Origin of the sequence: Caballeronia sp. GAWG2-1 (assembly GCF_023631405.1) — a bacterium.
Classification (GTDB): Bacteria; Pseudomonadota; Gammaproteobacteria; order Burkholderiales; family Burkholderiaceae; genus Caballeronia.
Genome location: NZ_JALQDD010000027.1, coordinates 225,258 through 340,600, shown reverse-complemented (window position 1 = coordinate 340,600; position 115,343 = coordinate 225,258). Strand labels below are relative to the sequence as shown.

Sequence of the window (115,343 nt, the reverse complement as noted above, 5' to 3'; positions counted from 1 at the left end):
GATTCAGCCCGTGCTCGCGACGAGCTACGAAGCGAGTCCGGACGCGAAGGTCTACACGGTCAAGCTGCGGCAGGGCGTGAAGTTTCAGGACGGCACCGACTTCAACGCCGAAGCCGTGAAGACAACCTTCGACTGGGTCACGGACCCGAACAACAAGCTCAAGCGCTACGGTCTTTTCAACAAGATAGAGAAGACCGAAGTGATCGATCCGTACACGGTGAAGATCACGCTCAAGATGCCGTTTTCCGCGTTCATCAACGTGCTCGCGCATCCGGCGGGCGTGATGATTTCGCCCACCGCGTTGAAGCAATACGGCAAGGACATCGCGTTTCATCCGGTCGGCACGGGACCGTTCGAGTTCGTCGAATGGAAGCAGACCGACGACCTGAAGGTGAAGAAGTTCGCGGGCTATTGGAAGAAGGGCTATCCGAAGATCGACATGATCGACTGGAAGCCGGTGGTCGATAACAACACGCGCGCCGCGCTCATGCAAACGGGCGAAGCGGACTTCGCTTTTTCGATTCCGTTCGAGCAGGCCGCGACGCTCAAGGCGAGCCCGAAGGTTGATCTGATCGCGGCGCCTTCCATCATTCAGCGCTACGTGAGCATGAACACGTCGCAGAAGCCTTTCGATAATCCGAAGGTGCGTCAAGCGCTCAACTATGCGATCAACAAGGACGCGCTCGTGAAGGTTGCATTTGCCGGTTACGCGGTGCCGTCCGAAGGCGTGGCGCCGCCGGGCGTGGACTTCTCCACCAAGCTCGGGCCGTGGAAATACGATCCGGCCAAGGCGCGCGAGCTGCTGAAGGAAGCGGGTTATCCGAACGGTTTCGAAACCGTGTTGTGGTCGGGCTATAACCACACGACGGCGCAGAAGATCATCCAGTTCGTGCAGCAGCAGCTGGCGCAAGTGGGCGTGAAGACCACGATCGAAGCGCTCGAAGCCGGCCAGCGCGTGCAGCGCGTGGAAAGCGCACCGGAGCCGGCCACCGCGCCGGTGCGCATGTACTACGTCGGCTGGTCGTCGTCGACGGGCGAAGCGGACTGGGCCATCTCGCCCTTGCTCGCGAGTTCGTCGTTTCCGCCGAAGCTCTTCAACACGGCCTATTACAAGAACGATACCGTCGATTCCGATCTGCAAAAGGCGCTCACCACGACCGACCGAAAGGAGAAGACGCAGCTTTACGCCGACGCGCAAAAGCGCATCTGGGACGACGCCCCGTGGATCTTCCTCGTCACGGAGAAAGTGGTGTATGCGCGCAGCAAGCGTCTGACGGGCGCTTACGTCATGCCCGACGGCTCGTTCAATTTCGACGACATCGCGATCAAGTAAAGCGCCTCGACGATGCTTACCTTCCTCGCCAAACGCCTCTTCGGGCTCTTGCCGACGCTCTTCATCGTCGCGGTGCTGGTGTTTCTGTTCGTGCACATGTTGCCGGGCGATCCCGCGCGTTTGGCCGCCGGACCCGAAGCGGATCAGGCGACGGTTGCGCTCGTGCGGGCCGATCTCGGTCTCGACAAGCCCTTGCCGCAGCAATTCGCGAGCTTCTTCGGCAAGATCATGCACTTCGACTTCGGCATGTCCACGCGCAGCAAGCGGCCGGTGAGTACGGAGATCGGCGAGCGCTTCATGCCGACGCTCTGGCTCACGCTCGCGAGCATGGCGTGGGCCGTGGCGTTCGGCATGGCGATAGGCATCGTCTCGGCGGTCTGGCGCAACCAGTGGCCGGACCGGCTCGGCATGACCATCGCGGTATCGGGCATCTCGTTTCCCGCCTTCGCGCTCGGCATGTTGCTGATGGAAATCTTCTCGGTGAAGCTCGGCTGGCTGCCTATCGTCGGCGATGGTTCGTGGCAGAGCTACGTGCTGCCGTCGCTCACGCTCGGCGCGGCCGTGGCCGCCGTGATGGCGCGCTTCACGCGCGCGTCGTTCGTCGAAGTGCTCGGCGAGGACTTCGTGCGCACCGCGCGCGCGAAGGGCGTGCACGAGCCGATGGTCATCGTCAAACACTGCCTGCGTAACGCGATGATCCCCGTCGTCACCATGATGGGCCTGCAGTTCGGCTTCCTGCTGGGCGGCTCGATCGTGGTCGAGAAAGTGTTCAACTGGCCGGGGCTCGGGCGCCTGCTCGTCGATGCCGTCGAGATGCGCGACTATCCCGTGATCCAGGCCGAAGTGCTGCTGTTTTCGCTGGAATTCATCGTCATCAATCTGGTGGTCGATGTCCTCTACGCGGTCATCAACCCGACCATTCGTTTCAAGTGAGGACCGCATGAGTGTGACAGCCACAGAGGCGAAGGTCGCGGTCGCGCCGCAACAGGAGATCCGCACGCCGTGGACGGAGTTCTGGCGCAAGCTCAAGCGTCAGCCCGTGGCGCTCGCGGCGGCCGTGTTCGTCGTGCTTCTGATCCTGATCGCGGTGATCGCGCCGTATATCGCGCCTTACGACGCGGAAAATTATTTCGATTACGACGCGCTCAACGCGGGGCCTTCGGCAGCGCACTGGTTCGGTGTCGACTCGCTCGGCCGCGACATTTTGAGCCGCATTCTCGTCGGCAGCCGCATTTCGCTCTCGGCGGGCTTGCTGTCGGTCGTGATCGGCGCGGTGATCGGCACGTTCTTCGGGCTGCTCGCGGGCTACTACGAAGGCTGGTGGGACCGCATCGTCATGCGTATTTCAGACGTGCTGTTCGCGTTCCCCGGCATTCTGCTCGCCATCGGCGTGGTGGCCATTCTCGGTAACGGCATGATCAACGTGATCTGCGCGGTGGCTATCTTCAGCATTCCCGCGTTCGCGCGGCTCGTGCGCGGCAACACGCTCGCGCTCAAGCATCTGACGTATATCGAGGCGGCGCGCAGCATAGGCGCGTCGGACTGGACCATCATCATGCGGCACATTCTGCCGGGGACCATTTCCTCGGTCGTCGTGTATTTCACCATGCGTATCGGCACGTCGATCATCACGGCGGCGAGTCTCTCGTTTCTCGGCCTTGGCGCGCAGCCGCCGACGCCCGAGTGGGGTGCGATGCTCAACGAAGCCCGCGCCGACATGGCGATGGCACCGCATGTCGCCATCTTCCCGAGCCTCGCCATCTTTCTGACGGTGCTTGCGTTCAATTTGCTCGGCGACGGTCTGCGCGACGCGCTCGATCCCAAGCTCGACCGGCCGTGAAGCCGCCGCATATCGGCGTGCTCGACGCGGGCGCGCGCAACAGTATCGCGGACGTGACGGGCGTGAGCGTTGGCCATTACACCCTCGCCGATGGCGCGATTCAAACCGGCGTGACGGTGGTGCGCGCGCATGACGGCGATGCGTATCGCAACAAGACGCCAGCAGCGGCATGCGTCATCAACGGCTTCGGCAAGAGCGTCGGGCTCGTGCAGATCGATGAACTCGGCGTGATCGAAACGCCTGTCGCGCTCACCAACACCTTCGCGGCCGGCACGGTGGCGAACGCGCAGATCCGCGCGGCGCTCGAAGGCAATCCGCGCATTGGCCGCGACTGGCCGAGCGTCAATCCGCTAGTGCTCGAATGCAACGACGGCTTTCTGAACGACATGCAGGCGTTCGCCGTCGAAGAAGCGCATTACCGGCATGCGCTCGCTTCGTGTTCGCCGGACTTCGCGCGCGGCGCCGTGGGCGCGGGACGCGGCATGTCGTGCTTCGACTTGAAGGGCGGGATTGGCACGGCCTCGCGTGTCGTCGATATCGGCGATGAACGCTACACCACGGGCGCGCTCGTGCTCGCCAACTTCGGACGCTTGCCGCAACTCACGATTGCCGGCGATGCCATTGGACACACGCTGCAAGCGCAGGCGCCACAACGCGAGCAAGGTTCGATCATCATGCTGATCGCCACCGACGCACCGCTCGATGCGCGGCAGCTTCGCCGTCTCGCCATGCGCGCCGCAGCCGGGCTCGCGCGCACCGGTTCGGTCTTCGGTCATGGTAGCGGCGACATTGCGCTGGCGTTTTCGACGGCGTACACCGTGCCTCACGACGCCGAGTTCATCGACTTGCCGCGCTTGCTGCCGGACGCGCGTCTCGATCCGCTCTTTCAATGCGTGGCGGACGCCACCGAACAGGCCATTCTCGACGCGCTCTTCAGCGCCGAAAGCGTCACGGGCCGCGACGGGCATCGTCGCGCGTCGCTCAACGAAGTGTGGAAAAGCCAATGAAAGTGTTGATTTCGGTGGATATCGAAGGCGTCGCGGGCGTGTTCCATCCGGAGCAAACGCGCGCGGGCAACGGCGAATACGAGCAGGCGCGCCGCTTCATGACGAACGAAGCGAACGCCGCCGTGCTCGGTGCATTCGATGGCGGCGCGACCGAAGTCTGGGTCAACGATTCTCACGGCGGCTTTCGTAATCTATTGCCGAACGCGTTCGATCCGCGCGCGCGTCTCGTGCTCGGCAAGCCGCGCACGCTCGGCATGATGGCGGGACTGGAGGCATCGCCGGAACTGGTGTTCATGGTCGGCTATCACGCGCGGGCGCAGAGTCGCGGAATTCTCGCGCATACCATCAACAGCGCTGCATTTGCGCGCGTGATGCTCGACGGAGAAGAGGTTGGCGAGGCCCCGCTCTATGGGCAGCTTGCCGAGGCGCGCGGCGCACGCGTCGCGCTCATCACGGGCGACGACGTGTTCGGCGCGGAGACCTTGCCCGTGTTCCCGGAAGCGAACTTCGTTTGCGTGAAGACGGCGCACGGCTATTCGAGCGGCGTTACGGATACGCCTGAAGCCGCGTGCGCATCGATCAGGCGCGCGGCGAAGGAGACTGTCGAGGCCTCGCGTCATTCAAGTTCACGCGCACACCATGCACCGGACTCACGCCGTTGCGAACTGCGCACGCAAAGCTCCGCTTATGCCGATCTCTTCTGTCAGTGGCCGACGCTCGAACGGCTCGATGCCGTCACGCTCGCCTTCGATGCGCCCGGCATCGAACAGGTCGTACGCACACTCAATTGCCTTTCGGCAATGTCCTTCATGTTACGGTGAACGGAGGAACTATCGTTAGAATGGAGGTCTTGGCTGATCGGTCATCGGCACGGTACTTTCTTCAACGATTTTTTGCAGGCGCTTTCATGCACGACGTGAAGCTCGAACACAACGACGATGTGACGCTCGATCCCGCCGCTCCGCAACTCGTCATGCGCGGCTCGCTTTTCATCGACGGCCACGAAGCCGGTTGCTGGGAAGAGCGGCGCAATGGCACATGGGCGGCGCGGCTGCCGCGCGCCGAGCAGTGGATCGTCGAGACGAGCCGCGCGGCGCTGATCGAGCGGCTTGCCACTGACGCCTGAGCGCATCCCGAGTGCGGACAACCTTTCATTCATATCGATTTTATTTATGTATTTGTCGATCATCGCGGTGGGAATTGGCGGCGGGCTGGGATCGCTGCTTCGTTGGGCGCTCGGTTTGCGCCTCAATGGAATCTTTCCAAACCTGCCGCTCGGCACCTTTGCATCGAATGTGATTGCCGGATACATCATCGGCGTGGCGGTCGCGACCTTTGCGCGCTTGCCGGACATCTCCGTCGAATGGCGTCTCTTCGTCACGACCGGTCTAATGGGCGGCTTGTCCACCTTCTCCACGTTCTCGGCCGAAGTGGTCGCGCATCTTCAGCAAGGGCGGCCCGGCTGGGCGCTCGCGGAGATCGCGCTGCACGTCGGCGCGTCGCTCGCAATGACCGCGCTCGGTATTGCGACGGTGGCCTGGGTCAGCTGATCCACGCACGTTGCCGCAGCGCCGCGTTCCGCATGAACTCCTACTTTTTTCCCGCGTGTCTTCACGCTCTTTCGCCGCTGCTTTGCGCACGCGGCTTGTTTCTTTTGACTGCAATACGAAGGTGATGAGATGGTCGAGTTCGAGTCCCAGTTCCCGAGAGTTGACATCAGACCGTACCAGGCGAGTGACCTCGACGGCGTGATCGATCTGTTCGTGCGCGCCGTTCGTGAAAGCGCGTCCGAGTACTACAGCCCGGCACAAATCGATGCCTGGGCGCAAACCGACCGCGAGGAGTGGCATGCCGCCCGTCTCAGCCGGCCAACCTGGGTGGCATTCACGGACGACGAGCTTGCCGGTTTCGCCGATGTCCACGAAAACGGGCTCATCGACATGATGTTCGTCGAGCCAAGGCATCAGCGCAAAGGCGTGGCCACCGCGCTGCTCGCGTCCATCGAGGAGCATGCCGAGAAAAACGGCATGCGCGTGCTGCACACGTATGCGAGCTTGGGCTCGCAGCCGTTCTTCGAGTATTGCGGCTTCACCATGCTGCTTGCGCGGGCTGTCGAGGTGCGGGGGCAGCGCTTCGCGCAACTCGTGATGGAGAAAGTGCTGTAGCTGTATAGACAAGTCAAGCGCTATGTTCGGGATTGCCTCGGTGTAATCCCGGATAGCCCCTTGTTTCGTCCTTTCTGCCCGTTTAGACTTGTGCCTAACTTGTATAGACAGGAAGAAACATGATTACGCTCACGCCTGGCAAGCTCACGCTGCCGCAATTGCGCCGCATCGCGCGCGGATCGGATTCGCTGAGTCTCGATCCCGCGAGCTTCGCCGCCATCGACGCGAGCGCGCGCGCCGTTGCCGCGATCGCCGCCAAGGGTGATCCGGCCTACGGCATCAATACGGGCTTTGGGCGGCTCGCCAACACTCACATTCCCGCAGACCAGCTAGAACTTCTACAACGCAACCTGGTGCTGTCGCACGCGGTCGGCGTCGGCGAACCGATGTCGCGACCGGTCGTGCGTCTTTTGATGGCCCTCAAGCTGTCGAGTCTCGGGCGCGGCCATTCGGGCATTCGCCGCGAAGTGATCGACGCCCTCGTCACGCTCTTCAATGCCGATGTATTGCCCGTCATCCCCGTGAAAGGCTCGGTCGGCGCGTCGGGCGATCTCGCGCCGCTCGCGCATATGTCGACGGTGCTGCTCGGTATAGGCGAAGTCATGGTGCGCGGCGAACGCGCAAGCGCGCTAGATGGCCTCAAGCTGGCCGGGCTCGAACCGCTCACGTTGCAGGCGAAGGAAGGGCTCGCGCTGTTGAACGGCACGCAGGCATCGGCGGCGCTCGCGCTTTACAACCTCTTTGCCATCGAGGACCTGTTCCGCACCGGCCTCGTTGCGGGCGCGCTGTCCGTCGACGCGGCCGCGGGCTCCGTCGTGCCGTTCGATGCACGTATCCATGAGTTGCGCGGACATCGCGGGCAGATCGATTCGGCGGCGGCGTATCGCACGTTGCTGGCGGGCTCGGGCATCAACCTGTCGCACGCCGATTGCGAGAAGGTTCAGGACCCATACAGCCTGCGCTGTCAGCCGCAAGTGATGGGCGCGTGTCTGGATCAGATGCGTCATGCGGCCGACGTGCTCTTGATCGAATCGAATGCGGTTTCCGACAATCCGCTGATTTTCCCGGACACGGGCGAAGTGCTCTCAGGCGGCAACTTTCACGCGGAACCCGTTGCCTTCGCCGCCGATAACCTCGCACTCGCCGCCGCCGAAATCGGCGCGCTGGCCGAGCGCCGCATCGCGCTTCTGATCGACTCGACGCTTTCCGGCTTGCCGCCGTTTCTCGTACGCGATGGCGGCGTGAACTCCGGCTTCATGATCGCGCATGTGACGGCGGCGGCGCTCGCGTCCGAGAACAAGACGCTCGCGCATCCTGCTTCCGTGGATTCCTTGCCGACCTCGGCGAATCAGGAAGATCACGTTTCCATGGCGACCTTTGCCGCGCGCAAGCTCGGCGATATCGCGAGCAACACGGCCAATATTCTCGCCATCGAACTGCTTGCGGCAGCGCAAGGCGTCGATCTGCGCGCGCCGCATCGCACGAGCGCGCCGCTTATCGACGTGATGCAGACCATCCGCGCGCAAGTCGCGCATTACGACCTCGATCATTACTTCGCGCCCGATATCGCCGCCATTGCGACGCTCGTGCAGGCGGGCGAGATTGCAAAGCACAGTCCGTTTTCCTTTGCCTCGGAACAGAGCGCGGATCGAAGCGCATGAGCACGCCCGCGTATCAGGAGATCAAGGACTACATCCTCGAGCGCATTCACGGCGGCGAATGGAAGGAGGGCGATCAGGTGCCCTCCGAGAACGAGCTCGCGCGCGAGTTCAAAGTGGCGCGCATGACGGTGAATCGCGCGGTGCGTGAACTGACGGCCGAACAGGTGCTCACGCGTGTGCAGGGCGCGGGCACGTTCGTGGCGCAGCCGAAATACGCTTCGACACTGGTCGAGATTCGCAGTATCTCCGATGAAATCGTCGCGCGCGGGCATGCGTATCGCGCGGCGGTGCTGCATCTGGGTGCCTCTATCGTCGATGAAGCGCTAGCCGCCGAAATGCAGCTTGCGCTCGGCAGTCCCGTGTTTCATTCGCGCGTGCTGCACTTCGAGAACGACGAGCCCGTGCAACTCGAAGAGCGCTACGTGAACCCGGCCATTGCGCCGGAGTACGCGCGTCAGGACTTCACGAAGATCACGCCGAATCAATATCTGATGGTGGCCGCGCCCTTGCAGCGGGTCGAATATCGGATCGAGGCGTCGTTGCCATCGCCGGAGATTCGCCATGCGCTCGCGATGAAAGATCACGAACCGTGTCTGCTGCTGCATCGGCGAACATGGTCGCGCGACACGGTGGCGTCGGTCGCGAATCTGTGGCATCCCGGCGACCGCTATCAGTTCACCGGCCACTTTTGATCATGGCAACCGTCCTGCGCGCATCATCGCTCGCGGCCGTGCCGTGGAAGAACGGCGGCGGCATTACGCGCGAACTCGCGGCGGAACCGGAAGGCGCGTCGATGGATACGTTCGCGTGGCGGCTTTCCATCGCGGATGTGTCGGCGGATGGCGCGTTTTCGAGCTTCGCGGGCGTGGATCGCGTGCTGATCCTGCTCGATGGCGCGGGCATGATGCTCGCCGAACCCGACTATGTACATACGTTGAACGAGCCGCTCGCGATGGCGCGCTTTGCCGGCGAAACGCCCATCCACGCGGCGCTCGTGCAAGGTCCGACGCGCGACTTCAACGTGATGACGCGTCGCGGTCGCGCGCATGCTTCGGTGACGAGCCGCTTCGAGTCGCATGAATGGACGCCGGACCACGACGTCACGTTTCTGCATTGCGTGCGCGGCATGTTGAACGTCATGCTGGCCCATGGAGAACGCATCGCGCTCGCAGCGGGCGACAGCTTGCGTATCGAAAGCGCGGACGGACGCGTCGCGTGCGAAGCATCGCAAGATGCGTCGTGGTTGCAGATAGGCATCCATACGCCGTGAACGCGTGGATCGCGCCAGATGCCCGATGGCTGGCAACGCAACATAATGCTCGAATGGATGGAAGACGGCCAACGCGTGCGGCATCGCGCCAACTGTCTTTTCGATGCCGCGCTCGACGGAGGAACGCGGCTCCAAAAGCTGGCTTTCCGATACGGTTTTCTGCGAGCATGGTGAATCGCCGAAACGCGACGTCTTCGTCGGCGGATGCAAGATCATCGACGCAAGTTGTCAGGCGGACGAAGACGCATTGCGTTCACTCATCGACTAATAAAACGCGAGGCATCACATGGACGATTGTGCGATCTACACGCTCGAGCGCGGCACGTCGCCGTTGCTCATCTCGATCCCGCACCGCGGCACGCGTATACCCGACGGGCTCGCGCAAGAAATGACGCCGGTCGCGCGGAAAGTGGATGACTGCGACTGGCATCTCGAACGGCTTTATGACTTTGCGCGCGAGATGGGCGCGTCGATTCTGCTGCCGCAATTCGCGCGCTATGTCATCGATATGAATCGTCCGCCCGATGACGCCAATCTTTATCCGGGCCGCGATACGACTGGCCTCTGTCCCGTCGATACGTTCGAGAAAGAGCCGCTTTATCTCGAAGGTCATGAGCCTTCACGCGAACAGATCGAGGCGCGCCGCGCGCTCTACTGGCAGCCTTATCACGATGCGCTCGCTTCCGAACTCGCCGCCTTGCGCGAGGAACATGGGCACGCGTTGCTGTGGGAGGCGCACTCCATTCGCTCAGTCGTGCCGCGCTTCTTCAATGGCCGGCTCACGGATTTCAACTTCGGCACGGCGGATGGAGCATCGGCGGCGCCTGAACTGGCCGAGCGGCTCGCGCAGGTCGTGGAGTCGGACGGACGTTACACAACGGTGGCTAACGGGCGCTTCAAGGGCGGTTACATAACGCGTCGCTACGGTCAGCCGGCCAACGGGATTCACGCAGTGCAACTGGAGCTCACGCAGGCCACTTACATGAACGAGGCACCGCCTTATTCCTACGATGAGGCGCGCGCGAGCGACGTTCAGCCCTTGTTGCGGGAGTTGGTCGCCGCGGCGTTGGAGCATGTGAAAGCGCCCTGAATTTAGCTGGCGTCAGGATGACCATTGTCTGACGCCGCTGTAATGATATTTTTCGGCGGCACTGGTTGTACTGCCATCATCTGGCGCGGAAGTATCAATATAAACAATGACTTAAAGGCTGTCGAACTGCCGAGGCCATGCAGTTGCGCATCCGCCATTGTTGCGACCTCGACAAATATGTTTCCTGCAAATTGGGGTTTCCCCTAAGTCGCGTCCCTCCTACACTGTTTTCAAGCGAAACGAAGTCAGAAACTGTTTAAAGCTTCCGGCTTCGTCTTCGATTTCAAAACAAGATTCCAGGAGGTTCATCATGATCAAGTCTTTTGTTCCGGCTCTCGTTATTGCTTCGGCTCTGGCCGCTCCGACTTTCGCCTTTGCACAAAGCAACGGCCCTGTGACCCGCGCAGAAGTTCGCGCCGAGCTGGTCCAGTTGGAAAAGGCTGGCTATAACCCGTCGACGGACCACGCGTTCTACCCGCAAAACATCCAGGCAGCCGAAGCGCGCGTGGATGCACAGCAAGGTACGTCGTCGTACGGCGCATCGACTGCGGGTTCGTCGCAAGCGGGCGCACGTCCGTCAGCGTCGATGTCGGATCGTGAGTCGGTCTACTTCGGTCATTAATAGATCGAATAACGGCAAGTTGCAGTGGTAGTGGCAGTAGCAGTGGCAGTTGAAGGTGAGGTAGATGGCAGAAAGCGTAATAACTTGCGAGAAGTGTAGTAGAGCAGTTCTGCAGTAAGCAGCACCAGGAACGCCGACCGCGATTTTTGCGGCCGGCGTTTTTTATTTCGACGCGTTGTTTAATGCGGCGATCGCTCGATTTAATCGGCGCGAAAAAAGAAACGCAGATCGGTTTTGTTCACTTTCGAAATGAGTCGGCTTATGTGCACGAGTTAAATATCGCGCGTACTTGCAAAGGAGCGTCAATAAAATAATAAAACGAGGCTTTCTCGATGTCCCGGTATCCTAGAATTCATGTGGCAGAACGACGGCCAATAAATTCAACGGTCGATATTCAACGTGAATCAATGCTTGCGGCGAGCATTTCACTTTATCGAGAGAGCTGAGAATAGTCATGAAAAAAGCCACCTCCTTGCTGCGACTTCTATTGCTAATCCTCCTAGCAGCTACGACAACCGGCGTTTATGCCGGTCAGTTCAGCGTACAGTGCGCGTATTCTCACACGAAGCCCGACGATTCCATTGTTCGTTACGGATTACCCGGACTCGCCATGCAGCACGATTTTTTCGGCAACCGATCGACCGATGCCTTTAGCGACCTCGCTAAGCTGAATGTGAATAAAGCCACGACATGCAACATTACTGCCGATGCGTCCGCTTATTGGGTGCCGCAATTGAAGCGCGCCGCCGGAATAGTGGTCCCCGACTTCCAGAGACCTACTACCAAAAGAATACCGAGCTCCCGGTCGTCACCGCTATCCCACAAGGTCTGGAGATGCTCGCCGGCGACCACCACGGAACCGCGGCAAATCCGGCTATTGCATATTTTTGCCAGAATGTAGGCTACATGGCGAATCCGCCGACGAGTTGTCCCGTTGTGAACGGCAACGCGCAGTTTGACATCGTGATCTATTTTCCGGACTGTTGGGACGGCGAGCACATTAAACCGGATTTCTCCTCGGGCGTTCAGAACATGGCTTACCACAATAACAAAGACGGTTCATGTCCCGAAGCGTATCCGATCAAGATTCAGCAACTGCAATTAAACTTGCAATACACACTTGGCAATAACGGCGATCTGAACGGCGCGCAGTTGTCGATGGACCCGATCATGGTGAATGGCGTGCTGACGCCGCAATGGGGAAGTTTATATACCGCTCACGCCGACTTTATCAATGCATGGAAACCGGATAGCCTTCAATACGCGACCGACAATTGTTCCAATAATGGAAACACCGCGTGCAGCAGCGATATTCCGACCTACTACGTAAAGTCCAATTCGGATACGTGGCTTGACTCCGGCGGCACTCCGCACAATGCAGACGAGAAACTGCGCGTAGGTCCGGGCGACATTATTTTCATGAAGTTTCCGACGCCCGTAATCACGGACTATACCTATTAAACCGCGTTCATACAGACTCAGGGTGGCGACGTCACCGACTCCACGGCGGTCTACTTGTACCTATTCGCCGCCGCAACCAATTGGGACGATCAAAACAAGCCACCTACCGGAAGTGCCTGCACGCCGCAGTCCGTTGGCGCTATCTATCTCGACAACGTTAATAAGCTCCGGATAAATTCCATCGACGCATACGTCAAGCAGCAGATCGCCGCGAAGGCGCCTGAAATTGCTATCTGCATTAAAAACAACACGAGCAAGGTCGTCGAATTCAACTCGCGCGAAGTGAAAAACGGCGTGCCTGCACTGTTTTTGAAATAACGCTGGCCGCCACCTAGGCGGCTATGGGATTTCGTTGCCCGGCGAACGCGCGCCACACGCGCGAAGCACCAGCCGCACAACTTCCTCGGTCTCCTCGTCGAACGCCTTTCGAGTCAGCGCGCGCTTGCCCTTCAGCGCGCGAATCTGCGCGTCGAAATCGGCGTAATGCTGAGTGATCGCCCATATCAGAAACATGAAGGTCTGCGGTTCGACAGGCGCAAGCAGTCCACGCGCGATCCATCCTTCGATTACCGTGACGCGCGTATCGAGCCACGGTTTTACGCGTTCGTTCAACACGTCTTGCATGTGATGCGCGCCGTGAATGATCTCGCTTGCCCAGACTTTCGATCCGAGCGGCCGGCGCCGCGACAACTCCATCTTTGCGCGCACATAGCCGCCGATCGCTTCTGCAGGATCGTCGCTGCATTCGAACGTATCCGCCGCGCGATGCCAGTCTTCGAAGAGGTCTTCGAGCACGCGTCGATAGAGCGCGAGCTTGGTCGGAAAGTAGTAATGCAGATTGGCTTTCGGCAGGCCGGCGCGCTCGGCGATCATCGCGGTGCTCGCGCCTTCGAGTCCTTTCTCGGCGAAAACGGCTTCGGCGCAAGCTAAAAGGTGAGCCTCGTTGGTCTCGCGAATTTGTGCCTTGCGCCGCCGCAAAGGCGGAACGGCGTTACTGCTTTCTTCGATGCCGGGCGACGCTTCGTCGTGTCTCATTGTTCCTTCCGTAGGCCTCGTGTGCCGCATCGTGCCTGATTTGCGGCGTTCGTGCATGCCGCGCTGTTCTCAATTCTGCATGCCTCAGCAAGTTCGACCAAGTGATGCTGCAGCGCAATGGCACGCTTCTCGCTCTGTTCGCTTCAACACGAAAGACGTTGATTTGCTTATTTTAATCGGCTACAACCTGTCCAGTCGGACAGGATTTGAAGCGAAACCGAATGGCTCGAATGCAGCATCGATCGTACAAGTAAAAGCATGCACCGCGTGCGTGCAAGTCTGCACCCGCCGCGCGCCGGATGCCGAAAAGCAGTCCCCGACATACGAAGTTCATCGTTAGGAGCGAGGCGCATGAACGCGGTTACGGATGCAATGAGAGAGGCTGGTCTCGACACGTCCATCAAGGTCAACGGTCAACGTCTGTGGGACAGCCTGATGTCGATGGCGAAGATCGGCGCAACGCCCAAAGGCGGTGTCTGCCGGCTCGCGCTGACCGATCTGGACAAGCAAGGGCGCGATCTCATCGTGAGTTGGGCGAGGGAAGCGGGCTGCACGGTGAGCGTCGACCAGATGGGCAACGTGTTCATGCGTCGCGCGGGCCGTCATCCCGACGCGCTGCCCGTCATGACGGGCTCTCACGCCGATTCGCAGCCGACTGGCGGCCGCTTCGACGGCATCTACGGCGTGCTCGGCGGCCTCGAAGTCATCCGCACGCTCAACGATCATGGGATCGAGACGGAGCATCCCGTCGAGGTCGTCATCTGGACCAACGAAGAAGGCTCCCGCTTTGCGCCGGCGATGGTCGCATCGGGCGTATTCGCAGGCGTGTTCTCGCTCGATTACGGGTTGTCGCGCAAGGACGTCGATGGCAAGACCATCGGCGAAGAACTCGAACGTATTGGTTATGCAGGCGGCGTTCCGTGCGGCGGCCGCAAGCTGCACGCGGCGTTCGAATTGCATATCGAGCAGGGCCCGATTCTCGAAGCCGAGGACAAAACCATCGGCGTCGTCACCGATGCGCAGGGCCAGCGCTGGTACGAGATTACGCTGACGGGTCAGGAAGCGCATGCGGGCCCGACGCCCATGCCGCGCCGCAAAGACGCGTTGCTCGGCGCATCGCGCGTGGTGGATCTCGTCAACCGCATCGGACTGGATCACGCGCCGCTCGCCTGCGCCACGGTCGGCATGATGCAGGTCTATCCGAACTCTCGCAACGTGATTCCGGGCCGCGTGTTCTTCACCGTGGACTTCCGTCATCCCGACGACACCGTGCTCGCGAAGATGGACGCCGCGCTGCGCGAAGGCGTCGAGCGCATTGCGGGCGGCATCGGCCTTTCGACCGAACTCGAGCAGATCTTTTACTACGAACCCGTCAAGTTCGATGCCGCGTGCGTCGACTCCGTGCGCGCGGCAGCCAAACGCTTCGGCTATTCGCATCGCGACATGGTGTCGGGCGCGGGCCACGACGCGTGCTACCTCTCGCAAGTCGCGCCGACGTCGATGGTATTCGTGCCTTGCGTCGACGGCATCAGCCATAACGAAGTAGAAGACGCCTCGCAGGAATGGATCGAAGCGGGCGCGAACGTGCTTTTGCACGCCATGCTCGAGCGCGCGTCGGAACCCGTCTCTTAACGGCTATTCGTCGATTTTTTCCAAAGCACCGTTCGCGTCGTCCCGCGCGAACGGCGGGAATCGCTACGTCCTCATATCGAAGAAGGAACGCGTATGACCATGAAGATTGCGGGCCACAGGCTCACGCAGGAACAACTCGCATGCGAGTTTTCGGATGTCGCGCCCTTGCTCGATGCGACTGCCGCCGCCGCCGCGGCAAGCCGCTGTCATTACTGTTATGACGCGCCATGCGTGCAGGCTTGTCCGACGCAGATCGATATTCCGAGCTTCATCCGCAAGATCAGTCACGGCAATCTCAAAGGCGCGGCCGTCGATATTCTCTCGGCCAATCCGCTCGGCGGCATGTGCTCGCGGGTGTGTCCGACCGAGATACTGTGCGAAGGTAGTTGCGTTCGAAACCATCCGGGTGACGAGCCGGTGCGAATCGGCGCTCTGCAGCGCCATGCAACCGATTCGGCGATGGCACGCGGCGAACCCTTGTTCAAGCGCGCGCCGGAAACGGGACGACGAATCGCGATCGTCGGCGCGGGACCGGCGGGACTTGCGTGTGCGTATCGCCTCGCGCTGGCCGGCCATCAGGCGATCATTTTCGATGCGCGCGCCAAACCCGGCGGTCTCAACGAATACGGCATCGCGGCGTACAAGACGGTGGAAGACTTCGCGCAACGCGAGATCGAATGGCTGCATTCGATCGGCGGTATCGAAATCAAAACGGGCGTGGCGCTCGGCCGCGATGTGACGCTCGACGAACTGCGCAAGCAATACGACGCGGTGTTCATCGGCTTCGGTCTGGCGGGTGTGCGTGAGCTGGCGCTGGAAGGCGAGTCGCTCGAAGGCGTGATGAACGCGGTGGATTTCATCGAGCAAGTGCGTCAGGCCGATGACCTCGCGAGCGTGCCGGTCGGGCGGCGTGTGGTGGTGATCGGCGGCGGCAATACGGCTGTCGATGCCGCCGTGCAAAGCCGCAAGCTCGGCGCGACCTCGGTGACCATGGCGTACCGGCGCGGCGTCGAGAACATGGGCGCGACCTGGGCGGAACAGGAGTTCGCGCAGAACAACAACGTGACCATCGTGACGCATGCGAACCCCGTGCGTCTGATCGGCGCGGACGGACACGTCACGGGCGTGGAGTTCGACCGCGCGGGCGAGCGCTTGATCATCGAAGCGGACATGGTGCTGAAGGCCATCGGGCAGACGCTCGTGCCGGTGGGTATCGACCGGGAATTGTTGAGTCTCGACGGCGGGCGCATCGTCACCGACGAGAACCGTCAGACAACGCTCGCCAAAGTCTGGGCCGGCGGCGACTGCGCGACCCACGAAGGACTCGATCTCACCGTGCAGGCCGTGCAGGACGGCAAGCTCGCGGCGGCGTCCATTGGCGCGTCTTTCGAACTCACGGCGATCAAGGCCGCGTAAAAACCCCGCAACGCATTCGATACGGAGCCGATAAAAACATGGCCGATCTTCGCTGCACTATCGCTGGCATTACATCGCCGAATCCGTTCTGGCTTGCATCGGCGCCGCCGACCGACAAAGCGTATAACGTCAACCGCGCGTTCGAAGCGGGCTGGGGCGGCGTCGTATGGAAGACGCTCGGACTCGACCCGCATGTGGTCAACGTCAGTTCGCGTTATGGCGCCGTGCAATGGAACGGGCAACGCATGGCGGGGCTGAACAACATCGAGCTGATCACCGACCGCCCGCTCGACATCAACCTGAAAGAGATCGCGCAAGTGAAGCGCGACTGGCCGGACCGCGCGCTGATCGTCTCGTTGATGGTGCCGTGCAACGAGAAAGACTGGAAGTGGATTCTCACGCAGGTGGAAGACACCGGCGCGGATGCGGTCGAACTCAACTTCGGCTGTCCGCATGGCATGAGCGAGCGCGGCATGGGCGCGGCGGTCGGGCAAGTGCCGGAGTATGTCGAGATGGTCACGCGCTGGGTGAAGGAAGGCACGCAGTTGCCGTGTCTCGTGAAGCTCACGCCGAATATCAGCGACATTCGCATGGGGTCGCGCGCGGCGTTCAAGGGCGGCGCGGATGGCGTGTCGCTCATCAACACCATCAATTCGATCGTCTCCGTCGACCTCGACCAGATGGCGCCGATGCCCACCGTCGACGGCAAAGGCACGCACGGCGGCTACTGCGGCCCGGCCGTGAAGCCGATTGCGCTCAACATGGTCGCCGAGATCGCGCGCGACCCCGAAACGCCCGATTTGCCGATCTCGGGCATCGGCGGAATCTCCACCTGGCGCGACGCCGCCGAATTCATGGTGCTCGGCGCGGGCAGCGTGCAGGTGTGCACGGCGGCGATGCACTACGGGTTTCGCATCGTCTCCGATCTTGCTGACGGCCTCTCGAACTGGATGGACGAAAAAGGCTACGCCACGCTCGACGACATTCGCGGGCGCGCGGTGCAGAACGTGACGGACTGGAAGTACCTCAATCTCAAGTACGACATCAAGGCGCGCATCGATCAGGACAAGTGCATCAAGTGCGGGCTGTGCCATATTGCGTGCGAGGACACGTCGCATCAGGCCATTCTCAGGGAGAAGGACGGCAAGCGTCACTTCGAAGTCGTCGATGCCGAGTGCGTCGGCTGCAATCTGTGCATGCACGTATGCCCGGTCGAGCAATGCATCACGATGGAACGCGTCGATGCCGGCGAGTACGCGAACTGGACCACGCATCCGAACAATCCGGCGCGTGTCGATGCGGAAGAAGCCGCCAAAGCCGCCTGAAGTCATTGCAACGATCAACAGGAGTTCGTCCGATGAAGCAGACAGCGCAATCTGTCGATCCGAATTTCGCGGCCAACTTGCAGGCGAGCAGCCTGTATAACGACGACCTCGCGCCAACGGGTCCCGCGCAGCGCACGTGGAAGTGGTATCACTTCGCGGCGCTGTGGGTTGGCATGGTGATGAACATCGCGTCCTACATGCTCGCGGCGGGGCTCACCGAGCAGGGCATGTCGCCGTGGCAGGCGGTGGTGACGGTGTTGCTCGGCAACCTGATCGTGCTCGTGCCGATGCTCCTGATAGGTCACGCGGGGGCGAAGCACGGCATTCCTTACGCGGTGCTGGTGCGCTCGTCGTTCGGCACGCAGGGCGCGAAGTTACCGGCGCTGTTGCGGGCCGTCGTCGCATGCGGCTGGTATGGCATCCAGACGTGGCTTGGCGGCAGCGCGATCTACACGCTGCTCAACATTCTCACGGGCAACGCGCTGCACGGCGCGGCGCTGCCGCTTCTCGACATCTCTGCCGGACAGCTTGCGTGCTTCCTCGTGTTCTGGGCGCTGCAGATTTACTTCATCGTGCATGGTACCGATTCGATCCGCTGGCTCGAAAGCTGGTCCGCGCCGATCAAGGTGCTGATGTGCATCGCGCTCGTCTGGTGGGCGACGAGCAAGGCGGGCGGCATCGGCAACATGTTGTCGGCGCCGTCGCAGTTCGTCGCGGGTGGCAAGAAGGAAGGACTCTTCTGGGCGACGTTCTGGCCGGGTCTCACCGCGATGGTCGGCTTCTGGGCGACGCTCGCGCTGAACATTCCCGACTTCACGCGCTTCGCCCGCTCGCAGCGCGATCAGGTGATCGGGCAGTCCATCGGTCTGCCTGCGCCGATGGCCTTGTTGTCCGTGATTTCGGTGGTGGTGACATCGGCGACCGTCGTGATCTACGGCAAGGCGATCTGGGACCCGATCGACCTGACGAGCCGCATGACGGGCATCGGCGTGGGCGTTGCGCTCGTCATCCTCACGCTCGACACCATGTGCTGCAATCTCGCGGCCAATCTCGTCGGTCCGGCTTACGATTTTTCGAGTCTCTGGCCAAAGGGCATTTCGTATCGCGCGGGCGGCATGATCACGGCGACGATCGCCATCGTCATGATGCCGTGGAAGATTCTCGCCACCACGCAGGGTTATATCTTTACCTGGCTCGTCGGTTACTCGGCGTTGCTCGGGCCCGTCGCGGGCATTCTGATGGTCGATTACTTCCTGATTCGCGGCACCCGGCTCGATCACCGCGAACTTTTCGATGAACACGGCGAATATTCGTATAGCGGCGGCTGGAATATCGCGGCGGTCGTGGCGCTGCTCGTCGGCGTGCTGCCCAATTTGCCGGGCTTCCTGCATACGGCGTTCCCCGCGTCGTTCCCGAACGTGCCGGCGTTCTTCAACATGCTTTATACGTATGCCTGGTTCGTCGGGCTCGTGCTGGCCGCGCTCGTGTATGGTTCGTGGATGAAGCTGCGTGGCAGCCCGCAAGCCGGGGTTCTGAGCGCATGAGCGTCCGAAGGAATTTTCGAAGTACAAGATTCGCAAGGAGAAGACAATGCCAACCCTGATTCGCGGCGGCACCATCATCGATCCGGAACGCAGCTATCGCGCAGATGTCTTGTGCGCCGACGCCGCGTCCGGCGGCACGATCCTGGCGATCGGGCCGGATCTCGAAGCACCGGCGGGCACGAAGATCGTCGACGCGGGCGGACAGTACGTGATGCCCGGCGGGATCGATCCGCACACGCACATGGAACTGCCTTTCATGGGCACGACCGCCAGCGACGACTTCTATACCGGCACGGCGGCGGGCTTGTCGGGCGGCACGACGAGCATCATCGATTTCGTGATTCCGAGCCCGAAGCAACCGCTCATGGCAGCGTTCAAGGAGTGGCGCGGCTGGGCCGAGAAGGCATCGGCGGATTATGGCTTTCACGTCGCGGTGACGTGGTGGGACGAATCGGTGCATCGCGACATGGGCCTGCTCGTGCATGAGCACGGCGTCTCCAGCTTCAAGCATTTCATGGCCTACAAGAACGCGATCATGGCCGATGACGAAGTGCTCGTGAACAGCTTCACGCGCTCGCTCGAACTCGGCGCGCTGCCGACCGTGCATGCGGAAAACGGCGAGCTCGTGTTCCAGTTGCAGAAGCAACTGCTTGCGAAGGGCTTCACGGGACCGGAGGCGCATCCGCTTTCGCGCCCGCCTGAAGTGGAGGGCGAGGCGGCCAATCGCGCGATTCGCATCGCGCAGGTGCTCGGCGTGCCTATCTATATCGTGCATGTATCGGCGAAAGATGCCGTCGATGTCATCGCGCGTGCTCGCAACGATGGCCTGCGTGTGTTCGGCGAAGTGCTGCCGGGGCATCTCGTGATCGACGAATCGGTGTATCGCGATCCCGACTGGACGCGTGCCGCCGCGCACGTGATGAGCCCGCCGTTTCGCACGAGCGAGCATCGCGAGGCGCTGTGGCGCGGGCTGCAGTCCGGGCAGCTTCACACGACGGCGACGGATCATTGCGTGTTCTGTGCATCGCAAAAGGCCATGGGGCGAGAGGACTTCACGAAGATTCCAAACGGCTGCGGCGGCGTGGAAGACCGGATGTCGGTGTTGTGGCATCACGGCGTGAACATGGGGCGTCTCACGCCGAACGAGTTCGTGCGCGTGACATCGACCAACGCGGCGCAGATCTTCAATCTGTATCCGAGGAAGGGCGCGGTGCAGGTGGGTTCGGATGCGGACCTCGTCGTGTGGGACCCGGCGGCGACGCGGACCATTTCCGTAAAGACGCATCATCAGAAGGTGGATTTCAATGTGTTCGAGGGCATGACGGTGCAAGGCGTGGCCACGCATACGCTCACGCGCGGCGAACTCGCCTGGACCGATGGCGATTTGCGCGCGGTACGCGGCGCGGGTCAATACCTGAAGCGTCCGCCAAATTCGTCGTACTTCGAGGCGGCGCGCGTGCAGAACAAGCTGAAGGAGCAGCATCCGGTGGAGCGCGCGGGGGATAAGGCGATGAAGGCCGCCTGAGTGGTTCGAACCGGCCTCGTGTGGCTCGACGCTGCACGGGGCTTGGTCACATCCGAAGCATGTTCACACGCTTGCAAGCATAATCCGGCACGCTGTCCTCTTATCCAGCGCTGCCCGAATCATGCCCATGCGAAATCTCCACAAGCTTTGCCTTCTCGCTGTCACGACGGCCTTCTGCACGACGCTTTCCACTGCGCGCGCGGCGAATCCGAACGCGCTGTGGGAAATCGTCCACGACTATTGCGAGCCCGCCGCCGAGGGCGCGCCGGTCAGGCAGAAATGCGCCGACGTCAATCTCGCGGGCGGCTACGCGGTGTTGAAGGATATCGTGGGCGTCGCGCAATATCTGTTGATTCCGACGGCGCGTGTGAGCGGCATCGAAAGTCCCTTGATACTGGAGCCGCAGACGCCGAATTATTGGCGCGACGCATGGCAAGCGCGCCGTTATGTCGATGACAAACTTCGCCGCTCCTTGCCACGCGATCAAGTGTCGCTTGCAATCAACTCGGCAAGCGGGCGCACGCAGAACCAGTTGCATATTCATATCGACTGCCTCGCGTCCGACGTCGCGCAGACGTTGCGCGAAGTCGGGCCGGGCATCGGCCGCGAATGGGCGCCGTTGCCGGTGCGCTTGCGCGGGCATCGGTACGACGCCATGCGGATCGACGACGCGGATCTTACGCATACCGATCCTTTTGCGCTGCTCGCGCCTTACGCGGCGCGTCGCGGACAAACGATGGGCGACCAGACGCTATTGCTGGCCGGCGCATGGTTGCCCGATGGCAAGCCCGGGTTCTTTCTTCTCAACGATCATGTGCAACCGGGTGACTGGGCTTCGTCGGAAGAACTGCAGGATCACACGTGCGCGTTAGCCGATCGGTCTATAGAGAAACCGTGACGAAAGAGCAAGAATGACGGCAGGCTGTTTCATTCGGATCACGAAGAAAAATTTTGTGACGCCGCTTGAACGCCTCTTGTCAAACTTCTTTCATGTAGTCACGATAATGCACATCGACATCTTGTTCGATCCGCAGAAGGACGCGGCGAACGTCAATCGTCATGGCATGTCGCTGGAACGTACGCGGGAAATCGCGTGGCGAGAGGTGATGTGTCACGCAGACGCTCGTCGCGACTACGGCGAGGTACGCGAGGTCGGCTTCGTGCCGATAGAAGGGAAAGTACATTGCGTGGTGTTCACGCAGCGAGGCGGCGCATTGCGAATCATCAGCTTGCGTCGCGCCAATAACCGGGAGAATGAGAGATATGAGCGAAGCATCGTACAGGTTTTACCGCAATACGCCGGAAGAGGAGGCGGAGATCGAACGGGGCATTCAGATGGACCCCGACACCTTCGTCCCTTCAGACGAGTGGTTCGCACAGATGAAACCGTGGGCGGATCGTCTGCCGAGTGAGTCACCCGCCGAGCAGATTGCGCCGCCGCGTTGACGTCCTGCGTATGCGACTGACTTCCCCAGTCAGTCGCGCAGCAACGGGTCAATGCGCTTCACGGCTTATCACCCGATGCGCGAACACTCGCGGACCGACGCCTTCGACCCGCGCTTCCGGCATGACCCGTCGCAAAGTGCGTAATGTGAACGCAAGGTCTTCGCTCGCTACATCGAATTCGAGCCTTAGCGCGCATCCTTCGCGCTGCGCCTGACTGACATATACGCCGAGAGGCGAGTGAAACAACTGGCGGATGCGCTCGCAAGATGCATCGTCGTTCGCCATGCGGGCGCGCGCCATGATCCGCAACCGCTGATAAGCGCCGCCGTGATGGCCGGCAAACTGCGCAAGTGTCATATCCATGATCGGGCTCCATCGCGTCTTTTCTTGATATAAGCATACGCGGGGCCTTGTCAACGCCGTATCAGGAAACAGATGCGGCGCGTAAAAATCTCATTAATCGAAGCCCTGAAAAACCGCGTCGTCCGGGCCGATGGAAGCCGGCGATTTCCACGTCGCGTCGCGCATGGAATGCCGCACCTGATGCTCAACGCCTAGCAGAACGGCAAAGATCGCCATGCGGACTGCAATGCCGTTGTCGGTTTGCCGGAAGATGGCAAGACGCGGATCGTGATTCAGGTCGGTGGCGAGATCGTTCGCGCCGGGACGGCTGTCGCGCGGCAGCGGATGCATGATGAGCGTGTCGCGTCCGCAGGCTTCGTTCACGAGCGCCTGGTTGATCTGGAAGTCCGGCGTATAGCCTTCGATGGACTCGTCCGCGAAACGCTCTTTCTGAATGCGCGTGGCATAGACGACATCCGCGCCCGCAAGACCCGCGCGCAGATCGCTCGTCTGTTCGATGACATGATCGCCTCGCGCGATGCGCTCGATGATATGCGCCGGCATTTCCAGCGAACCCGGCGAAATCAGCGTGAACTTGAGGCCCTTGTAAAGCGAGAGCAGCTTGGCAAGCGAATGGACGGTGCGGCCATATTTGAGGTCGCCGACCATCGCGATATGCGCGCCATCGACTATTTTCCCGAGCCGCGAAAACTCGCGCTGGATCGTGTAGAGGTCGAGCAGCGCCTGGCTCGGATGCTCGCCGGGGCCGTCGCCCGCGTTGATCACGGGAATGTTGGTCGCACGCGCGAACTCCGCGACGGAGCCTTGCTCGGGATGCCGCACGACGATAGCGTCCGCATAGCCGCTGATCACGCGGCTCGTGTCGTAGATGGATTCGCCCTTCGCCATCGACGAGAATGTGAAGCCGGTCGTGTCGACCACCGAGCCACCGAGCCGACAGAACGCCGAGCCGAAACTCACACGGGTACGTGTGCTCGCCTCGAAGAACAGGTTCGCCAGCACCGCGCCCTCCAGCACGCGCGTGATTTTGCGGCGCCGCGCGATGGGCTGCATCATGTCCGCTGTGCGAAAGAGCGCTTCGGCCGATTCACGCGAGAACTGATCGATGGAGACGAGCTGCGGGCGGCCTTCGTATGCAATCGACGGATATACGCTTTGCGTAGATGTTCCACCCTCGGGCATGCCGTCCAGAATCTCGCCGACATAGCGCGCGGCGATCTCCGGCATGGCGCGCGATTCCGGCGACTCGTCCGGCAGAAGCCATGTGTCCAGCGCACGCCGCGAAACGCCGATGCGGGCCGCGAAGGCATCGCGGGTCATGTTCAGACGCCGCATGGCGTCGCGAAGCACGGTCTGTTGCTGGCTCACGGTCGTCGCTCCTTGAATGTACGCGGAGCGTATATTAGGTCACTCGCCGATCAGATGCAACACCAGTTCGCGATCATGCGATGCCGTGCGGTGCTCGAATACGTATATGCCTTGCCACGTGCCGAGCACCATGCGGCCCGCTTCGACCGGAATCGAGAGCTGGACGGTGGTGAGCGCGGTGCGCAGATGCGCGGGCATGTCGTCGGGACCTTCGGCGTCGTGGACATAGCGGCCCGGCGCTTCGGGCGCGACGGTTTCGAAATAGCGTTCGAGGTCCGTGCGCACGTCGGGATCGGCGTTCTCCTGAATCAAGAGCGACGCGGACGTGTGTCTGCAGAAGATGGTCAGCAAGCCGGTGCGGATATCCTGATGATCGACCCAGCGGTCGATGGCGCGCGTGACTTCGTGCAAACCGCGCGAGCCGGTTGCAACCGTCAGATGTTGAAGTGCCTGTTTCATGTCGGTCCCGTTCGAAAAGATGCGAAAGATGCGGGAAGATGCTTCTGTCAGTCTACCGGCTATGCTTTGGGCAAGGGAGCAAAGAGCGATGACATCGAAAGTCCCGCCCGGATGGCGCTATCTGACCGCGTTGGCGTGCCTGCTGCCCGTCACGCTTGCGGCACTCGCCGATGAAGCACGCGTCAATCGCGGTGACGACCCGTTCATGCAAGTATCGAAAGCAATCGCGAATTGCCCGACCCCGCGCGGTCCCGTCGAAACCGAACAGGAATGGCGCGACGAAGCGCATTACCGCATCGAGCGCGGCAATAGCTGCTGGATCGCGGGACGCTGCCGCCTCTCGAACAGCTACGCGTACGACCGGGAAATCGCCGAGAGCACGACGCGCCGCCTCAACGCGCTCAACGCGTCGCTGCAGTGGCGCGAGCACACCAGCCTGTGGCTTACGATCCAGCGCCGCTTCATCTATCTCGACGGCTGCGTCACGCGCGATTTCGACAAAGCGCGCTTCGTATCGGAATTAGGCGAGACCGCCGATGTCGAAAAGATCATCGACCGGACGACAACGCAGCCCTGAGCGCGCAATTCGCGCGTAAGCTGAAAGCAGCATCGTCCCCGGCGGTCGTCGCCCATGAAAACCCATCTTTGCGAGTGGCTCAGTCATATGTCGCTGATGGCCACGTTCTTGCCACTCGACTCCGCCGGTCTGGGTCTCGTCGTGCTGGGGCTCGGCTTACTCGTCGCGGAAATGTTCCTGCCGACCTTCGGCGCGCTCGGCATCGGCGGAATCATTGTGTTTTCGACCGGCGCGCTCATGCTCGTCAATAGCGGAGTGCCTGCCTTCGGCATGCCCTTGAGCCTCTTGACGGGGTTCGCTATCGTGGCCGCGCTCTTCGTGTTCGGCGTGTCGAGCGTCGCCTTGAAGGCGCGCAAGCGGCCCGTGGTGAGCGGCAGCGAAGCGATGCCAGGCAGTATCGGCGTGATGCTCGATGCAACCGGCGCCGCGCCCGCAAGTGGCTGGGCGCGTGTGCACGGTGAACGCTGGCGCGTGCAGACGGCTTCTTCGCGAGAACTTCCAGGCGAGGGCGCGCTCGTGCGTGTGCTGTCGCGGCACGGACTGACGCTCATGGTCGAAGCGCTGGAGCGCGACCGGCAATCGCATCAACACTAACGAGGCATTAAAAATGGGGCTTACTTTTGGGTTTGGCGGCATTGTCATTGCGCTCGTCATCATTCTCGTGCTTTCGTCGGTGCGCATTTTTCGCGAGTACGAACGCGGCGTCGTGTTCACGCTCGGCCGCTTCTGGAAAGTGAAGGGGCCGGGGCTCGTGCTGATCATTCCGGCGGTGCAGCAAGTAGTGCGGATGGACCTGCGCACCGTCGTCTTCGACGTGCCGCCGCAGGATGTCATCACGCGCGACAACATCTCGGTAAAGGTGAATGCGGTGGTGTACTTTCGCGTCGTCGACCCGGAGAAAGCGGTGATCCAGGTCGCGCGTTTTCTGGAAGCCACGAGTCAGCTCGCGCAGACCACCTTGCGCGCGATACTCGGCAAGCATGAACTCGACGATCTGCTTTCGGAACGCGAGCGCCTGAACAGCGACATTCAGCGCGTGCTCGATGCACAGACCGATGCCTGGGGCATCAAGGTATCGAATGTCGAGATCAAGGACGTGGATATCGCCGAGACGATGATCCGCGCCATCGCGCGCCAGGCCGAAGCCGAGCGCGAGCGCCGCGCGAAGATCATTCATGCGGAAGGGGAGTTGCAGGCATCCGAGAAACTTCTGCAAGCGGCTCAGATGCTGGCGCAGGCGCCGCAAGCCATGCAACTGCGCTACTTGCAGACGTTGACGACGATCGCCAGCGACAAGAGCACCACGATCGTCTTCCCCATACCGATCGATATCGTGAGCGCGGTGCTCGACAAGATCGGCAAGGGTGGCCGCGAGAGTTAAACCAGCGCGGGGAAGTCCAGCGTGGTGTCGTTCACGCGATTGAAGAGATTCGTGAAGTTGATGACGCTCGCGGCGAAGAGCGCGTCGATCACTTGCGCGTCGCTGTAACCTGCCGCGCGCACGGCATCGAGCACTTCGGCTTTCACCGTGCCGCGTGAACCGGTGGCTTCGCGCACGAAACGCACGAGCGCATCGCGTTTATCGTTGCCGGTGGCGGTACCCGCGCGAATCTGCTTCGTTTCTTCCTGCGTGAGACCGGCCAGCTTGCCGACGACCGTGTGCGCGGCTTCACAATAATCACAACCTGCCTGTCCGCTAACGGCGAGCTTCACGGCTTCGATATCGGCTTTGCTCAAACTGCTTTTAGCGAGCGTCGCGTCATTGGCGAGCGATGCCGCGAGCGCGCCGGGACTATGCGTGCCGACGGTTGCATACGCATTGGGTACGCGGCCTGCGGCCTTCTTGATCTTGGCGAAGAGTTCGGCGGCGTCGCCCGTGGCTTCGTTCACATCGACTTTGGAAATGCGGGACATGGTGTGCTCCTTTTGGTTGATTGCCATGTGTCGTGGCATGGATGCACTGTATGTCTTTGCGGGAATCGCGTGAATGCTCTCCAGGCTCGGAAAGATGCTCGCGCGTCTCAATCGAGTGGATGATGTTTCAAGAAGAGGATGGAAAGGGTTTGCTCACGAACCTCGACCCGGCGAGGCCGAAGCGCCAGGGCACGTCCATTGCCTTGGAAATGCCGATGCGCGGCCCGCTCACGATATCGACTGCATCGTCCGGTGCTTCGACGCAGAACGGCGCTTCGAGCAGCGACATGCCGTTCTGCTTATGCGTGATGCCCAGGGCTTGCGCTAGGCGGCCCGGACCGGAACAAAGCAGCTTGATGGGTTCGAGCCCGCGTCGTTCGCGCATGAGATCGAGTCCGACAAGCGGCTCGATGGCGCGAATCAGCACGCCGGCGCCATGACCTTCTTCGCGGCAAACGAAGTTCAGACACCAGTGGATGCCATAGGATCGATAGACATAAGCATGAGCGGACGGTCCGAACATGACCGCATTGCGCGGCGTGAGACCCGAGAAAGTATGCGAAGCGGGATCTTCGCGGTCGTATGCTTCGGTTTCGACGATACGTCCACCGACGCCCTCGAAAGTGACGATGGCGCCGATCAGCCGCCGCGCCACGATGTCCGACGCGGCATTGAAGTCGATAGCAGAATGGAGTGTGGGCTTGGCTTTCACAGAAGGTATTCTAACCGCGCACAAGATAACGACGGAGAGATGCTCACATGAAGTCTTCCTGGTTCCTCAAATTCTCGAATGGTCTCTCGCGCGTGGCGGGACATGCGTCGACGTTCATCATTGCGGTCGTTCTGGTGATCGTGTGGGCCGTCTCCGGGCCGATCTTTCACTTCAGCGACACATGGCAGCTTGTCATCAACACGTCGACGACCATCGTCACGTTTCTCATGGTGTTCCTCATCCAGAACACCCAGAACCGCGATACGGCCGCCATGCAGATCAAGCTCGATGAATTGATCCGTGCAGTGGACAACGCGCATAACGCTTTACTCGACCTCGAAGAACTCGACGAGAAAGACCTGGCCATTTTTCGTAAGCGCTATGCAAAACTGGCGGAGGAAGCGCGTGACGACTTGCGCTCGGCGAGCAAGGATATCGACATGCCGATTTTCCCGAACGATGCCCGACGCAAGGAAAAGAAATAGTGGGATATTGCGCCCGATGACAGTCGCGCTTAAGGTTAAACAAAAAGTTTGCAGAACGTGCTAAAGCGCGTGACAAGCAGGTATTAATGGTTGTAGCATTAACCTTACAGCGCGATATCCGGTTTTAGCGATGCTTGAATATTAAGCGGCATCGGTCGCGGCGGCGGCCTCGAACGTCGTCGAAGCCCTGCATGTAAAGGCGGAGCCTGTACGCTTGGCAAACGTTTTCTGAAAAAAATACAAAGACACGAAGAGTCGCGCGCTCGCTGTCAAGACACGCTTTAAACACGCTAAAAGAAAAATTTCTCTCTATAAAGTTTTAGCGTTGTTTGCCGACAGCGGTCTAGTTCATTCATTTTAAAACGTCGAATTAAGGCCATTTCCGGCCTCTAAATGGCGAAGTAATTCCTTGTGGCTCTAGCTAGGATTGCTGTACCCGGTACCCCTAATGCCGGGCCGCACCTACCTACTCAATGCAAAAACAAGGAATGACCAAAATGACCAAGTTTTTCAAGAAATTCATCCGCGACGAACGTGGCGTCAGCGCGATGGAATACGCGATTCTGGCTGGGATCGTCGGCGTGGCGCTCGTCGCCGTGGCAGGCACGTTCAGCACCAGCGTTTCGGGCTGGTTCACGTACCTCAACACCAAAGTCACCGCCGCCCAGAAGTAACGACGCATTCGAGATCCGCGTCTCGCGGATCTCCCCCTTTCTTTCACTCGGTATCCGGTCCATCGTGCTGCTCGCATCCCTTGCCATCCGTCTCATCGTGCTGTGCGCGCTCTTGGTGCTCGCCGTCATCGATGTCCGTGCGCGTCGCCTGCCGACCGGGATCGTGCTTGCGATCGGCTCGCTCTTCTTTGTCGATGCGTTGCTGCGAAAGCTGTCGCTCGACGAGATCATCGCGCATCTGATACTCGCGTGTGTCGTGTTCGCGGTCTGCGCCGCGCTTTTCGCCGCAAAGATGCTCGGCGGAGGCGATGCGAAACTCGCGGCCGTCATCTTTCTCTGGGCTGGCGTCAGTCTGTCGCTGCCGGCTCTCACGCTCATCTCGCTGATCGGGACCGTGGTGTCCCTCGTCAGTCTCGCCACCCGCAACATGAAGGCCGATCAGACATCGTCGCCCATGCGCGCGCTGGCGATGTTCTCCGGCGCGCGCGGCGTGCCTTACGGCGTGGCGCTGGCGCTCGGCGGCGGTCTTGTGATCGTGCTGCCGGCCGCGCTTCCCTTGTTAATGACGCATTAGGCCGGCACTCACATGTCCAACTTCATCAAGTTCGCCGTTCTTCTCGTCGGCGCCCTGCTCATCGCTCTGGTCGTGCGTGTGGTGGTGGCAAGCGCGAGCAAGCCGTCCGCGCCCACCGTCAACACGGAGAAGGTGCTGGTCAGTGCAGCCGCCTTGCCGCAGGGCTTGCTTCTGCGTGACGAGGACATCACCTGGAAACCGATGCCGGCCAACGAAGTGCCGGTCAATGCCGTCGTGTCGGGCGCGCAGAACGCGCCGGAACTCAAGGGTGCGCTGTTGCGCCATCCGGTCGAAAGCGGCGCGGTACTCGTCGCCGACGACGTGATTCTGCCGAACGCGCCGGGCTTTCTCGCCGCGACGCTCAAGCCCGAGATGCGCGCCGTCTCCGTAGCCGTCGACGATGTCTCCGGCAATGCCGGCCTGATCCAGCCGGGCGACTACATCGACCTGATCCTCACGCAGCAGATGGACCGCCGCACCGATTCGCCGGACCTCGCGGTGTCGAGCGAAACGGTGGTCGAACATGTGCGCGTACTGGCCGTCGGTTCAGAAATCAAGCGCCCGAAAGCCAGCAGCGATGTACCCGATATGAGCGCGCGCGCGCGCACCGTCACGCTCGAAGTGACGCCGCGCATGGGCGAAGTCGTGGCGGTTGCCGCGCGCCTCGGCAGTCTCTCGCTCGCCTTGCGCTCGTTTGCTACTGCCAGTCGCGATCCGGCCGCCGCCGCCGCGGCAGCCAGCGCGACGTCGACCGAACGTCCGCCAATCTGGGCCGGCGACATCTCGCGCGCCGTTCGCTCGTTGCCGCACGCAAGCCGCGCGCCGCAGAGCGCGCCTGGCGTGGCCGCCGCGCCGCCCATGCCGCGCACCGTGATGGTTTATCGGGGCTCGGAAAAGTCGGATGGTCAGAACGTCGCCCAGGCGGCAGGCGGGGCGCCCGAAAACGCGCCACCGTTGCCCGGCGTTCCGTCGCTTCCCGTCCAGCGCTAATGCCCCAAGCCGGCGGTGATCCGGCGACCAAGGAAAAGATAGTCATGAAAACGCAGTTCAGTTGGAGATCGACGCCGATGCTGCCCACCGCGGCGAGCCTGCTCGCGCTCGTGTGCGCGGCATTCGGCCTGACGCCGCTCGCGCATGCCGCCGGCGCTCAGGTGATCAACGTCGCGGCTCGTCCGGGCGCAGGTGCCGTGCCGTCTAAAGGTGCCGTTACCGCGGAGGCAAGCCAGGGCGTACTCGCACTCGATGCAGGCAAAGGCTCGATGCTTCATCTGCCCGAGGACGCCGTTTCGGTGTTCGTGGCCGACCCGAGCATCGCGGATGTGCAGGTGCCGTCGCCGCGCGCGGTCTTCGTGCTCGGCAAGAAGGCCGGTTCCACCACGGTCTACGCGCTCGGCGCGAACAACAAGCCGATCTTTCAAAAGACCGTTGTCGTGATGCGCGACATGGTCGCGTTGCGCGCCATGCTGAAGGCGCGCTTTCCCAACACGAATATCGATGTGAACGGCATACAGGGCTCGCTCATTCTGACGGGCCAGGCACAGAATCCCGCCGAGGCGGATACGGTCGTGCAGGCCATCACGCCGATGCTCGCGGACAAGGAAGTGCTCGTCAATCGCATGACCATCGACAAGCCCTTGCAGATTCAACTGCGTGTGCGGATCACGGAAGTGGACCGCAACGTGACGCAGCAGTGGGGCATCAACTGGCAGGCTATCGGCAGCGCGGCCGGCAACTGGTATAGCGGCATCTTCAGCGGCCGTCAAATCTACAACTACAACCAGCCCATCACGACTTCGTCGGGCTCGGTGACCTATCCGCTCAATCTCGCGACCAACAACGCTTACTCGCTGTTCGGCGGGTTCCGGACGGCCAACACCGATATCCGCGCGCTAGTCGATGCGCTGAATCAGGAAGGCCTGCTCACGGTGCTCGCCGAGCCCAATCTCGTCGCGCTTTCGGGCCAGACGGCGAGCTTCCTCGCGGGCGGCGAGTTTCCGATTCCGGTGTCGCAGATCAACGGCGCGATCACGGTCGAATTCAAGCAGTTCGGCGTCAAGCTCGACTTCACGCCGACCGTGCTCAACGACCGCCGCATCAGCCTGAAAGTGCGGCCGGAAGTCAGCCAGATCGACACGACGGCAAGCGTGACGACCAACGGCGTGACCGTGCCGGGCCTTTCGGTGCGCCGCGCGGATACCACCGTCGAACTGGCGAGCGGTCAGAGCTTCGCCATTGGCGGGCTGCTCCAGAGCAATACGACCGACCTCGTATCGCAAGTACCCGGCATCGGCTCGATCCCTGTGCTCGGCAAGCTGTTTTCCTCGTCGAACTACCAGAACAACAAGACCGAGCTCGTGATCATGGTGACGCCGTATATCGTCGAGCCGACCGATCCGGCCAAGCTGCGCACACCGATCGAGTCGCTGGTGTCGCCGAGCGGCGACATCGAATATGGTTTCGCCCGAATGTTTGGGGGCACCGAATCGGCACCGGGAAACCCTCGTCTCGTCGGCGCGGCCGGCTACGTCTATTGAGCCTGATGCCATGAACCACGCACGTTTCATTTCGCTCTTCACCGCCTGCTCGCTCGCTTTGCCGCTTGCTGGCTGCTTCATCAAGCCGCCCGTGAGCATGCCCGATTCACGCGTCATTGGTTACGACGGCAACGCTGCCGTGCCGCCCGACTGCGAGAAGCTCACGCGCGCCTCGCTGTTGTTCGATTCCGGCGTGCGACGCCCGTCGATGCAATGGGGCTGTGCCACCTACACCAACCTCGCGGCGCAGGTCGCGAACCCGCAAGACCTCGTGAATCCGCAGACGCTCGGCCCCGCCGATGCCGCGGTCGCCGCGAGCGCCGTGCATCGCTATGAGACGGGTCAAGTGATTCCGCTCGACACCACGACGACTACGCGCAACGGCAAGTAAGCGCGCCTTCGAGACACCGACGCCATGAGCACCACTGAATTCTCGTTGATCAAAGGCAAGTCCGCCGTGCGGGCCGCGGACTTCATCGCCTTCGTTGCCGACCGCCAGACCGAGCAGGTTCTGAAAGCCTTCGTGCTGGAGCAGGCGATGCCGCACGCGCATATCGCGGTGGGCAGTATCGACGAAGCCATCTCGCATGTCACCAAGCTCGAGCGTTCGCCGCAGTTTCTGCTGGTTGATTTGCACGACTCGGCGATGCCTCTGTCCGACCTCGGCCGGCTTGCCGAAGTGTGCGAGCCTTCGGTGCAGGTGATCGGCATTGGCGAGCGCAACGACGTCGGCCTGTTTCGCAGCCTGCTCAAGATCGGCGTGCACGACTATCTCGTCAAGCCGCTGACGGTGGAGTTGCTCAAGCGCACCGTCAACACCGCCGACGGCAAGGTGACGCCGGTGACGCTCACGCGCACGGGCAAGACCATTGCGTTCGCGGGCACGCGCGGCGGCGTCGGCGTGACGACGCTCGCGCTCAATCTTGCGCGACATCTGGCAGACACCACGCATCGGCGGGTCGCGTATGTCGATCTGAACCTGACCGGCGGCGCCGCCAACTGCATGCTCGGCACGCAGAGCAACAATGGTCTTTCGGACGTGCTGGAGAACGCGCATCGTCTCGATCCGCAATACGTCGAGCGCACGCTGATGGCGAACGGCAGCCGTCTGTTCATGCTCACCGCGGATATCGACTACGGCGCCGAGCCGCCGTACAAGCCCGGTGCGCTCGCCCGCGTGATCGAACTGCTGTGCGACAGCTTTCACTATGTGATCATCGATATCGGCAATCCGAGCGCGCCGTTGTCGCAGGAAGCGTTAAACCATGCGTCCCGCGCGTATCTCGTGACCGACCGTTCCGTGCATTCGACGCGCGAGTCGATCCGCCTTTTGCGTTACATCGAGAATCGCGACAACAATCCGCCGACCTCGATCCTGCTCAATAACCCGAGTGCGGTGAGTGCGGGCAAGGTGCAGCCGAACGACTTCATGTCGGCGGTGGGCCGCTCCGTTCTGCATGAGATCCAATTCGAAGCCAAGGCGCTCGCCACCGCCGAAAACCTTGGCGAAGCGCCCAAAGATAAGACGCCGAACGGGTTCAATCAGGCTATTACGCGTATTGCGAGCGATCTCACCGGCCAGCAAGCTGCCGCCGGGCGCTCGTTGCTGCGCAAGTTCAGTCTGAGGAGAGGCTGATGTTCGGGCAGAAGCAGGCATCCCGGGCGACGCATTCTGCATTTGCACCGGCTCAAGAAGGAGCATCCGACCAGGCGAGTATTGCCGAGCCGGCCATTCCGGTGGCGGACGCGCCCGCGCGCTTGCACGTGGCGGAGAGCAGCGAATCGCTGGTGCGCTCGGATCTGTTCAAGGTGATTCGCGCAGGCGTGTTCGGTTCGATGAACGCATCGGTGGTGGTCGGCAAGACGCGCGAGCAGATGAAGCCGGGCATCGAGCAGCTCGTGATGGAGATAGCCGAGCGCGAAGGTCTCAACGTCACGATGTCCGAGCAGCAGCAGATCGTGGGCGAACTGCTCAACGACATGTACGGCCTCGGGCCGATCGAGCCGCTGCTCGCCGACGAGAGCATCACCGACGTGCTGGTGAACGGTCCCGATCAGGTTTATGTGGAACGCCACGGCCGTCTCGAACTCACGAACTGCAAGTTCCGCGACAACGCGCACGTGACCAACGTCGCGCAGCGGATTGCGGCGGGCGTGGGGCGGCGCGTCGACGAAAGCAGCCCGATGGTCGATGCACGTCTCGCGGACGGCAGCCGGGTCAACGTCGTGCTCCCGCCGCTCGCGATTCATGGCGCGTCGATTTCCATTCGGAAGTTTTCGAAGCGCAACATCACGCTGCACCGCATGGCGCAGCAGGGCAACATGTCCCTCGCGATGGCAACCGTGCTCAAACTCGCGAGCACGTGCCGGCTCAACGTCATCGTGTCGGGCGGTACGGGTTCGGGCAAGACGACGCTGCTCAACGCGTTGTCGCACTTCATCGGTCACGGCGAACGCACGGTGACGATCGAGGACGCGGCGGAACTGCAACTGGTGCAGCCGCACGTCGTGAGCCTGGAAACGCGCCCCGAGAATGCCGAAGGTCTCGGCGCCGTGACGCAGCGCGACCTCGTGCGCAATGCGCTGCGGATGCGCCCGGACCGCATCATTCTCGGCGAAACGCGCGGCTCCGAAGCGTTCGACGTATTGCAGGCCATGAACACCGGCCACGACGGCTCGATGACCACCATCCACGCGAACACGCCGCGCGACGGCATCACGCGTCTGGAGAGTATGGTGATGATGGCAAACGGCAATCTGCCGCTCCTGTCCATTCGCCGCCAGATCGCGAGCGCGGTGCACCTGATCGTGCAGATCGAGCGGATGCGTGACGGCATGCGCCGCGTCACGCGCATCACCGAACTGGTGGGCATGGAAGGCGACGTGATCATCACGCAGGACTTGTTCACGTTCCGCTACGACGCAACCGCCTACAGCGAGGAAGTGAAGGGCGCGTACGAATCGGCGGCGGTGCGCCCGGCGTTCTCGCAGCGCGCTCAGTACTACGGTCTCGAAGATGCATTGCTCGAGGCGATGCAGCCATGAACACGATCAACCTCGTCACGATCTGCGCGTTCGTCATTGCAATTCTCGGCGGCATGATGTTTTTCATCGTGCAGGACATGCGAAATAACCAGCCGCATGCGCGCATTCGCACGCGCATGCGCGAATCGTTCGAGATGCACGGTTCGCCCGAAAAGAACGCCAGCAAGAACGAGATCAATCTGTTCAAGGTCAAGAAGCAGGAGAGCGTGTACTCGCGCTTTCTCGGGCCCAAGGTCTCGCGCCTGAAAACGGTGGCGGGGAAGAACGGCATGCGAATCGTGATCGTCGCGGCGATTCTCGGCGAGCTGCTCGCCATCGGCATGGTGGACATCATGCCGCTGCCGAGTTTCGTCCAGCCGCTTCTGATCGTCTTCCTGCCGGTCTTCACGCTGGTCAAGGCGTACAACTTTCTCGTGGAGCGCTTTCGCCGCCGTTTTCTCAACGGCTTCCCGGAACTGATCGATCTGATCGTGCGCGCGGTGCGTGCGGGCGTGCCGGTCACGCACGTCATCACCACGGCAGCCGACGAATGCGCCGAGCCGCTCAGGAGCGAGTTCAGGATCATGAGCGATTCCCTGCAAGTGGGTCTAGACCTCGAGGAAGTGCTGACGGTGGCGGTCAAGCGGATCGAGATCGCGGACTTCTCTTTTTTCTGCGTGTGTTTGCTCCTGCAGCGGGAAACCGGCGGTCAGCTCGGCGAGACGCTCGAAAACCTGGCGAACATCGTGCGCACGCGCCGCGAGATTCGCGTCAAGACCAAAGCGCTCACAGGCGAGGCGCGCATCACCACCAAGATTCTGGCGGCGGTGCCGGCTTGCATTATCGGCAGCCTGTACTTCCTCAACCGCGACTACATGAAGGTGCTCACCAACACCGACAGCGGCAGCAAGCTCCTGACCTTCGCCGTGATCTCGATCGTCATGGGACTCATGGTCATCAACAAGATTTCGAAGCTGGATACCTCGCGATGAACCCGGAACAGATCCAGACGCTCATCAACCTGCTGATGCTGATTGCGCTCTTTGCCGGGCTCGCGGGTTGGTGGCTGACGCGCCATGGCGGCCAGCGCGGCCGCATTGCGGAGCGCACCCGGCTCGCGGCGCATGCCGAGCGCATCGACCTCGCTACCGGCAACGACGACGAACTCAACTTTCGCGCGCGCGTGATGCGCCGTCTCGCGCGCATTGGCGACAAGCTGCCGCTCTTCGACGCCAAGTATCGCCTGAAGCTGCGCAAGGAACTGATCAGAAGCGGTTATCGCAGCAATCTCGCTGTCTCGGTTCTGCTGGCGTCGAAATTCTGCGTGGGGCTCATCTGTGCGACGCTCACGGTCATGCTGGGCTCGCATATTCCGATGATCGGCGCGTATCCCGCGGTGCGCGGCGCGGCGATGCTGATGGTGTTCATCGTCGGCATGATCGTTCCGGAATATCTGCTGAATTTCGTGGGTGCTCGCCGCCGCAGGGCGATGGCCGCCTCGCTGCCCGACGCGCTCGACTTGCTCGTGATCTGCACCAACGCGGGCAATAGTCTCGGCGTGTCGATCCGTCGCGTGGCCGACGAACTCGCAAGCATCTGCCCGCCGCTTTCCGACGAATTTTCCCTTACCGCCGACGAACTGAAGCTTTCTGGCGACAGCACGCGCGCGTTGAACGGGCTCGCGGAGCGCATCGATCTGCCTTCGATCCGCGCGCTCATTTCCACCCTCACTCAGTCGATGCGCTACGGCACGCCGATCACGCAGGCGCTGCGCACGTTGTCGCGTACCGAGCGTCTGCAGCATATCGTCTCGCTGGAAGAAAAGGCCGCGAAGCTCGCCCCCAAGATGGTCGTGCCGATGATGCTGTTCATTCTCCCGGCCATTGTCGTGATTGCCGCGGGGCCGGCCGTGCTCCAACTACTGGACGTTATCGCCAAAACCAAATGAAGACCGACTTCTATCTTCGCCGCCTTCCCGTGCTTGCCGGCGCGGTGCTCATCGCGCTCGTCGCGAGCGGCTGCACGACCACTGCCACGACCTCGCATCAGGTGTCCGGCATGCGCTCCGTTTCGCAAGACGGCGCTCCCGGTGCGATGAGCGAATTGCGTATCGCCGAATCCGCGCTCGAATCCGGCAACATGGACATGGCGACCACGATCTACGAAAAGATCCTGCGGGCGAATCCGCGTTCGGTCGAAGCCATGACCGGCCTTGGCAACACGCTCTACTCGGTGGGCGACTTTACGCGCGCCGGCGTCTATTACAGCAAGGCGGCAGCCATCGACGGAAACGCTCCCGCGCCGCTCATCGGCATGGCGCGCGTGGCGATTCATCAGCGCCGTTTCGACGACGCCATCGCGACGTATCGGCATGTGCTCGCCGAAAGCCCGGACGATCCGCTTGCGGCCGCCGGTCTCGGCGCCGCGTACGACATGAAGGGCGACCACGCGACGGCGCAAGCCGTGCTGCGCGATGCGCTCAAGCGCAATCCCGGCGATACCTCGCTTTCCGTGAACCTGGGCACGTCGCTCATCATGGCGGGCAAGCCGCGCGATGGCGCGAACGTGCTGCTCGACGTGACGCGCTTTCCCGCCGCGCCGCCGCAAGCCCGCCAGGATCTCGCGCTTGCTTACGGTTTGCTCGGCAACGATGACGCCGCCGCCGAAATCCTGAGCCGCGATTTGCCGAAGGCGTCGGTGCAGGACAACCTGCGCTTCTACGAACTGCAGCGCCAGCGTATCGGCACTTCGGGCACTTCGGGCGCGTCGGCCACCAGCGGCTCCAACGCAAGCGTGGCGCCCGTCGCTGCGCCGGCGGTGGCCGCCGTGAGCCTCAGGTGAGCGCCGTGCTTCATGCCCGGGCACACCGCAACGTGTCGCGCTTCTTGCGCGATGACGGCGGCAGCTCGCTGATCGAGTTCGCGATACTCGCGCCGCTCTCGTTCATCCTCATTCTGGCGACGATCGAATTCGGTCTCGACATGATGGTGGACGCCACCGTGCAGATCGCCGCGCAGCAAGCGTCGCGCGCCGGGCTCACGACCAGCGCGCCGGCGAGCGGAACGCGCGATCAGCAGGCTCAGAACCTCATCAACAACATGCTCGGCGGCTGGACCAACATCGGCGCGACGATAACGATCAATACGCTGACCTACGGGACTTACAGCAACGTGGGCACGAGCAACTACCAGAGCAGCATGGGCAATTTCGGCGATGTCGTGTCCTACAACATCACCTTGACCATGCCGCCCATCACCGGCATTCCCCGTATCTTCGGCGTCAACCAGTTGACGTTCCAGCGCAATTACATCGTGCAGAACGAAAAATGACCCACGCTCGCTCATCCGCTTCCGGGGCCGCCAGCGCGTCGCGCCGCCGCAGCTTTCTCTCCCGCCTGTGGCGCTCGAAGCGCGGCAGCGTCACGATCGAGTTCGTGATCATCTTCCCATTGATGGCGCTGATCCTGACCGGCTTCGTCGAAGCGTACATGTATCTGCGCGCGGTGAGCGTGTTGGAACATGCGACCTTCACACTCGCCGATTCGCTCGGTCAGATGCCGCGCGTCATCAACGACAATTCCACCAGCAACGCCAATAACCTCGGTTCGCTGTGGTCGGCGGCCACGCTGCTCGCCGCACCCAATACGATCAACGGGCAGGGCGCGGTCATCATCACCTCGGTGTGCGACACCAATGCCACGACCTGCGTCTTGCCGCCGGGCAAGCCGGGGACGGATCCTGGCAAGGCCGTCGTTCACTGGCGCGCATCGGCGCCGTGGAACTTGTCGGGCCTGACGACCAAGGTGTCGAGCACCGCGCCGTTGCCGTCGACCTGGCCGTTTCGCGCGGGCGACTCGGCGATCATCGTCGAGATCTACTACCAGTTCAACCCGTTTGCCATGACCTCCGCATTCTGGAAGAACTCGGTCGGCACGCAGACGCTTTATCAACGCATCTACGTGCGCTCGCGAACCGGCCAGCCGCTCGACCTGGCGAGCTCCTGATGAAACGCCGACTCTTTCCGATGCGCCGCGGCGCTTCCTCCTGCGCGACGCCCGCGCTGCGCGCGCCGTTCTTCGCCAACTTCGGTGGTCCCGCCGCACCCCGCACGCTCGCTCAACTCGTGCGTGGCGACGAGGGCGCGCTGACCGTGCTGTTCGCCGTGACCGCGAGCATGATGATCGGCACGCTGTGCACGGCGATCGACACCATCGACTATGCGCAGACGCAGGGCCGCATGCAGATGGCGCTCGACGTGGCGACGCTTTCGGCCGGTGCCGACCTCTCGCACTATGCAATGACAACGAGCGCGGACCTCGCTGCATGGCAGGCCGACGCGCGCGCCTATTACAACGCGAACATGCCGACGGGCTACATGTCGCTCACCATGCCCGACCAGAATTTCGCGGCGTCGGTGAGCGGCACGCCAGCCACCGGGCAGGTCATCAAGCTGTCGGCATCGGGTTCGGTGCCGCTCTACGCGCCGACCTTCCTCAACACCAAGTCGACATCGTCGAGTGGATCGGGTTCGGGCTCCGGAAGTTCGGGCAGCACCTTGCCCAGCACGCAAACTATCTCGGCGAGCAATACGGCGTTGCGCGTGCCCAAGAGCACGCTCGAACTCGCGTTGATTCTCGACAACACGGGCTCGATGGCTTCCGCCGCCGCCAAGGGCGGCAAGACGAGCAAGCTGAGCGGCCTGCAGGATGCCGCCAACTCGCTCGTGGCGAATATCCTTGGCGTGCAGGGCAACGACTCGTATATCGGGCTCGTGCCGTTCACGACGATGGTGAACGTCGGCTCGGCACTCAGTTCGAGCGGAACCTGGATGACGCAGACCACGAGCAAGCAGTTCGCCTACAACCCCACCAACATGTCGATGTCGAAGTGGGGTGGGTGCGCGGTCGAGCCACGCGACACGGCCGGCAACGTCTATCCGAAGGCTTACGCGCCGAAGGATTCGCCGGGCTTTACGCCCTGGTATTTCAACGTGCCGTCTACCGGCTTCACGGTCCAGACTTACGACAACAACTGTAATCTGCAGAAGAACGGCACGACGGTCGTGAAGGGCGTGCCGCTCAGCTACGCGTATTACTACGCATCGCCGGGGCTTTGCCAGTCGAAGACGCCGACCACGGTGCCGACCAACTTCATGGCGCAGTATCCGTATTCGGGTACGGTCACTTATGACCAGAATGGCAGCGACTACGACAGCCGGCCATGCTCCATCCAGCCTGCCGTGTTCCTGACGCAAGACCAGAACGCGCTGACGACGGCCATCAACAACATGGTGGCCAATGGCTCGACTCTGATTCCGACAGGTCTGCTGTGGGGCTGGCGCATGCTTTCATCGGATTGGTCCAAGTCGGTGGCGGGCAGCAACAACGGCTGGATTTCGAACGACGGCACGCTGCCGCGTCCGGAAACGACGCAAGGTTTGCAGCGTGTCGCTATCGTTCTGACCGACGGCGAGAACGATCCCGGCGATCCGTCGGGGACCATGCCGCAGCCGTTCTTTAATCAGCTCGCGCTCGGCAATCAGACGCTCAAGTCGCCGACGGTGTACGACTCGACAGGTAACGCGCTGAACGGTTTGGTGTCCAGCCCGGACGACGTCAATACGTTCCAGCTCGGTATCTGTCAGGCGATGAAGAACAGCGGCATCATCATCTACGCGATCACTTTCGGCACCTACGGGACGGACTCGGCGAGCGTGGCTGCGCAAAACACGATGCAATCCTGCGCGACGAGCGGCAACTACTATCACGCACCCGACAACGCAACGCTCAATCAGATCTTCCAGCAGATTGCGGGCAACCTGGGTGTATTGCGTCTTACGCAGTAAGGGAAAGCGGCAGGCGGGCACGTGCGTTGCTCGCCTTCCCCGGTGCAAGTCAACTTCCCAAGGAGTACCGACATGCCCGAAAAGAAAACCGTCGAAAGCGCCACCAAGGCGAAGCGCGCAGGCAAGTCCGCCAGCACCCAGGCGGGCAATTTCGTGAAAGAACAGATCGATCACATCCGCGAGGGCAAGCATGGCGCGAAGTCCGCGAAGCAGGCCATCGCCATCGGTCTATCCGAAGCCCGCCGCTCCGGCGTAAAGGTAAAGACGCCGAAGAAGGCCACCACGTCCGAGGCCACGCGCAAGAAAGCCGCACAAGACACGAAAGCCGCGCATCGCACGAGAAAGAGTCCGAGCACGGAGTCGAAGGCAAAGCGTTCCGCGACGTCCACGCGCGTGCTGAAGCGCGAAAGCACGAAGGCGGCATCGCACAAGTCGCTGTCGCGGCAGGCGCATGCAAGCGCAAGCCGGCGCTCGGCGGCGGATCGCTCGGCTGCCGCGAAGAAGGGCTGGGCAACGCGGCGCAAGAACGCCAGCGCTGCATCGAAGGGTTCATCTGCGCGTCACTCGGCACGTTGATCCGCCGCGCGCGGGAGCATTCGCGCGAACGATACGGCCATCATCGCCAGTTCTTGCGCCGCGGGCGTGAGCGGCACGCCCGCTCTTCGAAGCAGGCAGACGGGCGTCGGCGCGGCGCGTTCGGCAATCGGGATCACGGTGATGTGTTCCCGAAAAAACGGATGCGCCACGAGGCTCGCCGGTTCGAGCGCGAGGTAGTCGCTCGCGGCAATGCAATGAAGCGTGTCGAAGACCGCTTCGGTGGTCACCGCGACGTTGGGCGGGGTGAGCCGGGCCGTGTCGAATAGCGCGGACAGCTTGTTGCCCGCGTGACGCGTGCTCACCCACTCGGCATTGCAGAGACTCGAAAGCTTGCGCGCGCGTGCAAGCGGATGCCCCTTCCGCGCGATCACCGCGACATTGGAATTGAACAGCCGTGTCGTCTCCATATCATGGATGTCCGCGTCGGGCGCAATGAGTGCGAGGGCAAAATCGAGCCGTCCCTCGCGCACCCATGACGTCAGCACGCGCGACGTCGCGCTCGTCAAATGCACATCGATACGCGGACAGCGCTCTCTAAAGCTCGCGAGCAGCGCGGGAAACAGCCGCATGGTCGCATCGGCTGCCAGACCAAGCGCAACGCTGCCGGTCAATTCGCCGCGCATCTGACGCATCTCTTCTTCGGTCTTCGCACATTCGCCGAGTATCAGATCGGCGCGCACACGCAGGCGTTCGCCGGCGCTCGTCAACCGCACGCCACGTACATCGCGTTCGAAAAGCGGCCCGCCCGCTAGCGCTTCCAGCTTGCGTAACTGCTGAGTGATGCCGCTCTGCGCAATCGTCAGACGCCGCGCGGCCGCGCGCAGGCTGCCCGCCTCTGCAACGGCCACGAAGATTCGCAACTGGGTCAACGTCAATTCCATCGGCGATCTCGAAAAGTGATCATGATAATTAAAATGCCTCTTTTTAAGGGCGCTTTGTCCGCTTAGCATGAGCGCTCCAATCCCGAAAATATCCCGCCGACCCATGTTCAAAACGTTCATGCTCAGCAGCGCTCTTGCCGCCACGCTTGCGATGTCTCCGTTCGTTGCGAGCGCGAAGGACGCCGATACCTTGCGCCTGGGCATCGACCCTGGTTATCCGCCGATGGATGTGAAGACGCCCGACGGCCATGTCGCGGGCTTCGACGTCGATCTCGGCGATGAAATCTGCCGCCGCATCGCGATGCGCTGCCAGTGGGTCGAGCTCGAATTTTCCGGCATGATTCCGGCGCTGCAAGCGCGCAAGATCGACGGGATCATGTGGTCGATGGCGATCACCGACAAGCGCACGAAGCAGATTGCGTTTTCGACGAAGCTGTTCCAGTTCCGCTCACGTCTGATCGCAAGGAGCGGCGCGTCGCTCGCGCCGAGCGCGCAGGGTCTCGCCGGCAAGCGCGTCGGCGTGCAAAGCGGCAGTCAGTTCGAGACCTACGCCATGAAGAACTGGCAGCCGGGCGGCGTGGAAATCGTTGCGTATCAGAGTCAGGAGGGTGTGTTCAACGATCTCGTCGCGAGCCGGCTCGATGCCGCGTTGCTCGGCTCGGTCGAAGCAGAGCACGGCTTTCTGAAGACCGCGCGCGGCGCCGGCTTCGCGTTCGTCGGCGCACCGCTTTCCATGGGCGATCATCGCGTGGGGATGGGCATGCGCCAGGACGATGCCGCGCTGAAGACGAAGGTCGACAAGGCCGTGACCGACATGCGCGCGGACGGCACGTATCAGAAGATCGCGCACAAGTACTTCGACTTCGACGTCTACGGCGACTGAGCCTCATCTTTCACGGACTTTTTCATCGATGCAAACACGACACACGCCGCTCGTTTCCACGACGCTCGGTACGGCGCGCGAACTCGTCAGCTTTCATTTCGGTGCGGAACGAAGCGGCGAGAAGGTCTACGTCCAGGCCTCGCTGCATGCCGACGAAACCCCCGCGATGCTCACGGCGTGGCAACTGAAAAAGCGTCTGCTGCAACTCGAAGGGGAAGGGCGCTTGCGTGGCGAGGTCGTCCTCGTGCCGGTGGCGAATCCTGTCGGCTTGTCGCAGCATGTGCTCGGGCAATTCCTTGGCCGCTTCGAGGCGAATAGCGGCCACAACTTCAACCGCGGTTTTCCGATGCCGCCCGCGCAGGCGTTGATCGAACGTATCGGCATGGCGTGGTCGAGCAGCGACGCCGCATACAACGCGCGCCTCTTGCGTCGCGCCGTGCGGGACATGCTCGGCGAAATGCGCGCGAAGAACGAGTTCGAGTCGCTGCGGCTGACGCTGCTGACGCTCGCATCCGATGCCGACATCGTGCTCGATCTGCATTGTTCGCTCGAAGCCACGATGCATCTCTACACGAGCCCAGCAAGCTGGCCCGCGCTGGAACCGCTTGCACATTATCTCGGCGCGAACGGCGTGCTGCTCGCAACGGATTCGGGCGGGCAGTCGTTCGACGAAATCCACGCGCTCTTGTGGAACGAAGTCCGTGCATTGCTCGGCGGCGACGTGCCGCTCGGTGGGCCGAACATCGCGGCGACGGTGGAGCATCGCGGGCAGCGCGACGTGAGCTACGAGACGGCGCAACACGATGCGGATGCCATCGTTGACTTTCTGATCGCGCGCGGCGTGATCGAAGGCGAGGCGCGCGCGTTGCCGCCGCTCGTACTCGGCGCGACGCCGCTTGCGGGCAGCGAGCAATTGATTGCGCCGGTGAGCGGCATCGTCGTGTATCGCGCGTCGGTCGGGGCGAGGTTGAAGGCTGGCGACGCGGTGTTCGATATCGTCGATCCACTGACGGATGCCGTGACCACGATCGCGACGAAAAACGATGGCGTGTTTTATATGCGGCGTGCGATCCGTTTCGCGCAGGCCGGTGCACCGATGGGGCGGGTGACGGGGCAGATGGCGTTCAGGACGGGGGTGTTGATCGGGGCATGAGGTGGGTTAGTGCAAGAGCGTGTGGTTGACGTGCCTCGCCCAATCCGGAAATTCGCGGCGATAAAGAAGATGCAGGCCTTCGCTGAATGTCGCGGCTTCGAGACCGTTCACTGATGCCAGTAGCGACAGTGCAGACGCCGTATAAAACGACACATGGCCGTTGCGAGGCATGCAATACCACCACTGCCCGATATCATCGCGCAAATTGCTTTGAGGAACGAACAGCGTACTGAAGAGGATTGCGCCGTTGCCGTCGATAAGCCTTGCCAGTGTATCGACGAGTCTAAGCGGTTCGACGTGATGCTCGAAGACTTCGAATGCAAGCACGACGCCGTATCGGTCGATCAGTGACGTATGGTCGGACGCTTCGCCAAAGGGATCGTACGAGCGTATTCGTTCGAACCCGCGAAGCCGAAGTGGCTGTTCGAGAATCCCTGTCCGGCGCCGTAATCGAGAAGCTTTTCCTGCGCGAGGCCGGGAAAATACTCGGCGATCATCCGTGCGTTGGCATTTGGCCGCGCGAAGGTGTAGTCGGGATCTTGCCGTTCGTAAGCCGCGTTATAGATGTGTTCGCTGAAGTCGTTTGGCGTCCAGTCGTCGAAGGCGGGCGCGTGGATAAATCCGCATTGCTCGCAACGATAGTAGTAGATCGATGTGCCGAAATACGGATCGACTTTATATCCATCCAGATGATCCGCGCCACCGCGCGAGAAGTCGGCGAGTCCACACAGGGCGCTCGGTTTCGCGCAGCATTTGCATGTCGAGTAAGGCGCAGCCTTATTCATGCCGTCGAACAACATCGTCGTATCAGATGAAAGCGGGCGCGCATTTCAACATGCCGCGAATGGGCACATAACGGCAAGCGGCTGCGGACTCGAAGCCCGCAGCCCAAAGCTTCTTACCGCGCGTCACTCACCGTCTGATTCAACGTCTGCCCCGCGATCACCGTGTTCTTCAACACGATGTCATGCACGTTGTACGCATAGATCGGCCCGGGCGTTGCCGCCGTCGCCGGTCCGGCCGCAACGGGCGTGCCGAAATCGCAATCGGTGATGGTCACCCCGGTGATGGCCGGAATGGCCGGCACCGGCGCGGGGCCGTTGTAATCGAACGCGACCGGTCCTTGCGCGACGATCGCCTGAAAACACGATCCCGTCGCGCCGTTCGCCGTGACGTTGCTCGCCTTCACGTTGGAAATGTTCACGTTCTGCACGAGGGCGGGACGCGTGCGGATGGCGTCTTTCGACGGCTGATAATCGCAATCGAAGGTGATGATGCCGCCCTGCGCCGCCGATGGATTCGCCGCGCTGGCCGTCGCCACGCCGAGCGGCACGGTCGCGTTGATCGGACTGCCCGCGAGCAGGCTGCTGCCGTAACCGGACGGCGTGAGGCTGACGCCGTTGGGCAAGGTCACGTTATCGACGTAGAAGTCCTTCACGAAGCCGCCGCGATTCATGTTCGTCTTCACGCGAATCGCAATGTTCAGCGAGTTGGTCGCCCAGAACTTGTTGAGCATCTGCAGATTGCGCGCATAGATTTTCTGCACGCCGCCGCCCATTTCGCTGCCTAGCGTGATGCCGCCGTGGCCGCTGTTCATCGTGCAGTTTTGAATGACGTGGTTTTGCGCCGGGCCGTATTGCGTGTCGAGATCCTTGCCCGACTTGATGGCGATGCAGTCGTCGCCCGTGTTGAACACGACGCTTTCGCACAGGACCATGTCGCAGGCGTCGGGGTCGAAGCCATCGTTGTTCGGACCGATGCTGTCCACCGTCACGCTGCGCATCACCACGTTCTTGCAGTCGGTCGGATGATGCTGCCAGAACGGCGTATTGATGGTGCGGTAGCTCTCCATCAACACGTTCGTGCAACCGATGAATTCCACCATGCAAGGCCGCAGATAATGCCCGAGACCGAAGATGCGCTTCTCGATGGCGACACCCGCCTCGGACAGCGCGGGCAGATAGTTCTGGTCCTGCTGCCACGGCGTGGCGGGGTTGGTGAGTTCGGCATAGAGCGTATCGGAGATGCCGGGCGCGGCGGTTTTGAGATCGACGTTCTTCGAGTTGCTCGACGCTTGTGACGGCGTCGACGAACTGACGCAGCCATACACGCCGTTATTGCCCTTCCACGTCCACCAGCTCGTCGCGGTGTTACCGCTGCCGGCAAAGGGCGTCATTGCCTGGCCATTGAGCACGGACGTATCGCCTTCGCCCGTGAGCGCGACGTTGGTCTGATTGCGCGCATAGACGGGCGGGCCGTAGTTGAGGCAATCGTTTGCCTGCCAGCGGCTGTAAAACAACTTGCCGTTCGGGCCGCAGTCGATCGGGCCGTCTTTCGCGTAATCGGCCGGGTTCGGGCTGAAGAAGATTTCGCAGTTCGCGCTCAGATGAAAGTCGACGTTCGATTGCAGCACGATCGGCCCCGCGCAATACCAGTTGCCCGCTGGCACGACGACGCGTCCGCCGCCCGCCGCGCTGCACGCCGCGATTGCCGCGAAGAAGGCGGGACGCGAATCGAACGAGCCGGGCGCTTGCGTCTGATCGGCGCCGCTGCTCAGGGGCGACTTCGTGGCATCCGTATAAGGATTCACCGCCGCCACGACAGCGCATGGCTTCGCGCCGTAATCGGTGACGAGGAACTGACGGCTCGGCACCATCGACGTCGATACAGCCTTGAGCGCATTGACGATTTGCGTGGCAGAGCCGGAAGGCCCCCAGATCGCGTCTTGCACGGTGGCGGGAGCTGAATCGTCATGGCCGCCGCAGGCGCTAAGAAGGCTCATTGCGCTGATTCCGCCGAAAAGTGGGGCGCTTACCGAGACGCCCGCGAGTTTGACGAAAGAACGTCGTGATAGTGAACCTGCTGACGGTTTTGGGGATTTCATTTGTTGTCTCCTGGATCCGGTCGGGGCCGGTTTTGTGGATTCGGTGAAGTCTTAGTACAACGGTTAACCGGATGCTTGCGCTGCAGCAAATGGATCGAGACGAAGCTTCGGGAAATCGTTTTCCTGACTTACGATATCGAAGTTGTCAGGCATTGGTCAAGTAAAGTCAGGCAGCGTCGGGTTGGGACTTTCCCGCATAGTGCGCAACCCGCCCCGGTGCCGGCGACGTTCGCCAATGACACTAAGATGTTCGCTCGCAGGGCAAACGCAACCGAACAGCGGCTCGATATTTCCGAAGAACGCCGGGCGAGAACCTTGCGACACTACCCAACACCCCGGCTGACACTTCCGCAACGTTTGGCAGCAAATACTGTATGCGTGTACAGTACTGTTCGCTGCAATACGCGCGTATCGAGCAATCGACGCGCCGCTGCAAGCGGCTCGTGACAGCCGTCCAACTCATTGAACCGGTTGAAAAATTGGCATCGAACAACGCAATCCGCATCCGCGGCGCTCGGCAACACAATCTCAAGAATCTCGATCTCGACCTGCACACCGGCCAGATGACGGTTGTCACCGGCCCTTCCGGTTCGGGTAAATCTAGTCTCGTGTTCGACACGCTTTATGCCGAAGGCCAGCGGCGCTATGTCGAAACCTTCAGCGCCTACGCCCGGCAGTTTCTCGACCGCATGGACCGGCCGCAGGTGGATCGCGTGGATGGAGTGCCGCCCGCCATCGCCATCGACCAGACGAACCCGGTGCGCAGCTCGCGCTCGACCGTCGGCACGATGACCGAACTGAACGATCACCTGAAACTGTTCTACGCCCGCGCCGCCGAACTGTTCGACAAGAAGTCCGCGCTGCGCGTGCGTCACGACACGCCGGAAACCATTTACGCCGAACTGCTCGAGCGCACGCGCACGGACGACCCGCGTCTCGCGATCACGTTCCCGGTCGAATTGCCGGACAGCGCAAGCGATGACGAAGTTGCTCAATGGCTTTCCGCGAGCGGCTATACGCGCGTTCAGGCGAAACGTCACATCGAAACCGAAAGCGGCAAGCGCCAGTTGCTCGACGTCGTCGCGGACCGTTTTCGCCTGCACAACACCGAACGCTCGCGCGCGCTCGAAGCGATCGAAAGCGCGCTCTTGCGCGGCACCGGTCGCGTGAATGTCTACATGCTGAAGGACGAAGGCGAGCCGGAAATCTGGCGCTTCTCGACCGGTCTGCATAGCCCCGAAAGCGATCTGCGTTACGCGGACCCGCAGCCCGCGCTGTTCTCGTTCAATTCGGCCTACGGCGCGTGCGAAGCGTGCCGTGGTTTCGGCCGCGTGATCGGCGTGGATTTCGGCCTCGTCATTCCCGATGAAAAGAAGACGCTGCGCGAGGGCGCGATCAAGACGCTGCAAACGCCCGCGTGGAAAGAAAATCAGGACGATCTCGTGCGCTATGGCGCGAAGGCGGGCATTCGTCTCGGCGTGCCATGGAACGAACTCACGCAGAAGGAACGCGACTGGGTCATCCACGGATCGCCCGACTGGACCGGCAAGTGGCAGAACCAGTGGTACGGCGTGCAGCGCTTCTTCGACTATCTAGAGTCGAAGGCGTACAAGATGCATATCCGCGTGCTGCTCTCGAAGTACCGCAGCTATACGACGTGCCCGACATGCGACGGCGCGCGTCTGAAGACCGAATCCATGCTGTGGCGTCTCGGCACGAAGGAGCAGGCCGATGCCGTGCTCGCGCCGGCCAGTCGCTTCATGCCGAAGGGCGTCGACTGGACACGCGAGCAACTCGAAGCGCTGCCCGGTCTCACCGTGCACGATCTCATGCTGATGCCGATAGAGCGCATCCGCCGCTTCTTCGATTCGCTCACGCTGCCCTCGACCTTGCTCGATGAAGCACTCAAGCTCTTGCACGCCGAGGTGCGCACGCGTCTGAAGTATCTCTGCGATGTCGGGCTCGGCTATCTCACGCTGGACCGGCAGAGCCGCACGCTGTCGGGCGGCGAAGTGCAGCGTATCAATCTGACGACCGCGCTCGGCACTTCGCTCGTCAATACGCTTTTCGTGCTGGATGAACCGAGCATCGGGCTGCATCCGCGCGATTTGAACCGCATCGTCGAGGCCATGCATCGTCTGCGCGATGCGGGCAATACGCTCGTCGTCGTGGAGCACGATCCGTCGGTGATGCTTGCGGCGGATCGTCTCATCGACATGGGTCCGGGGCCGGGTGAACGCGGCGGGCAGATCGTCTATGACGGCACGCCGGGCGATATCGAGTCGAGCGACACGCTCACCGGCGCCTATCTCGGCGGCCGCAAGCAAGTGGCGCACGCGTCGAACTGGAATCGTCGCGCGACCGACGCGAAGACGCCGCGTCTCGTGCTCGAAGGCGCGAGCGATCACAACCTGCAAGACGTCACGGTCGAGATTCCGTTGCAACGTCTCGTCTGCGTGACAGGCGTATCGGGTTCGGGCAAATCGACCTTGATTCAGGACGTGCTCGCGCCCGCGCTCATGCGTCACTTCGGCAAGGCGACCGAGACGCCGGGCGCGTTTCGCGCGTTGAAGGGCGCGGAGCAACTGAGCGATGTGGTCTTCGTCGATCAATCGCCTATCGGCCGCACGGCGCGCTCGAATCCGGCGAGTTACGTCGGCGCGTTCGACGAGTTGCGCAAGCTCTTTGCGAAAGCGCCGCTTGCCGCACAGCGCGGCTATAGCGCAAGCATGTTCAGTTTCAATTCCGGCGATGGCCGCTGCCCGACTTGCGGCGGCTCGGGCTTCGAACATGTCGAAATGCAGTTTCTGAGCGACGTCTATCTGCGGTGTCCCGATTGCGACGGCAGGCGTTATCGCGCGGAAATCCTCGACGTGAAGATCGAGCGCGGCGGCCGGCATCTGAGCGTGGCGGACGTGCTCGAACTCACGGTGAGCGAAGCCGTCGAGCTGTTTGCGAATGATGCGGAAGTATTGCGCGTGTTGCAGCCTATCGTCGATGTCGGCCTCGAATACGTGAAGCTCGGTCAGCCGGTGCCCACGCTTTCGGGCGGCGAAGCGCAGCGCCTGAAGCTCGCGGGTTTTCTGGCGGAAACCGCGTCGCCCGCGAGCAAGAGCGAAGCGAAGCACGGCCGCCTCTTCATGTTCGACGAGCCCACCACGGGACTGCATTTCGACGACATCGCCAAGCTCATGCGTGCGCTCGGCCGTTTGCTCGAACGCGGGCATTCCTTGATCGTCATCGAACACAATCTCGACGTGATTCGCGCGGCCGACTGGATCATCGATCTCGGTCCGGAAGGTGGCGACGGCGGCGGTCAGGTGGTATGTGTCGGCACGCCGGATGAAGTGGCCGCGTGCGAGCATTCGCACACGGGTCGCGCGCTCGTCGATTATGAAGAAGCGATGGCGCCCGGCGCCGCCGACAAGCGCGCGGGCGTGCCGCTGCAACTGGCCGCGGAAGTGGCGAGCGCGCGCCGTGCTCTGCAGGGCGAGGACGTGGTGCGTATCGTGAATGCGCGCGAACACAACCTGAAGTCGCTCGATGTCGATATCCCGCATAACAAGTTCAACGTGGTCACGGGCGTGTCGGGCTCGGGCAAATCGACGCTCGCCTTCGACATTCTTTTCCACGAAGGTCAGCGCCGTTACCTCGAATCGCTCAATGCGTATGCGCGTTCCATCGTGCAGCCCGCAGGCCGGCCGGAAGTCGATGCGGTCTATGGCATTCCGCCGACCGTGGCAATCGAACAGCGTCTCTCGCGCGGCGGCCGCAAGAGCACGGTCGCGACCACGTCGGAAGTCTGGCACTTCCTTCGGCTGCTCTATGTGAAGCTCGGCATACAGCACTGCGTCAACGACGGCACGCCGGTGCAGGCGCAAAGTTCGGAGTCGATAGCCGCGCAGATTTTGCGCGACTACAAGGGTCAGCACGTCGGCCTGCTCGCGCCGCTCGTCGTGAATCGCAAGGGCGTCTACACCGATCTCGCGAAATGGGCAAAGGCGCGCGGCAACTCGCATCTGCGTGTGGATGGCGAATTCCTCTCCGTCGATCCGTGGCCGAAGCTCGATCGTTTCCGCGAACATACGATCGAACTGCCCGTGGCGGACCTCGTGGTATCGGCGGATAACGAAGCGGAACTGCGCCGCCTGCTGGACGATGCGCTCGAACTCGGCAAGGGCGTGATGCATTTGTGCGCGCCGCTCGACGATCTGCACGGCGCGTTGTCCAATGGCAAGAAGCGCGGCAAGGAAGAGACCATCGTGTTCTCGACCAAGCGCGCATGTCCCAGTTGCGGCACGAGTTACCCCGAACTCGATCCGCGTATGTTTTCGTACAACAGCAAGCACGGTTGGTGCAACACATGCGTGGGCACGGGCGTGAAACTCACGCGCGAACAGCGCGCCGCATTCGACGATACGGTCTTCGCGCAGGACGATCGCGGCCGCGAACAGAGCATCGGTTCGGTGGATCAGGAACCGGACGATGTCGTCGATCAACCGTGTCCCGAGTGCGAAGGCACGCGTCTGAACGACGTGGCGCGCGCCGTCACGTTCGGCAATTATCCGATCACGGAGGTCGGTCGCTGGACCGTGACGGACACGCGCGAATGGATCGCGGCGCTCAAGCTGCAAGGCCGCGATGCGGACATTGCGCGCGATGTCATCAGCGAGATCGAAGGGCGTCTGCAATTTCTCGAGGAAGTGGGCCTCGGTTATCTGAGTTTGGATCGCGCCGCGCCCACGCTGTCGGGCGGCGAAGCGCAGCGCATCCGGCTCGCGGCGCAGCTTGGCAGCAACCTGCAAGGCGTGTGTTACGTGCTCGATGAACCGACCATCGGACTGCATCCGCGTGACAATCTGATCCTGCTGTCCGCGCTCAAGAAGCTCAACGACAAGGGCAATACGCTCGTCGTCGTCGAGCACGACGAGGACACCATTCGCCGCGCGGATCACATCATCGATATCGGGCCGGGCGCGGGCAAGCGCGGCGGCACGGTGGTCGCGCAGGGCACGGTGTCGGACCTCGCCGCGCACAAGGACTCGCTCACGGGTCAGATGCTCGCGAACCCGATCGTGCATCCGTTGCAGCCGCGTCGCGAAGTGCGCGCGGCCGCGGGCAAGCGGCCCGCCGTGCCCGAGCAATGGCTCACGGTCGAAAAGGCGACGCTGCACAATCTGCGCAACGTGACGGCGAGCGTGCCGCTCAATCGTCTGGTCGCCATCACGGGCGTTTCCGGTTCGGGCAAGTCCACGCTCGCACGCGACGTGCTGATGACCAACCTGCTCGATGCCGTCGGCCGCTCGGTGCTTTCGTCGCCCGCCGTGCGGCGCGCGCGCCGCGCCGTGCAGACCGATGCGCCCGCGAAGTCGCGCGCTTCCGTGCTGGCACGCGAAGCGCCGCGCCCCAAGTTCGATGTCGTGCACGCGTGGCAAGGCTGCGCGGGCGTGACCGGCTTCGAGTCGATCGATCGCGTGCTGGAAGTGGATCAGACGCCCATCGGCAAGACGCCGCGTTCGTGTCCGGCTACGTATATCGGCATGTGGGACACCATCCGCAAGCTTTTCGCCGATACGCTCGAAGCCCGCGCGCGCGGCTACACGCCATCGCGTTTCTCGTTCAACACCGGCGACGGACGCTGCCCGGCGTGCGAAGGCCAGGGCGTGCGCACTATCGCCATGAGCTTCTTGCCGGACGTAAAGGTGCCGTGCGATGTTTGCCACGGCCAGCGCTTCAATCCGGAGACGCTTGCGGTGACTTGGCGCGGCAAGAATATCGGCGAAGTGCTGACCATGGAGATCGACGAAGCCGTGGAGTTCTTCGCGTCGATGAACAGCATTGCGCATCCGTTGCAGTTGATGAAGGACGTGGGCCTCGGTTATCTCACGCTCGGCCAGCCGTCGCCGACGCTCTCGGGCGGCGAGGCGCAGCGCATCAAACTCGTCACCGAGTTGTCGAAGGTGCGCGACGACATCACGCGGCGTGGCCAGAAGCCGCCGCACACGCTCTACGTGCTCGACGAACCGACGGTCGGTCTGCATATGGCCGATGTCGCCAAGCTGATTCGCGTGCTGCATCGGCTGGTGGATGGCGGGCATAGCGTGATCGTCATCGAGCACGATCTCGATGTGATCGCCGAAGCGGACTGGGTGCTCGATCTCGGACCCGAAGGCGGCGTGAACGGCGGCACGATCGTCGCGGCGGCGGACCCGGAAACGCTGGCGAGCCATCCGCGCAGTCACACCGGAACGGCGCTGCGGCCCGTGCTCGGTCGAACGCGCGCGACGGAAGACGCGGCCTGAAAATCGCGATCTGACGCGGGCTTGCAGTCAAGCCCGCGCCGTCGCATTGGGTGGAGCAATCATGTCTCAAGCCATTTCGGATCTGAACACGCTGCTCGCTTCGATGCGTCCCGAGCTTCAGCCCGGCGTCTATGTGTTCGCGTCCCTGCCGCACGATGCGGTGGTGAGCGGCGCGGGCATCGTCGCCACGTTCCGTGAACGCGAAGGCATGACCGTCGTGATGGAGGAAGCGGCGGCGCAAGCGGCCAACATCGCGCCGTTGTTTCGCGCCGCGTGGATCACGCTCACGGTGCATTCGGACCTCGCCGCGGTCGGGCTGACGGCTGCGTTCGCGCGTGCGCTCGGCGACGCGGGCATCAGTTGCAATGTGCTTGCGGCGGCTTATCACGATCACATCTTCGTGCCGGTGGACCATGCCGGGCGCGCAATCGACACCCTCTTAGCCTTGCAGCGAAGTGCTGATAAGCTTGCGCCCTCGTCAAACCCGCCAACTCGATAGCACAGCATGGATACGCAGGATAAAGCCGTCGCGCTCAAGCGCATGAAGTGGTTCGCAGCCGCGCTGCTCGTCGCGGCGGGCGCGCTTTTCGCGCTCGCCAAAAGTCAGCACGATGCCGGCGCGTGGGCGTGGGTCTCGTCGTTCGCGGAAGCCGCGATGGTCGGCGCGCTCGCGGACTGGTTCGCGGTTGTCGCGCTGTTCCGGCATCCGCTCGGCGTACCGATTCCGCATACCGCCATCCTTCCCGCGAACAAGGCGCGGGTGGCGGACAACCTCGCCGCATTCGTGCGCGACCGCTTTCTCGGCACCGATGCGCTCGTCGCGCGCGTCAACGCCTTCGACCCGGCAAGCCGCCTGTCGCTCTGGCTCGCCGAGCCCAAGAACGCCGCGTTGCTCGGCAACAAGGCAGTGACGGCGGTCGGTCAGTTGCTGTCCCTGATCGACGACGAGCGTGTCAAGTCGATGCTCCACGAAGCCATCCGCCGCCGCGCCGAGCAATTCGATCTCGCGGGCGCGGCGGGCGAAGTACTGTCGACGCTGACGGAGGATCGCCGTCATCAGTTGCTGCTCGACGAAGGCCTGAAGCAGATGGCCGCGTGGCTCGACAAGCCCGAAGTGCAGGAGATGCTGGCGGCGCGCATCGTCGGCGTGGCGGGCGAGGAGTATCCGAAGCTCATCGGCATGCTGGGTTTCGTCGGACTGAACGCGGAGGAACTCGGCGCGAAGTTCGCGACAGGTCTCGTGCGCGGCGCGAATCAATGGCTGCACGATGTCAGCGAGGACCCGGAACACGAGCGTCGCAAGGCTTTTGACGAAGCGGTCGCGCGCTTCATCGAGCGTCTGAGGAGCGATCCGGCGTTCAAGTCACGTATCGACGACCACAAGCGCGAGTGGCTTGCGCGGCCGGAGTTGCGCGGCTACGTGAGCGGCCTTTGGGACGAGTTCATCGGCTGGCTCGACGCCGATCTCAAGCGCCCGGACTCGACGCTGCACGCGCGCGTCGTGGCGGTGGCCGGCAGCTTTGCGCAGGCGCTGGGCGGCGATCCGGCCTTGCGCGATTCGATCAACGAACACATGCGCGACGCGCTGAAAGCGCTTGCGCCGGAGTTGCGCGAGGGGATCGCGAAACACATCGCCGCGACCGTCAAGCAATGGGACGACGCCACGCTCGTGCGCGATGTCGAGCTGAATATCGGCCGCGATCTGCAGTTCATTCGCGTGAACGGCACGCTCGTGGGCGGCGCGGTCGGGCTGCTAATTCATGCGGTAACGGTTCTTACGGCCTGACGCTTTATCGCCGCTCCACGCTCAGACGCCCGGCGGAGCGCCTGCCGCCGGCGTCATCGATGGTCACGGACAAGCCGGAAGTCAGCGCTATTTCCAGCAATGCGTTGCGGTTCGCGTCGGCGTTCGCGGCGGTCCGCACGCGCCACTCCATGCCGTCGGGTGTCTGGAGCACGTAGCTCGGCTGGTCGCCGGCGCAGTTGGCATCGATCAAGCGCGTGACATTGCCCGTTTTCGTGCCGGCATGACGTTCGTCACCACAATGAAAACTGGGACTGCCCGCGCGCGGCAGGCCGACCGCGACGCCTGTTACGACGGAATTGACGTCTGCGGTGATACTGACCGGCAACCCCCACGCCAGCGCGCGGACCAACATGTGGTGGCGGTGAGGGCAGATCTTCGCGTTCATTTGCACGCAATATTGGCGGCCGTCCCACGCGCGCAAAAGGTAATTGACTCGATCGAGCATGTCGTAATCGATTATGCGAGTGAGAAAGCCGGTACGCGTTTCGGTCAGCCTGAGACTGAAACAGATCAGCGGCGGCGTTTCTTCGGCGAGATAAGTGCCGATTGAAAGGCCGGTGACATAATGATATTCATTGCCATATACGGTAAGTGGCAGGCCGGCACCCACTGCCATTATCATTAACCCGAGTTTTTCAGCGTCCGGTCGCCGTTCCAGACGAGCGTGATAACGCGCGCCGTCCACGCTTTTTAGAACGATCCCGAGCGTGTCGCAGGTTTCGGTATCGATTATCTCTTCGATGAAACCTGTACGCGGCGTATTGCCGAGCGGCTCGGCCGTGCACTCGATATTCGGACCGAAGCGCCGTGAGCCGATCGAAACGCCCGTGACGTAATAATCCGCGCTGGCGCGAATAGTCACCGGCAAGCCCGATCTGAACGCCATGAGCATCAGCATATGGCGATTGCGGTTATCATCCGGCGTCATTTGCGCGCAATAATGCGAACCGTCGGGGCAGCGCAGAATATAGCCGAAGGTTCCGAGGCTGTCGGCATCGTCTATCTGCACGATGAGTCCGGTCCTGACGTCGTTCAGCAGGTTCCATTTGAAGAGCGAGGTCTCGGATAACCGCGTGTGTTTCAAGCCTACGGAAACGACGTCAATAAATCGTTGGCAATTAGCATTGATCGATACCGGCAAGCCAAGCGCCATTGAAAGCTGCAGTAATGCGTTTCGGTAGGGGTGATCGAGTTTATTCAATAACGCGCAATAATGTGTGTTCTCGCGGGTTTTAAGCACGTAGGTAACGCAATCAGAATCCGCATTATCGATCGACCGGATAATCGAGCCGCTTCGGGTATCCATGAGAAGGGACTCGGCCTGCCCATTGATCAGCGCATTTCTTGGTTTTCGGAATCGCATGACTGCCTCGAGAGCGGGCGGTTGTGAAATGATCGGCTTTTGGAAGCGCAAACGGGAAACTAAACCAAATAAGCGTGTAGACGCGTCACCGCAATTTCATTGCGATGCCGTATCGGCTAGAACGAAGGTTTCTAAAGAGAGTAAGAAGTGACACGAATTTAGATAAACAAATTTTCGGCGTCAATTATGGTTTCGCCTTTTTTCGGGGGGTGTGCATGGGTGGGTAATCATTTGCAGATGCATTTGAAGACAAGTTGAATATCACTCGACTGAAATCCTGCTTTTTCGCATCTATCGCGTTTAAAAGACGCCGAACAAAGCACGCAGTCGCGAAGAATTAGCGCTGCAGCATTGCGCGAGCCGGGAGAGAATGCGAACTTGCACGCGCCAGCGGCCCTTCCGGAAGCTCATGCCCAATTCAAACACCGAACTCATCGAGCGGTTCTACCGCGCCTTTCAGGAGCGCGACGCCGAGGGGATGGCCGCGTGTTACGCGCCCGACATCCGCTTTCAGGACCCCGCGTTCGGCCTGCTGCACGGCCGTGAGGTCGGCGACATGTGGCGCATGTTGCTCGGCCGCGCGGCGGATTTCTCGCTGACGGTGGATGAAATCCGCTCGATCGGGCAGACCGCGAGCGCCGTCGCCATCGCGCGTTATACCTATTCGGCCACGGGCCGGCCGGTCGTCAATCGTATCGAGTCGCGCTTTGCTATCCGCGATGGCTTCATCGTCGAACACATCGACACCTTCGATCTCTGGCGCTGGAGCCGTCAGGCGCTCGGCGCGAGCGGTTTGCTGCTCGGCTGGACACCGCGAATGCGCGCGACGATCCAGAAGAAGGCGCGGCGCGCGCTCAGCGATTATCGGAACAAGGCGGCGACATGACGCGTATCGAAGCGAATCGGGACGCGCCTTTCGACACCGCGCATCTGGAAGACGAATGGCTCGAACCGGATGCCTTCGGCGGCTTCGCGTCGGGCACCGTCGGCACGTTGCGCACGCGGCGCTATCAGGCGTTGCTGCTCGCCGCCACCGCGCCGCCCGCCGGGCGCGTCGTGCTGGTGAATGGCGTCGAGGCATGGCTCGATGTGAACGGAAAGCGTCACGCGCTCACGATGCAACGCTACGCGCCCGACGTGCTGTACCCGGACATCTCCGCCAGCCTCCGCTCCTTCGATACTTCGCCGTGGCCCACGTGGCGCTTTCGCATTGGCGACGAAACGGTGGCGAGCGCGGAAGTGTTCGTCGTGAAGGACAGCGGCGAGACGGTGCTGCGCTGGCGGCTCGAAACGCCCGTGCCGAAAGCCACGCTCGAAGTGCGGCCGCTTCTTTCGGGCCGCGACTATCACGCGCTGCATCACGAGAACGGCGCGTTTTCCTTCGATGCAACCGTCGACGTGGAGCGTGTGCATTGGCGTCCGTACGCCGATCTGCCGGCTATCGGCGCGACGTCGAACGGGGCTTATCGGCACGCGCCGGACTGGTATCGCAACTTTAGCTATGCGCGTGAGCGCGACCGCGGTCTCGATTTCACCGAAGACCTCGCCGCACCCGGCGTCTTCAGCTTCGATCTCGTACGCGGCGATGCGGTGCTGATCTTTCATGCCGACACCGGCCGCGAACAGGCGCACGAGGGCAATGCGGTAGCGCTTGCCACCCGACTCGCCACGCGAGAGAGCCAAAGGCGCGCCGCGTTCGGCTCGCGGCTCGCGCGTTCCGCCGACGCCTATATCGTGGATCGCAACGTTGGCAAGACGGTCATCGCGGGCTATCCGTGGTTCACCGACTGGGGCCGCGACACCTTCATCTCGATGCGCGGTCTTCTGCTCGCGGCGGGCCGTTACGCCGATGCCGAATCGATTCTGCTCGAATGGGCCGATACGCTCTCGGACGGCATGCTGCCCAACCGCTTCCCGGACGGCGGCGGCATGCCCGAATACAACTCGGTCGATGCCTCGCTGTGGTTCGCCGTGGCGGTGCACGATTACCTGGCGACGGGCCACGCCAGCGCCGCGACCGCGAGCCGCCTGCAACACGCGGTCGATTCCATTCTCGAAGGCTATACGCGCGGCACGCGCTTTGGCATCGCGGCGGACGCGGACGGTCTGTTGCGCGCGGGCGTCCCGGGCGTTCAGCTCACGTGGATGGACGCGAAGGCGGGCGACTGGGTGGTGACGCCGCGCATCGGCAAACCGGTGGAAGTCGAGGCGCTGTGGTTCAACGCGCTGTCGATAGCAAGCGCGTGGAATGCGCGCTGGACCGCGCCGCGCGACGCTGCGCGCGCGGCTTTCCTCGCGCGCTTCGTCGATCCCGACACACGCGCGCTGTACGATGTCGTCGATGCCGATCACGAAGCCGGCAAGCTCGATCGTTCGATCCGCCCGAATCAGATCTTTGCGCTGGGCGGTCTGCCTTTCGCGCTCGTCGATGGCGACATCGCTCAAGCCGTGCTCGCGCAAGTGGAAACCCAACTGCTGACACCACTCGGCTTGCGCACGCTCGCGCCGGCCGACCCGGCGTATCGTCCGCGTTACGCGGGTGGCGTGCTGGAACGCGACGGCGCCTATCATCAGGGAACCGTGTGGCCCTGGCTCATCGGGCCGTTCATCGAGGCGTGGATTCGCGTGCATGGCGCTGCGGGCGCGCGCGAGCGCTTCATTGCGCCGCTCGAAGCGCATCTGGACAGGTACGGTCTCGATCATCTGTCCGAAGTCGCCGACGGCGATGCACCCCATACGCCTGGCGGCACACCTTTCCAGGCGTGGTCGCTCGGCGAATTGCTGCGCATAGAAAAGCTTCTGACCGAAACACGCTAAATTACGAGTCTTGCCCGCGGCATCGAACGCCGCTCATCAGGAGAAATATCCATGCCGAAATCGCGCGCCGTCAATCAGATCGACACCGTCGAAGGCTCGCGTCTGCATTCGAGCGATTGCCCGCGCTGGCAACGCTGGGGACCGTATCTGAGCGAACGGCAATGGGGCACGGTGCGCGAGGATTACAGCGATAACGGCACCGCGTGGGATTACTTTCCGCACGATCACGCGCGCAGCCGGGCGTATCGCTGGGGCGAGGACGGCATCGCCGGATTCGGCGACGACAAGCTCAACTGGTGCGTCTCGCTCGCCTTGTGGAACGGCGCCGATCCGATCATCAAGGAACGGCTTTTCGGGCTCACCAACGAGCAGGGCAATCATGGCGAGGATGTGAAGGAGCTGTACTTTTACATCGACGGCACGCCGACGCACTCGTACATGCGCATGCTCTACAAGTATCCGCATGCGGCGTTTCCTTATTCCGATCTCATCGAGGAAAACGCGCGGCGCGGCGCGGACAAGCCCGAATACGAAGTGCTCGATACTGGCGTGTTCGACGATGGCCGCTACTTCGACGTGCAGGTGGAATACGCGAAGCACACGGCGGACGATATCGTCATGCGCGTGAAAGTGGAGAATCGCGCGGACTGCGCCGCTACCATCGACGTGATGCCGCAAATGTGGGCGCGCAATACGTGGTCGTGGAAGAAGGTGTCCGATAAACCCTCGCTGAAACTTCAGACGGTGAACGGCGTGACCTATGTCGCGGCGGAACACGGCGCACACGAACAGATGGTACTCACGGCATGGTCGCCGGATACGCCCGATGTCGAATGGCTCTTCTGCGAAAACGAGACCAACGTCAAGCGACTTTTCAACATGGAGGGTCCGGGTCCGTTCAAGGATGGCGTGAACGACTACATCGTCCAAAAGGACGAACACGCGATTCGCCGCGACACCGGCACGCGCGCGACGGCTCGCGCGCATCTCGAGATCGCTCCATTCGGGACGGCGACGGTGTTCATGCGCTGGCGTCCCGAATCCGCGCCCGACACCGTGCCGCTCGATGCCGACGCGCTCTTCGCGCGCCGTATCGCGGAAGCCGACGAATTCTACGGCGCGTTGCAGCACGACATCACCGACGCCGATCAGCGGCTCGTGCAGCGTCAGGCGCTCGCCGGCATGCTGTGGTCGAAGCAGTATTACCAATTCGACGTTACGCGCTGGCTCGACGGCGATCCGCTGCAACCTACGCCGCCGCAATCGCGCCGTCGCGGGCGCAATGCGGAGTGGCGGCATCTGTGCAACGCGGACATCGTGTCGATGCCCGACAAGTGGGAATATCCGTGGTACGCGTCGTGGGATCTCGCGTTCCATGCGGCCGCCTTCGCATTGATCGATCCGGAGTTCGCCAAACGCCAGATGCTGTTGCTCGTGAAGGACCGTTATCAGCATCCGAATGGCCAGTTGCCCGCCTACGAATGGGCTTTCGGCGACGCCAATCCGCCCGTGCACGCGTGGGCGACGTGGCGCGTCTACGAGATCGACCGCGCGATCACCGGCAAGGGCGACCGCGACTTCCTGGAACTCGTATTCCACAAGCTGCTGCTCAACTTCTCGTGGTGGGTCAACCGCAAGGACGCCGACGACCGCAACATCTTCCAGGGCGGCTTTCTCGGGCTGGATAACGTCGGCATCTTCGATCGCTCGTCGCCGCTGCCGACAGGCGGTCATATCGATCAGGCCGATGGCACCGCATGGATGGCCGCGTACGCGCTCGACCTCATGCGTATCGCGCTCGAACTGGCCTACGCGAACAAGGTGTTCGTGGATATCGCGGTAAAGTTCTTCGAGCACTTCCTGTATATCGCGGAAGCCGTGAGCTGCGAGGACGACTGCGACACGGGTTTGTGGGACGGCGAGGACGAGTTCTTCTACGACAAGCTGCGTCTGCCGGACGGCTCGAATGTACCGATGCGCGTGCGGTCCATCGTCGGGCTCATTCCCATGTTCGCCGTGCACGTGCTCGAACCGAACGTGCACAAGGCGCTGCCGGGACTGCGCGACCGGCTGCACTGGTTCCTCGAACATCGGCCGGATCTCGCGCGGCTCGTGTCGCGCTGGAATATCGCGGGGCAGGGCAATAGCGTGCTGCTGTCGCTGTTGCGCGGGCATCGCATGAAGGCGCTGCTCAGACGCATGCTCGACGAAAGCGAATTTCTCTCCGACCACGGCGTGCGCGCGCTGTCGCGGGTGCATCGCGACAATCCGTTCGTGTTCTATCACAACGGTGACAGCTTCTCGGTGCAGTATCTGCCGGCCGAGTCGAACTCGCGCGTGTTTGGCGGCAACTCGAACTGGCGCGGGCCGATCTGGATGCCGGTGAACTATCTGCTGATTGCGTCGCTGCACGAATTTCATCGCTATTACGGCGATGATTTTCGCGTGGAGTATCCGACCGGCTCGGGACAAAAGTTTTCGCTGAAACAGATCGCCGACGAACTCGCGCGCCGTCTGACCACGCTCTTCTTGCTCGACAAGAACGGCGAACGTCCGGTGATGGCGGCGTATCCGCAACTCCAGGCGGACCCGCGTTCGCGCGATCTCGTGTTGTTCCACGAATACTTTCACGGCGACAACGGACGCGGCGTGGGCGCATCGCATCAGACCGGCTGGAGCGGGCTCGTCGCGTTGCTGTTGCAGCCCTTGGCGATGGGACCGTCAGGCGTCGTGCCGCTCGCCGGCGAAACCGATGCCGAGGTGCAGGAGTTTGCCGGCGCCAAGTAACGGTCCGTCATCGTCGCTAAAAGTCAACCTCTGCCATCCGGCTGATAGTTAGGAAAAGTCGTATATCGCTTGCGTCTCCATCTGCGTAAGTTTGCGAAAACGCAAACTTGAGGACGGTTTGGAGATAAAAATGAAACAAACTACGCAAGGATATTCTGTCAGCGGCTACCAGACCGAATGGGGCGCCGCAACCCGCCAACGGACCGAAAATCAGGACAGTCCGCCCTACAAAATGGTCGTGGTGGTGTTCGCGGCGGCCATGCTGGGCGGCGCTTATGTGTCGGCCACGCTGCAAAGCATCGCGCTCGGCTGGATGGCGGGCGTCGGCATTCTGGGCGCGCTCGGCGCCGTCATTCACCGCTGGTGCACGGGTCCCGATGCGCTGGAGCGCCGCCTGAACGCACGCGCCCGCGCGCGTCACAACGCGGTGGCCCGGTGCGGCATCAACTTCGATCTCAAGCAGCAGCGCTCTGGCGGATTTCGTTCGCGGAACTCAGCAACACGGGAATGGACTTCGAAGTCGGCGTCCCGGCACCATCAGCAGTGGACGACAACGGCACTAGCGGGTTGGTCTCAGGATAGTATGCGCCCAGGCATCCACGAGGAATGTCGTACGCAACGAGGGTGAAGCCGTCCACCTGGCGCACGACATCGTCATCCCAGACACTCGTGATATCCACGAGGTCGCCCGGTTCGAAGCCGAGCATGTCGATATCCTCGCGGTTCGCAAAGAGCACACGCCGCTGTCCGTACACGCCACGATAGCGGTCGTCGAGTCCGTAGATCGTCGTGTTGTACTGATCGTGCGAGCGCGTGGTCATGAGCGTCATCAGGCGCGCGCCATGCAGGGCGCGGGCGCGGTGAATCGGCGTATCGACGGCAATGGCGTGCACGATGAACTGCGCCTTGCCGCTCGGCGTCTTCCAGACGCGCTCGCGTGAAGCCACGCCCAAATGAAAGCCGCCGGGTTGCTTCAACCGCTCGTTATAGCGCTCGAAGCCCTCGACCACTTTTTCTATGCCGTCGCGAATCAGCGCGTAGTCGTTCGCGTGCGCGAGCCAGTCCACCTTGCCCGAACCGAGCGTCGCATGCGCCATGCGCGCGACGATCGCCACCTCGGAAAGCAGATTCGGCGAAGCGGGCTTGTTCATGCCATACGAGATGTGGACCATGCTCATCGAGTCTTCCACGCTCACGCCTTGCGCCACGCCGTTCTGCATGTCGATCTCGGTACGGCCGAGCGTCGGCAGAATGAGCGCGTCGCGGCCATGCACGAGATGGCTGCGATTCAGCTTGGTCGTGATATGCACGGTGAGGTCGCACGAACGCATTGCTTCCCAGGTGCGCGGCGTGTCGGGCGTGGCGATCGAAAAATTGCCACCCAGCCCGATGAACACCTTCACGCGGCCTTCGAGCATCGCGTGAATGGATTCGACCACGTCGTAACCGTGCTCGCGCGGCGGCTCGAAGTCGTATGCCGCGCCGAGCTTGTCGAGAAACGCCTGCGTCGGCTTTTCCTCGATACCCACCGTACGATCTCCCTGCACGTTCGAATGGCCGCGCACCGGGCAAAGCCCCGCGCCGCGCCGGCCGATATTGCCGCGCATCATCATCAGGTTGGACAGCAACTGCACGATCGGCACTGAATTCTTGTGCTGCGTGAGGCCCATGCCCCACGTCGAGATGACGGCGCGGCCTTGCGCGTAGATATCGGCGAGCTTCAAGATTTCGTCGATGGCCACGCCCGATTCCGCGACGATCATCTCCCAGTTCTCGGCGCGCAAGTCGGCGGCGAAGCTGTCGAAGCCAACCGTGTGTTGCGCGATGAAATCGACATCGAGCACGCGGGCCTGGCCATTGGCGAGCGCGGCATCGTCGAGTTCGATCACGCGTTTCGCCACGCCCTTGATGAGCGCGAAGTCGCCACCCACTTTCGGGCGGATGAATACGGAGCTGATCTTCACGCCCTTGGGCGAAAGCATGTCGAGTGTGTGCTGCGGGCTCGCGAACCGTTCGAGGCCGCGTTCTTTCAGCGGATTGATCGACACGATGGTCGCGCCGCGTTTCGCGCAGTCGCGCAACTCGCCGAGCATGCGCGGATGATTGGTCGCCGGATTCTGACCGAAGAGCAGCAGCGTGTCGGCGTGTTCGAAGTCGTCGAGCGTCACCGTGCCCTTGCCGACGCCCACGGTATGCGGCAGGCCACGGCTCGTTGCCTCGTGGCACATGTTCGAGCAGTCGGGGAAATTGTTCGTGCCGACCATCCGCACGAAGAGCTGGTAAAGGAAAGCGGCTTCGTTGCTTGCGCGGCCGGACGTATAGAACGCGGCCTTGTCCGGATGGTCCAGCTTGTTGATGTGCGATGCGATCAACTCGAACGCCGCGTCCCATTCTATCGGCACATAACGGTCGCGCTTGGCGTCGTAGACAAGCGGGTCGGTCAGGCGGCCATGCTGTTCGAGTTCGTAGTCCGACTGCGCCATCAGCGAAGTCACCGTGTGCTCCTCGAAGAACGCGGGCGTGACGCGCTTCGCCGTGGCTTCGGCGGCAACGGCCTTGACGCCGTTTTCGCAGAATTCGAATGTCGATGCATGCGCCCGGTCCGGCCACGCGCACCCGGGGCAGTCGAAGCCATCCGGCTGATTCTGCTTGAAGAGCGTCCGGTAATTGCCGCCCGCGACCTTCTCCTTGACGAGATTGATAGCCACCTGTTTGAGCGCGCCCCAGCCTGCGGCGGGGTGCGTGTACGGTTCGATGCGAGCTTCGGGCTTCTTCATGGTGTGGCGTGTCGACGCACAGGACGATTCGATACGTCGATCCTACTGTTTCCCAAATGGCGCGCGGCGCACAGAAAACGTGAAATAGGAGGGATACAGTTGGTAGACTGAACGCCCTCCTTGTTTCGACACGACCGCCGCTGTGACCCTCTACGAAAAGCTCGCCGATGAGATCGAAGCCGCCGTGCGCCGTGGCGTGTTCGCGTCGGGCGAGCGCATTGCGTCGGTGCGGCAGGCGAGCCAGCAGCATGGCGTGAGCATCAAGACCGTGCTGCATGCCTATGCGTTGCTCGAAGGCCGCGGCGTGCTGGAAACGCGTCCGCAATCCGGCTATTTCGTGCGCGCCAGACCCAAGGCCGAAACGCCGCGTGACGAGACGAAGCGCCGCGCGCGTCCCGTGGCGGTGGCTTCCGAAGTAGACGTAAGCCGGCTCGTGCTCGCCACGCTGCGCAGCATCCGCGCGCACGACGCCGTGCCGTTCGGCTCGCCGTATCCCGATCCCGAGCCGTTCCCCTGGCGGCGCATCAACCAGTACGCGAACGCCATCGCGCGGCGGCACACGAGCTGGAATCTCATCGACGATCTGCCGCCCGGCAACCCCGAGCTCATCCGCCAGATCGCGCGGCGCTACGCGGAGAACGGCGTGAGCGTGGACCCGGCCGAAATCGTGATTACGGTCGGCGCAACGGAAGCGATCAATCTGAGTTTGCAGGCGGTCGCGAAGCCGGGCGATACCGTGGCCGTCGAGTCGCCAACGTATTACGCGATGCTGCACGCCATCGAGCGGCTCGGCATGCGCGCGATCGAGGTGCCGACGCATGCCGTCGATGGCATCGACATCGAGGCGCTGGCGCAGATCATCGGCAAAAGAAAGATTGCTGCTTGCATGGTGATGCCGAATTTTCAGAACCCGCTCGGCTTTCTGATGCCGGATGCGCGCAAGCGACAACTCGTCGAATTGCTGAGCGAGCACGAGATACCGGTGATCGAAAACGACGTGTATCACGAGCTCTATTTCGGCGATGCGCGGCCTACGACACTCAAAAGTTTCGATACCAAGGGGCTCGTGCTTCACTGCGCGTCGTTTTCGAAGAGTCTCACGGCGTCGTATCGAATCGGCTGGGCGATGCCGGGACGTTTTCGCGCGCAAGTCGAGAAGCTCAAGTTCCTCAACACGCTGACCACGCCTTCGGTGCCGCAAGTCGCCGTCGCCGATTATCTTCGTCAGGACGGTTACGACCGGCATCTGCGCGGCGTGCGCAAGCTCTATCAGCAACAGGCGCGCATCATGCGTGCGATGGTCGAGCGCTTCTTTCCGGCGGGCACGCGCACGTCCGCGCCACAGGGCGGTTATGTGCTTTGGGTCGAATTGCCGGAGCGCGTCGATTCGATGCAGCTTTATCGCGCGGCGCTCGAATGCGGTATTACGGTCGGGCCGGGCTATATGTTCTCGACGCGCAATGCCTTCAGCCACTTCATTCGCTTGAACTACAGCTATCCGTGGACCGCGCAGAGCGAGGCGGCGTTGCAGCGTTTGGGCGAACTCGTCGGCGAAATCGATCGGCGCGCGGCAGGAGACGACATAGAGAAGGAGACATAGATGAGCGATGACATCGATCCCATACTCGTCGCCGTTCTGGCGCAACTCTGGCGCGCGCGTCGGGAGAGCCCGGAGAAACCGTGGTCGCTTGCGAAGTTGGCGAAGCAGTCCGATTTGCCGATGAGCGCGTTGCGGCGGCAGCTTACCGGGCTCGCGGATGCGGGGCTGATCGAGATGACGATCACGGAAGAGGGCGCGGGAAGTGCGTGGTTGAGCGCCGAAGGGGTGACGTTGTGTGCGGCCGTGTTTGGGGCGGAAGGGTGAGGCGAACGCGGCGCTGGTCTTGTCAAAGCATCGAAATCCGTTCATCCTAGGTAGCCACGCTCAATCGGTGCTTCACCTTGGACATCCACATCACCCTGCACGGCCGTCACGACCTCACGGGCCAGATCTACGGCCAGTTGCGCGCGGGCATCATCGAAGGGCGGCTTGCCGCTCATGCGCGCCTGCCGTCCACGCGCGATCTCGCCGCGCAGCTCGGCGTGTCTCGCAAGACGACGCTCGATGTATTCGATCGCCTGATCGCCGAAGGTTTTCTTCGCACTCGCGCCGGCGATGGCACCTTCGTCGCCGATGGCTTTAGGCGTCTACCCGCCGCCCGCGCCGAGCCGACCTCGGCGCGCGCCCGCGCCACCGGCATCTGGCGCAAGATGCCCGAACGCATGTCGATGCCCATGCCGCCCGCCGACATCACGCTCGACTGCGATTTCAAGGGCGGCGTGACCGACAAGACGCTTTTCCCCTTCGATGCCTGGCGCCGCTGCGTCAACCAGGCGCTGCGCACGCAGGCGCGCACGGGCGGCGGCGTGGCGTCGTATCGCGATCCGGCCGGCGAGCAGGAGCTACGGCTCGGCATTGCGCGCTATCTGGCGTTCAGCCGCGCGGTGGTGTGCAACTGGCAGGACGTTCTCGTGACGCAAGGCGCGCAGCAGGCGCTCGATCTGCTCGCGCGCGTGGTGGTCCAGCCGGGCGATGTCGTCGCGATGGAAGAGCCGGGTTATCCGCCTGCGCGCGCCATCTTCTCGGCGCTGCACGCGCGCATTGCGCACGTTCCCGTCGATGAGCACGGGATCGTCGTGGACAAGTTGCCGCGCAATACACGGCTCGTCTACGTGACGCCGTCGAATCAGTTTCCGCTCGGCATGCCGATGAGTCTCGCGCGCCGGATCGAACTGCTCGAATGGGCGGCCAAACGCGGCGCGGTGATCGTCGAGGATGACTACGACGGCGAGTTTCGCTTCGAAGGGCGGCCGGTCGAGTCGCTGAAGAGCCTGGATCATGCAGGGTTGGTCGCGTATGTCGGCACGTTCTCGAAGACGCTTTTTCCGGATTTGCGGATTGGCTACGTGGTGCCGCCCGCGACGCTTTCCGAGCCGCTCTGGAACGCGCGGCAAGTTTGCGATCTGCACGGCTGCATGCTCACGCAGACAGCGCTCGGCGCCTTCATGCTGGATGGCGAATATGCGAAACATTTGCGCCGCATGCACAAGGCGTATGCGCAACGCCGTGCCGCGTTGATCGCGCATCTGACGGGCGCTCTCGCGCACTGGTTCGAGCCGATGCCATCGACGGCCGGCATCCATCTGGTCGCGCGGCTTTTAGAGCCGTGGCAGGAAGCGCGCGTGGTCGCGGCGGCGCGCGAGGCGCAAGTGGGGTTGTACGGCATCGCGCCGTTTTATGCGGGCAAGCCGCTCTTGCAAGGCGTGTTGCTTGGATATGGCGGGACGAGCGTCCCGGCTATCGAGCGTGGGTTGAAGCGGCTGGCGGGGGTTATGGCGGCGATGGGGGCGTAGGCGCTTGTTTGCGTATCGCGCGACGCGCTGTCGTCATGCAGACAACAGCGCGTGCGTTCACGTCATTGATCGCACAGCAACAACACCTTCTCCTGCGCGGTGCAACTTGCTTTCTTCATTTTTGGCGCGGCGCTATCCGTCGAACGCGCCGATACGGTCTGCGCGCCGCCTTGCGATTGCTGCGCGAGCGCCGCGCGCTTGGCGATGCACGACCGCAAATGCTTTTCAACCGGCGGATAGTATTTCCAGCCCTTCGTCAGCGGCGGCAGTTCGAGATGCACCTGTTTCCACTTCGGATGCCCGCTCGCCTGCAGCGTATCGAAGTTCGTGCAGAGCGAATCGGCGAATTTCGACATCGCGCCGACGGTGCCGCGCAGACCATAGTCATACGTCACGAGGAACGCCTTGACGGTGAGCGTTGGCGTGTCCTCCTGAATCCAGTTCGGATAGCTCGATGTGCGGATCGTCGCCGGGAAATACGTTTGTTTGGCGCGCGCGGTTTCAGGCGCGGCCGGGTCCAGACGCAACAGCTTGATCTGCTGCAGCAGTTCCGGGTTCATGTCCTGAAAGAGCTTGGCAGGCTGTCCCGCGACGATCACCGCGACGTCGATCTTGCGCACGATCAGCTTCGCGAGCGCGTCCTCGTTGCTATAGTGCTGCGCGTTCTGATCGGCGATAGGTTCGCCGAACATCAGCCGATACAGCGTCGCCGACGACTGCGCCGTGCCGCTTCCGAGCAGCCCGACGCTAATGTTCTTGTCCTTGATTTCCTGGATGTACTTGAGCGGCGAATCCGAACGCACGACGAAGTAAATCTCTTCGTCGTAAAGCGGCATGATGAGGCGCAGCGGCTTGATGATATTGCCGGCATCGGCGTTACCGGACGCGGCCATATCGACGTAAGCCTGATACACGTCCGACTGAACGAGTGCGAATTTCACGCCGGGTTCATAGCGCATGCGCTGCACGTTTTCCGCCGATCCTTTGGAAGAAAGCACTTCCAGTTCCATGCCGGCGGGGTCGGCCACGTACTTGGACAGGTCCTGACCGATCTGGATATACGTGCCGCGATCCGGCCCGGTAGTGATTTTGTAGGGCACGGCGTCGGCGGCGAAGCTCGTCCCCGTGACGCTTGCGAGACCGATTACGGCAAGGAGGGCGAGCGCACCTCGCGCGGCGTTCCGCATGATTTTCGTGGAGAACATGATTGACCCTCGATTCTTGAGTTGGACGGGTGCTGTGGAACACGCGCGATGCGAGAGCGTCGCATCGTGCGAAATCGGTTATGCGTTTCTGCGCGCGGGCTAGTTTTAGCCGATGCAGTTTGTTCTGGCGACTCTTTCCGTTCGCGAGATGCCGGGTTCTTTCCGGGCACGTTGCTGTGCCAAAAAAGCTTTGTCTCCGTTAATGCTTTTTTCCTGATTTGCTTCGTTCTTTGGATGCTTGTTTCTTGCTCGCACACCCGCCGATGTGCGTCGTCTCTTCCGTCGAGTCTCGTCTCCCGAGACATCGCCGCTTTAGAAGCGATTTGATATTCGAGACCTCGCTCCTTCAAAGGTGCTTCGTTTCCCGAGTCGGGCTTCTTCAGATTCGCGTCGTTACCCGAGACTTTCCTATTTCTGAAGCGCTCTCTTCGGAGCCGCTTCGATTTCGCAAGACGCCTTGCTTGCGTGGTTGCCTTTCACCCACAGAGCGCCGAATCTTCATTCAATGCGCTCTTCCATGTTTCTATCTCCCCATCTTTACGGCGCCGACTTCGAAGCCCCGCCGCCGCTCGTCCAACCGTATTGCTTGATGGCGCGTTCCAGTTCTTCGGTCTTGTCCGCGTCCATATGCGCCGATACGTTCGATGCGCCAAACGACGCGGCAGCGCGCGGGCTTGCTGCGGGCGGGCTGATCGCGGGCGCGGCGGCGAGTTGAGCTTGCGGCGTGGTATTGCGCACGGCGACAGGCGTCGCGCCAGTCGCCGTCGATGATGTCGATGCATGCGGTGCGGCACCCGACGCCGACGGCGCGACATACATCCCGTTGGACGTGCTGCCGCGATTGGACGTCGCATCGTACATGCCGTTATTCGATGCGCCGCCGCCCGTCGCGGTCGCTCCGCGATTCTGCGGCGCGACGTACATCTCATCGCTTGCGTTGGCGTGATTGGCGGAAGAGGCATCGTACAGGCCGGTCGACGCGGTGTTGCGCGTCGCGCCGGTTTGAGGCGCGGGCCGCGTGTTGGCTGCCACGGCGGCGGGCGCGGTGCGACTCGTCGCGGGAGGCGGCGCAGCGGTGGCTGGCGCCGTGCGCGTCGCCGTGGTCGTCACGGGCGCGGGCGTCAGCACAGCAACCGAAGGAGCGGCCGTGCCTGCAACAGCGGAAGGCGCGGGCGTCGTGGAAGAAGGCACGGCAGGCGCTGTCGTCGCTGCCGTTGTCCTTGCGGCAGGCAAGGCATTGCCGGAAGTCGCCGGTGCCACCGTCGCCGTCGCAGCGGACGGTGCGAACATCTTCGCGGCAGGCAATTCAACGGCCGAAGTCGCAGGCGCATTGGCCGGGGCAACATTAGCCGTAGCAGCAGGCCCAACCGTCGCCGCGGTAATGGCATTCGTAGCCGCCTGAGCCCGCGCGATCTTCTCCGCGCGCGAATCAGTCGATGCATCCCGCGCTTCGTCGATGGCATCCCGCCGTGCCGCCGCTGCCGTTCCGCGCTGCGCGGCGTGCCGCTCAACCACGGTCTTCGGCGCGATGGTCACGGTCTTGACTGGCGGCGTCGCAACTTCCACGTTCGCAGTGGTCGCAGGCTTGCCGACGTTGGCGGCAACCACGCTGGCAGGTGCGGCGGGCGCCGGGGCAGCAGCCGTCACCGCCGATGGCAGCGGCTTCTTCGCGCCCGCAGGCGTCGCGACCATCCAGCCCGCGTGCGAGATGACGCGTTCTAGCATCGCTTGCGACTCGCCGTTGCCGCCATCGATAGCGAGCGCTTCGCCCGCGTTCTGCTGCACACACGACCATGCCGAAGTCCGCTCGCAGGCCCGCGCCAATTGCAGCGCGGCGTCGCGTTGCAACTCGCGCTTCGCGAGTTCGTCTTTCATCGAATCGTAGTCGGGGCGCGTCTGCAATGACGCGGGAACGGTATTGAGGCGCGCGCGCGCCAGCGTCAGGTCGTGCTGATCCAGCGCAAGGCGCACGCTGCGCAGCGTATCGCCGGAAACGGACGCGCGGGCATCGGCCGAGGCATTGCCCGCGCCTGTCGCCACATTGGGGTTCACGTTCGGCGCGGTACCCGGCACGAGCGAGCTGAATCTGGAATCGATCGCGCCGGAGACACTGTGATCGGCGGACGGCGAGGCGTCGTCATCGTTCGAATCGCCGTATTGCAGATAAGCGGCCGCGCCGAGCGCGAGCACGACCGAACAAACGCCCGCGATGACCGTCTTGCGCTTCGACCAGGACTCGGAGCCGGGCAGCGCGTCGGGGTCGCGGCCGGTGTTCGCATAAGCGCTGCGCGCGGATTCCTCCAGGCGCTTCGCCCGATGCTCCGCCGCCTTTTGCGCGATACGTTCGCTCGCGCGTTTCGGGTCCCAACCCGCGGGCCAGCCGCGTTCGGTTGCGGGCTCCTCCGGCAGCGCGCCGGAAGCGGAGGCGCCGGCGCCAGCCGATGCGGCGGCGGAAGCCGTTGCCGAGCTCGACATCGACGGAAGCGGTTTGGAAAGCGTCTGCTCGAACATGTTGACGCGCGGCCGTTCTTGCGGTGCGGCGGCCTGGCGCGGTTGAGCGGACGCGGCGTTACGATCCGCGCCGCAGTTTGGACAACTGTCGGCGTTTTTGCGCATCGTGCTGCCGCAACGCTGGCAGACGACGGAGGACATGGATGCAGGAAACGTCAGACGCGTGGTCATGCTTTTAAGCCCTCGAAGGACATGTGCGATAACGTGGCCGCTTGAGTGCCTATACTGGCTTCGGACCGCCCGCAATCGCGCGCGCGAAGTCCTGCGGCAACAATCCTTCGTATCGTTTGTCGTGCGCGAATGTATGTCGAATGAACATCGACTGCGTGCGTCCGAAAAACGAAAGTCCGAATATCGTTGAAGCGAGTTCGGACGTCAATCGCGTTTCGCACCTACCTCGGGCCGCCTGAATTTAAGCGACTACATCATCGCGCCGGCGGCACGCGAAACTCCGTGCTCCCAGCGCGCCTCGTAACCGCGCCTTTTGATGGCGCTGGCCCTCGTGTCGATACGAAAACGCGGCCGGGACTGGTGCGCCCGCGTCGCCGTTTCAGGGCTTCGCGGCCAAGCGCCACGCATCGCTCTCTCACAATGTTTTTGACATTCTGGGCGCGCGGCGGCGGTTTCGTGACGCCAATCCTTAGCCAATAACCGACAAGGGCGAACGACCGCGCGATAACCCACTGATGCAAAAGCGGTTAGGGCGCGAAATGAAACCCGTTCGCACGTTGCATGGCGGATACGAACTGCCTCGCGCGCCGGCGCGAACGTTTGCGCCGTGCGTGAGCGAAAGTGCGGACAATTTAGCCATCCGAAGCAATTCGCGATAAGCGGAAGGCCGCGACGCGAACCCGGAAGTTCAGCGCCGCGGCCTCGATTTGCAGCTTATGCGACCGGCTTATTCAGCCAGTTGCAACTTGCCGTCGATACGGCGATTCAGACCCAGCGGATTCTCGGTCTTCAGCGCGTCGGGCAGAAGCGCATCCGGCAGGTCCTGATAGCTCACCGGACGCAGGAAGCGGTTGATCGCGAGGCTGCCGACCGAGGTCGAACGGCCATCCGCCGTGGACGGATACGGGCCGCCGTGAACCATCGCGTGGCCCACTTCGACGCCCGTGCCAAAACCGTTCACCAGAATGCGGCCCGTGCGGCGTTCGAGCGCCGGGAGGAAGTCGCGCGCTTCGGCGTAATCGGCTTCGTCGATATGCAGCGCCGACGTCAACTGGCCTTCGAGCGATTCGATCAGTTCCAGCATCGTCTTCTGATCCGGGCAGCGCACCACCAGCGACGACGCGCCGAAAATCTCTTCCTGCAGCGCGTGGTTCTTGAGGAAGTTCGCAGCCGTGGTCGAGAACAGCGCCGACTGGCCTTGATTGTCGCTCTTCGCTTCGACGCCGCGCGCGAGCGTCTTCACGTCCGCCTGGCTCGAAGCCTTGTCGATCGCGCCTTCGTACGCCTTGTGGATGCCCGGCGTGAGCATGGTCTGCGCAGCCGTCTCCGTCAGCGCCGCCGATGCCGCCGCGATGAACTTGTCCAGGTCAGGACTATCGACGGCGAGGATCAGGCCGGGGTTCGTGCAGAACTGGCCCGCGCCGAGCACGAGCGATTGCACGAATGCCTTCGCGATGGCTTCGCCACGGTTCTTGAGCGCGGCCGGGAACAACACGACCGGGTTGATGCTGCTCATTTCCGCATAGACGGGAATGGGTTCCTTACGCTCGGCGGCGAGCTTCATCAGCGCCGTGCCGCCTCCGCGCGAGCCCGTGAAGCCTGCTGCCTTGATGCGGTTGTCCTTGACGAGGCCCTGGCCGATGTCACGACCGCTGTCGAACAGCAGCGAGAACGTGCCTTCGGGCATGCCGCAGTCCTTCACGGCCTTTTGCACCGCGCGGCCGACGAGCTCCGCCGTGCCTGGATGCGCCGAGTGCGCCTTGACGATCACCGGGCAGCCGGCGGCGAGCGCGGAAGCTGTATCGCCGCCCGCGACCGAGAACGCCAGCGGGAAGTTGCTCGCGCCGAACACGGCGACCGGGCCGACGCCGATGTGACGCAGACGCAGATCCACGCGCGGCAGCGGCTTGCGTTCGGGTTGCGCCGGGTCGATGCGCACGCCGAGATAGTCGCCGTTACGCACCACTTCCGCGAACATACGCAGTTGACCGACCGTGCGGCCGCGTTCGCCCTCGATCCGTCCGCGCGGCAATCCGCTTTCGATGATGCAGCGCTCGACCAGATCGTCGCCGATGTCGAGGATATTTTGCGCGATGGTTTCGAGGAATTTCGCGCGCGCTTCGGGCGCGGTTTCGCGATATACGTCGAACGCGGCCCAGGCGAGGGCGGCTGCGCGGTCGAGATCGGCGAGCGTGGCGCCTCCGAATGCCGGTTCGATGGCCGCGCCCGTGGACGCGTTGACGGCCTTGATCGAGCCGTTGCTGCCGAAAATGGATTGCTGGCCGATGAGCAGATTGCCTGTAAGTTGCATGGTGTCTCGTCCTTGACTTGAGTGAGTCGTAGCGACTGCGGCGGATGCGAGCGTCGCGCTGCGCCGACTATACGGCGCGAGAGGCGCCGCTGTATAGTGAATCCTTTCCATCGAGTGATCGCTTTCTGGAATCACCCCGCCTTTTTCTTCCGCATCGTTTGTCGCATGAAAAACACCCTGGATGTCTTGATGTCGCGGCTGCGCATGAAGCAATTGCAGTTGCTGATCGCGCTCGACGACCATAAATCGTTGCATAAAGCATCGAGCGCCATGGCGATGACTCAGTCCGCCGCTTCCAAGGCGCTCGCCGAACTCGAATCGATGCTGGAAGCGCCCTTGTTCGAGCGCGCCAAGAGCGGGGTGATTCCCAACCCGTTCGGCCGCGCCGTGGTGCGCTATGCGCGACTGTTGGCTGCCGATCTGAGCGCGCTCTGCCAGGAAGTCGCGCAGATACGCGCGGGCACGGGCGGGCGGCTGACGGTCGGCACGATCATGGGCGCGGTGCCGGGCGTGGTCGCGCCGATCGTCGGCGAGATGCACGCGAAGCATCCGGACCTTGCCATCGAAATTGTCGAGGACACCAGCGCGCGCATGCTCGGCATGCTGGACGACGGCCATGTCGATCTCGTGATCGGCCGCGCAAGCGTGTCGGACCAGCCGACAAAGTACCACTATCAGCCGCTCGCCGACGAACCGCTTGCCATTGTCGTGGGACAGGACCATCCGCGCGCGGCGGGACGCGAAGTCGGGCTCGCGGAACTGGCGGGTCATCGCTGGGTGACATACCCGAGTTATCTGCCGATGAGCGCGCTGCTCGAACGCGAACTCGACCTTGCCGGCTTGCCGATGCCGGCGAACCCCATCTCCACCGCGTCGCCGCTCGTAACGGTCACGCTTTTGCAGCAGAGCGCGGATATGGTGGCGATATTGCCGTCGAGCGTCGCGAAACTTTTCGAGCGCTACGGCATGTTGCGCATCTTGCCGATCCGCATGAAATCGAAGTCGCAGACGTATGGCATCGTGACGAGAAAGGGAGGCGCGCTGTCGCCGGCCGCGCGCCAGTTCGTGCAGATGCTGCGTGAAAAAGGTCGCCCGCATTGAGGCGTGCGTCGCGCCCGTCCACCTTGTCAATTAGCGAATGCGTTAGCAATTTTGCCCGTTTACGATAGTCGGGTACTCGAACTTTTTGCCTGAAGCTGGGCCTATACTGGCGTGGCATCGCGGCCTTCGAGCTTCGCGCTCCACGGCGGTTTCACCCCAGCACTTCCTTACCAGCACTTCCATACGAGCACCACGCGCCGCACGAGCGGCAACTGGGCGTTGCAATCGAGGAATCGCAGATGGCCGAAACGGCAGCCAACGGCTTGGACGGTCTCGTGGCTTCGTTGCGCGAGCAGCGGACCGCGCTGACTGAAAAATGGATGAAGCTCGTGTTCGGGGATCAGGAAGTCGAACACTCGGATCAGCTCACGTACCGGCAACTGGCGGACCACTTGCCGGAAGTCTTCGAGGAAATCTGCGTCGTGCTCGAATCGCGTAATTTGCGCGATCAGGAAGGCGTCATCGAACAAAACGCGCGGCAGCACGGGCAATGGCGTTGGCAGCAAGGGTATCGCATCGACGAACTGGTGCGCGAGCTCGACCTGTTCCGCCAGATTTTGCTTCAGGCGATTGGCGATTACGCCGCCGCGCGCACGGATCTCTCGCGCACGGACGAAGAACACGCGCGGCTCATGACCGATGAAGTGGTGAGCTTCGTCACGCTGGCCTCGATTCGTGAAGCGGTGGGCGAGCGCGATCGCAAGATCGACGAATACACCGGCATGCTGGAGCGCGCGAATTACGAGCTCACGCTGCGTCAGAAGCTGATCAGCGAACTTTACGAAACGCGCATGCAGGTGACGCGCCGCGTCGCGCACGATCTGCGCAATTTCCTCAACGTATTCTCGACGGCGCTGCAACTGCTTGGCCGCTCGCCCGCGAAACGCGAGACGGCGCTTGGGCTCGCCAACCGGCAAGTGTCCGACATGGCGAGTCTAGTCGATGAAATGGTCGAATATTCGAAGGTCCTCGGCGACGATTCGCTGTTGACAGTCGAAGCGTTCGATCTCGTCGGTCTCTTCGACGAACTAATGCAGTTGAACCGCGTCGGCACCGAAGCAAAGGGCCTGAAGCTCGTCGGGCATCTGGAACCGACGCTCGGCACGGTGACATCGAACCGGCTGAAGGTGAAGCAGGTCGCGATCAACTTGCTCTCGAACGCGATTAAATACACGTCGGCGGGCGAAATCGTGTTGACGATCGACGCCGTGGCGGACGACCGCTGGCGCTTGCGCGTGACGGACACAGGTTCGGGCATCGGTACGGCGGATCAGGAGCGCGTGTTCGAGGAATTCGAGCGCGCGGCCGAGGACGATATTCCCGGAACGGGGCTTGGGCTTGCCATCGTGAAGGAACTGTCGCGTGCGCTCGAGGGCGAGTTGCGTTTCCAGTCGGTGAAAGGACATGGAAGCGTGTTCGAAGTGATCTTTCCGCTGGTGCTCGAGCCGAAAGCGAAGTCGGCAAGCTGAGGGTGGGGCGGTGTTTTCGGCGTGAGCGGGTTTTGCTCATCAGCGTCATCGCCAACTTCGCCCACTCATTGCCACAGCCGTCTATTTCGGCAGCGCGCTGGAAAAGCGAGCCGAATTGACGCGCGCTTCAAGCGCCAATTCCACCGCAAGCGCAATACAAAAAAAGGCGAACGAGCAGCGCTCGTTCGCCTTTCCCCTTCGCCGCAAGGCAAGCTTTACGCGGCCACCGTCTCTTCTTCCTCGACCGACGCGCGAATCAGATGATCGAACGCGCCAAGCGATGCCTTCGCACCTTCGCCGACCGCGATCACGATCTGCTTGAACGGCACCGTCGTCACGTCGCCGGCAGCGAATACGCCGGGGATCGACGTCGCGCCCTTCGCATCGACGATGATCTCGCCATGCTTCGACAGCTCGATCGTGCCCTTCAGCCATTCGGTGTTCGGCACGAGACCGATCTGCACGAACACGCCTTCGAGTTCCACGCGGTGCGAGACGCCCGTCGCCCGGTCCGTGTAGTTCAGGCCGTCGACCTTCTTGCCGTCGCCGGTGATTTCCGTGGTCTGCGCGCTCGTGACGATGGTCACGTTCGACAGGCTGCGCAGCTTCTTTTGCAACACGGCATCGGCGCGCAACTCGTTGCCGAATTCGATCAGCGTCACCGCCGCAACGACACCCGCGAGGTCGATGGCCGCTTCGACGCCGGAATTGCCGCCGCCGATGACCGCCACGCGCTTGCCCTTGAAGAGCGGGCCGTCGCAGTGCGGGCAGTAGGCCACGCCGCGTCCGCGATATTCACGCTCGCCCGGCACGTTGATTTCGCGCCAGCGCGCGCCCGTCGCCAGAATGATGGTCTTTGCCTTCAGGACCGCGCCGCTTGCCAGATGCACTTCGTTGATGCGGCCCGGGATCAGCTTGTCGGCGCGCTGCACGTCCATCACGTCGACTTCGTAGCTCTTGACGTGCTGTTCGAGCGCCGTCGCGAACTTCGGTCCTTCCGTTTCCTGCACGGAGATGAAGTTTTCGATAGCCATCGTGTCCAGCACCTGGCCGCCGAAGCGCTCGGCGACCACGCCGGTCGCAATGCCCTTGCGCGCCGCGTAGATCGCCGCTGCCGCGCCTGCAGGACCGCCGCCGACGATCAGCACGTCGAATACCGGCTTCGTTTCCAGTTGCTTCGCGGCACGCGCGGCTGAGCCCGTATCCAGCTTGGCGAGAATTTCCTTCACGCTGCTGCGGCCCTGGCCGAAGCTGTCGCCGTTCAGGAACATCGTCGGCACGGCCATGATCTGCCGGTCTTCGACTTCCTTCTGGAACAGCGCGCCGTCGATCGCCACGTGCTTGATACGCGGATTGATGATCGCCATCACGTTCAGCGCCTGCACGACTTCCGGGCAGTTCTGGCACGACAGCGAGAAATACGTTTCGAACCGGTAATCGCCGTCGAGCGCGCGAATCTGCTCGATGGTTTCGTCGTCGAGTTTGATCGGATGGCCGCCGGTTTGCAGCAGCGCCAGCACGAGCGACGTGAATTCGTGACCCATCGGGATGCCGGCGAAGTGAATGCCCGCCGCCTTGCCCGGCTCGCCGATGGTGAACGACGGACGGCGTGCCGCAACGTCCTCTTTCTCGACGACGCTGATCCGCGGGGACAGCGTAGCGATTTCGTCGAGCAGGCCTTTCAGCTCACGCGATTTGTCGCTGTCGTCGAGAAAGGCGACGAGCTCGATGGGCCGCGTGACTTTTTCCAGATAGGCTTTCAACTGAGTCTTGAGATTGGCGTCCAGCATGGCGTGTGTCGTTCCCTGACGAGAGTTTTTGGAATCTTTGGACGCACTCCGTCCAAGCGCCGCCATAAAGCGGCGCCGAAACGGAATGCGTGGGTACAAACTGGGGGTGCAAGGCGCGCAGCGGGCCTGCCGCGCGCCTCGTCAGTCTCTGGAGAACCCGAGACTCAGATCTTGCCGATGAGGTCGAGCGACGGGCTCAGCGTTTCAGCGCCCGGCGTCCACTTGGCGGGGCAAACTTCGCCCGGATGCGATGCGACGTATTGCGCGGCTTGCACCTTGCGCAGCAGTTCGCCGGCGTCACGGCCGATGCCGTTGTCGTGCACTTCGCACAGCTTGATCTCGCCTTCCGGGTTGACCACGAACGTGCCACGCAGCGCCAGGCCTTCTTCTTCGATCAGCACGTCGAAGTTGCGCGAGATGGCGAGCGTCGGATCGGCGATCATCGGATACTTGATCTTTTGGATCGTGTCCGACGTGTCGTGCCATGCCTTGTGCGTGAAGTGCGTGTCGGTCGAAACGCTGTAGATTTCAACGCCCAGCTTCTTGAATTCTTCGTAGCGGTCAGCCAGATCGCCGAGTTCCGTCGGGCACACGAAGGTGAAGTCGGCCGGGTAGAACACGAACACGGACCACTTGCCCTTCAGGCTTTCTTCGGTAACGGTGACGAAATCACCCTTGTGATAGGCGGTTGCTTTGAACGGCTTGACTTGGGTGTTGATGATCGGCATTGATCGGTTCCCTTTAAGTGTGTGTTGAAGAAGTGAACGAAGTATGAACTAAAACTATCAAACCTTGGAAGTGGATTGATTTTATCATTGTAATTGATCTGGACTATCACGTCGATTCGTCGCATCGGGTGCGGGGTTTGCGATGCCGCCAAGATCGATCACGAACCCAGGAGACACCATGAAAATCGGCATCATTGGGGCGGGAAATATCGGGCAAGTTCTGGCGTTGCGCTTCGGCGAACGCGGCCACGAGGTGCGCATCGCCAATTCGCGCGGGCCGGACACGCTCGGCGAAGTCGAACGCGCGACTGGCGCGCAAGCCGTCGAGGCGCGCGAGGCCGTGCAGGGCGCGGATCTCGTCGTCGTGACCATTCCAGAGTCGAAGGTGCCGCTTCTTCCGAAGGATTTGTTCGCGGGTGCGCCAGCGAGTCTCATCGTGATCGATACCGGCAACTACTATCCGCGGCAGCGCGACGGTCGAATCGACGGAATCGAAAACGGTCTGCCGGAAAGCCGCTGGGTGGAAGAGAAGATCGGCCGGCCGGTCATCAAGGCGTTCAACAATATCTACGCGGCGCATCTGCGCAACCACGGCAAGCCGGCGGGAACAGCGGGTCGCATTGCGCTGCCCGTGGCGGGCGACGACCACAAGGCAAAGAAAGTCGTCATGCAACTGGTCGATGAAATTGGCTTCGATCCCGTCGATGCCGGCGAAATCGACGATTCCTGGCGTCAGCAACCCGCCACGCCCGTCTACACGGCGGACCTCGACGCGGCGGGCGTTCGCCACGCGCTGCACGAGGCCAGCCCGCTGCGCAAACCCGAGTGGCGCGCGACCGATGAAAGCCCGGGAGACTTCGACAATCCGCGCTAACGGCCGAATACGCGCGCCATGCGACAATCTGCAAACTTTCACGATGCGCTTTAACATGACGTGCCGGGCTCCCGCGCTCGACTCCGACAGCGCGAACGCCCGCATCAAGACTTGCAGATTGCCCTATGAAAACCGCATCTCCCGCGTTTGACCAGTTGAAACCTCGCCCCGGCTTTGGCGAATGCCCCGAATGCGACGACGTCGAACTGGCGGCCACGGCCACCATTCCGACACGCTACGGCACGTTCGCGTCGTATGTGTATCGCGTGAAGGAAACGGATGTCGAGCACATCGCTTTCGTCATGGGCGACGTGAGCAACGGCGAATCCGTGCTCACGCGTCTGCATTCCGAATGCGTGACGGGCGACGTCTTCGGCTCGTACCGGTGCGATTGCGGCGAGCAGCTCGATCTCGCGCTGCGCTATATCGCCGCCGAGAATCGCGGAATTCTGCTGTACTTGCGCGGACACGAGGGACGCGGCATCGGGCTCGCCAACAAGATTCGCGCTTACGCGTTGCAGGAGCAGGGTCTCGACACGGTCGATGCCAACCTGCATCTCGGCTTGCCCGACGACGCCCGCGAGTACGATTCCGCCGCCGCCATCCTGCGCTCGATGGACGTCAAATCGGTGCGCCTGATGAGCAACAATCCGTCGAAGTTCGACACGCTGCTCAGGCACGACATCCCCGTGAAGGAACGCGTCGCGCTCGCCATCCCCATGCGCGAAGAAAACGAACGCTACATCAAGACGAAGCAGGCGCGCTTCGGACATTACTTCGACGAGAACGAATAAGCGCGTCTTCCGCGATCTAGCTTGCGTCGTGGAAGATCACGCCTAGCATGTGGCGCCGCCCGGAGCGTAGGCGGCTCACGCCATGCCGCATGTTCACGCGATACGGCCCGCGCGATCCCTGCACCGGCCGCTGGTGTACAGCGAAGAACGCCGCGTCGCCTTGCGCGAGCGGTACGACTTCGGCGCGCGATTGCATGCGCGGACGCTGTTCCGTCATCACGAATTCGCCGCCGGTGAAGTCTTGTTCGGGCGCAGAAAGCAGAACTGCCATCTGGATCGGAAAAACGTGTTCGCCGTACAGATCCTGATGCAGACAGTTGTAGTCGCCGGGAACGTAGCGCAGGAGAAGCGGCGTCGGCCGCGTCTGTCCGGCGTGATGACAACGCTCGATGAACTCTCCATGGACCGGTGGAAAGCGCATTTCAATCCCCATTACCTCGTGCCATTTATTCGCAATGGGCGCGAGATGCGAATACACCGTGCTGCGCACCGTTTGCAGCGTCTCGGGCAACGGATACGCGAAGTATTTGTACTCGCCGCGCCCGAACGAATAACGTTCCATCACGATACGGCTGCGAAAGATTGCGTCGTCGTTGTACAGCGCGGCGAGCGTCACGCACTCCTCACGCGAAAAAAGGCCCGGCGCAATGGCCGAGCCTTGGGAATCGAGTTGATGCTCGATATCCGTCCAGTCGAGTGCATCGACGCGCGCGTTGATGTCTCTGTCAGGCACCTTCATCTGCAGTTCTCCGGATTGGCGTGATTGCCGCACAGTGTGCGTCCTGAACCGCGCTCACGCACTCCGGGAATTGCTGCGCAATTCAATGCGCGGTCGCGACTTCGGTGATGCGGTTCTGCAAGGCTTCCTTACGCGCTTCGATCTTCTTGCCGAGCGCGATGAGATCGACACTCTTCGTCTTGCGGATTTCCGGAAACAGCTCGGTTTCTTCTTCTTCCACGTGATGCTTGACGTTCTCCGACAGTACCTTGAACGTCGCGTCGAAACCCTCATCGCCGGCCTTGATCTGCGAAAACTTTTCGATCAGCGTCTTGACCAGAAAGTGTTCGACGTAGGCTTCGTCAACATCGATTTTCTCGTCCGTGCCGAGTGCGGTGCGGGCGGCGGGATAAAGCAACTCTTCCTCGACGATCGAATGGATCGACAACAACTCGCACGCGCGCTGAACCAGTGTGGTCTTGCGTTCGAGATCGTCTTTTTCGGCGCGTTCGAATGCGTCGAATAGCTGCTCGACAGCGCGATGGTCGGCTTCGAGAATGGCAAGTGCGTCTTGCGGATGCTGTGCTTGCGCGGCGGTCATATCGTTTCTCCTGTGGGGACGGGGCGAAACCTTTGGGGCGTCTGTTGCGCCTTGGGGGTGCCTTCGGGTCGCTTTTAGTTGCCTCTGGGCAGGTTGTCTAGAGCAAACCCGGTGCCCGCGCTTGGATCAGGCAAAGATAAGGTTGGCATGGCTTTAAGCGGATAGGAGCGCGTCATGCCGGCTCGCGTGTTGCGCGAACGAAACCGGAACGCGGAGCGACTTGAATGAACGTCCGCCTTAACGCCCCATCAAGCCGACGACAAAAGCGCCGGCAGGTCCCGCTCGCGCATGACATTGACCCGCCACCACGCCGGCAACAGACGCCGAACTTCCGAGCGCGCAAAGCGGTCGTCGATAAGGTAGAGCACGCCACGGTCTTGCGGCCCGCGAATTACGCGTCCGGCCGCCTGCACGACCTTCTGCAAGCCCGGAAAAAGATAAGCGTAGTCATAGCCGGCGCCGAAAGCGTCCTGCATCCGCACTTTCATTTGCTCATTGACAGGATTGAGTTGCGGCAGACCGAGCGTCGCGACGAAGGCGCCAATGAGCCGCGTGCCCGGCAGATCGATCGCCTCGCCAAATGCGCCGCCCAGCACCGCGAAACCGACGCCGCGTCCATCCGGAACGAAGCGCGCGAGAAAGTCGTGCTGCGCGGCTTCGCTCATCGCGCGTGACTGCTGCCAACTCGGAATTCCGGGATGACGTACCGCGAATTCCGTCGCGACTTGCGCCAGATATTCGAAGCTGCTGAAGAAGCTCAGATAGTTGCCTTCCGCGCGACCGTACTGCGCCGCGATCATGTCGGCGATGCGCGCAACGGATTGCAGGCGGTCGCGATAGCGCGTCGAGACATCGGCGATGGCGCGTACATCGAGTTGATCCGCTGAGAACGGCGACTCCACGTCGATGAACGCGCTCGTTTCCGGCAAGCCAAGCGTGTCGGCGTAGAAGTGCGTGGGCGTGAGCGTCGCGGAAAACAACGCGACGCTGTGGGCGCTCGCGAAACGCCCGGCGAGATGCGGCGCGGGAATCACGTTGCGCAGGCACAGCACGACATTGCGCTTCTTCGCCGACGCGTGGCCAGAAAGCGAGATATCGAAGATCGAATGCGAACCGAAGCGCTCCGCGATGCGCGTGAAGTGCACGGCATCGAAATAGAAGCGCATGGTGTCGGGCGAGAAGAGGTCGGCTTGCTCGCCGAGCATTTCCGTCATCAGCGAAACCGCCTGGCCGAGCGCGGTCAGCAACTGGGCGGGCGGTTCGGCGAGCGGTGCGTAGTCGATGCCCGCGGTTTCCTGTTCGCGGCTCGTATCGCTGAAGGTTCGGGCGACGCGCGCAAGCGTTTTTTTCAGAAGCGGCGGCGCGGCGCGGCGCATTGCATCGAACGAGGCGCGATCGAGCGATGCGGAATACATGCCGCGCGCCCGATCGATCAGGTTGTGCGCTTCATCGACGAGGACCGACACGCGCCAGCGGTTCGTTTCAGCTAGGGCGAAAAGCATTGCGCTGGTGTCGAAGTAATAGTTGTAGTCACCGACGATGACATCGGCCCAGCGCGAGAGCTCCTGGCTCAGATAGTACGGACAGACTTCGTGGTGTCGCGCGACTTCGGCTGTCGACGCGCGGTCCAGGTGTGCACGCGCGAGGGCATCGGCGCGCGCGGCGGGAAGGCGGTCGTAGAAGCCGCGCGCGAGCGGGCACGAATCGCCGTGACACGCGCGGTCGGGATATTCGCAGGCTTTGTCGCGGGCGACGAGTTCGATTACGCGTAAGGGAAAGGGCGCGGCGATTGCTTTGGCTTTTGCCGTTGCCGCGTCCGCTAGCGCCGCTGTTTTTTCCGCCGCCCCGACAATCGTTCCGAGCGCATCGAGCGCAAGCTGCCGCCCCGCGCTTTTTGCCGTGAGAAAGTAGATCTTGTCCAACTGCTGCTTCGGCCAAGCCTTGAGCAGCGGAAACAACGTGCCGACCGTCTTGCCGATACCCGTCGGCGCCTGCGCGAGCAAACATCGGCTCGATGCGGCCGCGCGATAAACCGCTTCGGCAAGGGCCCGCTGCCCAGGCCGAAACTCCGTGTGCGGAAACACCAGCGCGGTAAGCGCCGCATCGCGCGCCGCACGGTGCCGCATCTCCTGTTCGGCCCACGCGATGAACCGCGTGCATTGATCCTCGAAATGCGCCTTTAGCGCCAGCGCGGTTTGCGTCTCCACGAGCACGCTTTCAGTCTGTTCGACGATATCGAAATAAACGAGCGCGACTTCGATCTCATCGAGACCGAGCTTCTTGCACATGAGATGCGCATACACGCGCGCCTGCGCCCAATGCAGATGTCGATGATTCTGCGGCATCGATTCCAGCTTGCCGCGATACGTTTTGACTTCTTCCAGCCGATTGCGCACCGGATCGAAACCATCCGCGCGGCCGCGCACGCGCAACGAACCGAAGTCTTCGGCGAGCGAGATTTCCTTGAGATAACCAGCTGGCCGCCGGCTTGCGACCGTCACATGTCCGGCAATGCCTTCCTGCGCGCTTGGCGCTGGCGTGAAGCGCAAATCGAGATCGCCCTGTTTCGCCGTGAATTCGCAAAGCGCGCGCACAGCGACGGTGTAAGCAGGATCGCCGCACGCCAGATTGGCGGCCGAGTCGGGGGCTGTATGCATGTACAGTAGTCTAGCATTGCCCTCATTCGCCGCAACAAATGCGTTGATGCCTTTAAGGCATGTAATGTCGTGGCGATTGGCGTTTCGCTAGAATGAACGACATCTCAATATTGCCGCGCGCGACCGAAACAATGCATGCAATCAACACATCCGCAATCAAAGGCTGGCACGCGCATATTTATTTCGATGCCGCGAGCCGCGACGCGGCCTGGGCAATCCGGGAGGTCATCTCGACGCACTTTGCGGCGGAACTTGAAACTGGAAAGCTTATCTTGGGACGCTTTCATGAACGTCCGGTTGGACCGCACCCGATGTGGTCGTTTCAACTCGGCTTTGGTCGCGAAGATCTCGTGCCGATTTTCGAATGGCTCACTTTGAATCACGGCGCGCTCGATGTTTTCATGCATCCGAATACCGAGGACGAATTGCGCGATCATCGCGATTCCGCGGTGTGGATTGGCCGATCGCATGAATTGCGGCTGGAAGGCTGGAAATAAATGAAAAAAGGGCGGAGTGGTCCGCCCTTTCTCGTTGCTTGAAAACGCTCAAGCCTTTTTGACGCTCGTTCCCTTCGACGATACAACCCGCACTGCGCCCTGCGTCGCCACGCTCGCATCGGTTTCTGCCGCTTCCACCACCTGACGCGCGGACTTTCTCGCCGCTTCGTAAGCCGAATTTGCAGATGCGGTTGCGGCGTCGATAGCCGACTTCAACGCATTCACCACCGCTTCGCTGCCGGCTGGCGCGCTGCTCGCAAGCGTGCTGACAAGCGCCTGCGCGTTGCGCTGCGACTTCTCCAACTGGTCCTGCGCCGCTTCCACATAAACGCCGCGCACGCCTGCCGCGATTTCGTGGAAGCTCTGCCAGTAAGCCGTGACGCGTTGAGCGCTGGCCTGCGATTGCTGGCTTTGCAAAGCAAAGAACTCTTTCGGATCGCGTACGGAAAACACACGAGCAACGAAGTTCTGATGTTCATCCAGCGCCGTCTTGAACGTGCGCGTGTTCAGGTCGATTAGTTTCTCGAAACCTTCCACGGCTCGTGTAGCGAGACCGAAGCTGGCGTCGAATCCTGCTTTCTGTGACGCGATGAGGTTTTCAGGCGCAAGACTGCTCATGCTGGACTCCATTGGACATTGCGTTTTGAAAGACGATCGATTTGTGCGGTGCAGCGAACGCTCTATTGTAGGGATAGCGCGAGGCGTGTCAATTGACTTTTTTTATTAACCGATGGCGATTTGAATTCGTATCCGAAGAAAGTCAAGTTTCAATCGCGTCTGATTATCTCGCCGATCTTGAACTAGGCGGATAATACGAACGGACCATTTAATCGCGGGAAAACAAGAACGAACGGGCGTGCTTAAGATATCCCCCGTTTGCCTGCTCAAGGTAAACCACGAGTAACAACCCGCGCATAACGTTGTTTCCCCTACTTGACGCTCTCAGGCTATCTTGAAAAAATCTCGCACTGCAACAAACGGCGTCCGCGCGTGAACATCGAAAGGACTTTTTCCTGTCACCGTCGCGTCACCGTGATTATTTAGCATGCGAACTTGCGCTAAAGAGCCGGCGCTGAACGGCATTAGTTATAAATCGAGAGAACGGATAGAAAATGGGGCGACATTCCCAAACCATCGGACACCTTGAACGTAGTCACGAAGATAACGCTCTGCGCCGCGCCATTGCCGCGCGGCTCGATCGGGCGATGCAGAAAGCCAACGTCAGTTCCGCCAAGGCCGCGGACTGGCTCGACGTAACCGAGCACGACGTGCATTTCTGGCGGCGCGGCATCACGGTGCCGCCGCTGCATGCGTTCAACCGTATTGCCAGGCAACTGGACATCGACGTGCACTGGCTTTGCACAGGCCAGGCGCAGCAAATACAGCAAGCGCAAGTCGCGGGCTAAGCGTTTAGGGCGTCGAATCCGGCGACACTGCCGGTTTGCGCCCATGCATGAGCACGGTGCCAATACCGCTTGCGGCGATCACGCACATGCCGATAGCCATCCATCGGTCAGGCACCTGACCGAATAACACCCAGCTGAAAAAGGCCGCGAAAGCAAGTTGGGAATAGGAGAAGGGCGTCAGCACCGACAGTGCCGCGCGCCTGAGCGCCTGCAACATCAAAAGCTGGCCGATGGTCGCCATCGTTGCCATGAGCGCGACGAGCAGCCAGCTTTTCCATTCCACGAGCGCCAGTTCCGGCAGCATTTGCGACTGATCCATCCACATCAACGTGCACAGCACGATGGTTGCGACGAGCGCCGTCAGAAAGTTGGTGGTGACGGCGTCATCGACGCGCGACAGATGGCTCGATACCACCTGAAAGCACGCAAACGTCGTGGCCGCACCGATCGGAAAGACAACCGTCCACGTGAATTGGCTGCCACCCGGCCGCACCACCAGCAACATGCCGATGAACCCGAGCACGACCATCGCCCATTTGCTGCGCGGGACATGGTCCTTGAGCACGAGTGCGGCGAGCAGGGTGGAGATGAGCGGCGCGAGCATCGCAAGGGATGTCGTCACGGGAAGCGGCAGATGCCGCAAGCCAGCGAAAGTACACGCCGAGTTGGTGAGCAGCAGTAAAGCGCGAACGATCTGCAGCTTCAGGCTGTCGGTGCGAAAGAGCTTGAGCGTGCCGAGCCGCGCTTGCCACACGCCGAGCACGATCATCTGGAATAGATAGCGCACCCAAAGAAGCGCCAGTATGGGAACCGCCGTGCCGATGACCTTGACGGTGGAATCGCTCGCGGCGAAGGTAGCGGTCGTCAAGACCATGATCGCGATGCCGGCTACCGTGTTATCGGTATCAATCCGGAAACGCGCTTTGCCCTCAATGGTTGCCATGGGTGTCCGTTGTTCGCCTGATCGCGGCGCACCTCGAAAAAGGCTGCGCTCCGTCGAGCGGTCTCTTATGGATGACGGCGTTTTAAGCCGTTGCTTCCATTTTGCGGACGTCGACCGCTCGTGGCAAGCCGACAGTAATCTTCTTTTCCGTCGTGTTGTGCTCAGGTCACGGCGCGTCGACAAATGAACTAGACGGTTCGAACAAAGCACGCGCGCACTTTTTCGGGACGCGAAGGCGCTCGGTGCGCGTCGCCATCGTTTCTCAAAAGTCTCGCCGATATGTCTCGAAATCGAATCTGGTCCGTCTATAAACCCATCCAGCAAAGTTCAAGAAAGCGAACCGCTGAATTTCGGCAATCTCGAATTGTCCGGTCGCCGCGTCTCTTATTCTGAGGGTGAAGCTTTATTGAGTTAGCTCCGAAAAAAATGGATGGCGTTTTTGAGAATTAGATTAGATCAATCCTAGCTCTGCCTGCTTATTATTCTCTCAACGCCACGCACCTTGAACGACGCAAGCAGCAACTTGTCGATGGCCGCGTCAAGCGTCAGACATTCATTATTCGTTTCCCGGAGTTTCTTCATGCAGAAAGCTATTTCCCTCAGCGCCGCACTCTTCTCGATGATGGTCGCCCTTGCGTCGATGAACGCCAACGCCGCCGACGGCACGATCACCATCAACGGCGCGGTGTCGGATACGACCTGCTCGATCAATGGCACGGCTGCCGGTTCGTCGGCAAACGTGACGGCTACGTTGCCGACCGTTTCCGCAAGCGCACTTGCGTCGGCTGGCGCCACGGCGGGCGTTTCCAAGCTCGGCGACATCCAGTTGCAATTGACCGGCTGCACGGGCTCGGCCACCAAGGCAGTGGCGCACTTCGAGAACGGTTCCACCGTTGACCAAAGCAGCGGCAATCTGATCAATCAGGCGCTGACGCAGCCGGCGACCAACGTGCAAGTGCGTCTCTTGAACTCGCAAATGCAGCCGATCAATATCCTCACCAACGCCAATAACGATGTCGCGGTCAACGGCGCATCGATCTCGGCCGGCGCGGGCAATCTCAACTACTTCGCGCAGTACTATGCGACGGGTCAGGCTCAGCCGGGCACGGTCAACACGATGGTCCAGTACTCCATTCAGTATCAGTAAAGCCATCGATGCAGGGTCCGGGCGCGCGCCACGTTTTGATTCGGCAAGCGTCCGGTTGCAGTGAATGACATCAACCGTCGAGTGATGGCCGCAATGAAATCGATGAAACGATCGCTCGCCATGGCAGGTCTCCTTGCCGCGATGGTCGCGGGCTCCGCGCACGCCAGTGTGACAATCGGCGCGACGCGCGTGGTGTATCCGCTGGATCAGCGTGAAGTCACCGTGAAGCTGAACAACGACAGCTCGCACCCGGCGCTCGTGCAGGTCTGGATGGATAGCGGCAACGCCGACACCAAGCCCGCCGACAGCAAGACGCCCTTCGTGATCACGCCACCCATCTTTCGGATGGATGCGGGCAAGTCGCAGACATTGCGCGTCATGTATGGCGGCGAAGCGTTGCCGCAGGATCGCGAGTCGGTGTTCTGGCTCAACGTGCTCGACGTGCCGCCCAAGGCGGAGGTGAAAGCCGATGTCAACACGCTGCAACTGGCGTATCGCACGCGCATCAAGATGTTCGTGCGCCCGGCGAAGCTGTCCGGCAAGCCCGAGGATTCACCGCGCATGCTCAAGTGGAAAGTGGTGCCCGCGCGGCAAGGCGGTGGCGACGCGCTCTCCATTACGAATCCGAGCGCGTATCACGTTTCGTTCAGCGAGATCGGCGTGACGTCGAACGGACGCACCTTCAAGAATGAAACCGGCGGCATGGTTCCGCCGCGTGGCGATGCAGTCATCCCCGTGCCGAAGATGAGCGACGTGCATGGCGGCAAGATCCATTACATCGCCATCAGCGATTACGGCGGCGCCATCGAAGGCGATGCCGAACTCGCGCCTTGATCGGAAGCCCATTCGGGCAGACCTCCAGCGACCTATCGCAACGTCTCGAAATTAACAGCGCGCATCTTGTTCGATGCGCGCTTTTCTTTTGTTTACATGGTGTTTCGCGTCTCAAAAATAGAACTCGTCCTAGCTACTTTCATCTCGTTAATTCGTAGCATCGGTGGATCGGCAAATGTCTCGCGCCTCATGCACCAGGCTATCTCCATGCAATCGTCGCAATCATGTCAGCAGCGGATTTCCAACGGCTTTACAGCATCTTCGTTCGTGCTGCGACCGGTTGCGGCGATCGTGTTATGCGCCTTTGGCATGGCTGCCTGGATGCATCCGGTAAGCGCGCTCGCGAACGAACCGAAGAAGGCAGCCGAATTCGATACGACCTTCCTGCAAATGGATTCGACAAGCGGCGTCGACGTCGCGCGTTTCTCGCGCGGTAACGTGGTATCGCCGGGCGCGTATGCAGTCGACATCGTGGTCAACGGCAACCGTGTCGCGCGCGAGGACGTGCGCTTTAATGCCTCGCATGTTGGAGAAAACGCGACGCCGTGCCTCACGCGCAAGATGCTCGAAGTCTATGGTCTGGACTTCACGAAGCTCGCAGCCGATCATGCCGCCGACACTGCATCGGCCGATGCGAATGCATGCGTCGAACTGACCTCGCTCGTACCCGATGCCTCCGTCAGCTTCGACTTCGCCGAGCAGACGCTGACGTTGTCGATCCCGCAAAAGTATCTGCGCAACGCGGCTCGCGGCTATGTGTCGCCCGAGTTGTGGGACAACGGCGTGAACGCCGGCTTTCTCAGCTACAACGCCAATGCGTACCGCAGCGACAGCGGCGGTATGCACGCTACGCAGGAATACCTCGGCCTCAACGCGGGCGTGAACATCGGCGGATGGCACTTTCGGCATCAATCGTCGATCACGTCCGGCACAGGCCAGGCGACCCAGTTCGACGACATCGCGACCTATGTCCAGCACGACGTGCCGAAGTTCAAGGCGCAAGCGACGCTCGGCGACGCGCAGACCACCGGCGAGGTGTTCGACAGCATTGCGTTTCGCGGCGCGCAGATTGCCACCGACGACCGCATGTTGCCTGAATCGCTGCGCGGCTATGCGCCTGTGGTGCGCGGCACGGCGGAATCGAATGCGCGCGTGACGGTGCGTCAGAACGGCCAGGTGATCTATGAGACGAGCGTGTCGCCGGGACCGTTCGAGATTCGCGATCTGTACGCCACCGGTTACGGCGGCAATCTGGACGTCACCGTTACCGAAGCCGATGGCCGCGCGAAACATTTCGAAGTGCCGTACGCATCGGTGGCACAGTCGCTGCGCGCGGGCACGACGCGCTTCGCCGTCACGGCCGGTCAGTTGCGCGATGAGTCGTTGCACACGAAACCGGGCTTTGCGCAATTCACGTTGCAACGCGGGCTGACCAATCAGGTCACGCTGTACGGCGGCGCGATTGCATCGGAAGGCTATGTCGCGGCTAATTTCGGCGCCGCGCTCAACACGAAGTTCGGCGCTTTCGCGACCGACATCACCTCCGCGCGCACGCAAGTCCCGGGCGCTTCCATGCAGAAAGGGCGCAGTCTGCACGTGGGCTACAACAAGTTTATCGATCCGACCGGCACCAACTTCACCTTTGGCGCGTATCGCTACTCGGACGCGGGCTATCTCAATCTGAGCGATGCCGCCCGCGTTCGCGACGAAGCCATGTTCGGCGGCACGCCCACCGATCGTAACCGCGGCCGCCTGCAGGTGAGCATCAATCAGCCGTTGAAGGATCACGGTTCGGTGTTCCTGACGACATCGGCGCAAAGCTACTGGAATCGGCCGGGGCGCGACGTGTTCTATCAGGCGGGTTACTCGAACAGTTTCAAGTACGGCACTTACAGCATTACGGCGGGCCGCTCGACCGACGCGGACGGCACGCCTTCGAACCAGATCATGGTCAGCACGACGATCCCGCTCGGTCATTCGCAACACTCGCCACAACTGACGACGAATTTGAGCGCGAGCAACGGCTCGGCTAGCGTGCAGACGAGTCTGAGCGGCAACGCGGGCGCCGAGAATCAGTATTCATACAACGTCTACGGCTCAGGCGGTCAGAGCGCGAGTTCATCGGCGAACATGAACGCTGGCGCGAGCGGCGCGTATCACGGCGCGCATGGACAGGTCACGGCATCGGCGAGTGCGGGAGCCAATTCTTCGCAGGTGTCGGCGGGCGTGAGCGGTTCGATCGTCGCGCACCCCGGCGGCGTGACGTTCTCGCAGACGGTCGGCGACACGTTCGGAATCGTCGAGGCAAAGGGCGCGGAAGGCGCGAGCGTGTCGAGCGCGAGTGGCGTGAAGGTCGATTCGCATGGCTACGCGGTCGTGCCGTATCTCACGCCGTACGACATGAACAGCGTCGATATCGATCCGAAGGGCACGTCGACCGATGTCGAGTTTGCATCGACATCCGAGAAGTCGGCGCCGCATCTCGGTTCCATCGTCATGTTGAAATACAAGACGGCGACGGGACGCGCAGCGCTGATTCGCGCGCCGCGTCTGAATGGCGAAGCGTTGCCATTCGGCGCGGAAGTCGTGGATGGCGAAGGCCGCGTGGCGGGCGTCGTCGCGCAGGACAGCCGCATTTTCGCGCGCGGTATTGACGAGAAAGGCACGCTCGTAGTGAAGTGGGGCGATCACGCGGGCGAACAATGCAGCGTCGATTATTCGTTGCCTGCGAAGAGCGGCAAGGCGGACGCGGGGTATGCATCAATCGAAGCGCATTGCTTGCCGCGCACGGTGATGGCGGCAAATGCGTTCTGACGTGAACGTGCAAGTTGGAGGAGCTTGCAACGGCGACCGGGCCTCCGAGAGTCCGGCGCGCCTGAAAGCCCGAGCCGTTTGAAGTTGCCAACCCGAACCCGTCTTAATTTCAATTCGCACCTTTGCACGCGAGCATTTACCGCCTAGAGTTAAAGTAGATTCTCAACTCTCTGGGAGGTGGGCATGAGAACCGGACCAAGGCAAATGGTGCGCTTGCTGGCGACGCTCAGGCATGCTGCGCACTGCAGGGCGTTACGCGCGGCGGCCGCGCACGAAGCTCAAGGTCGGGAAGAAGCCAATAAAGAGGCCAAGGAAGCCGAAGACAAAGAGCGCAATGCGGTCGCGCCGGATTCCTCGAAACTCCATCGGCGAATACATTGATTTGATTCAGACGCGCGCCGCGTTTCGATAGGGCGAAAAACGCCAATGTCCCGCCGGGTCTTTCACCGCGACGGCCCCATGTTCGTGCAGAACTTCGCTGACCGAAGCAGGTTTGATGTCATCCGAGATGCGGATCACAAGTAACGTGCGCTCGCGCATTTCCGGCAATTGCGGCACATCATCGATCTTTCTCGCCGCAGGCTCGTTCGGCACGAAGCGGTTGTGCGCGCCGACTACACCCTGATGTTCACCGTGCGCGACGTATTCCGCGTCGTCTTCACTGTGGGCAGGAAGCGGGAAGGCACCGATTTCGACGTCGTCGTGGCCTGAACGATATAAGTGCGTATCGTCGCGGCTCAGTCCTGCAAGTTGCAAGGCGCGCAGTGCTTCGTGCCCATCACGATAACAAGCGAACACACCAACTATGACTTGATTCATCGTCGCTTCCTCCATAGGCATGCGGTTGAGCAAGCCTCAAGCAACCGATTGTTGGACACGCAATGCCGCGTTTGATTCGAATTCGATTTGGCGGCATGCACGAGACTTATTCTTCATATGAAGGCAGCAATGGGCGTTCCCGCATGACAAATCGAAAGCCTCACGGGCGGTCATACTCGGGACCGTCCGGGTTGCGACCCTAAGCGTCATCGCATAAAGTGTGTGGGCTTGGAGAGCGGTACTCATGCGTCACGCGACGCGCCCTTGACGAGGTTTGATGATGGCGAATGCCCGCGTATGCATGCTTCTGCTGTGCGCGATTGCTGCTGGTCCGGTTTGCGCGGCGTCTTGTTATAGCGATGGCGACGTCGTGACGCTCGAAGGCACGGCCGCACGCCAGGCGCCACGACAAGCCGAAGCCGACGCCAAGCCAGCATGGGTGCTTACGCTCGCGCGCCCCATATGCGTGCTGAGCCAGGCTTCGGGACAAGCCGCGCCACAACAGTCGAATGTATCGACGGTGCAGGTCATCGACGCCATACCGACTGAGAATGCACGCATCCGTCTAACCGGCAAGCTCGTCACCGGCAATGTGAGCGCCTATTATGCGGTGCCGACCGCCATCTGGGTGCTGAAGGAACGCGTGATAACCAACGGCGAGTAAGGCGCGCCTTAGGCGGCTTTCGCGAGACAGCGCGAATATTCGGCGACGACGAACTGCAACGGCAGGTTGTCGAGCTTGCGTTCTTCGGCAAAGCGCACGATGGCATCGAGTTGCTGGCCGGTGCATCGAAATGCCTGGCGGCGCGGCGCGCAATACGTCTTATTGTTCGTGGTCATGGCAATCCTCTTTCCTGGTTTCTTGAACCTGGACCTTCCCCCGACAGGGGCAGGTCGTCCGACGGTTTAACCGTGGGTGCGCCTGCTCTTTGGTCGCTGCACGTATTTAGCCGCAGCGCCGCCTGGACCACCGCCTGTTGGCGCACATAATCATCGATGGTCGTTGTGTCTAGCGCAAACGGTGGGCCCGAGCAGTTACGCTGGGTGGGTTTGCGCACAGAGAAAGCGCGCTGAAGGGAAGAGAGACTTGCCTTGCCGTAAGCTGCAACATCGCGAGCGGCGCCGGTTCGCCGCCCGCGGATTCGTTTAGCCGTGTTGCTCGACGGGCGTCACATCGAGTTCGAGTTTCTGCGTGTTCCGCAGTACCGATACCTTGACCGCTTTGTCGATACGCGAAGCATCGAGCGTGCGCTGAAGTCCATCGACGCTATCGACGCCGACATCGTCCACCGCGACGATCCGGTCGCCCACCTGCAAACCGCCGAGCGCAGCCGGGCTGCCCTTGACGATCTCCATCACATGCACGCCGCTCGTCACCGTCAGCGCGAAGAAGCGTTGCACGCGCCGCGAGATGGGCGTCGTCGTCCCCGCCACGCCGATATAAGCGCGCCGCACGCGGCCATGCGCGAAAATCTGCATGATCGCCCACTTGGCCGTATCGATTGCGGTGGCAAAGGAAATGGCCTGCGCGCCGGAAATGATCGCCGTGTTGACGCCGATCACCTGTCCCGCCGAATTGATGAGTGGTCCGCCCGAATTGCCGGGATTGAGCGCCGCGTCCGTCTGAATGACGTCGTAGATCATGCGGCCTGAAGTGGAGCGCAACGAACGCCCGAGCGCGGATATCACGCCCGTGGTGACGGTCTGCGCAAGCCCAAGCGGATTGCCGACCGCGATGGCGATCTGCCCGACGCGCAGGCTGCCCGAATCGCCGAGTTCGACATGCGGCAGCGGCTCCGGGGAACCGATACGCAGCACCGCGAGATCGCTGCCCGGATCGTCGCCGACGAGATCGGCGTGAAAGCGGCCGCCATCGGCGAGCGTGACGGTGATCCGCGTCGCGCCATGCACGACGTGGCTATTGGTCAGCAAATAGCCATCCGGCGTGAAGATGAAGCCCGAACCGGTGCCGCCGGCCACGCGCCGCGCGCCGTTATGGTCGATATCGCGCTCGACCAAGATAAAAACCACCGCCTGCTGCACGCGTTCGAGCGCGCCGATCACGGTGCGCGAATAGGCATCGAGCAGAGCGGTATCGTCGAGCGTCAGGGCGTTCGGCGAAGGTGTGGCGTCCTGCGCACCGCGCGCAAGATCGTCGATGAATTGAGGTCGGCTTCCCATTGCTGGACTCCAGATGAACGTCTGGAAGCGGACATGCGGGGCAAGCCCGCGCTTTTCAAGATGGCGTTGCTCAGGGCGCGCGCGTGGCTCGTGCAAGCAAGGCCATCGGGCCGAGCGATTCGACGATCAGGCGCTGTGCGTCGTCGCGCACGAATAGCGAGCCCGCGAAGCCGAGCGCGTTCACCGCGACGCCTTCGACGTGCGACACATCGCGCGGCACGACGAGCATCCAGCGCCGCGTGACGAGCAGGTTGTAAGGCGCCGATTGATGCGTGCTGCCAGCGACATCGAGCGCTTTCACGCCGATGGCATCGAGTAGTTCGAGATAGATTTCGTGGATGCGTGCCGGCCCGGTTTGAACACCGAGGTCGAGCCACGCGGCGGCATGCATAAAACCAAGACCCGGCGCACGAAAGACGCCTTCGCCGCGCGCCGCTTCGATGAGTGCTTCGATTGGCAACGCGTGACCATCGAGCGGCAGCGGCACCATCTGCAGATGCTTATGCGGCTGACTCGATCCCGCGACCGAGCCGCCGTTGTAGAAACCCAGGCCATCGAACTGCGCAAGGCATGCACAGAGCGCGGCGAAGTCGTCGGCGCAAAGCAGCGCTTCCTGAGGTTCGAACGCGCTCGTCACGACGAGCAGATGATGCGCGAGCACGTTGAATTTATTGAGCAAGAGAAAGTGCCGCTCGCCTATATCGCCGACGAAGAGCGCTTCCTCGCACGGCGAAAAGGGATCGCGCCACGGGCTCGCGGCATCGGCGATGGATTTGGCGGCGAGCTTCGACTGTTCTTCCTTCCGGGCGAGATTCGCGACTTGCCGGACGAGAAAGCGCACGCCGCCGTCTTCAATGACGTGCTGCACGGTATCGAAGGAACGCAACGCGCCGCATGACAGTGCTTGAGTAGTGCGCGCCACGACGGTTTGCCAAGAAGGCGCGTTCGAAGGAAAGAGAGTTTTCATTGGCACTTGGAACTCGCTTCAATGATTTTCTAATTGCCTGTTAGCAGTTGAATGGAACGCTTGATGCAAATAGGCAGTTAAACATTCTTGAAGGCAATTAAAATAAAAAAACTCGAATTGTTAGGATTATTCGGCGTGTATTTTTGCTGTTTGAATCTATAAAATTTCCTTACCTTGTTCACCGACATTCGAACTGACTTCACAACTCAAGTTGAATGTGAGGGCAAGTAGGGGTTCATCTATTCAGAAGATATCGGATTACTTTGGTGCTCCGTAATTTTCTAGTGGGTGATTAATTTAAATCTTGTGTTTTGAAGAGGTATAAAAATGCAAAAGATCGATCGCGCCATGCTCGTTCAGGCCAACATCGCTGGCGGTACCGCCAAGGGTGGGGCTGATTCGTCGTCGAGCACCTCGGTGACTATCAACATTAGCGCCGGCCAATAAGTACTGAGTCTGGCGAGACCAATGCCGCAAATTGTAGCAACAGCGGGACAATCTGCACATTGATCAAGTCGGCTTCAATCATCTCGTAAGTCAGTTTTATTCATCCTGTATCAAGGAATTATCATGCAAAAGATCGATCGCGCAGCACTCGTGTACTCCAACATCGCCGGCGGCGACGCTAAGGGTTCGACGTCGTCCAGCTCGACCTCGACGGTCAACATCACGATCACGGCATAAGCGTTCACGCTTACTGCTTCTGATTGTGACGCAGCAAGGGCTGCGCTGTGAGCGCGCCCTTGCTGTAATGATTCAACTTCACGGTTACCACCTGCGCGATACTACTCGCGCCACGCCTCACCCTTGCCGAATTCAAATCGTTCAAGCGTAGCCGCGTGCATTTCAATGCTGTACCCCGGCTTTTGAGGCGGCATATATCGGCCGTTTTTGATTACGACAGGATCAAGAAAATGCTCATGCAAATGATCGACATATTCGAGCACCCGGTTAGAAAGCGAAGCCGACACGCAGATGTAATCGAAGATCGAAATATGCTGCACGTATTCGCAGAGGCCGACACCACCTGCATGCGGACAAACCGGCACCCCGGCCTTCGCGGCCATCAGCAGCACCACGAGCACTTCGTTCAGGCCGCCTAGCCGGCAACTGTCGATCTGGCAGAAGTCGATAGCCTGCGCTTGCAACAACTGCTTGAAGATCACGCGGTTCTGACAATGTTCGCCGGTTGCAACGCCAATCGGCGCGACACGGCGACGAATGGCGGCGTGACCGAGCACGTCGTCGGGGCTGGTCGGTTCTTCGATCCACCATGGGTCGAACTCCGCGAGCCGGCGCATGTTCGCAATGGCTTCATCCACTTCCCAGACCTGATTGGCATCCATCATCAGTTTGCGGTGCGGACCAATCTCCTCACGGAGAATACGCGCGCGTCGAATGTCTTCGTCGATACTGCCACCCACTTTCTGCTTGAAGTGAGTCCAACCTTCGGCAACGCCTTCGCGTGCCAAACGGCGAATCTTGTCGTCGTCGTAACCGAGCCATCCTGCGGACGTGGTGTACGCCGGAAATCCCTGCGCGAGCATTTCCTGTTCGCGTTGGCCTCGCGTTTCTTGATTGCGCTTGAGCAAGGCGAGCGCTTCGGAAGGCGTGATCGCGTCGGTGACATAGCGGAAGTCGAGGCATCGCACGAGTTCTTCCGGGCTCATGTCCGCGAGCAGCTTCCACACCGGCTTCTTTTCCGACTTGGCCCACAAGTCCCAGACGGCATTGACCACCGCCGCGGTCGCGAGATGAATAGCGCCCTTGTCCGGACCGATCCAGCGAAGTTGGCTATCGCCCGTGAAGGTTCGCCAGAAGCCGCCCATGTCCGCGGCGATGTCTTCGAGCCGCTTGCCGACGACGAGCGGCGCCAGCGCATGCACCGCCGCGACGACGATTTCCGTGCCGCGTCCGATGGTGAAGGTGAGGCCATGACCGGCTAAGTCCGGCGTATCGGTTTCGAGGATCACATAGGCGGCCGAATAGTCGGGCGCGGCGTTCATCGCGTCGGAGCCGTCGAGCGAGCGCGAGGTGGGAAAGCGAATGTCTCGTACCGTGAGATTCTTGATCGTGGTCATGCGTGTCTCCTCAAAAGTTGTTGTGACGGCCAACGGAGCGTTCGCGCGGGAAGCTAGGCGTATGCCGAAGCCACCCGGTCCGCTAGCATGTTAGAGGCAAATCGCGCGCGACGTGAGAAGGCCGCGTTACAGCAAAGGACGAATCGGTCTCGGGCGGCGCGTGCGCGAGTTCAAAAATCCCGATGCGCTAAGATCAACGCCTAGGCTTCATCCGCAAACTCCGCCGCCCGGCGAAAGCAAACGACCGTTCACAATCCCGAGGAAAAATCCCTGATGCTGCGCCGTGTCGTCTTCAATCAGAAAGGTGGCGTAGGCAAGTCCACCATCGTCTGCAATCTGGCAGCCATCAGCGCATCGCGCGGTCTGCGCACGCTCGTGATCGACCTCGATCCGCAAGGCAACGCGAGTCAATACTTGCTTGGCGCCGACGCCAAGGATGCCAGCCCGAATCTGGCGACGTTTTTCGAATCCGCGCTCAGTTACAGCTTTCGCGAGCCGACCTTCGACTCGTTCGTCCACTCGACGCCGTTCGAAAATCTCGACATCGTGCCGTCGCATCCGAACCTGGACGCGCTTCAGAGCAAGCTCGAGTCGCGCTACAAGATTTATAAGTTGCGCGATGCGCTCAAAGGGCTCGAAAACTACGACGCCGTTTATATCGACACGCCACCCGCGCTGAACTTCTTCACGCGCTCGGCGCTGATCGCCGTGGACCGCTGCCTCATTCCCTTCGATTGCGACGACTTCTCGCGCCGCGCGCTGTATTCCGTGCTCGAAAACGTGCAGGAGATCAAGCACGACCACAATCCGGAACTGATGGTGGAAGGCATCGTGATCAATCAGTTTCAGCCGCGCGCCAGCCTGCCGCAACAACTCGTGGACGAATTGCGCGGCGAAAATTTGCCGGTGCTGGATTCGCACTTGTCGCTCTCGGTGAAGATTCGCGAGAGCCACCAGCACGCGCGACCCATGATCTATCTCGAACCGCGTCACAAGCTCGCGCAGGAGTATCTGGCGTTGCATACGGAGTTAAGCGGCTAGCTCATGTCCATTCGGCTTCGTCGTCGCCGGATTGAGGCAGCGTCAGTCCCGATGCCGGCAGCGGCAACGCCGTCTTGTAGCGCACCTGCTTGAGCGCGAAGCTCGAACGGATGTTGGCCACGCCCGGCATCTTCGTCAGGCGTTCGAGAATGAAGCGTTCCAGCGCGGCCACGTCGGGCAAGACGACGCGCAAGAGATAGTCGGCGTCGCCCGTCATCAGATAGCACTCCATCACCTCCGGCCGCTCGCTGATCGCTTGCTCGAAGCGCGCGAGCGCGTCCTTTATCTGCTTTTCAAGACTCACCTGAATGAACACGTTGATGCTGAGGCCGAGCGCTTCCGGGCTCAACAACGTGACGTGCTGGCGAAACAGCCCGGCTTTTTCCAGCGCGCGGACGCGGTTGAAGCACGGCGTGGCCGAAAGGTTCACCGCGCGCGCCAGTTCCGCGTTCGTGATGCGCGCGTTTTGCTGCAACTGATTCAATATGCCGATATCGATACGATCCAGCCGCTGCCGTGTCTGCGAACTCATGGTCGAAATATTCCGTTATTGAGCATTTTTTAAGAATATCTACACTACAGGAAAGCGCGAAGCCAGCCAAATGAGACGCACATTTTGCGAAGCACTGGATATGCTGTGTAAAACCTCTCTTTGCGCACGCAACGACCCGGAGTCGCGCCATGACCGATTTATCGAGCGGAACCAACCAGCTTCTTTCTCTTGCGAAGGGCCGTGAAGACACGGACCCCGACGAAACCGCCGAATGGCTGGACGCGCTCGATGCCGTCGTCAAGCACGTGGGAAAGGAGCGGGCGCAGTATCTCTTCGACCGGCTCGCCGAACATGCGCGGTCGGTCGGCGTGGAGTCGGCGCGGGCGCGGGCCACGCCGTATCGCAATACCATTGCGCTCGCGCAGCAGCCGCAGTATCCCGGGAACCTGGATGTCGAGGAACGCCTTGCCGCCGTGCTGCGCTGGAACGCGCTCGCCATGGTGGTTCGCGCCAACCGCGCTTATGGCGAACTTGGCGGGCATATCGCGAGTTATGCGTCGGCGGCGGATCTGTTCGAAGTCGGCTTCAATCATTTCTTCCGCGCGGCGGATACGCAAAACGGCGGCGATCTCGTTTATTTTCAGCCGCATTCGTCGCCGGGCGTTTATGCGCGCGCCTATCTCGAAGGCTTTCTCAGCGAAGACCATTTGCGCCATTACCGGCAAGAGATCGCGGGGCCGGGCTTGTGCTCGTATCCGCATCCGTGGCTGATGCCCGACTTCTGGCAATTTCCCACGGGCTCCATGGGCATCGGTCCGATCAACTCGATCTACCAAGCGCGTTTCATGCGCTACCTGCAGAACCGGAATCTGCTGCAAACGGAAGGCCGCAAGGTCTGGGGCTTTTTCGGCGATGGCGAAATGGACGAGCCCGAGTCGATCGGCGCGCTGTCGCTCGCGGCGCGCGAGCAGCTCGACAACCTCGTCTTCGTCATCAATTGCAATCTGCAGCGGCTCGATGGACCGGTCCGCAGTAATGGCCGTATCGTCGATGAACTCGAAGCGCAATTCACGGGCGCGGGCTGGAACGTCATCAAGGTGCTGTGGGGATCGGACTGGGACGCGCTCTTCGAACGCGACCGCACCGGCGCCTTGCTGCGCGCCTTCGCCCATACCGTCGACGGCCAGTTCCAGACTTTCTCCGCCAACGACGGCCGTTACAACCGCGAACGCTTCTTCGGGCAGAACCCGGAACTCGCGTCACTCGTCGCGCATATGTCGGACGAGGACATCGACCGCTTGCGGCGCGGCGGTCACGATGTCCGCAAACTCCACGCGGCCTACACCAAAGCGCTCGCGCACAAAGGTCAGCCGACCGTGATTCTCGCCAAGACGATGAAGGGCTTTGGCATGGGAACGGTCGGTCAGGGCCGCATGACGACGCATCAGCAGAAGAAGCTCGATCTCGAGGAGTTGAAGGCGTTTCGCGACCGCTTTCGGCTGCCTTTGTCCGATGCCGACGTCGAGCACGTCAAGTTCTACAAGCCCGCCGACGATGCGCCGGAAATGCGCTATCTCCACGAACGCCGTAAAGCGCTCGGCGGTTACTTGCCGCGCCGGCGCGCACGCGCGTCGCAGGCGCTCACGCCGCCCGCGTTGAACACCTGGGCGCAGTTCGCGGTCGATGCCAAGGGCAAGGAAATGTCCACGACAATGGCCTTCGTGCGCATGCTCGGAAGCCTCATGAAAGACGCCGCGATCGGCCCGCGCGTGGTTCCGGTGGTCGCCGACGAAGCGCGCACGTTCGGCATGGCGAACCTTTTTAGGCAGGTTGGCATCTATTCGCCGCTCGGGCAGTTGTACGAGCCGGAAGACATGGGCTCGATGCTTTATTACCGCGAAGACACGCGCGGGCAGATTCTCGAGGAAGGTATTTCGGAGGCGGGCGCGATCTCGTCATGGATCGCGGCGGCGACGTCCTACAGCGTGCACGACCTGCCGATGCTGCCGTTCTACATCTACTACTCGATGTTCGGTTTTCAGCGCATTGGCGACATCATCTTCGCCGCGGCGGATCAGCGTTCGCGCGGCTTTCTCATCGGCGCGACGGCGGGGCGCACGACGCTCGGCGGCGAAGGCTTGCAGCATCAGGACGGTACGAGCCATCTCAGCGCATCGACCATTCCGAACTGCCGCGCCTACGATCCCGCGTTCGCCTACGAAGTCGCCGCGATCGTCGATGAAGGCATGCAGGAAATGATGGTCCGGCAAAACGACGTCTTCTACTACGTCACCGTGACGAACGAAAACTACGCGCAACCGTCCGCGCCCAACGACGCGCTCGACGACGCGACGCGAGCCGGCATCCTGCGCGGCATGTATTGCATCGGCGGTAAAGAAAGCGCGGCGCAGGTCCAGTTGCTGGGCTCCGGCGCGATCCTCAACGAAGCCATCGCCGCGCGCACCATGCTCAAGGACGACTGGAACATAGAAGCCGCCGTGTGGAGCGTGACGAGCTATACCGAGTTGCACCGCGATGGCGCGTCGGCCGAGCGCATCGCGCGCCTTTCCGATGTCGAGGACAACGCGCTCGAGCCCTACGTCACGCGCGCGCTCGCGGCATCTAATGGACCCGTGATCGCGGCCACCGATTACGTGCGCGCCGTGCCAGAACTCATCCGTGCTTACGTGCCGCGCCGTTACGTGACGCTCGGCACGGACGGCTTCGGCCGCAGCGATACACGCCAGGCGTTGCGCGCGTTCTTCGAAGTGGACCGCGTGGCTATCGTGGTCGCGGCGCTCAAGGCGCTTGCCGATGACGCAACCGTCGACCGCTCCGTGCTCGCACGGGCGCGTGCGAAGTACGAACTCAGTGCGGAAGTGAGCGATGCGCCCTGGTTACGTTGAGCGCGCGGCGGCGAGCAGGGCGCGCACTTCGTCGTCGCTGGTTTGATCGAAATCGGCGTAGAACTGGCCGACGCCTAAAAAGTGCGGCGGACGCAGCACACACACGAAGTCGTCGACGGCCTCCTCGAAACGCGCTTCCGATCTCAGTGGCGCGACGGGCAACGCCGCCACGATGCGCGCGGGCCGTGCGGCGCCCGCATGACGTAACGACAGCGCCGCCGCTTTCATGGTCGCGCCGGTGGCAAGGCCGTCATCCACGATGATCGCCACGCGTCCATTCATATCTAGCGGCGGCCGTTCGCCGCGATAAAGCGTCTCGCGCCGCTCGAGTTCGGCGCGCTCCTAGGCGATCACGCCGTCGAGCGCGTCTTCGGTGACGCCGGCGGCGGCGACTATGCGTTCGTCGAGATAGAAGGCATTGCCGGACGCGATGGCGCCCATTGCGAGTTCGGGCTGCACGGGCACGCCGAGCTTGCGCACGACCAGCACGTCGAGTGCGGCGCGCAAGGCATCCGCGACTTCGAAGGCGACCGGCACGCCGCCGCGAGGCAGCGCGAGCACGGTGACATCGTCGCGGTCGGCATAGTCGCGAAGATACGCGGCCAGTACACGGCCTGCGTCGCGACGGCTTTTGAAGACGGAATCCATGGCAATGGTGCTGCGGGCTGCTTACTTGTCGTTCAAGCATAGTCGTTAAAAGCGCTTGCGTAAGCCCGTCAAACGCGTGCCGATGTGATAAAACTCAAGGCGGAGCCGGGCGCATGAGCGCGTGTTCCAAAGGGACAGCGGGACAGCAAACTTTCCGGGCCGCGAATATGACCAACGATTCCGATTACGCCGCGCGACAGCAATCGATCATCGAGGAACTCAAGGTTTCGCCGTCGTTCGATGAAGCCGCCGAAACCGAATTCCGCATCGCGTTTCTCGCCGACTATCTGGAAGCGCAGAAGCTCAAGACCTATGTGCTCGGCATCAGCGGCGGCGTGGATTCGTCGACGGCGGGGCGTCTTGCGCAACTCGCGGTCGAACGCTTGCGCGCGCGCGGCGCCAATGCGCATTTCATCGCCATGCGCCTTCCTTACGGTGAGCAGCGCGACGAAGCCGACGCGCAGCGCGCGCTTGCGTTCATCCGGCCCGACGAGACGCTCGTGGTCAACGTAAAGCCCGCAGCCGACGCCATGCTCGCTTCGCTCAACCTCTCGGGCGCGCGCTACATGGACGAGAAGCACGAGGACTTCGTGCTCGGCAACATCAAGGCGCGCCAACGGATGATCGCGCAATACGCGGTGGCGAGCGCGCGCGTGGGCGTGGTGATCGGCACGGATCACGCGGCGGAGTCCGTGATGGGCTTCTTTACCAAATACGGCGATGGCGGCGCGGATGTCCTGCCGCTTTACGGCCTCGATAAACGCCGCGTGCGCGCGCTTGCCAGATCGCTTGGCGCAAGCGATGAAATCGCCATGAAGGTGCCGACCGCCGATCTCGAAACGCTCACGCCGCAAAAGCCCGACGAAGACAGCTACGGCATCTCTTACGAAGACATCGACGACTTCCTCGAAGGCAAGCGCGTATCCGACGAAGTCTACAAGACCATCTATCGCTTTCACGGCGCGACGCATCACAAACGCGTACTGCCAATAACACCTCAGGACGACTGGCGCAAGGGCGCGCTTTGCCACGCCTGAACCGCGTTCGCTTGGACGGCGGGCGCGCACCGGTTACGATATACCCGTCGATTTCATCGCAGGGCGAAACGCTTGAACTCAACAGAGACCGCGACATTCGATCTGCCGCTACCCACGCGTAACTTCGCCCTGACGCGCCGGGTGCTGATGCTCGTGCTGGCCGGCTCGGTCGTCATTCCGTTAGTCTGCCTCAGTATTTATGGCTACTACGACCACGAGCGCCGCTTTTCGGACGCCGAAGAACTTACCGAGCGCCTCTCGCGCGTTGCGAACGAACATGCCATTAAGGTGGTCGATCTCAACCAGCAACTGGAAACGCGCATCGTCGACTTACTGGGCGACAGCGACGACGCCAACATCCAGGGCCGTCAGGAAGCGCTGCATCGCACGCTCGACAGCATGAGCGGGACGCTCGCCCAAGTGGCGGCCATCTCCGTGTTCGGTGCGAATGGCGTTCTGCTGGCCAGCAGCCGCTTCTATCCCGCGCCCACCGTATCGATTGCAGATCGTGACGACTTTCTGTCCGCCCGCGAAGTCGCGCCCGTCGCGTACTTCTCGCTGCCGCTGCGCGGCAAGGTCGCGAAGTCCGATGTCTTCACCACGACCATGGGCCGCATCAGTCGCGACGGACGCTTTCTCGGCGTCGTGTCGATCGCCCTGAAACGCGCTTATTTCGTCGACTTCTATCGCGAACTCGCCGCGAGCGACAGCGCGCTCGTCATCGGCTTGTACCGGCGCGATGGCGGCATTCTCGCGCGTTATCCCTTGAGCGACGTCGACGCGCAGCCTGCCAACAACACGCCCTTCACCAACGCCTTTCGCAATAACGAAGTCTATGGACAAGCGCGCATGAGTTCGACGGTCGATAACGTCGAGCGGCTCATTGCCTACCGGCGCGTCGGCGACTTTCCGCTCTACGTGGCGACGGGTTACGCGGCTTCAGCCTTGCAAATGCGCTGGCGTCAGCACCTCGGGCTCGTGGCCGCCATCGCGGCGCTGCCTTGCATCGTCGTGTGGCTCTTGATTGCGTTCTCCATTCGCCGTCTGAACGCCGAACAGGTGGCGTGGGAGCAATGGCAGTCGGAAGTCGCTTCGCGGCTGTCGACAGAGGCGTCGAGCAGGCAATTGCAGCGCATGGGCGCGCTTGGCAATCTCGTCGCCAACGTCGCGCACGACTTTAATAACTTGCTGATGGTCGTCGGCTCGAACATGGAACTCGCGCGGCGCAAGCACTTCAACGGCGTGGAAAGCGAAGTCATTGCGGTGGAGCGTGCGACGGCGGGCGCGGAATCGCTTGCGCGCCGCCTGATGAGCGTGGCGCGTAAGCATCCGCAAAAGCAGGAGCTGCTCGATCCATCCAACTGGCTCAAGACCACGCTCGATCTCGTCAAGAGCGCGGTGCCGCCGTCCGTTTCGGTGAAGGTGGAATTGTCGCCGGACTTGTGGCGGGTAAGGGCCGATCCGGTCGAACTGGAGCTGGCGCTGGTCAACATCGCCGTCAATGCAAGCGAGGCCATGTTGCATAGCGGGCGTCTCGTCATCCGTTGCCAGAACGCGCGCGTGCGCAACGGCGAAAGCGACTTGCCCGAAGGCGAATACGTGCTCATTTCCGTGACCGATAACGGCGAAGGAATGAACGAAGAGGTATTGCGTCGCGCCTTCGAGCCGCTGTTCACGACGAAAGAGCGCGGCGCGGGCACGGGCCTCGGCTTGACACAGGTGCTCGCGGCTTGCGAGCAGGCGGGGGGCACCGCGCGTATCACGAGCGTGCCGGGCTCGGGCACGACCGTGCGGCTTTATTTGCCGCGTCATCATGCAGCGGCATCGGTGGCGGTGCCCGTTCCGGTTCACAATCCGCCTGTGAGCGTGGCGCCCGTGCCGAAGGCCGAAGCGCCGCGCCCGGCGCCATCGTTCAACGACGAAGAGCATCCGCTGCGTGGCTTGACCGTGCTGGTTGTCGAAGACAACGTCGATGTCGCCGCCGGCGTGATGGCCGTGCTCGAAGTGCTGGGCTGTGTCGTTCATCACGAAGAGAGCGCGGATGCCGCCTTTGCGCTGCTCGGCGAAGGCTACAGCTTCGACCTGATTCTCTCCGATGTGCAGATGCCCGGTCGCATGAACGGCGTCGATCTGGCCGAGCAGATCACGCAGCGACTGCCCGCGCAGAAGCTCATTCTCATGACAGGCTATGCGGACGAACTGGACCGTGCGAGGCATCTCAATGTGCCGATTCTCGCGAAACCTTTCGACATGGACGATCTCGTCGATGTGGTCGCACCGGGCGTGCCGCACTGAAGACGCCGGGCTGGCGTCTTAGCCCTTGTCGTGAGTGGAGAACCCGCGCGCGCCGACGAGCGGATTGAAGCCGGCGGACTTGCGTTGGCTTGGTTCATCGCTTGCCTTCGATGAACGCGATGCCGTCCCGCTCGAGCTTTTGCTTTTGCTTTTGCCGCCAAGCTGATTGAGCAGCGCTTCGTCGTCTTCGGGCGCTTCGTCGGATGACGCCGCAGCCTTGGCGCTCGCGCCGGCGCCCGCCGCGAGATGTTCCACCACCGACATGAAGTCTTTTTGCGCCGATCGCAGCGGGCGGCCCGGCATCATGGTGAGCACCACGGCTTCGTGCACCGAGCGATCGTCGACGGTACGCAGGGAAGCGGCTTCGCTCCAGTCGATCGCGCTGTTCGCGTAAGCCGCGATCACGTGATGCAACACGGCAGGCGAAAGCACGCCGGCGTCGTAAAGGCCGACGATCTGCCGTTCGGCGAGCGCGAACAAGCTCGATGTGACGGCCTTCGCCTTGGGCTTGCGCGCGGCCATTTACTTCGCAGCCGGCGCAACGCGCCATACGCTATTGCCGACATCATCCGCGACGAGCAACGCGCCGCTGTGGTCCACCGCGACGCCGACGGGACGGCCGAGCGCGTGGCCATCGGTGGAGAGAAAGCCTGTCAGTATGTCTTCGGGCGGACCGGATGGCTTGCCGTCATCGAACGGAACGAACACGACCTTATAGCCGCTCCTCGGCTTGCGATTCCACGAGCCATGCTGACCGATGAACGCGCCGCTCCAGTAATGCTGCGGGAACGCTTTGGCATCGTAAAACGTGAGTCCGAGCGATGCCGTATGCGCACCGAGTGCATAGTCCGGCGGGATGGCCGATAGCACGAGCTCGTCGCGCTGCGGCTTCACGCGGTCATCCACATGCTGGCCGTAATAGCTGTACGGCCAGCCGTAGAAGGCGCCGTCTTTGACCGAGGTCATATAGTCGGGCACGAGGTCGTCGCCGAGTTCGTCGCGCTCGTTGACCACGGTCCATAGCGCGCCGCTTTGCGGTTGCCACGACATGCCGTTCGGGTTGCGCAAGCCCGTGGCGAAGAGGCGTGTCTGCTTCGATTCGACATCGACTTCCATGATCGCCGCGCGGCCGCTTTCGGCATCGATACCGTTTTCCGCGGCGTTGCTGTTCGAGCCGACCGTCACGTAAAGCCGCTTGCCGTCCTGACTCGCGATGATGTTCTTGGTCCAGTGATGATTAATCGGGCCAGCAGGCAAGTCGATGAACTTCTCTCCCGCTGTCGTGATCTGCGTGGCGCCCGTTTCGTACTTGTAGCGCATGACAGCGTCCGTGTCGGCGACGTAGAGATCGTCACCGACTAGCACCATGCCGAACGGAGAATGCAGCTTGTCGATGAACACCGTGCGCGTTTCCGCTATGCCGTCCCCGTCCGAGTCACGCAAGAGGACGATGCGATCAGGACTCGGCACCGCCGCGCCCGCGCGCTTCATCACCTTCTTCATCACGAGGCCTTTGATGCCCGCGTTTGTATCGTGCTGCGCGGGCGCATTGCTTTCCGCGACGAGCACATCGCCGTTGGGAAGCGTGGCGAGCCAGCGCGGATGATCTAGACCGGTTGCATAAGGCGTAACGTTGAACCCTGCGGCCGCAATGGGCATTTGTCCTTGCTGCCAGGGCTTGGCAGGCGCGATGTTCACGGTTGGCAACATCGACTTATGCGGCGCGGGCAGGGACGGGTCCGGGCCGAAGCCAGGCGCGTAGTCGTCGGCCATTGCAACAGTATTCGTGGCCGCAAGCGCCACGACCAGCGCAGCGGTACGCGTGAGAGGGTGCAGGTTCAAGCTGGTCTCCAGGAGATTGGCAGGGACTGCAACGCTGAGAGTCGTCTCAGCCGCCGCCAATACCTTGCGTCACCTTGCCCGTGCCGCCGCATGTTTCGCACTTCTCGCCGTCGAGCTTGCCCGAGCCGTTGCAGGCCGGACACAGGTCTTCGCCGGTTCCGGGCGCGCCGGGTTCGGCTTCGTCGCCGGGGCTGAGCGGTGGGTCTTCAATCATGGTGTCTCCTGTCTTCTGCGGTAGGTAATCCACGAGCGAGCAAGAGTCGTTCCCTCGATAGGACGGTCTCCCGCTCAGGTGCGCCCCGATGCTCAGACGAATACGCAGCACTAGCCGTTGATATAACGGCGGACAACGTCAGCCTTGATCGATCGTGTTGCAGTGGCTCGCATTGCGCGAGCCCGTGTTTCAAGGCTTGCGTCCGAATGCTTCGCGCAACCGCTTCTTGGCGCGCTCCAGCGTGCTGCGGCGTGACTTTGGCAAATTGCGCCCGGCGCGGTTGATATAAAAATTCAGCATCGCCATGGCCGATTGAAACGGCGAGCCCTTGCGACGCTTGCTTCTGGTCGACGAGCGCTTCAACGAATCCGCGATCTCGTCCGCGTTACCGGTCTTGAAGATACTTCCCTCGATATCCATTGCGTCGCTGGTCTCCATCACATGATGCGACCAGCGTTTGGGCGAGGGTTTCGCTGTCGACTTTTTACCGGTGGTAGCGAGGCCGTGTCGCTGACGCGTGCTGTTCGACTTGCCGCGAGGCTTCGCCTTGCTCGTCCTCGTCTTGGTCTTTCGAGTTGCCATAGCCTATTCCTCTTAAGCCAAATAATTTCTGCGTTGTGTCGAGCAATGGGGCGGCGCGCCATCGACCGTTTAGCTACTCGCAACGCGCCGTGCGGCTTCGAGCGTGATCGGCTCGCGCATGGCTTCGGCAAGCCGGCCTATGGCGGCTTCATGCCCGCATCCGACCACCGCGCGAACCTCGCCGTCTTTCAGCAGGTAAGCGATGAACTGCTGCTGATCGAGATCGCCATCTATTTCGACGTGCTCGGGTTCTCTGACGTGGCCGAGATACTCGAAGTTCTTGTCGTAATGAAAGGTCCAGAAAAAAGGCACGCCGATGTAATCGCGTGCGATGCCCGCCATGTTGTACGCCGCCACGCGCGCATGTTGCTGGGCGACGCGCCAATGTTCGATGCGACCCATTGCACCGGCACGCGGCAACGGAAAGCGCGCGATGTCGCCCGCTGCGTAGAGACTCGGCGCGGCAAGCATCGACGCATCGACTTCCATGCCTTCGTCGTCGCCCATCGTGACGCCAGTGATGAAGTCCGTAGCCGGCGTCACGCCCGTTCCCGCAATCACGACATTGGCCTGTAGCCGTTCGCCGGATTCGAGCAGCACTTCGCGCACGGCGTCGTCGCCTTCGAACGCGCTGACATGCGTATCCATATGGAACGTCACGCCGTTTTGTTCATGCATGCGCTTGAACATCTCGCCGATGCGCGTACCGAACTGCTTCGCGAATGGCACCTTGCCGGGCGCGACGACAGTGACTTCAATTTTGCGCTTACGAAGACACGAAGCCACTTCCAGACCGATGAAACTCGCCCCGACGATCACGACGCGCACAGGTGATTGCACTGCATCGAGCGATGCAAGAATCTCTTTTGCATGTTCGCGATTGCGCAGCAGATGGATATGCTTCAGATTCGAGCCCGGCGCCTTGAGCGGCTTGGGCGTGCCGCCCGTGCAAACGAGCGCGGCGTCGTAATCGACTGTCCGACCGCTGGCGAATTCGGCTTGCTTGTTGCTCGCGTCGAGTCGCACGGCGCGTGTCAATTCGCGTTCGATCTTATGAGCGTCGAAGAAATCGTCGTCAAGAAGGGGCGGAACATCGTCGGGCGGCATGTCGCCGGACAGCACGAACTTGCTTAGCGAAGTGCGATCGTAAGGCTCGCGTGCATCGTCGCCAGCGAGCACGATACGCCCGCTGAAGCCGGCTTCGCGCAGCGCCGCGCATGCCGCGGCGCCTGCGGCGCCCGCGCCGACGATGAGCATGGTTTTATCCGCGCCATGCTCGTCTTGCATCCTCGGCGCTTCGGCATCAAGCGAGACAAATACATCGCCATTCGAAACGGTGACTGGATAACGCGTCAGACCTTTGAGCGCCGGCGGCTCGACGAGACTGCCATCACTGACTTCAAACGTGCCCTTGTGCCACGGGCAAACGATGCGGCCGTTGCAGATCGCGCCTTCTTCGAGCGGCGCGCCTGCATGCGGACAGTCGGGTGAAAAGGCGTGCACGGCCTGACCGTCGCGCACGAGAAGAATCGGTGTTTCGCTCGCATCGTGCTTGATGCACACACGCGTGCCGTGCCCGGTGGGCAAGTCGTCCACGCGAGCGACCTTATGTTGGGAAGGGGACATTGCACTCTCCGGTGTCTATCCCGGAGCAGGAAGCAATTCCCGGACCGCTTGCCAACTGAATGCTTGGATTAGAGCGCCTCAGTGACCGCGCGCAAAAACTGCTTGGTGCGTTCATGTTGCGGCGCGGTGAAGAACTGTTGCGGCGCGGCCTGCTCGATGATCTTTCCTTCTGAGAAGAGGCAGACGCGATCCGCGAAGTCTTTTGCAAAGCCCATTTGATGCGTGACCATCAACATGGTGAGGTTATGTTCGGAGCCTAAGCGCCGAATGACATTGAGGACCTCACCGCAGAGTTCGGGATCGAGCGCGGAGGTCACTTCGTCGAAGAGCATGATTTTAGGGCGCATGGCAAGCGCCCGCGCGATGGCTACGCGCTGCTGCTGTCCACCCGACAATTGCGATGGATAGTGACCGCATTTTTCCGACAAACCGACCATGGATAGCAACTCGCGTCCACGTTCGATTGCTTCCTTCTTCGAAAGACCTAGCACGCTCGTAGGCGCTTCAATGACGTTCGTGAGCGCGGTCATGTGCGGGAACAGGTTGAAGCTCTGAAACACCATGCCGATCTTGCTGCGCACTTGCCGCACATGTCGTTGCGACGCGGGTACGAGCTTGCCGCCGCGCATCTCATGCGTGAGAGACTCGCCATCGACTTCGATTACGCCGTCGGTCAAGGGATCGAGCGTCATCAACACGCGCAGCAGCGTGGATTTCCCCGAGCCGCTCGGCCCGATGATCGCGACCTTCTCGTTACGCGCGATATCCAGATCGAGTCCATCGAGTACGGTAAGCGCGCCGTATCGCTTCGTCACGTTGCGAAAGCGCACCATCGGCGTATTGGCTTGCGCGTCGGCGGCTTCGCCTAACGACGGGTCGAGGTCTCGTTTCATCGGTTGCTCCTTGATTTCCATTACTGTGCGCCATCCGCCGGGTTAGCCATCGTGTCTCCGCGCGAAATCATGGCAACCTGACCCGCCGTTCGAGGTGGCGCACGCCCGAAGCGAAAGTCACGCTGATGATCAGAAAGAAGACGCCCGTCATGGTGATCGGTTCGAGATAGCGGAAGGTTTCCGAGCCGATGTTCTTCGCCTGCTGCATCAATTCGACCACGGTAATGGCTGACAACACGGGCGTGTCCTTGAACATGGCGACGAGGTAATTGCCGAGCGCGGGAATCACGGGACGAATGGCCTGTGGCAGAATCACGCCGCCATACGTGCGCCAGGGCGACAACGACAGCGCACAGGCCGCTTCCCATTGTCCACGCGCGACGCCGTTGAGTCCTGCGCGATAAACCTCCGACACGTAACACGCATAGTGCACGGCAATGCCGATGGTGCCCGCCATCAACGCCGACATGGTGAGTCCATAAAGCGGCGCAACGTAGAAGAGCACATACACCTGAATCAAAAGCGGCGTGCTGCGAATAAACTCGATGAAGAAAGCCGTCGCCTTCGAGACGAAAACGATCTCGCTGCGTCGCAGTATTGCGAGCACGAGGCCCAGCACCAGCGCGATGGCAAACCCCACTAGCGTGATGCCGATGGTGTATATCGCGGCGTGCAGCAGTTCCGGCAGGATATGCAGCGCGTATGTCACATCGAAGAGTTGACCGAATGTCGTCATGATGCGGCCCTCGGCGCGACGCGACGAACGGCGACGTGACTGCTTACGCGGCGCTCGAAGTGACGCATTACCGTGACGATGATCTGCGCCAGTACGAAGTAGATCAGCAGCGTCAGCCCGAAGATTTCCGCTGTCTTGAAGGTCGCTTCATCGAGTTGTCGCGCGCGGAACGTCAGGTCCGAAAGCGTGATCAGCGACACGAGCGAAGTCCCTTTGAGTAATTCGATCATGAGGTTCGTGGCGGGCGGCAGTGCAATGATCATGGCTTGAGGCAACACGACGCGGCGTAGCCTGACCCATGCCGGCATGTTGAGTGCCAGTGCTGCTTCGTATTGTCCGCCTGCCACCGAGTGCAATGCGCCGCGCAAAATCTCGGAGCCATAAGCGCCGTAATGCAAACCCAAACCAACGATGGCCACGGTAAAGGGCGTCAACTGAATATTGAAGGGCGGCAAGGGCAGCACGAAGAACAGCCAGAACAATTGCACCAGCAAGGACGTGCCGCGAAAGACTTCGACATAGACATTGCCAAGCCAGCGCAGGGTACGATAAGGCGCTTCGCGCAGCGTCGTTGCGATGCCCGCCATGACGATCGCAAGCATGATGCTGAGCACGGCGATCTGGATCGTGACGAGCGTGCCTTTCCACATCAGCGGCAGTAGCTCATTGAGGTCACTCATGACGGTTCCTCGCTAAATGAACGACGCGACGCGCGCCTGTACCGAATGTATCTCTGCTCAACCGCCGCAAAGTTCAGGCGCTTTCTTCGTGGTCAGATTCGTCTTGTCGAAGCCGAACGGTCCCACCGTTTTCAGATGATCGTCCGTGCCGAGCCAGGCATGGAGTTCCTTGTTGACCGCATCGCGCAGATCGGTGTCTTCGGGGCGAAAGGCGAGTGCGCCATAGCCCGTATGCTTCGGGTCGTCGTTGAACTGGCTCGTTGCTTCGACTAGCGGGCCGCCCTTCGTCGCAAGCCCCTTCATGGTGAGCGAGGTGCCAACGGCTGCATCGGCGCGGCGTGCGCGCACGGCCTGCAATTGCGCGGTGGTATCGGGCACCTGAAGAATCTGGTCGTCCTTGATGCCCGCCTCGCGTGCATAACCGAGTTCCGCCGTGCCGGCCATTACTGCGAGTTTCGTGTCGCCTTGCTTGGCGACATCGGCGTAACTGTGAAGGTTTTTGGGGTTGCCCTTGAGCGTCAGCAACGTGTCGGGAATTTGATATTGCGGATCGGCGAAAGCAACCTGCTTGCAGCGCTCGGGCGTAATGTACATGCCCGCTGCAATCACATCGAAACGGCCTGCCTTGAGGCCCGGAATGAGCGCGCCCCATTCTGTCAGCACCGCATCGACTTTCTTGACGCCCAGTTTGGCGAATACTTTCTTGGCGATTTCCGGCGATTCGCCCGTCACGGTGCCGTCGGCCGTCGTATAGGCGAAGGGCGTTTCGTTCGCATAGCCGATGCGCACCTCGCCGGTGCGTTGAATTCGTTGCAAGGTGGTTTCCGCGGCAGCGCCCGCGCTGAAGGCACTCAAGCTCGCCGCGGCGACGCATGCGGCCACCAGCATTCCAGACAGTCGTTTGGTCTTCATAGCGTTTTCCGTTTATAGCGTTGGTAGCGTTCGTATGGTCGATTGCGCGCGTTCCTTGAAGGCTGCGGCTAGATCGGTCATGGAGAAAACCCTTATAGGAAGCGGTCTTCACAGGCTTTACCGCGCAGCCACCGATGCAGAATACAAAGCCATATATTTGTTCCGATTGCTCTAGGACAATTATTTTTCAAGGAGCTTTTGCGCCACTATTGCGCATGAGTCAAGCGCACGAGGAGTGGAAATTGAATCAGCGATGGCGCGAGGCCGTACGCACC

At 61.8% G+C, this 115,343-nt stretch carries 102 protein-coding genes and 4 pseudogenes (2 of these 106 cut by a window edge); 68 read left to right on the top strand and 38 right to left on the bottom strand.

Annotated features, from left to right (window positions below; translation table 11 throughout):
* From gsiB to NCR98_RS17960, 16 genes and pseudogenes are all read left to right on the top strand, one after another.
* Window positions 1–1,333, top strand: partial view of a glutathione ABC transporter substrate-binding protein GsiB gene (gene gsiB, locus NCR98_RS18035; protein ID WP_370652206.1) — the 3' portion only. Its footprint begins 197 nt before the window's first position; the window shows 1,333 of its 1,530 coding nt (coding positions 198–1,530); its start codon lies off the left edge, out of view; its stop codon occupies window positions 1,331–1,333.
* A 12-nt stretch (window positions 1,334–1,345) separates the two neighbouring features.
* Window positions 1,346–2,266 (top strand): glutathione ABC transporter permease GsiC, encoded by a 921-nt coding sequence (gene gsiC, locus NCR98_RS18030; protein WP_250526851.1) that lies wholly within the window; start codon window positions 1,346–1,348, stop codon window positions 2,264–2,266.
* A 7-nt stretch (window positions 2,267–2,273) separates the two neighbouring features.
* Window positions 2,274–3,173, top strand: coding sequence for a glutathione ABC transporter permease GsiD (gsiD, locus tag NCR98_RS18025; RefSeq protein WP_250493576.1), 900 nt, complete (start codon window positions 2,274–2,276; stop codon window positions 3,171–3,173).
* Window positions 3,170–4,180: a DmpA family aminopeptidase gene (locus NCR98_RS18020; protein ID WP_250526850.1), complete on the top strand. Its 1,011-nt coding sequence runs from the start codon at window positions 3,170–3,172 to the stop codon at window positions 4,178–4,180. The genes gsiD and NCR98_RS18020 overlap by 4 nt, the downstream gene beginning before the upstream one ends.
* Window positions 4,177–5,001 carry a M55 family metallopeptidase gene (locus NCR98_RS18015; RefSeq protein WP_250526849.1) on the top strand — a complete coding sequence of 275 codons (825 nt, stop codon included), beginning with the start codon at window positions 4,177–4,179 and terminating at the stop codon, window positions 4,999–5,001. The genes NCR98_RS18020 and NCR98_RS18015 overlap by 4 nt, the downstream gene beginning before the upstream one ends.
* 86 nt (window positions 5,002–5,087) lie before the next feature.
* Entirely contained in the window at window positions 5,088–5,306 is a 219-nt protein-coding gene (locus NCR98_RS18010) for a hypothetical protein (RefSeq protein ID WP_250526848.1), read from the top strand.
* Window positions 5,307–5,352: 46 nt separating this feature from the next.
* Window positions 5,353–5,730 carry a fluoride efflux transporter CrcB gene (crcB, locus tag NCR98_RS18005; RefSeq protein WP_244829370.1) on the top strand — a complete coding sequence of 126 codons (378 nt, stop codon included), beginning with the start codon at window positions 5,353–5,355 and terminating at the stop codon, window positions 5,728–5,730.
* A 129-nt stretch (window positions 5,731–5,859) separates the two neighbouring features.
* Window positions 5,860–6,345, top strand: coding sequence for a GNAT family N-acetyltransferase (locus NCR98_RS18000; RefSeq protein ID WP_244829371.1), 486 nt, complete (start codon window positions 5,860–5,862; stop codon window positions 6,343–6,345).
* Window positions 6,346–6,464: 119 nt separating this feature from the next.
* Window positions 6,465–8,006, top strand: a complete 1,542-nt coding sequence (hutH, locus tag NCR98_RS17995) for a histidine ammonia-lyase (protein ID WP_250467355.1) — start codon at window positions 6,465–6,467, stop codon at window positions 8,004–8,006.
* Window positions 8,003–8,698 (top strand): histidine utilization transcriptional repressor HutC, encoded by a 696-nt coding sequence (gene hutC, locus NCR98_RS17990; protein ID WP_244829373.1) that lies wholly within the window; start codon window positions 8,003–8,005, stop codon window positions 8,696–8,698. The genes hutH and hutC overlap by 4 nt, the downstream gene beginning before the upstream one ends.
* A gap of 2 nt (window positions 8,699–8,700) precedes the next feature.
* Entirely contained in the window at window positions 8,701–9,276 is a 576-nt protein-coding gene (locus tag NCR98_RS17985) for a HutD/Ves family protein (RefSeq protein WP_250526847.1), read from the top strand.
* A 286-nt stretch (window positions 9,277–9,562) separates the two neighbouring features.
* Window positions 9,563–10,366, top strand: a complete 804-nt coding sequence (gene hutG / locus NCR98_RS17980; RefSeq protein ID WP_250526846.1) for an N-formylglutamate deformylase — start codon at window positions 9,563–9,565, stop codon at window positions 10,364–10,366.
* A gap of 313 nt (window positions 10,367–10,679) precedes the next feature.
* On the top strand, window positions 10,680–10,988 hold the full coding sequence (locus tag NCR98_RS17975) for a DUF4148 domain-containing protein (RefSeq protein WP_250526923.1): 309 nt from the start codon (window positions 10,680–10,682) through the stop codon (window positions 10,986–10,988).
* Window positions 10,989–11,442: 454 nt separating this feature from the next.
* Window positions 11,443–11,664 (top strand): annotated as a pseudogene (locus tag NCR98_RS33505) (DUF1996 domain-containing protein); the annotation flags it as partial.
* A gap of 14 nt (window positions 11,665–11,678) precedes the next feature.
* On the top strand, window positions 11,679–12,449 hold the full coding sequence (locus tag NCR98_RS17965; protein WP_250526845.1) for a DUF1996 domain-containing protein: 771 nt from the start codon (window positions 11,679–11,681) through the stop codon (window positions 12,447–12,449).
* A 54-nt stretch (window positions 12,450–12,503) separates the two neighbouring features.
* Complete coding sequence (locus NCR98_RS17960) at window positions 12,504–12,767, top strand: CBM96 family carbohydrate-binding protein (protein WP_250526844.1); 264 nt, start codon at window positions 12,504–12,506, stop codon at window positions 12,765–12,767.
* Window positions 12,768–12,788: 21 nt separating this feature from the next.
* Here the strand turns inward: NCR98_RS17960 and NCR98_RS17955 are convergent, their stop codons facing one another.
* Window positions 12,789–13,484 carry a TetR/AcrR family transcriptional regulator gene (locus NCR98_RS17955; protein WP_250526843.1) on the bottom strand — a complete coding sequence of 232 codons (696 nt, stop codon included), beginning with the start codon at window positions 13,482–13,484 and terminating at the stop codon, window positions 12,789–12,791.
* Between the two features lie 351 nt (window positions 13,485–13,835).
* Between NCR98_RS17955 and NCR98_RS17950 the strand changes: the two genes are divergently transcribed.
* From NCR98_RS17950 to NCR98_RS17915, 8 genes and pseudogenes are all read left to right on the top strand, one after another.
* The gene (locus NCR98_RS17950; protein WP_250526842.1) at window positions 13,836–15,116 is read left to right on the top strand and encodes a Zn-dependent hydrolase; all 1,281 of its coding nucleotides are present in this window, start codon (window positions 13,836–13,838) and stop codon (window positions 15,114–15,116) included.
* Between the two features lie 93 nt (window positions 15,117–15,209).
* On the top strand, window positions 15,210–16,532 hold the full coding sequence (locus NCR98_RS17945) for an NAD(P)-dependent oxidoreductase (RefSeq protein ID WP_250526841.1): 1,323 nt from the start codon (window positions 15,210–15,212) through the stop codon (window positions 16,530–16,532).
* Window positions 16,533–16,570: 38 nt separating this feature from the next.
* On the top strand, window positions 16,571–17,857 hold the full coding sequence (gene preA / locus NCR98_RS17940; protein WP_250526840.1) for an NAD-dependent dihydropyrimidine dehydrogenase subunit PreA: 1,287 nt from the start codon (window positions 16,571–16,573) through the stop codon (window positions 17,855–17,857).
* Between the two features lie 32 nt (window positions 17,858–17,889).
* On the top strand, window positions 17,890–19,401 hold the full coding sequence (locus tag NCR98_RS17935; protein ID WP_250493565.1) for an NCS1 family nucleobase:cation symporter-1: 1,512 nt from the start codon (window positions 17,890–17,892) through the stop codon (window positions 19,399–19,401).
* 46 nt (window positions 19,402–19,447) lie between these two features.
* A complete protein-coding gene (gene hydA / locus NCR98_RS17930; protein WP_250526839.1) occupies window positions 19,448–20,926 on the top strand; it encodes a dihydropyrimidinase in 1,479 nt (492 codons plus the stop codon).
* Window positions 20,927–21,053: 127 nt separating this feature from the next.
* Entirely contained in the window at window positions 21,054–21,824 is a 771-nt protein-coding gene (locus NCR98_RS17925) for a CDP-diacylglycerol diphosphatase (RefSeq protein ID WP_250526838.1), read from the top strand.
* 13 nt (window positions 21,825–21,837) lie between these two features.
* A pseudogene (locus NCR98_RS33335) lies at window positions 21,838–22,167 on the top strand (BrnT family toxin); the annotation flags it as partial.
* Window positions 22,168–22,189: 22 nt separating this feature from the next.
* Window positions 22,190–22,372 carry a hypothetical protein gene (locus NCR98_RS17915; RefSeq protein WP_244829747.1) on the top strand — a complete coding sequence of 61 codons (183 nt, stop codon included), beginning with the start codon at window positions 22,190–22,192 and terminating at the stop codon, window positions 22,370–22,372.
* Between the two features lie 48 nt (window positions 22,373–22,420).
* On the opposite strand, the gene NCR98_RS17910 is transcribed toward NCR98_RS17915, so the two are convergent.
* The 3 genes from NCR98_RS17910 to NCR98_RS17900 form a co-directional block, all read right to left on the bottom strand.
* Window positions 22,421–22,735, bottom strand: coding sequence for a hypothetical protein (locus tag NCR98_RS17910; protein ID WP_250526837.1), 315 nt, complete (start codon window positions 22,733–22,735; stop codon window positions 22,421–22,423).
* Between the two features lie 93 nt (window positions 22,736–22,828).
* Window positions 22,829–24,070, bottom strand: a complete 1,242-nt coding sequence (locus NCR98_RS17905) for an aspartate carbamoyltransferase (RefSeq protein WP_244829687.1) — start codon at window positions 24,068–24,070, stop codon at window positions 22,829–22,831.
* 72 nt (window positions 24,071–24,142) lie between these two features.
* Window positions 24,143–24,562 (bottom strand): secondary thiamine-phosphate synthase enzyme YjbQ, encoded by a 420-nt coding sequence (locus NCR98_RS17900; protein WP_244829385.1) that lies wholly within the window; start codon window positions 24,560–24,562, stop codon window positions 24,143–24,145.
* A gap of 88 nt (window positions 24,563–24,650) precedes the next feature.
* On the opposite strand from NCR98_RS17900, the gene NCR98_RS17895 reads away from it, so the two are divergent.
* From NCR98_RS17895 to NCR98_RS17885, 3 genes and pseudogenes are all read left to right on the top strand, one after another.
* On the top strand, window positions 24,651–25,139 hold the full coding sequence (locus tag NCR98_RS17895; protein ID WP_250526836.1) for a BON domain-containing protein: 489 nt from the start codon (window positions 24,651–24,653) through the stop codon (window positions 25,137–25,139).
* A gap of 108 nt (window positions 25,140–25,247) precedes the next feature.
* Window positions 25,248–25,733: pseudogene (locus NCR98_RS17890) on the top strand (NfeD family protein); the annotation flags it as partial.
* A 13-nt stretch (window positions 25,734–25,746) separates the two neighbouring features.
* The gene (locus tag NCR98_RS17885) at window positions 25,747–26,520 is read left to right on the top strand and encodes a slipin family protein (protein WP_244829387.1); all 774 of its coding nucleotides are present in this window, start codon (window positions 25,747–25,749) and stop codon (window positions 26,518–26,520) included.
* On the opposite strand, the gene NCR98_RS17880 is transcribed toward NCR98_RS17885, so the two are convergent.
* Both NCR98_RS17880 and NCR98_RS17875 read right to left on the bottom strand, forming a co-directional pair.
* Complete coding sequence (locus NCR98_RS17880) at window positions 26,517–27,053, bottom strand: carboxymuconolactone decarboxylase family protein (protein ID WP_250526835.1); 537 nt, start codon at window positions 27,051–27,053, stop codon at window positions 26,517–26,519. The two genes, NCR98_RS17885 and NCR98_RS17880, sit on opposite strands and share 4 nt — an antisense overlap.
* A gap of 127 nt (window positions 27,054–27,180) precedes the next feature.
* Window positions 27,181–27,765: a DNA-3-methyladenine glycosylase gene (locus NCR98_RS17875; RefSeq protein ID WP_250526834.1), complete on the bottom strand. Its 585-nt coding sequence runs from the start codon at window positions 27,763–27,765 to the stop codon at window positions 27,181–27,183.
* A gap of 47 nt (window positions 27,766–27,812) precedes the next feature.
* On the opposite strand from NCR98_RS17875, the gene NCR98_RS17870 reads away from it, so the two are divergent.
* The 15 genes from NCR98_RS17870 (at window position 27,813) to NCR98_RS17800 (ending at window position 41,476) form a co-directional block, all read left to right on the top strand.
* On the top strand, window positions 27,813–28,250 hold the full coding sequence (locus NCR98_RS17870; protein ID WP_244829390.1) for a low affinity iron permease family protein: 438 nt from the start codon (window positions 27,813–27,815) through the stop codon (window positions 28,248–28,250).
* A 497-nt stretch (window positions 28,251–28,747) separates the two neighbouring features.
* Window positions 28,748–28,924: a Flp family type IVb pilin gene (locus tag NCR98_RS17865; RefSeq protein WP_244829391.1), complete on the top strand. Its 177-nt coding sequence runs from the start codon at window positions 28,748–28,750 to the stop codon at window positions 28,922–28,924.
* Between the two features lie 64 nt (window positions 28,925–28,988).
* Window positions 28,989–29,498 (top strand): A24 family peptidase, encoded by a 510-nt coding sequence (locus tag NCR98_RS17860; RefSeq protein ID WP_250467343.1) that lies wholly within the window; start codon window positions 28,989–28,991, stop codon window positions 29,496–29,498.
* 12 nt (window positions 29,499–29,510) lie between these two features.
* Complete coding sequence (cpaB, locus tag NCR98_RS17855; protein ID WP_244829393.1) at window positions 29,511–30,488, top strand: Flp pilus assembly protein CpaB; 978 nt, start codon at window positions 29,511–29,513, stop codon at window positions 30,486–30,488.
* A 44-nt stretch (window positions 30,489–30,532) separates the two neighbouring features.
* The gene (locus NCR98_RS17850; RefSeq protein ID WP_250526833.1) at window positions 30,533–32,032 is read left to right on the top strand and encodes a type II and III secretion system protein family protein; all 1,500 of its coding nucleotides are present in this window, start codon (window positions 30,533–30,535) and stop codon (window positions 32,030–32,032) included.
* A gap of 10 nt (window positions 32,033–32,042) precedes the next feature.
* Entirely contained in the window at window positions 32,043–32,423 is a 381-nt protein-coding gene (locus NCR98_RS17845) for a CpaD family pilus assembly lipoprotein (protein WP_244829395.1), read from the top strand.
* Between the two features lie 24 nt (window positions 32,424–32,447).
* A complete protein-coding gene (locus NCR98_RS17840) occupies window positions 32,448–33,668 on the top strand; it encodes a CpaE/TadZ family protein (protein WP_244829396.1) in 1,221 nt (406 codons plus the stop codon).
* Window positions 33,668–35,077 (top strand): TadA family conjugal transfer-associated ATPase, encoded by a 1,410-nt coding sequence (locus NCR98_RS17835; RefSeq protein ID WP_244829397.1) that lies wholly within the window; start codon window positions 33,668–33,670, stop codon window positions 35,075–35,077. Before NCR98_RS17840 ends, NCR98_RS17835 begins: the two co-directional genes overlap by 1 nt.
* Window positions 35,074–36,048 (top strand): type II secretion system F family protein, encoded by a 975-nt coding sequence (locus NCR98_RS17830; protein ID WP_244829398.1) that lies wholly within the window; start codon window positions 35,074–35,076, stop codon window positions 36,046–36,048. Before NCR98_RS17835 ends, NCR98_RS17830 begins: the two co-directional genes overlap by 4 nt.
* Entirely contained in the window at window positions 36,045–37,004 is a 960-nt protein-coding gene (locus NCR98_RS17825; RefSeq protein ID WP_244829399.1) for a type II secretion system F family protein, read from the top strand. The genes NCR98_RS17830 and NCR98_RS17825 overlap by 4 nt, the downstream gene beginning before the upstream one ends.
* Entirely contained in the window at window positions 37,001–37,897 is an 897-nt protein-coding gene (locus NCR98_RS17820) for a tetratricopeptide repeat protein (protein WP_250467339.1), read from the top strand. Before NCR98_RS17825 ends, NCR98_RS17820 begins: the two co-directional genes overlap by 4 nt.
* Window positions 37,898–37,902: 5 nt before the next feature.
* Entirely contained in the window at window positions 37,903–38,385 is a 483-nt protein-coding gene (locus NCR98_RS17815; protein WP_244829401.1) for a TadE/TadG family type IV pilus assembly protein, read from the top strand.
* Window positions 38,382–39,059, top strand: a complete 678-nt coding sequence (locus tag NCR98_RS17810; protein WP_244829402.1) for a TadE/TadG family type IV pilus assembly protein — start codon at window positions 38,382–38,384, stop codon at window positions 39,057–39,059. The genes NCR98_RS17815 and NCR98_RS17810 overlap by 4 nt, the downstream gene beginning before the upstream one ends.
* Window positions 39,059–40,900, top strand: coding sequence for a TadE/TadG family type IV pilus assembly protein (locus NCR98_RS17805; RefSeq protein ID WP_250467338.1), 1,842 nt, complete (start codon window positions 39,059–39,061; stop codon window positions 40,898–40,900). Before NCR98_RS17810 ends, NCR98_RS17805 begins: the two co-directional genes overlap by 1 nt.
* 72 nt (window positions 40,901–40,972) lie before the next feature.
* The gene (locus NCR98_RS17800) at window positions 40,973–41,476 is read left to right on the top strand and encodes a DUF6496 domain-containing protein (RefSeq protein ID WP_250467337.1); all 504 of its coding nucleotides are present in this window, start codon (window positions 40,973–40,975) and stop codon (window positions 41,474–41,476) included.
* On the opposite strand, the gene NCR98_RS17795 is transcribed toward NCR98_RS17800, so the two are convergent.
* On the bottom strand, window positions 41,461–42,378 hold the full coding sequence (locus tag NCR98_RS17795) for a LysR family transcriptional regulator (RefSeq protein ID WP_250526832.1): 918 nt from the start codon (window positions 42,376–42,378) through the stop codon (window positions 41,461–41,463). The genes NCR98_RS17800 and NCR98_RS17795 overlap by 16 nt on opposite strands.
* 118 nt (window positions 42,379–42,496) lie before the next feature.
* Here NCR98_RS17795 and NCR98_RS17790 point away from each other — a divergent pair, with 118 nt between their 5' ends.
* Window positions 42,497–43,261, top strand: a complete 765-nt coding sequence (locus NCR98_RS17790; protein ID WP_250526831.1) for a transporter substrate-binding domain-containing protein — start codon at window positions 42,497–42,499, stop codon at window positions 43,259–43,261.
* A 28-nt stretch (window positions 43,262–43,289) separates the two neighbouring features.
* A complete protein-coding gene (locus NCR98_RS17785) occupies window positions 43,290–44,414 on the top strand; it encodes a succinylglutamate desuccinylase/aspartoacylase family protein (protein WP_250526830.1) in 1,125 nt (374 codons plus the stop codon).
* A 6-nt stretch (window positions 44,415–44,420) separates the two neighbouring features.
* On the opposite strand, the gene NCR98_RS17780 is transcribed toward NCR98_RS17785, so the two are convergent.
* The 3 genes from NCR98_RS17780 to NCR98_RS17770 all read right to left on the bottom strand — a co-directional run bounded on the left by NCR98_RS17780 (window position 44,421) and on the right by NCR98_RS17770 (window position 47,298).
* The gene (locus NCR98_RS17780) at window positions 44,421–44,807 is read right to left on the bottom strand and encodes a methyltransferase domain-containing protein (protein WP_250526922.1); all 387 of its coding nucleotides are present in this window, start codon (window positions 44,805–44,807) and stop codon (window positions 44,421–44,423) included.
* Entirely contained in the window at window positions 44,759–45,199 is a 441-nt protein-coding gene (locus NCR98_RS17775) for a hypothetical protein (RefSeq protein ID WP_250526829.1), read from the bottom strand. The genes NCR98_RS17780 and NCR98_RS17775 overlap by 49 nt, the downstream gene beginning before the upstream one ends.
* Window positions 45,200–45,312: 113 nt before the next feature.
* Window positions 45,313–47,298: a glycoside hydrolase family 28 protein gene (locus NCR98_RS17770; RefSeq protein WP_250526828.1), complete on the bottom strand. Its 1,986-nt coding sequence runs from the start codon at window positions 47,296–47,298 to the stop codon at window positions 45,313–45,315.
* 479 nt (window positions 47,299–47,777) lie between these two features.
* Here NCR98_RS17770 and uvrA point away from each other — a divergent pair, with 479 nt between their 5' ends.
* The 3 genes from uvrA (at window position 47,778) to NCR98_RS17755 (ending at window position 55,386) form a co-directional block, all read left to right on the top strand.
* A complete protein-coding gene (gene uvrA / locus NCR98_RS17765) occupies window positions 47,778–53,600 on the top strand; it encodes an excinuclease ABC subunit UvrA (RefSeq protein ID WP_250526921.1) in 5,823 nt (1,940 codons plus the stop codon).
* Between the two features lie 61 nt (window positions 53,601–53,661).
* On the top strand, window positions 53,662–54,099 hold the full coding sequence (locus tag NCR98_RS17760) for an ACT domain-containing protein (protein WP_250467332.1): 438 nt from the start codon (window positions 53,662–53,664) through the stop codon (window positions 54,097–54,099).
* A 6-nt stretch (window positions 54,100–54,105) separates the two neighbouring features.
* Entirely contained in the window at window positions 54,106–55,386 is a 1,281-nt protein-coding gene (locus NCR98_RS17755) for a DUF445 domain-containing protein (RefSeq protein ID WP_250526827.1), read from the top strand.
* Between the two features lie 4 nt (window positions 55,387–55,390).
* Here NCR98_RS17755 and NCR98_RS17750 read toward each other — a convergent pair whose 3' ends face one another.
* Window positions 55,391–56,713, bottom strand: coding sequence for a hypothetical protein (locus NCR98_RS17750; protein ID WP_250526826.1), 1,323 nt, complete (start codon window positions 56,711–56,713; stop codon window positions 55,391–55,393).
* A 466-nt stretch (window positions 56,714–57,179) separates the two neighbouring features.
* On the opposite strand from NCR98_RS17750, the gene NCR98_RS17745 reads away from it, so the two are divergent.
* Genes NCR98_RS17745 through NCR98_RS17735 form a run of 3 tightly spaced genes read left to right on the top strand, consistent with a single transcriptional unit; the run spans window position 57,180 to window position 62,374 of the window.
* The gene (locus tag NCR98_RS17745) at window positions 57,180–57,656 is read left to right on the top strand and encodes a nuclear transport factor 2 family protein (RefSeq protein WP_250493544.1); all 477 of its coding nucleotides are present in this window, start codon (window positions 57,180–57,182) and stop codon (window positions 57,654–57,656) included.
* Entirely contained in the window at window positions 57,653–59,587 is a 1,935-nt protein-coding gene (locus NCR98_RS17740) for an amylo-alpha-1,6-glucosidase (RefSeq protein WP_250526825.1), read from the top strand. Before NCR98_RS17745 ends, NCR98_RS17740 begins: the two co-directional genes overlap by 4 nt.
* Before the next feature lie 51 nt (window positions 59,588–59,638).
* A complete protein-coding gene (locus tag NCR98_RS17735) occupies window positions 59,639–62,374 on the top strand; it encodes an MGH1-like glycoside hydrolase domain-containing protein (protein ID WP_250526824.1) in 2,736 nt (911 codons plus the stop codon).
* 455 nt (window positions 62,375–62,829) lie between these two features.
* Here the strand turns inward: NCR98_RS17735 and NCR98_RS17730 are convergent, their stop codons facing one another.
* Window positions 62,830–65,151, bottom strand: a complete 2,322-nt coding sequence (locus NCR98_RS17730) for an FdhF/YdeP family oxidoreductase (protein WP_250526823.1) — start codon at window positions 65,149–65,151, stop codon at window positions 62,830–62,832.
* Between the two features lie 142 nt (window positions 65,152–65,293).
* Here NCR98_RS17730 and NCR98_RS17725 point away from each other — a divergent pair, with 142 nt between their 5' ends.
* The 3 genes from NCR98_RS17725 to pdxR all read left to right on the top strand — a co-directional run bounded on the left by NCR98_RS17725 (window position 65,294) and on the right by pdxR (window position 68,544).
* Window positions 65,294–66,751, top strand: coding sequence for an aminotransferase-like domain-containing protein (locus NCR98_RS17725; RefSeq protein WP_250526822.1), 1,458 nt, complete (start codon window positions 65,294–65,296; stop codon window positions 66,749–66,751).
* Entirely contained in the window at window positions 66,752–67,015 is a 264-nt protein-coding gene (locus NCR98_RS17720; protein ID WP_244829417.1) for a helix-turn-helix domain-containing protein, read from the top strand.
* A 77-nt stretch (window positions 67,016–67,092) separates the two neighbouring features.
* On the top strand, window positions 67,093–68,544 hold the full coding sequence (pdxR, locus tag NCR98_RS17715; protein WP_250526821.1) for a MocR-like pyridoxine biosynthesis transcription factor PdxR: 1,452 nt from the start codon (window positions 67,093–67,095) through the stop codon (window positions 68,542–68,544).
* Window positions 68,545–68,606: 62 nt separating this feature from the next.
* Here pdxR and NCR98_RS17710 read toward each other — a convergent pair whose 3' ends face one another.
* From NCR98_RS17710 to NCR98_RS17700, 3 genes are all read right to left on the bottom strand, one after another.
* Complete coding sequence (locus NCR98_RS17710; RefSeq protein WP_250526820.1) at window positions 68,607–69,749, bottom strand: TAXI family TRAP transporter solute-binding subunit; 1,143 nt, start codon at window positions 69,747–69,749, stop codon at window positions 68,607–68,609.
* A gap of 537 nt (window positions 69,750–70,286) precedes the next feature.
* Window positions 70,287–72,431, bottom strand: coding sequence for a zinc ribbon domain-containing protein (locus tag NCR98_RS17705; protein WP_250526819.1), 2,145 nt, complete (start codon window positions 72,429–72,431; stop codon window positions 70,287–70,289).
* 727 nt (window positions 72,432–73,158) lie between these two features.
* Window positions 73,159–74,742, bottom strand: a complete 1,584-nt coding sequence (locus NCR98_RS17700; RefSeq protein WP_250526818.1) for an aldehyde dehydrogenase (NADP(+)) — start codon at window positions 74,740–74,742, stop codon at window positions 73,159–73,161.
* A gap of 165 nt (window positions 74,743–74,907) precedes the next feature.
* Between NCR98_RS17700 and NCR98_RS17695 the strand changes: the two genes are divergently transcribed.
* Window positions 74,908–75,843 (top strand): LysR family transcriptional regulator, encoded by a 936-nt coding sequence (locus tag NCR98_RS17695; RefSeq protein WP_250526817.1) that lies wholly within the window; start codon window positions 74,908–74,910, stop codon window positions 75,841–75,843.
* 239 nt (window positions 75,844–76,082) lie between these two features.
* A complete protein-coding gene (locus tag NCR98_RS17690) occupies window positions 76,083–77,312 on the top strand; it encodes a sensor histidine kinase (RefSeq protein ID WP_250493536.1) in 1,230 nt (409 codons plus the stop codon).
* Between the two features lie 215 nt (window positions 77,313–77,527).
* On the opposite strand, the gene ahpF is transcribed toward NCR98_RS17690, so the two are convergent.
* The gene (ahpF, locus tag NCR98_RS17685) at window positions 77,528–79,102 is read right to left on the bottom strand and encodes an alkyl hydroperoxide reductase subunit F (RefSeq protein WP_250510166.1); all 1,575 of its coding nucleotides are present in this window, start codon (window positions 79,100–79,102) and stop codon (window positions 77,528–77,530) included.
* Between the two features lie 164 nt (window positions 79,103–79,266).
* Window positions 79,267–79,830: an alkyl hydroperoxide reductase subunit C gene (gene ahpC, locus NCR98_RS17680; RefSeq protein WP_244829425.1), complete on the bottom strand. Its 564-nt coding sequence runs from the start codon at window positions 79,828–79,830 to the stop codon at window positions 79,267–79,269.
* Window positions 79,831–80,008: 178 nt separating this feature from the next.
* Between ahpC and NCR98_RS17675 the strand changes: the two genes are divergently transcribed.
* Window positions 80,009–80,704, top strand: a complete 696-nt coding sequence (locus tag NCR98_RS17675; RefSeq protein WP_250526816.1) for an NADPH-dependent F420 reductase — start codon at window positions 80,009–80,011, stop codon at window positions 80,702–80,704.
* 125 nt (window positions 80,705–80,829) lie between these two features.
* Complete coding sequence (ribA, locus tag NCR98_RS17670; RefSeq protein WP_244829427.1) at window positions 80,830–81,498, top strand: GTP cyclohydrolase II; 669 nt, start codon at window positions 80,830–80,832, stop codon at window positions 81,496–81,498.
* 16 nt (window positions 81,499–81,514) lie between these two features.
* Here the strand turns inward: ribA and NCR98_RS17665 are convergent, their stop codons facing one another.
* From NCR98_RS17665 to NCR98_RS17655, 3 genes are all read right to left on the bottom strand, one after another.
* Window positions 81,515–82,237: a 2OG-Fe(II) oxygenase gene (locus NCR98_RS17665; protein ID WP_250526815.1), complete on the bottom strand. Its 723-nt coding sequence runs from the start codon at window positions 82,235–82,237 to the stop codon at window positions 81,515–81,517.
* Between the two features lie 82 nt (window positions 82,238–82,319).
* Complete coding sequence (locus NCR98_RS17660; RefSeq protein WP_250493533.1) at window positions 82,320–82,817, bottom strand: hemerythrin domain-containing protein; 498 nt, start codon at window positions 82,815–82,817, stop codon at window positions 82,320–82,322.
* Window positions 82,818–83,065: 248 nt separating this feature from the next.
* Window positions 83,066–85,474, bottom strand: coding sequence for an ATP-dependent DNA helicase (locus tag NCR98_RS17655; protein ID WP_250526814.1), 2,409 nt, complete (start codon window positions 85,472–85,474; stop codon window positions 83,066–83,068).
* A 131-nt stretch (window positions 85,475–85,605) separates the two neighbouring features.
* Between NCR98_RS17655 and NCR98_RS17650 the strand changes: the two genes are divergently transcribed.
* The gene (locus tag NCR98_RS17650; protein ID WP_250510161.1) at window positions 85,606–85,971 is read left to right on the top strand and encodes a DOPA 4,5-dioxygenase family protein; all 366 of its coding nucleotides are present in this window, start codon (window positions 85,606–85,608) and stop codon (window positions 85,969–85,971) included.
* A gap of 48 nt (window positions 85,972–86,019) precedes the next feature.
* On the opposite strand, the gene phaP is transcribed toward NCR98_RS17650, so the two are convergent.
* Window positions 86,020–86,589 (bottom strand): TIGR01841 family phasin, encoded by a 570-nt coding sequence (phaP, locus tag NCR98_RS17645; RefSeq protein ID WP_250526813.1) that lies wholly within the window; start codon window positions 86,587–86,589, stop codon window positions 86,020–86,022.
* A 494-nt stretch (window positions 86,590–87,083) separates the two neighbouring features.
* Between phaP and NCR98_RS17640 the strand changes: the two genes are divergently transcribed.
* On the top strand, window positions 87,084–87,377 hold the full coding sequence (locus NCR98_RS17640) for a helix-turn-helix domain-containing protein (RefSeq protein WP_250493529.1): 294 nt from the start codon (window positions 87,084–87,086) through the stop codon (window positions 87,375–87,377).
* 4 nt (window positions 87,378–87,381) lie between these two features.
* Here the strand turns inward: NCR98_RS17640 and NCR98_RS17635 are convergent, their stop codons facing one another.
* Window positions 87,382–88,320, bottom strand: coding sequence for a DMT family transporter (locus NCR98_RS17635; protein WP_250526812.1), 939 nt, complete (start codon window positions 88,318–88,320; stop codon window positions 87,382–87,384).
* 580 nt (window positions 88,321–88,900) lie between these two features.
* Here NCR98_RS17635 and NCR98_RS17630 point away from each other — a divergent pair.
* The 3 genes from NCR98_RS17630 to NCR98_RS17620 all read left to right on the top strand — a co-directional run bounded on the left by NCR98_RS17630 (window position 88,901) and on the right by NCR98_RS17620 (window position 93,115).
* The gene (locus tag NCR98_RS17630; RefSeq protein ID WP_250526811.1) at window positions 88,901–89,467 is read left to right on the top strand and encodes a fimbrial protein; all 567 of its coding nucleotides are present in this window, start codon (window positions 88,901–88,903) and stop codon (window positions 89,465–89,467) included.
* A gap of 120 nt (window positions 89,468–89,587) precedes the next feature.
* On the top strand, window positions 89,588–90,301 hold the full coding sequence (locus NCR98_RS17625; RefSeq protein WP_250467309.1) for a fimbrial biogenesis chaperone: 714 nt from the start codon (window positions 89,588–89,590) through the stop codon (window positions 90,299–90,301).
* A 309-nt stretch (window positions 90,302–90,610) separates the two neighbouring features.
* The gene (locus NCR98_RS17620) at window positions 90,611–93,115 is read left to right on the top strand and encodes a fimbria/pilus outer membrane usher protein (protein ID WP_250526810.1); all 2,505 of its coding nucleotides are present in this window, start codon (window positions 90,611–90,613) and stop codon (window positions 93,113–93,115) included.
* A gap of 387 nt (window positions 93,116–93,502) precedes the next feature.
* On the opposite strand, the gene NCR98_RS17615 is transcribed toward NCR98_RS17620, so the two are convergent.
* A complete protein-coding gene (locus NCR98_RS17615; protein WP_250526809.1) occupies window positions 93,503–93,949 on the bottom strand; it encodes a hypothetical protein in 447 nt (148 codons plus the stop codon).
* Window positions 93,950–94,211: 262 nt separating this feature from the next.
* Here NCR98_RS17615 and NCR98_RS17610 point away from each other — a divergent pair, with 262 nt between their 5' ends.
* Window positions 94,212–94,598: a hypothetical protein gene (locus NCR98_RS17610; RefSeq protein WP_250526808.1), complete on the top strand. Its 387-nt coding sequence runs from the start codon at window positions 94,212–94,214 to the stop codon at window positions 94,596–94,598.
* A gap of 8 nt (window positions 94,599–94,606) precedes the next feature.
* On the opposite strand, the gene NCR98_RS17605 is transcribed toward NCR98_RS17610, so the two are convergent.
* From NCR98_RS17605 to NCR98_RS17590, 4 genes are all read right to left on the bottom strand, one after another.
* Window positions 94,607–94,774, bottom strand: coding sequence for a hypothetical protein (locus tag NCR98_RS17605; protein WP_244829441.1), 168 nt, complete (start codon window positions 94,772–94,774; stop codon window positions 94,607–94,609).
* A gap of 306 nt (window positions 94,775–95,080) precedes the next feature.
* Complete coding sequence (locus tag NCR98_RS17600; RefSeq protein WP_250526807.1) at window positions 95,081–96,115, bottom strand: S1C family serine protease; 1,035 nt, start codon at window positions 96,113–96,115, stop codon at window positions 95,081–95,083.
* A 70-nt stretch (window positions 96,116–96,185) separates the two neighbouring features.
* The gene (locus tag NCR98_RS17595; protein ID WP_250526806.1) at window positions 96,186–97,082 is read right to left on the bottom strand and encodes an ATP adenylyltransferase family protein; all 897 of its coding nucleotides are present in this window, start codon (window positions 97,080–97,082) and stop codon (window positions 96,186–96,188) included.
* A 785-nt stretch (window positions 97,083–97,867) separates the two neighbouring features.
* A complete protein-coding gene (locus tag NCR98_RS17590) occupies window positions 97,868–99,163 on the bottom strand; it encodes an L-fuconate dehydratase (protein ID WP_250467303.1) in 1,296 nt (431 codons plus the stop codon).
* Window positions 99,164–99,439: 276 nt separating this feature from the next.
* Here NCR98_RS17590 and NCR98_RS17585 point away from each other — a divergent pair, with 276 nt between their 5' ends.
* On the top strand, window positions 99,440–100,204 hold the full coding sequence (locus tag NCR98_RS17585) for a ParA family protein (RefSeq protein WP_250526920.1): 765 nt from the start codon (window positions 99,440–99,442) through the stop codon (window positions 100,202–100,204).
* 1 nt (window position 100,205) lies between these two features.
* Here the strand turns inward: NCR98_RS17585 and NCR98_RS17580 are convergent, their stop codons facing one another.
* Entirely contained in the window at window positions 100,206–100,736 is a 531-nt protein-coding gene (locus NCR98_RS17580; RefSeq protein ID WP_244829445.1) for an Lrp/AsnC family transcriptional regulator, read from the bottom strand.
* Window positions 100,737–100,885: 149 nt separating this feature from the next.
* Between NCR98_RS17580 and mdeB the strand changes: the two genes are divergently transcribed.
* Complete coding sequence (mdeB, locus tag NCR98_RS17575) at window positions 100,886–103,603, top strand: alpha-ketoglutarate dehydrogenase (protein WP_250526805.1); 2,718 nt, start codon at window positions 100,886–100,888, stop codon at window positions 103,601–103,603.
* Here the strand turns inward: mdeB and NCR98_RS17570 are convergent.
* A pseudogene (locus tag NCR98_RS17570) lies at window positions 103,595–104,251 on the bottom strand (phosphoribosyltransferase). The gene mdeB and the pseudogene NCR98_RS17570 overlap by 9 nt on opposite strands.
* Before the next feature lie 167 nt (window positions 104,252–104,418).
* Between NCR98_RS17570 and nadE the strand changes: the two are divergent.
* Entirely contained in the window at window positions 104,419–105,288 is an 870-nt protein-coding gene (gene nadE, locus NCR98_RS17565) for an NAD(+) synthase (RefSeq protein WP_250526804.1), read from the top strand.
* Between the two features lie 72 nt (window positions 105,289–105,360).
* The gene (locus NCR98_RS17560; protein ID WP_250526803.1) at window positions 105,361–107,583 is read left to right on the top strand and encodes a hybrid sensor histidine kinase/response regulator family protein; all 2,223 of its coding nucleotides are present in this window, start codon (window positions 105,361–105,363) and stop codon (window positions 107,581–107,583) included.
* 18 nt (window positions 107,584–107,601) lie between these two features.
* Here the strand turns inward: NCR98_RS17560 and NCR98_RS17555 are convergent, their stop codons facing one another.
* The 9 genes from NCR98_RS17555 to ehuB all read right to left on the bottom strand — a co-directional run bounded on the left by NCR98_RS17555 (window position 107,602) and on the right by ehuB (window position 115,068).
* Window positions 107,602–108,105 (bottom strand): hypothetical protein, encoded by a 504-nt coding sequence (locus NCR98_RS17555; protein WP_250526802.1) that lies wholly within the window; start codon window positions 108,103–108,105, stop codon window positions 107,602–107,604.
* On the bottom strand, window positions 108,106–109,356 hold the full coding sequence (locus NCR98_RS17550; RefSeq protein ID WP_250526919.1) for a PQQ-dependent sugar dehydrogenase: 1,251 nt from the start codon (window positions 109,354–109,356) through the stop codon (window positions 108,106–108,108).
* 115 nt (window positions 109,357–109,471) lie between these two features.
* Window positions 109,472–109,639 (bottom strand): hypothetical protein, encoded by a 168-nt coding sequence (locus NCR98_RS17545; RefSeq protein ID WP_250526801.1) that lies wholly within the window; start codon window positions 109,637–109,639, stop codon window positions 109,472–109,474.
* A 189-nt stretch (window positions 109,640–109,828) separates the two neighbouring features.
* Window positions 109,829–110,221, bottom strand: coding sequence for a DUF3175 domain-containing protein (locus NCR98_RS17540; protein WP_250510148.1), 393 nt, complete (start codon window positions 110,219–110,221; stop codon window positions 109,829–109,831).
* 69 nt (window positions 110,222–110,290) lie between these two features.
* Window positions 110,291–111,847 carry an FAD-dependent oxidoreductase gene (locus NCR98_RS17535; protein WP_250526800.1) on the bottom strand — a complete coding sequence of 519 codons (1,557 nt, stop codon included), beginning with the start codon at window positions 111,845–111,847 and terminating at the stop codon, window positions 110,291–110,293.
* 68 nt (window positions 111,848–111,915) lie between these two features.
* Entirely contained in the window at window positions 111,916–112,740 is an 825-nt protein-coding gene (gene ehuA / locus NCR98_RS17530) for an ectoine/hydroxyectoine ABC transporter ATP-binding protein EhuA (RefSeq protein ID WP_284503872.1), read from the bottom strand.
* Window positions 112,741–112,807: 67 nt separating this feature from the next.
* Window positions 112,808–113,476, bottom strand: a complete 669-nt coding sequence (gene ehuD / locus NCR98_RS17525; RefSeq protein WP_250467295.1) for an ectoine/hydroxyectoine ABC transporter permease subunit EhuD — start codon at window positions 113,474–113,476, stop codon at window positions 112,808–112,810.
* Window positions 113,473–114,156: an ectoine/hydroxyectoine ABC transporter permease subunit EhuC gene (gene ehuC / locus NCR98_RS17520; RefSeq protein WP_250526799.1), complete on the bottom strand. Its 684-nt coding sequence runs from the start codon at window positions 114,154–114,156 to the stop codon at window positions 113,473–113,475. Before ehuC ends, ehuD begins: the two co-directional genes overlap by 4 nt.
* A 57-nt stretch (window positions 114,157–114,213) precedes the next feature.
* Window positions 114,214–115,068: an ectoine/hydroxyectoine ABC transporter substrate-binding protein EhuB gene (ehuB, locus tag NCR98_RS17515; protein ID WP_250467293.1), complete on the bottom strand. Its 855-nt coding sequence runs from the start codon at window positions 115,066–115,068 to the stop codon at window positions 114,214–114,216.
* A gap of 215 nt (window positions 115,069–115,283) precedes the next feature.
* On the opposite strand from ehuB, the gene ehuR reads away from it, so the two are divergent.
* Window positions 115,284–115,343, top strand: the 5' end (the start) of a protein-coding gene (gene ehuR / locus NCR98_RS17510; protein WP_250467292.1) for a MocR-like ectoine utilization transcription factor EhuR. Its footprint extends 1,365 nt past the window's final position; the window shows 60 of its 1,425 coding nt (coding positions 1–60); its start codon is at window positions 115,284–115,286; its stop codon lies beyond the right edge, outside the window.

Bases quoted from the DNA above. Each gene is read 5' to 3' on its own strand.
- NCR98_RS17580 (WP_244829445.1), bottom strand. From the start codon at position 100,736: ATGAGTTCGCAGACACGGCAGCGGCTGGATCGTATCGATATCGGCATA.
- NCR98_RS17705 (WP_250526819.1), bottom strand. From the start codon at position 72,431: ATGACCACGCGTCTGACGTTTCCTGCATCCATGTCCTCCGTCGTCTGC.
- ehuA (WP_284503872.1), bottom strand. From the start codon at position 112,740: ATGAAACGAGACCTCGACCCGTCGTTAGGCGAAGCCGCCGACGCGCAA.
- NCR98_RS17730 (WP_250526823.1), bottom strand. From the start codon at position 65,151: ATGAAGAAGCCCGAAGCTCGCATCGAACCGTACACGCACCCCGCCGCA.
- NCR98_RS17955 (WP_250526843.1), bottom strand. From the start codon at position 13,484: ATGAGACACGACGAAGCGTCGCCCGGCATCGAAGAAAGCAGTAACGCC.
- gsiC (WP_250526851.1), top strand. From the start codon at position 1,346: ATGCTTACCTTCCTCGCCAAACGCCTCTTCGGGCTCTTGCCGACGCTC.
- NCR98_RS17840 (WP_244829396.1), top strand. From the start codon at position 32,448: ATGAGCACCACTGAATTCTCGTTGATCAAAGGCAAGTCCGCCGTGCGG.
- NCR98_RS17790 (WP_250526831.1), top strand. From the start codon at position 42,497: ATGCTCAGCAGCGCTCTTGCCGCCACGCTTGCGATGTCTCCGTTCGTT.
- ribA (WP_244829427.1), top strand. From the start codon at position 80,830: ATGAAAACCGCATCTCCCGCGTTTGACCAGTTGAAACCTCGCCCCGGC.
- NCR98_RS17710 (WP_250526820.1), bottom strand. From the start codon at position 69,749: ATGTTCTCCACGAAAATCATGCGGAACGCCGCGCGAGGTGCGCTCGCC.
- NCR98_RS17775 (WP_250526829.1), bottom strand. From the start codon at position 45,199: ATGAATAAGGCTGCGCCTTACTCGACATGCAAATGCTGCGCGAAACCG.
- phaP (WP_250526813.1), bottom strand. From the start codon at position 86,589: ATGAGCAGTCTTGCGCCTGAAAACCTCATCGCGTCACAGAAAGCAGGA.
- NCR98_RS18010 (WP_250526848.1), top strand. From the start codon at position 5,088: ATGCACGACGTGAAGCTCGAACACAACGACGATGTGACGCTCGATCCC.
- crcB (WP_244829370.1), top strand. From the start codon at position 5,353: ATGTATTTGTCGATCATCGCGGTGGGAATTGGCGGCGGGCTGGGATCG.
- NCR98_RS17820 (WP_250467339.1), top strand. From the start codon at position 37,001: ATGAAGACCGACTTCTATCTTCGCCGCCTTCCCGTGCTTGCCGGCGCG.
- NCR98_RS17615 (WP_250526809.1), bottom strand. From the start codon at position 93,949: ATGGAGGAAGCGACGATGAATCAAGTCATAGTTGGTGTGTTCGCTTGT.
- NCR98_RS17785 (WP_250526830.1), top strand. From the start codon at position 43,290: ATGCAAACACGACACACGCCGCTCGTTTCCACGACGCTCGGTACGGCG.
- hutH (WP_250467355.1), top strand. From the start codon at position 6,465: ATGATTACGCTCACGCCTGGCAAGCTCACGCTGCCGCAATTGCGCCGC.
- hutC (WP_244829373.1), top strand. From the start codon at position 8,003: ATGAGCACGCCCGCGTATCAGGAGATCAAGGACTACATCCTCGAGCGC.
- NCR98_RS17720 (WP_244829417.1), top strand. From the start codon at position 66,752: ATGAGCGATGACATCGATCCCATACTCGTCGCCGTTCTGGCGCAACTC.
- NCR98_RS17740 (WP_250526825.1), top strand. From the start codon at position 57,653: ATGACGCGTATCGAAGCGAATCGGGACGCGCCTTTCGACACCGCGCAT.
- NCR98_RS17965 (WP_250526845.1), top strand. From the start codon at position 11,679: ATGCAACATTACTGCCGATGCGTCCGCTTATTGGGTGCCGCAATTGAA.
- cpaB (WP_244829393.1), top strand. From the start codon at position 29,511: ATGTCCAACTTCATCAAGTTCGCCGTTCTTCTCGTCGGCGCCCTGCTC.
- gsiD (WP_250493576.1), top strand. From the start codon at position 2,274: ATGAGTGTGACAGCCACAGAGGCGAAGGTCGCGGTCGCGCCGCAACAG.
- NCR98_RS17910 (WP_250526837.1), bottom strand. From the start codon at position 22,735: ATGGATATGACACTTGCGCAGTTTGCCGGCCATCACGGCGGCGCTTAT.
- hydA (WP_250526839.1), top strand. From the start codon at position 19,448: ATGCCAACCCTGATTCGCGGCGGCACCATCATCGATCCGGAACGCAGC.
- NCR98_RS17905 (WP_244829687.1), bottom strand. From the start codon at position 24,070: ATGCGGCGTCTGAACATGACCCGCGATGCCTTCGCGGCCCGCATCGGC.
- NCR98_RS17665 (WP_250526815.1), bottom strand. From the start codon at position 82,237: ATGAAGGTGCCTGACAGAGACATCAACGCGCGCGTCGATGCACTCGAC.
- NCR98_RS17655 (WP_250526814.1), bottom strand. From the start codon at position 85,474: ATGCATACAGCCCCCGACTCGGCCGCCAATCTGGCGTGCGGCGATCCT.
- NCR98_RS17590 (WP_250467303.1), bottom strand. From the start codon at position 99,163: ATGACCACGATCAAGAATCTCACGGTACGAGACATTCGCTTTCCCACC.
- NCR98_RS17650 (WP_250510161.1), top strand. From the start codon at position 85,606: ATGCATGCAATCAACACATCCGCAATCAAAGGCTGGCACGCGCATATT.
- NCR98_RS17800 (WP_250467337.1), top strand. From the start codon at position 40,973: ATGCCCGAAAAGAAAACCGTCGAAAGCGCCACCAAGGCGAAGCGCGCA.
- NCR98_RS17545 (WP_250526801.1), bottom strand. From the start codon at position 109,639: ATGATTGAAGACCCACCGCTCAGCCCCGGCGACGAAGCCGAACCCGGC.
- NCR98_RS17915 (WP_244829747.1), top strand. From the start codon at position 22,190: ATGAGCGAAGCATCGTACAGGTTTTACCGCAATACGCCGGAAGAGGAG.
- NCR98_RS17750 (WP_250526826.1), bottom strand. From the start codon at position 56,713: ATGGATACCCGAAGCGGCTCGATTATCCGGTCGATCGATAATGCGGAT.
- NCR98_RS17610 (WP_250526808.1), top strand. From the start codon at position 94,212: ATGATGGCGAATGCCCGCGTATGCATGCTTCTGCTGTGCGCGATTGCT.
- NCR98_RS17950 (WP_250526842.1), top strand. From the start codon at position 13,836: ATGAACGCGGTTACGGATGCAATGAGAGAGGCTGGTCTCGACACGTCC.
- NCR98_RS17835 (WP_244829397.1), top strand. From the start codon at position 33,668: ATGTTCGGGCAGAAGCAGGCATCCCGGGCGACGCATTCTGCATTTGCA.
- NCR98_RS17755 (WP_250526827.1), top strand. From the start codon at position 54,106: ATGGATACGCAGGATAAAGCCGTCGCGCTCAAGCGCATGAAGTGGTTC.
- NCR98_RS17825 (WP_244829399.1), top strand. From the start codon at position 36,045: ATGAACCCGGAACAGATCCAGACGCTCATCAACCTGCTGATGCTGATT.
- NCR98_RS17635 (WP_250526812.1), bottom strand. From the start codon at position 88,320: ATGGCAACCATTGAGGGCAAAGCGCGTTTCCGGATTGATACCGATAAC.
- ahpC (WP_244829425.1), bottom strand. From the start codon at position 79,830: ATGCCGATCATCAACACCCAAGTCAAGCCGTTCAAAGCAACCGCCTAT.
- NCR98_RS17535 (WP_250526800.1), bottom strand. From the start codon at position 111,847: ATGTCCCCTTCCCAACATAAGGTCGCTCGCGTGGACGACTTGCCCACC.
- NCR98_RS17935 (WP_250493565.1), top strand. From the start codon at position 17,890: ATGAAGCAGACAGCGCAATCTGTCGATCCGAATTTCGCGGCCAACTTG.
- NCR98_RS17660 (WP_250493533.1), bottom strand. From the start codon at position 82,817: ATGACCGCCGCGCAAGCACAGCATCCGCAAGACGCACTTGCCATTCTC.
- nadE (WP_250526804.1), top strand. From the start codon at position 104,419: ATGACCAACGATTCCGATTACGCCGCGCGACAGCAATCGATCATCGAG.
- NCR98_RS17735 (WP_250526824.1), top strand. From the start codon at position 59,639: ATGCCGAAATCGCGCGCCGTCAATCAGATCGACACCGTCGAAGGCTCG.
- NCR98_RS17700 (WP_250526818.1), bottom strand. From the start codon at position 74,742: ATGCAACTTACAGGCAATCTGCTCATCGGCCAGCAATCCATTTTCGGC.
- NCR98_RS17555 (WP_250526802.1), bottom strand. From the start codon at position 108,105: ATGGCCGCGCGCAAGCCCAAGGCGAAGGCCGTCACATCGAGCTTGTTC.
- NCR98_RS17770 (WP_250526828.1), bottom strand. From the start codon at position 47,298: ATGAAATCCCCAAAACCGTCAGCAGGTTCACTATCACGACGTTCTTTC.
- ehuD (WP_250467295.1), bottom strand. From the start codon at position 113,476: ATGACGACATTCGGTCAACTCTTCGATGTGACATACGCGCTGCATATC.
- NCR98_RS17600 (WP_250526807.1), bottom strand. From the start codon at position 96,115: ATGGGAAGCCGACCTCAATTCATCGACGATCTTGCGCGCGGTGCGCAG.
- NCR98_RS17695 (WP_250526817.1), top strand. From the start codon at position 74,908: ATGAAAAACACCCTGGATGTCTTGATGTCGCGGCTGCGCATGAAGCAA.
- NCR98_RS17805 (WP_250467338.1), top strand. From the start codon at position 39,059: ATGAAACGCCGACTCTTTCCGATGCGCCGCGGCGCTTCCTCCTGCGCG.
- NCR98_RS18000 (WP_244829371.1), top strand. From the start codon at position 5,860: ATGGTCGAGTTCGAGTCCCAGTTCCCGAGAGTTGACATCAGACCGTAC.
- NCR98_RS17745 (WP_250493544.1), top strand. From the start codon at position 57,180: ATGCCCAATTCAAACACCGAACTCATCGAGCGGTTCTACCGCGCCTTT.
- NCR98_RS17795 (WP_250526832.1), bottom strand. From the start codon at position 42,378: ATGGAATTGACGTTGACCCAGTTGCGAATCTTCGTGGCCGTTGCAGAG.
- mdeB (WP_250526805.1), top strand. From the start codon at position 100,886: ATGACCGATTTATCGAGCGGAACCAACCAGCTTCTTTCTCTTGCGAAG.
- NCR98_RS17895 (WP_250526836.1), top strand. From the start codon at position 24,651: ATGACATCGAAAGTCCCGCCCGGATGGCGCTATCTGACCGCGTTGGCG.
- ahpF (WP_250510166.1), bottom strand. From the start codon at position 79,102: ATGCTGGACGCCAATCTCAAGACTCAGTTGAAAGCCTATCTGGAAAAA.
- ehuB (WP_250467293.1), bottom strand. From the start codon at position 115,068: ATGAAGACCAAACGACTGTCTGGAATGCTGGTGGCCGCATGCGTCGCC.
- NCR98_RS17595 (WP_250526806.1), bottom strand. From the start codon at position 97,082: ATGAAAACTCTCTTTCCTTCGAACGCGCCTTCTTGGCAAACCGTCGTG.
- NCR98_RS17985 (WP_250526847.1), top strand. From the start codon at position 8,701: ATGGCAACCGTCCTGCGCGCATCATCGCTCGCGGCCGTGCCGTGGAAG.
- NCR98_RS17630 (WP_250526811.1), top strand. From the start codon at position 88,901: ATGCAGAAAGCTATTTCCCTCAGCGCCGCACTCTTCTCGATGATGGTC.
- NCR98_RS17885 (WP_244829387.1), top strand. From the start codon at position 25,747: ATGGGGCTTACTTTTGGGTTTGGCGGCATTGTCATTGCGCTCGTCATC.
- NCR98_RS17845 (WP_244829395.1), top strand. From the start codon at position 32,043: ATGAACCACGCACGTTTCATTTCGCTCTTCACCGCCTGCTCGCTCGCT.
- NCR98_RS17760 (WP_250467332.1), top strand. From the start codon at position 53,662: ATGTCTCAAGCCATTTCGGATCTGAACACGCTGCTCGCTTCGATGCGT.
- NCR98_RS17690 (WP_250493536.1), top strand. From the start codon at position 76,083: ATGGCCGAAACGGCAGCCAACGGCTTGGACGGTCTCGTGGCTTCGTTG.
- hutG (WP_250526846.1), top strand. From the start codon at position 9,563: ATGGACGATTGTGCGATCTACACGCTCGAGCGCGGCACGTCGCCGTTG.
- NCR98_RS17880 (WP_250526835.1), bottom strand. From the start codon at position 27,053: ATGTCCCGCATTTCCAAAGTCGATGTGAACGAAGCCACGGGCGACGCC.
- NCR98_RS17550 (WP_250526919.1), bottom strand. From the start codon at position 109,356: ATGGCCGACGACTACGCGCCTGGCTTCGGCCCGGACCCGTCCCTGCCC.
- NCR98_RS17925 (WP_250526838.1), top strand. From the start codon at position 21,054: ATGCGAAATCTCCACAAGCTTTGCCTTCTCGCTGTCACGACGGCCTTC.
- NCR98_RS17625 (WP_250467309.1), top strand. From the start codon at position 89,588: ATGGCAGGTCTCCTTGCCGCGATGGTCGCGGGCTCCGCGCACGCCAGT.
- NCR98_RS17810 (WP_244829402.1), top strand. From the start codon at position 38,382: ATGACCCACGCTCGCTCATCCGCTTCCGGGGCCGCCAGCGCGTCGCGC.
- NCR98_RS17900 (WP_244829385.1), bottom strand. From the start codon at position 24,562: ATGAAACAGGCACTTCAACATCTGACGGTTGCAACCGGCTCGCGCGGT.
- ehuC (WP_250526799.1), bottom strand. From the start codon at position 114,156: ATGAGTGACCTCAATGAGCTACTGCCGCTGATGTGGAAAGGCACGCTC.
- NCR98_RS17850 (WP_250526833.1), top strand. From the start codon at position 30,533: ATGAAAACGCAGTTCAGTTGGAGATCGACGCCGATGCTGCCCACCGCG.
- NCR98_RS17675 (WP_250526816.1), top strand. From the start codon at position 80,009: ATGAAAATCGGCATCATTGGGGCGGGAAATATCGGGCAAGTTCTGGCG.
- NCR98_RS18015 (WP_250526849.1), top strand. From the start codon at position 4,177: ATGAAAGTGTTGATTTCGGTGGATATCGAAGGCGTCGCGGGCGTGTTC.
- NCR98_RS17870 (WP_244829390.1), top strand. From the start codon at position 27,813: ATGAAGTCTTCCTGGTTCCTCAAATTCTCGAATGGTCTCTCGCGCGTG.
- NCR98_RS17865 (WP_244829391.1), top strand. From the start codon at position 28,748: ATGACCAAGTTTTTCAAGAAATTCATCCGCGACGAACGTGGCGTCAGC.
- NCR98_RS17945 (WP_250526841.1), top strand. From the start codon at position 15,210: ATGACCATGAAGATTGCGGGCCACAGGCTCACGCAGGAACAACTCGCA.
- NCR98_RS17830 (WP_244829398.1), top strand. From the start codon at position 35,074: ATGAACACGATCAACCTCGTCACGATCTGCGCGTTCGTCATTGCAATT.
- NCR98_RS17640 (WP_250493529.1), top strand. From the start codon at position 87,084: ATGGGGCGACATTCCCAAACCATCGGACACCTTGAACGTAGTCACGAA.
- NCR98_RS17540 (WP_250510148.1), bottom strand. From the start codon at position 110,221: ATGGCAACTCGAAAGACCAAGACGAGGACGAGCAAGGCGAAGCCTCGC.
- NCR98_RS17620 (WP_250526810.1), top strand. From the start codon at position 90,611: ATGGCTGCCTGGATGCATCCGGTAAGCGCGCTCGCGAACGAACCGAAG.
- NCR98_RS17605 (WP_244829441.1), bottom strand. From the start codon at position 94,774: ATGACCACGAACAATAAGACGTATTGCGCGCCGCGCCGCCAGGCATTT.
- preA (WP_250526840.1), top strand. From the start codon at position 16,571: ATGGCCGATCTTCGCTGCACTATCGCTGGCATTACATCGCCGAATCCG.